Source organism: Microcoleus sp. Pol7_A1 (assembly GCF_036701085.1).
In the GTDB taxonomy this organism is placed as follows: domain Bacteria; phylum Cyanobacteriota; class Cyanobacteriia; order Cyanobacteriales; family Microcoleaceae; genus Microcoleus; species Microcoleus asticus.
The window spans coordinates 1-115011 of sequence record NZ_JAUBQD010000012.1; the positions used below are offsets into that span (position 1 = coordinate 1).

At 46.5% G+C, this 115011-nt stretch carries 109 protein-coding genes and 7 pseudogenes (1 of these 116 only partly in view); 67 read left to right on the forward strand and 49 right to left on the reverse strand.

Going from position 1 to position 115011, the window contains the following annotated elements:
* Positions 1–61 precede the first annotated feature (61 nt).
* Entirely contained in the window at positions 62–217 is a 156-nt protein-coding gene (locus tag QUA20_RS31965; protein ID WP_445304657.1) for an AraC family transcriptional regulator N-terminal domain-containing protein, read from the reverse strand.
* Positions 218–462: 245 nt separating this feature from the next.
* Between QUA20_RS31965 and QUA20_RS09485 the strand changes: the two genes are divergently transcribed.
* From QUA20_RS09485 to QUA20_RS09510, 6 genes are all read left to right on the forward strand, one after another.
* The gene (locus QUA20_RS09485; protein ID WP_333188077.1) at positions 463–588 is read left to right on the forward strand and encodes a hypothetical protein; all 126 of its coding nucleotides are present in this window, start codon (positions 463–465) and stop codon (positions 586–588) included.
* A gap of 92 nt (positions 589–680) precedes the next feature.
* On the forward strand, positions 681–1082 hold the full coding sequence (locus QUA20_RS09490) for a (R)-mandelonitrile lyase (RefSeq protein ID WP_333188080.1): 402 nt from the start codon (positions 681–683) through the stop codon (positions 1080–1082).
* Positions 1083–1255: 173 nt separating this feature from the next.
* A complete protein-coding gene (locus QUA20_RS09495) occupies positions 1256–1612 on the forward strand; it encodes a cyclophilin-like fold protein (RefSeq protein WP_333188082.1) in 357 nt (118 codons plus the stop codon).
* A 56-nt stretch (positions 1613–1668) separates the two neighbouring features.
* Entirely contained in the window at positions 1669–2445 is a 777-nt protein-coding gene (locus tag QUA20_RS09500; RefSeq protein ID WP_333188084.1) for an SDR family oxidoreductase, read from the forward strand.
* A 155-nt stretch (positions 2446–2600) separates the two neighbouring features.
* The gene (locus tag QUA20_RS09505) at positions 2601–3653 is read left to right on the forward strand and encodes an NAD(P)-dependent alcohol dehydrogenase (RefSeq protein ID WP_333188087.1); all 1053 of its coding nucleotides are present in this window, start codon (positions 2601–2603) and stop codon (positions 3651–3653) included.
* Positions 3654–3680: 27 nt separating this feature from the next.
* Positions 3681–4688: an aldo/keto reductase gene (locus QUA20_RS09510; RefSeq protein ID WP_333188089.1), complete on the forward strand. Its 1008-nt coding sequence runs from the start codon at positions 3681–3683 to the stop codon at positions 4686–4688.
* Positions 4689–4936: 248 nt separating this feature from the next.
* Here the strand turns inward: QUA20_RS09510 and QUA20_RS09515 are convergent, their stop codons facing one another.
* From QUA20_RS09515 to gyrA, 4 genes are all read right to left on the reverse strand, one after another.
* Positions 4937–6229: a ribonuclease D gene (locus tag QUA20_RS09515; protein WP_333188091.1), complete on the reverse strand. Its 1293-nt coding sequence runs from the start codon at positions 6227–6229 to the stop codon at positions 4937–4939.
* Positions 6230–6453: 224 nt separating this feature from the next.
* Positions 6454–6666 carry a hypothetical protein gene (locus tag QUA20_RS09520; protein ID WP_333188094.1) on the reverse strand — a complete coding sequence of 71 codons (213 nt, stop codon included), beginning with the start codon at positions 6664–6666 and terminating at the stop codon, positions 6454–6456.
* Entirely contained in the window at positions 6667–7110 is a 444-nt protein-coding gene (locus QUA20_RS09525) for a Uma2 family endonuclease (RefSeq protein ID WP_333188096.1), read from the reverse strand. It lies immediately after the preceding gene.
* A gap of 166 nt (positions 7111–7276) precedes the next feature.
* Entirely contained in the window at positions 7277–9988 is a 2712-nt protein-coding gene (gene gyrA / locus QUA20_RS09530; RefSeq protein ID WP_333188099.1) for a DNA gyrase subunit A, read from the reverse strand.
* A 396-nt stretch (positions 9989–10384) separates the two neighbouring features.
* On the opposite strand from gyrA, the gene QUA20_RS09535 reads away from it, so the two are divergent.
* The 3 genes from QUA20_RS09535 to QUA20_RS09545 all read left to right on the forward strand — a co-directional run bounded on the left by QUA20_RS09535 (position 10385) and on the right by QUA20_RS09545 (position 13354).
* A complete protein-coding gene (locus tag QUA20_RS09535) occupies positions 10385–11308 on the forward strand; it encodes a histone deacetylase family protein (protein WP_172186193.1) in 924 nt (307 codons plus the stop codon).
* A 340-nt stretch (positions 11309–11648) separates the two neighbouring features.
* Complete coding sequence (locus QUA20_RS09540) at positions 11649–11837, forward strand: hypothetical protein (protein WP_015175516.1); 189 nt, start codon at positions 11649–11651, stop codon at positions 11835–11837.
* A 494-nt stretch (positions 11838–12331) separates the two neighbouring features.
* Positions 12332–13354 (forward strand): ABC transporter ATP-binding protein, encoded by a 1023-nt coding sequence (locus QUA20_RS09545; protein WP_333188324.1) that lies wholly within the window; start codon positions 12332–12334, stop codon positions 13352–13354.
* Positions 13355–13928: 574 nt separating this feature from the next.
* Here QUA20_RS09545 and QUA20_RS09550 read toward each other — a convergent pair.
* Positions 13929–14057, reverse strand: a complete 129-nt coding sequence (locus tag QUA20_RS09550) for a hypothetical protein (RefSeq protein WP_333188103.1) — start codon at positions 14055–14057, stop codon at positions 13929–13931.
* A 193-nt stretch (positions 14058–14250) separates the two neighbouring features.
* Between QUA20_RS09550 and QUA20_RS09555 the strand changes: the two genes are divergently transcribed.
* Together QUA20_RS09555 and QUA20_RS09560 are read left to right on the forward strand one after the other, a co-directional pair.
* Positions 14251–15141: an ABC transporter permease gene (locus QUA20_RS09555; protein ID WP_333188106.1), complete on the forward strand. Its 891-nt coding sequence runs from the start codon at positions 14251–14253 to the stop codon at positions 15139–15141.
* Between the two features lie 167 nt (positions 15142–15308).
* Positions 15309–15692, forward strand: coding sequence for a hypothetical protein (locus QUA20_RS09560; RefSeq protein ID WP_333188109.1), 384 nt, complete (start codon positions 15309–15311; stop codon positions 15690–15692).
* A gap of 118 nt (positions 15693–15810) precedes the next feature.
* Here QUA20_RS09560 and QUA20_RS09565 read toward each other — a convergent pair whose 3' ends face one another.
* Together QUA20_RS09565 and QUA20_RS09570 are read right to left on the reverse strand one after the other, a co-directional pair.
* Entirely contained in the window at positions 15811–17169 is a 1359-nt protein-coding gene (locus QUA20_RS09565; protein WP_333188112.1) for an FAD-binding oxidoreductase, read from the reverse strand.
* A 130-nt stretch (positions 17170–17299) separates the two neighbouring features.
* The gene (locus tag QUA20_RS09570) at positions 17300–18049 is read right to left on the reverse strand and encodes a methyltransferase domain-containing protein (protein WP_333188115.1); all 750 of its coding nucleotides are present in this window, start codon (positions 18047–18049) and stop codon (positions 17300–17302) included.
* 357 nt (positions 18050–18406) lie between these two features.
* On the opposite strand from QUA20_RS09570, the pseudogene QUA20_RS09575 reads away from it, so the two are divergent.
* The 7 genes and pseudogenes from QUA20_RS09575 to QUA20_RS09605 form a co-directional block, all read left to right on the forward strand.
* Positions 18407–18907: pseudogene (locus QUA20_RS09575) on the forward strand (Tll0287-like domain-containing protein); the annotation flags it as partial.
* A gap of 135 nt (positions 18908–19042) precedes the next feature.
* A pseudogene (locus QUA20_RS09580) lies at positions 19043–19762 on the forward strand (adenylate/guanylate cyclase domain-containing protein); the annotation flags it as partial.
* A 391-nt stretch (positions 19763–20153) separates the two neighbouring features.
* A complete protein-coding gene (locus QUA20_RS09585) occupies positions 20154–21566 on the forward strand; it encodes an adenylate/guanylate cyclase domain-containing protein (protein WP_333188116.1) in 1413 nt (470 codons plus the stop codon).
* 238 nt (positions 21567–21804) lie between these two features.
* Entirely contained in the window at positions 21805–23109 is a 1305-nt protein-coding gene (gene bioA, locus QUA20_RS09590; RefSeq protein WP_333188120.1) for an adenosylmethionine--8-amino-7-oxononanoate transaminase, read from the forward strand.
* A 17-nt stretch (positions 23110–23126) separates the two neighbouring features.
* Positions 23127–24170: a biotin synthase BioB gene (gene bioB, locus QUA20_RS09595; RefSeq protein WP_333188123.1), complete on the forward strand. Its 1044-nt coding sequence runs from the start codon at positions 23127–23129 to the stop codon at positions 24168–24170.
* A gap of 219 nt (positions 24171–24389) precedes the next feature.
* Positions 24390–25001, forward strand: coding sequence for a methyltransferase domain-containing protein (locus tag QUA20_RS09600; protein WP_333188126.1), 612 nt, complete (start codon positions 24390–24392; stop codon positions 24999–25001).
* A 174-nt stretch (positions 25002–25175) separates the two neighbouring features.
* The gene (locus QUA20_RS09605; protein ID WP_333188129.1) at positions 25176–25850 is read left to right on the forward strand and encodes an SDR family oxidoreductase; all 675 of its coding nucleotides are present in this window, start codon (positions 25176–25178) and stop codon (positions 25848–25850) included.
* Between the two features lie 141 nt (positions 25851–25991).
* Here the strand turns inward: QUA20_RS09605 and QUA20_RS09610 are convergent, their stop codons facing one another.
* The gene (locus QUA20_RS09610; RefSeq protein WP_333188130.1) at positions 25992–26471 is read right to left on the reverse strand and encodes a hypothetical protein; all 480 of its coding nucleotides are present in this window, start codon (positions 26469–26471) and stop codon (positions 25992–25994) included.
* Between the two features lie 82 nt (positions 26472–26553).
* Here QUA20_RS09610 and petN point away from each other — a divergent pair, with 82 nt between their 5' ends.
* The 4 genes from petN to QUA20_RS09630 all read left to right on the forward strand — a co-directional run bounded on the left by petN (position 26554) and on the right by QUA20_RS09630 (position 27848).
* Positions 26554–26643, forward strand: coding sequence for a cytochrome b6-f complex subunit PetN (gene petN / locus QUA20_RS09615; RefSeq protein WP_071883976.1), 90 nt, complete (start codon positions 26554–26556; stop codon positions 26641–26643).
* 92 nt (positions 26644–26735) lie between these two features.
* Entirely contained in the window at positions 26736–27335 is a 600-nt protein-coding gene (locus QUA20_RS09620) for a DJ-1/PfpI family protein (protein WP_333188132.1), read from the forward strand.
* Positions 27332–27574 carry a DUF167 domain-containing protein gene (locus QUA20_RS09625; protein WP_333188134.1) on the forward strand — a complete coding sequence of 81 codons (243 nt, stop codon included), beginning with the start codon at positions 27332–27334 and terminating at the stop codon, positions 27572–27574. The genes QUA20_RS09620 and QUA20_RS09625 overlap by 4 nt, the downstream gene beginning before the upstream one ends.
* An 85-nt stretch (positions 27575–27659) precedes the next feature.
* Entirely contained in the window at positions 27660–27848 is a 189-nt protein-coding gene (locus QUA20_RS09630) for a CsbD family protein (protein WP_172186207.1), read from the forward strand.
* Between the two features lie 290 nt (positions 27849–28138).
* Here the strand turns inward: QUA20_RS09630 and QUA20_RS09635 are convergent, their stop codons facing one another.
* Positions 28139–30100, reverse strand: coding sequence for a calcium-binding protein (locus QUA20_RS09635; protein ID WP_333188137.1), 1962 nt, complete (start codon positions 30098–30100; stop codon positions 28139–28141).
* Between the two features lie 464 nt (positions 30101–30564).
* Positions 30565–31698, reverse strand: a complete 1134-nt coding sequence (locus QUA20_RS09640; RefSeq protein WP_172186209.1) for a cob(I)yrinic acid a,c-diamide adenosyltransferase — start codon at positions 31696–31698, stop codon at positions 30565–30567.
* A 227-nt stretch (positions 31699–31925) separates the two neighbouring features.
* Between QUA20_RS09640 and fraC the strand changes: the two genes are divergently transcribed.
* From fraC to larE, 5 genes are all read left to right on the forward strand, one after another.
* Positions 31926–32444 carry a filament integrity protein FraC gene (gene fraC / locus QUA20_RS09645; protein ID WP_172186210.1) on the forward strand — a complete coding sequence of 173 codons (519 nt, stop codon included), beginning with the start codon at positions 31926–31928 and terminating at the stop codon, positions 32442–32444.
* 5 nt (positions 32445–32449) lie between these two features.
* The gene (locus tag QUA20_RS09650) at positions 32450–33448 is read left to right on the forward strand and encodes a DUF5357 family protein (protein ID WP_333188142.1); all 999 of its coding nucleotides are present in this window, start codon (positions 32450–32452) and stop codon (positions 33446–33448) included.
* 189 nt (positions 33449–33637) lie between these two features.
* Positions 33638–34411, forward strand: coding sequence for an ABC transporter permease (locus tag QUA20_RS09655; protein ID WP_333188144.1), 774 nt, complete (start codon positions 33638–33640; stop codon positions 34409–34411).
* A 170-nt stretch (positions 34412–34581) separates the two neighbouring features.
* Complete coding sequence (locus QUA20_RS09660; RefSeq protein ID WP_333188147.1) at positions 34582–35361, forward strand: Uma2 family endonuclease; 780 nt, start codon at positions 34582–34584, stop codon at positions 35359–35361.
* Between the two features lie 136 nt (positions 35362–35497).
* The gene (larE, locus tag QUA20_RS09665) at positions 35498–36325 is read left to right on the forward strand and encodes an ATP-dependent sacrificial sulfur transferase LarE (RefSeq protein WP_333188150.1); all 828 of its coding nucleotides are present in this window, start codon (positions 35498–35500) and stop codon (positions 36323–36325) included.
* Here the strand turns inward: larE and QUA20_RS09670 are convergent, their stop codons facing one another.
* Both QUA20_RS09670 and QUA20_RS09675 read right to left on the reverse strand, forming a co-directional pair.
* Positions 36326–36784 (reverse strand): hypothetical protein, encoded by a 459-nt coding sequence (locus tag QUA20_RS09670; RefSeq protein WP_172186215.1) that lies wholly within the window; start codon positions 36782–36784, stop codon positions 36326–36328. It abuts the gene before it with no gap.
* Between the two features lie 5 nt (positions 36785–36789).
* Complete coding sequence (locus tag QUA20_RS09675; protein ID WP_172186216.1) at positions 36790–37113, reverse strand: polymorphic toxin type 24 domain-containing protein; 324 nt, start codon at positions 37111–37113, stop codon at positions 36790–36792.
* Between the two features lie 155 nt (positions 37114–37268).
* On the opposite strand from QUA20_RS09675, the gene QUA20_RS09680 reads away from it, so the two are divergent.
* Positions 37269–38003, forward strand: coding sequence for an SGNH/GDSL hydrolase family protein (locus tag QUA20_RS09680; RefSeq protein ID WP_333188153.1), 735 nt, complete (start codon positions 37269–37271; stop codon positions 38001–38003).
* 134 nt (positions 38004–38137) lie between these two features.
* Here QUA20_RS09680 and QUA20_RS09685 read toward each other — a convergent pair whose 3' ends face one another.
* Entirely contained in the window at positions 38138–40003 is a 1866-nt protein-coding gene (locus tag QUA20_RS09685) for a polysaccharide biosynthesis/export family protein (RefSeq protein WP_333188156.1), read from the reverse strand.
* Between the two features lie 333 nt (positions 40004–40336).
* On the opposite strand from QUA20_RS09685, the gene QUA20_RS09690 reads away from it, so the two are divergent.
* The gene (locus tag QUA20_RS09690; RefSeq protein ID WP_333188158.1) at positions 40337–41038 is read left to right on the forward strand and encodes a class I SAM-dependent methyltransferase; all 702 of its coding nucleotides are present in this window, start codon (positions 40337–40339) and stop codon (positions 41036–41038) included.
* An 11-nt stretch (positions 41039–41049) separates the two neighbouring features.
* Here QUA20_RS09690 and QUA20_RS09695 read toward each other — a convergent pair whose 3' ends face one another.
* Positions 41050–41403: a DUF4864 domain-containing protein gene (locus QUA20_RS09695; protein ID WP_333188161.1), complete on the reverse strand. Its 354-nt coding sequence runs from the start codon at positions 41401–41403 to the stop codon at positions 41050–41052.
* 182 nt (positions 41404–41585) lie between these two features.
* Here QUA20_RS09695 and QUA20_RS09700 point away from each other — a divergent pair, with 182 nt between their 5' ends.
* A complete protein-coding gene (locus QUA20_RS09700; protein WP_333188164.1) occupies positions 41586–42776 on the forward strand; it encodes an endonuclease NucS domain-containing protein in 1191 nt (396 codons plus the stop codon).
* 163 nt (positions 42777–42939) lie between these two features.
* On the opposite strand, the gene QUA20_RS09705 is transcribed toward QUA20_RS09700, so the two are convergent.
* Positions 42940–43161, reverse strand: coding sequence for a hypothetical protein (locus QUA20_RS09705; RefSeq protein WP_333054454.1), 222 nt, complete (start codon positions 43159–43161; stop codon positions 42940–42942).
* Positions 43148–43419, reverse strand: a pseudogene (locus QUA20_RS31970) (BrnT family toxin). The gene QUA20_RS09705 and the pseudogene QUA20_RS31970 overlap by 14 nt, the downstream one beginning before the upstream one ends.
* 63 nt (positions 43420–43482) lie before the next feature.
* On the opposite strand from QUA20_RS31970, the gene QUA20_RS09715 reads away from it, so the two are divergent.
* Together QUA20_RS09715 and QUA20_RS09720 are read left to right on the forward strand one after the other, a co-directional pair.
* Positions 43483–44121: a histidine phosphatase family protein gene (locus QUA20_RS09715; RefSeq protein WP_333188166.1), complete on the forward strand. Its 639-nt coding sequence runs from the start codon at positions 43483–43485 to the stop codon at positions 44119–44121.
* A gap of 145 nt (positions 44122–44266) precedes the next feature.
* Positions 44267–45034 carry a YebC/PmpR family DNA-binding transcriptional regulator gene (locus QUA20_RS09720; RefSeq protein WP_333188168.1) on the forward strand — a complete coding sequence of 256 codons (768 nt, stop codon included), beginning with the start codon at positions 44267–44269 and terminating at the stop codon, positions 45032–45034.
* Between the two features lie 9 nt (positions 45035–45043).
* Here QUA20_RS09720 and QUA20_RS09725 read toward each other — a convergent pair whose 3' ends face one another.
* From QUA20_RS09725 to QUA20_RS09760, 8 genes are all read right to left on the reverse strand, one after another.
* Positions 45044–45646, reverse strand: a complete 603-nt coding sequence (locus QUA20_RS09725; protein ID WP_333188170.1) for a Uma2 family endonuclease — start codon at positions 45644–45646, stop codon at positions 45044–45046.
* Positions 45647–45766: 120 nt separating this feature from the next.
* A complete protein-coding gene (locus QUA20_RS09730) occupies positions 45767–47641 on the reverse strand; it encodes an adenylate/guanylate cyclase domain-containing protein (protein WP_333188173.1) in 1875 nt (624 codons plus the stop codon).
* A gap of 159 nt (positions 47642–47800) precedes the next feature.
* A complete protein-coding gene (locus QUA20_RS09735; RefSeq protein WP_333188175.1) occupies positions 47801–51109 on the reverse strand; it encodes a PAS domain S-box protein in 3309 nt (1102 codons plus the stop codon).
* Between the two features lie 376 nt (positions 51110–51485).
* Entirely contained in the window at positions 51486–54605 is a 3120-nt protein-coding gene (locus QUA20_RS09740; RefSeq protein ID WP_333188178.1) for an AAA family ATPase, read from the reverse strand.
* A 64-nt stretch (positions 54606–54669) separates the two neighbouring features.
* A complete protein-coding gene (locus QUA20_RS09745) occupies positions 54670–55011 on the reverse strand; it encodes a type II toxin-antitoxin system PemK/MazF family toxin (protein WP_333188179.1) in 342 nt (113 codons plus the stop codon).
* Positions 55004–55279, reverse strand: coding sequence for a hypothetical protein (locus QUA20_RS09750; protein WP_333188181.1), 276 nt, complete (start codon positions 55277–55279; stop codon positions 55004–55006). The genes QUA20_RS09745 and QUA20_RS09750 overlap by 8 nt, the downstream gene beginning before the upstream one ends.
* A gap of 332 nt (positions 55280–55611) precedes the next feature.
* The gene (locus QUA20_RS09755) at positions 55612–56724 is read right to left on the reverse strand and encodes a hypothetical protein (protein WP_333188184.1); all 1113 of its coding nucleotides are present in this window, start codon (positions 56722–56724) and stop codon (positions 55612–55614) included.
* Between the two features lie 224 nt (positions 56725–56948).
* On the reverse strand, positions 56949–57230 hold the full coding sequence (locus QUA20_RS09760) for a hypothetical protein (RefSeq protein WP_333188186.1): 282 nt from the start codon (positions 57228–57230) through the stop codon (positions 56949–56951).
* Positions 57231–57378: 148 nt separating this feature from the next.
* On the opposite strand from QUA20_RS09760, the gene QUA20_RS09765 reads away from it, so the two are divergent.
* Complete coding sequence (locus QUA20_RS09765) at positions 57379–57921, forward strand: cyclic nucleotide-binding domain-containing protein (RefSeq protein WP_333188188.1); 543 nt, start codon at positions 57379–57381, stop codon at positions 57919–57921.
* 259 nt (positions 57922–58180) lie between these two features.
* Here the strand turns inward: QUA20_RS09765 and QUA20_RS09770 are convergent, their stop codons facing one another.
* The 3 genes from QUA20_RS09770 to QUA20_RS09780 all read right to left on the reverse strand — a co-directional run bounded on the left by QUA20_RS09770 (position 58181) and on the right by QUA20_RS09780 (position 59828).
* Positions 58181–58594: a hypothetical protein gene (locus tag QUA20_RS09770; RefSeq protein ID WP_333188190.1), complete on the reverse strand. Its 414-nt coding sequence runs from the start codon at positions 58592–58594 to the stop codon at positions 58181–58183.
* Between the two features lie 192 nt (positions 58595–58786).
* Positions 58787–59659 carry an FAD-binding domain-containing protein gene (locus tag QUA20_RS09775; protein WP_333188192.1) on the reverse strand — a complete coding sequence of 291 codons (873 nt, stop codon included), beginning with the start codon at positions 59657–59659 and terminating at the stop codon, positions 58787–58789.
* A gap of 40 nt (positions 59660–59699) precedes the next feature.
* On the reverse strand, positions 59700–59828 hold the full coding sequence (locus QUA20_RS09780) for a hypothetical protein (protein ID WP_333188194.1): 129 nt from the start codon (positions 59826–59828) through the stop codon (positions 59700–59702).
* A 122-nt stretch (positions 59829–59950) separates the two neighbouring features.
* Here QUA20_RS09780 and QUA20_RS09785 point away from each other — a divergent pair, with 122 nt between their 5' ends.
* From QUA20_RS09785 to QUA20_RS09815, 7 genes are all read left to right on the forward strand, one after another.
* Positions 59951–61324 carry a tyrosine-type recombinase/integrase gene (locus QUA20_RS09785; protein WP_333188196.1) on the forward strand — a complete coding sequence of 458 codons (1374 nt, stop codon included), beginning with the start codon at positions 59951–59953 and terminating at the stop codon, positions 61322–61324.
* A gap of 316 nt (positions 61325–61640) precedes the next feature.
* Positions 61641–62351 carry a hypothetical protein gene (locus QUA20_RS09790; protein ID WP_333188198.1) on the forward strand — a complete coding sequence of 237 codons (711 nt, stop codon included), beginning with the start codon at positions 61641–61643 and terminating at the stop codon, positions 62349–62351.
* Between the two features lie 204 nt (positions 62352–62555).
* Positions 62556–62942 carry a hypothetical protein gene (locus QUA20_RS09795; protein ID WP_333188201.1) on the forward strand — a complete coding sequence of 129 codons (387 nt, stop codon included), beginning with the start codon at positions 62556–62558 and terminating at the stop codon, positions 62940–62942.
* A 468-nt stretch (positions 62943–63410) separates the two neighbouring features.
* Positions 63411–66251: a phage/plasmid primase, P4 family gene (locus tag QUA20_RS09800; RefSeq protein WP_333188203.1), complete on the forward strand. Its 2841-nt coding sequence runs from the start codon at positions 63411–63413 to the stop codon at positions 66249–66251.
* 129 nt (positions 66252–66380) lie between these two features.
* Positions 66381–66656, forward strand: a complete 276-nt coding sequence (locus tag QUA20_RS09805; RefSeq protein WP_333188206.1) for a hypothetical protein — start codon at positions 66381–66383, stop codon at positions 66654–66656.
* Positions 66657–67201: 545 nt separating this feature from the next.
* Entirely contained in the window at positions 67202–68377 is a 1176-nt protein-coding gene (gene ribD / locus QUA20_RS09810; RefSeq protein ID WP_333188209.1) for a bifunctional diaminohydroxyphosphoribosylaminopyrimidine deaminase/5-amino-6-(5-phosphoribosylamino)uracil reductase RibD, read from the forward strand.
* 52 nt (positions 68378–68429) lie between these two features.
* Positions 68430–69041 (forward strand): hypothetical protein, encoded by a 612-nt coding sequence (locus QUA20_RS09815; RefSeq protein ID WP_333188212.1) that lies wholly within the window; start codon positions 68430–68432, stop codon positions 69039–69041.
* A 212-nt stretch (positions 69042–69253) separates the two neighbouring features.
* Here QUA20_RS09815 and QUA20_RS09820 read toward each other — a convergent pair whose 3' ends face one another.
* Positions 69254–70168 (reverse strand): PPC domain-containing protein, encoded by a 915-nt coding sequence (locus QUA20_RS09820; RefSeq protein WP_333188214.1) that lies wholly within the window; start codon positions 70166–70168, stop codon positions 69254–69256.
* 93 nt (positions 70169–70261) lie between these two features.
* Between QUA20_RS09820 and QUA20_RS09825 the strand changes: the two genes are divergently transcribed.
* From QUA20_RS09825 to QUA20_RS09845, 5 genes and pseudogenes are all read left to right on the forward strand, one after another.
* Positions 70262–71965, forward strand: a complete 1704-nt coding sequence (locus QUA20_RS09825; protein WP_333188217.1) for an NAD(P)/FAD-dependent oxidoreductase — start codon at positions 70262–70264, stop codon at positions 71963–71965.
* Positions 71966–72145: 180 nt separating this feature from the next.
* Positions 72146–72628, forward strand: a complete 483-nt coding sequence (locus QUA20_RS09830; protein ID WP_333188219.1) for an FxLYD domain-containing protein — start codon at positions 72146–72148, stop codon at positions 72626–72628.
* Between the two features lie 311 nt (positions 72629–72939).
* Positions 72940–74667, forward strand: coding sequence for an ABC transporter ATP-binding protein (locus QUA20_RS09835; protein WP_333188222.1), 1728 nt, complete (start codon positions 72940–72942; stop codon positions 74665–74667).
* Between the two features lie 168 nt (positions 74668–74835).
* A pseudogene (locus tag QUA20_RS09840) lies at positions 74836–75252 on the forward strand (XisH family protein).
* The gene (locus QUA20_RS09845) at positions 75240–75572 is read left to right on the forward strand and encodes a XisI protein (RefSeq protein ID WP_333188224.1); all 333 of its coding nucleotides are present in this window, start codon (positions 75240–75242) and stop codon (positions 75570–75572) included. Before QUA20_RS09840 ends, QUA20_RS09845 begins: the two are co-directional and overlap by 13 nt.
* 7 nt (positions 75573–75579) lie before the next feature.
* Here the strand turns inward: QUA20_RS09845 and QUA20_RS09850 are convergent, their stop codons facing one another.
* From QUA20_RS09850 to QUA20_RS09860, 3 genes are all read right to left on the reverse strand, one after another.
* Positions 75580–75819 (reverse strand): hypothetical protein, encoded by a 240-nt coding sequence (locus QUA20_RS09850; RefSeq protein ID WP_333188226.1) that lies wholly within the window; start codon positions 75817–75819, stop codon positions 75580–75582.
* Between the two features lie 19 nt (positions 75820–75838).
* A complete protein-coding gene (locus tag QUA20_RS09855) occupies positions 75839–80335 on the reverse strand; it encodes an eIF2A-related protein (protein WP_333188228.1) in 4497 nt (1498 codons plus the stop codon).
* A 102-nt stretch (positions 80336–80437) separates the two neighbouring features.
* Positions 80438–80617, reverse strand: a complete 180-nt coding sequence (locus QUA20_RS09860; protein ID WP_333188229.1) for a hypothetical protein — start codon at positions 80615–80617, stop codon at positions 80438–80440.
* Between the two features lie 393 nt (positions 80618–81010).
* Between QUA20_RS09860 and QUA20_RS09865 the strand changes: the two genes are divergently transcribed.
* Positions 81011–81367, forward strand: a complete 357-nt coding sequence (locus QUA20_RS09865) for a hypothetical protein (RefSeq protein WP_293123785.1) — start codon at positions 81011–81013, stop codon at positions 81365–81367.
* Between the two features lie 43 nt (positions 81368–81410).
* Here QUA20_RS09865 and QUA20_RS09870 read toward each other — a convergent pair whose 3' ends face one another.
* From QUA20_RS09870 to QUA20_RS09880, 3 genes are all read right to left on the reverse strand, one after another.
* A complete protein-coding gene (locus tag QUA20_RS09870; RefSeq protein WP_333188235.1) occupies positions 81411–82388 on the reverse strand; it encodes a YegS/Rv2252/BmrU family lipid kinase in 978 nt (325 codons plus the stop codon).
* Positions 82389–82567: 179 nt separating this feature from the next.
* A complete protein-coding gene (locus QUA20_RS09875) occupies positions 82568–83296 on the reverse strand; it encodes a DUF3891 family protein (protein ID WP_333188238.1) in 729 nt (242 codons plus the stop codon).
* A gap of 136 nt (positions 83297–83432) precedes the next feature.
* On the reverse strand, positions 83433–85025 hold the full coding sequence (locus tag QUA20_RS09880; protein WP_333188328.1) for a metallophosphoesterase: 1593 nt from the start codon (positions 85023–85025) through the stop codon (positions 83433–83435).
* 125 nt (positions 85026–85150) lie between these two features.
* Between QUA20_RS09880 and QUA20_RS09885 the strand changes: the two genes are divergently transcribed.
* From QUA20_RS09885 to QUA20_RS31975, 3 genes are all read left to right on the forward strand, one after another.
* Entirely contained in the window at positions 85151–85339 is a 189-nt protein-coding gene (locus QUA20_RS09885) for a hypothetical protein (protein ID WP_333188241.1), read from the forward strand.
* A 264-nt stretch (positions 85340–85603) separates the two neighbouring features.
* Positions 85604–85831 (forward strand): hypothetical protein, encoded by a 228-nt coding sequence (locus tag QUA20_RS09890; protein ID WP_333188244.1) that lies wholly within the window; start codon positions 85604–85606, stop codon positions 85829–85831.
* Complete coding sequence (locus QUA20_RS31975) at positions 85825–85986, forward strand: N-6 DNA methylase (protein WP_445304658.1); 162 nt, start codon at positions 85825–85827, stop codon at positions 85984–85986. Before QUA20_RS09890 ends, QUA20_RS31975 begins: the two co-directional genes overlap by 7 nt.
* 317 nt (positions 85987–86303) lie before the next feature.
* Here QUA20_RS31975 and QUA20_RS09895 read toward each other — a convergent pair whose 3' ends face one another.
* Positions 86304–87359, reverse strand: a complete 1056-nt coding sequence (locus tag QUA20_RS09895) for an alpha/beta fold hydrolase (RefSeq protein WP_333188246.1) — start codon at positions 87357–87359, stop codon at positions 86304–86306.
* Between the two features lie 576 nt (positions 87360–87935).
* On the opposite strand from QUA20_RS09895, the pseudogene QUA20_RS09900 reads away from it, so the two are divergent.
* The 3 genes and pseudogenes from QUA20_RS09900 to QUA20_RS09910 form a co-directional block, all read left to right on the forward strand.
* Positions 87936–88283: pseudogene (locus QUA20_RS09900) on the forward strand (type I restriction enzyme endonuclease domain-containing protein); the annotation flags it as partial.
* Positions 88284–88292: 9 nt separating this feature from the next.
* Positions 88293–88478, forward strand: a complete 186-nt coding sequence (locus QUA20_RS09905; protein WP_333188248.1) for a hypothetical protein — start codon at positions 88293–88295, stop codon at positions 88476–88478.
* Between the two features lie 348 nt (positions 88479–88826).
* Positions 88827–90212 (forward strand): hypothetical protein, encoded by a 1386-nt coding sequence (locus QUA20_RS09910; protein WP_333188251.1) that lies wholly within the window; start codon positions 88827–88829, stop codon positions 90210–90212.
* A 481-nt stretch (positions 90213–90693) separates the two neighbouring features.
* Here QUA20_RS09910 and QUA20_RS09915 read toward each other — a convergent pair whose 3' ends face one another.
* The gene (locus QUA20_RS09915; protein ID WP_333188254.1) at positions 90694–91530 is read right to left on the reverse strand and encodes a hypothetical protein; all 837 of its coding nucleotides are present in this window, start codon (positions 91528–91530) and stop codon (positions 90694–90696) included.
* Positions 91531–91906: 376 nt separating this feature from the next.
* Between QUA20_RS09915 and QUA20_RS09920 the strand changes: the two are divergent.
* A pseudogene (locus tag QUA20_RS09920) lies at positions 91907–92593 on the forward strand (transposase); the annotation flags it as partial.
* 500 nt (positions 92594–93093) lie between these two features.
* Here QUA20_RS09920 and QUA20_RS09925 read toward each other — a convergent pair.
* The gene (locus QUA20_RS09925) at positions 93094–93492 is read right to left on the reverse strand and encodes a DUF4342 domain-containing protein (RefSeq protein WP_172191511.1); all 399 of its coding nucleotides are present in this window, start codon (positions 93490–93492) and stop codon (positions 93094–93096) included.
* A 940-nt stretch (positions 93493–94432) separates the two neighbouring features.
* Here QUA20_RS09925 and QUA20_RS09930 point away from each other — a divergent pair.
* The 6 genes and pseudogenes from QUA20_RS09930 (at position 94433) to QUA20_RS09950 (ending at position 98015) form a co-directional block, all read left to right on the forward strand.
* On the forward strand, positions 94433–94966 hold the full coding sequence (locus QUA20_RS09930; RefSeq protein ID WP_333188257.1) for an AAA-like domain-containing protein: 534 nt from the start codon (positions 94433–94435) through the stop codon (positions 94964–94966).
* Between the two features lie 125 nt (positions 94967–95091).
* Positions 95092–95382, forward strand: coding sequence for a hypothetical protein (locus tag QUA20_RS09935; RefSeq protein ID WP_333188260.1), 291 nt, complete (start codon positions 95092–95094; stop codon positions 95380–95382).
* Entirely contained in the window at positions 95382–95564 is a 183-nt protein-coding gene (locus tag QUA20_RS31980; protein WP_445304659.1) for a WD40 repeat domain-containing protein, read from the forward strand. The genes QUA20_RS09935 and QUA20_RS31980 overlap by 1 nt, the downstream gene beginning before the upstream one ends.
* Positions 95565–95582: 18 nt before the next feature.
* Positions 95583–95669 (forward strand): annotated as a pseudogene (locus tag QUA20_RS31985) (hypothetical protein); the annotation flags it as partial.
* The gene (locus tag QUA20_RS31990; protein WP_445304660.1) at positions 95667–95948 is read left to right on the forward strand and encodes a WD40 repeat domain-containing protein; all 282 of its coding nucleotides are present in this window, start codon (positions 95667–95669) and stop codon (positions 95946–95948) included. The pseudogene QUA20_RS31985 and the gene QUA20_RS31990, both read left to right, overlap by 3 nt.
* A gap of 585 nt (positions 95949–96533) precedes the next feature.
* Positions 96534–98015, forward strand: coding sequence for an ATP-binding protein (locus tag QUA20_RS09950; protein WP_333188262.1), 1482 nt, complete (start codon positions 96534–96536; stop codon positions 98013–98015).
* A 195-nt stretch (positions 98016–98210) separates the two neighbouring features.
* Here the strand turns inward: QUA20_RS09950 and QUA20_RS09955 are convergent, their stop codons facing one another.
* Together QUA20_RS09955 and secF are read right to left on the reverse strand one after the other, a co-directional pair.
* Positions 98211–98591, reverse strand: coding sequence for a hypothetical protein (locus QUA20_RS09955; RefSeq protein ID WP_333188265.1), 381 nt, complete (start codon positions 98589–98591; stop codon positions 98211–98213).
* A 74-nt stretch (positions 98592–98665) separates the two neighbouring features.
* Positions 98666–99634, reverse strand: a complete 969-nt coding sequence (gene secF / locus QUA20_RS09960; protein WP_333188268.1) for a protein translocase subunit SecF — start codon at positions 99632–99634, stop codon at positions 98666–98668.
* 3 nt (positions 99635–99637) lie between these two features.
* Here secF and QUA20_RS09965 point away from each other — a divergent pair, with 3 nt between their 5' ends.
* Positions 99638–99784: a hypothetical protein gene (locus tag QUA20_RS09965; protein WP_333188270.1), complete on the forward strand. Its 147-nt coding sequence runs from the start codon at positions 99638–99640 to the stop codon at positions 99782–99784.
* A gap of 73 nt (positions 99785–99857) precedes the next feature.
* Here QUA20_RS09965 and secD read toward each other — a convergent pair whose 3' ends face one another.
* The 3 genes from secD to QUA20_RS09980 form a co-directional block, all read right to left on the reverse strand.
* A complete protein-coding gene (gene secD / locus QUA20_RS09970) occupies positions 99858–101255 on the reverse strand; it encodes a protein translocase subunit SecD (protein WP_333188272.1) in 1398 nt (465 codons plus the stop codon).
* A 151-nt stretch (positions 101256–101406) separates the two neighbouring features.
* Positions 101407–102390, reverse strand: coding sequence for an alpha-ketoacid dehydrogenase subunit beta (locus QUA20_RS09975; protein ID WP_172191527.1), 984 nt, complete (start codon positions 102388–102390; stop codon positions 101407–101409).
* A gap of 156 nt (positions 102391–102546) precedes the next feature.
* The gene (locus QUA20_RS09980) at positions 102547–103914 is read right to left on the reverse strand and encodes an NACHT domain-containing protein (protein WP_333188275.1); all 1368 of its coding nucleotides are present in this window, start codon (positions 103912–103914) and stop codon (positions 102547–102549) included.
* A 245-nt stretch (positions 103915–104159) separates the two neighbouring features.
* On the opposite strand from QUA20_RS09980, the gene QUA20_RS09985 reads away from it, so the two are divergent.
* Positions 104160–104999 (forward strand): SH3 domain-containing protein, encoded by an 840-nt coding sequence (locus tag QUA20_RS09985; protein WP_333188277.1) that lies wholly within the window; start codon positions 104160–104162, stop codon positions 104997–104999.
* A 73-nt stretch (positions 105000–105072) separates the two neighbouring features.
* Here the strand turns inward: QUA20_RS09985 and QUA20_RS09990 are convergent, their stop codons facing one another.
* The 3 genes from QUA20_RS09990 to purB all read right to left on the reverse strand — a co-directional run bounded on the left by QUA20_RS09990 (position 105073) and on the right by purB (position 108334).
* Positions 105073–105798 (reverse strand): M15 family metallopeptidase, encoded by a 726-nt coding sequence (locus QUA20_RS09990; RefSeq protein ID WP_333188279.1) that lies wholly within the window; start codon positions 105796–105798, stop codon positions 105073–105075.
* Between the two features lie 406 nt (positions 105799–106204).
* Positions 106205–106855, reverse strand: a complete 651-nt coding sequence (locus QUA20_RS09995; RefSeq protein ID WP_333188282.1) for a pyroglutamyl-peptidase I — start codon at positions 106853–106855, stop codon at positions 106205–106207.
* A gap of 183 nt (positions 106856–107038) precedes the next feature.
* A complete protein-coding gene (purB, locus tag QUA20_RS10000) occupies positions 107039–108334 on the reverse strand; it encodes an adenylosuccinate lyase (RefSeq protein WP_333188334.1) in 1296 nt (431 codons plus the stop codon).
* A gap of 228 nt (positions 108335–108562) precedes the next feature.
* Between purB and QUA20_RS10005 the strand changes: the two genes are divergently transcribed.
* The gene (locus QUA20_RS10005) at positions 108563–108997 is read left to right on the forward strand and encodes a hypothetical protein (protein ID WP_333188285.1); all 435 of its coding nucleotides are present in this window, start codon (positions 108563–108565) and stop codon (positions 108995–108997) included.
* Positions 108998–109076: 79 nt separating this feature from the next.
* Here the strand turns inward: QUA20_RS10005 and QUA20_RS10010 are convergent, their stop codons facing one another.
* Entirely contained in the window at positions 109077–110042 is a 966-nt protein-coding gene (locus tag QUA20_RS10010) for a hypothetical protein (RefSeq protein WP_333188288.1), read from the reverse strand.
* Between the two features lie 234 nt (positions 110043–110276).
* Here QUA20_RS10010 and QUA20_RS10015 point away from each other — a divergent pair, with 234 nt between their 5' ends.
* The 3 genes from QUA20_RS10015 to QUA20_RS10025 are packed head-to-tail and all read left to right on the forward strand — an operon-like array spanning position 110277 to position 111221.
* The gene (locus tag QUA20_RS10015) at positions 110277–110723 is read left to right on the forward strand and encodes a helix-turn-helix domain-containing protein (RefSeq protein WP_333188291.1); all 447 of its coding nucleotides are present in this window, start codon (positions 110277–110279) and stop codon (positions 110721–110723) included.
* Between the two features lie 22 nt (positions 110724–110745).
* Entirely contained in the window at positions 110746–111003 is a 258-nt protein-coding gene (locus QUA20_RS10020) for a type II toxin-antitoxin system HicA family toxin (protein WP_333188293.1), read from the forward strand.
* A complete protein-coding gene (locus QUA20_RS10025; protein WP_333188296.1) occupies positions 111000–111221 on the forward strand; it encodes a type II toxin-antitoxin system HicB family antitoxin in 222 nt (73 codons plus the stop codon). The genes QUA20_RS10020 and QUA20_RS10025 overlap by 4 nt, the downstream gene beginning before the upstream one ends.
* Before the next feature lie 19 nt (positions 111222–111240).
* On the opposite strand, the gene QUA20_RS10030 is transcribed toward QUA20_RS10025, so the two are convergent.
* The gene (locus QUA20_RS10030; protein ID WP_333188299.1) at positions 111241–112770 is read right to left on the reverse strand and encodes a YifB family Mg chelatase-like AAA ATPase; all 1530 of its coding nucleotides are present in this window, start codon (positions 112768–112770) and stop codon (positions 111241–111243) included.
* Between the two features lie 48 nt (positions 112771–112818).
* On the reverse strand, positions 112819–113055 hold the full coding sequence (locus tag QUA20_RS10035) for a hypothetical protein (RefSeq protein WP_333188302.1): 237 nt from the start codon (positions 113053–113055) through the stop codon (positions 112819–112821).
* On the opposite strand from QUA20_RS10035, the gene QUA20_RS10040 reads away from it, so the two are divergent.
* Together QUA20_RS10040 and psbA are read left to right on the forward strand one after the other, a co-directional pair.
* Positions 113054–113401: a histidine triad nucleotide-binding protein gene (locus QUA20_RS10040; protein ID WP_172188364.1), complete on the forward strand. Its 348-nt coding sequence runs from the start codon at positions 113054–113056 to the stop codon at positions 113399–113401. The two genes, QUA20_RS10035 and QUA20_RS10040, sit on opposite strands and share 2 nt — an antisense overlap.
* 547 nt (positions 113402–113948) lie before the next feature.
* Positions 113949–115011 carry the 5' portion of a photosystem II q(b) protein gene (psbA, locus tag QUA20_RS10045; protein ID WP_172188362.1) on the forward strand. 20 nt of this gene lie beyond the right edge of the window, so 1063 of the gene's 1083 nt are visible here — the first part of the coding sequence; the start codon lies at positions 113949–113951; the stop codon falls past the right edge of the window.

The window sequence follows — 115011 nt, forward strand, 5'->3', positions numbered from 1 at the left end:
GATTTTCAGATCTGAAGTCTGTTTATTTTCAACTCAGCTTTGCTGAGTCTTTTCTTGCTGCCTAGTCTAAACTCCAGAGATAATGCATCGGGTCGTACTGAAGCGCGATCGCGCTGCCCAGAAGCACTTCTTTGCTGCCCTGGGCGATCGCACAGAAGGCAAGGAAAGAGACACTATCAACGCATTCCGAAGGTGAGGAGGATCGGTTGAAGTGCAATCCTTTCAGCGGCTCAATTTTCCCATCCTGACGAATAGCCTGTGCAATCGGCTATTCGTCAGTTCGTTTCTGTGGGCTTGCACTCTATCTGCCTCGCGCTTTGCCTGCTGGTCGTTCATTAACGACCTAGCGGACTTTTCAGTCGTTTTGGCAGCGTTCATTTCTAAGTTTGCAGGATTGTACAACAATCTTAGACGATCGTTCTATTGCTTGCCCTAGAGGATTCTTAGAATGAGGCTAAAGCAATGAAAAACGATTCCGGCGAATTGCAAGCGTCTGGATTTTTATACAAGAGAAAACTCAGTTTTGATTGGGCAACAAACCTGCTGAGTGACAACCAAAATGTCCTCAAAGCTAACCTTGCTTCTTAAAAAATGCATCCCTATTGATAGAGAAGCGATTAGTGCTCAATTTCTACGATTGGGACAGCCACCGAAATGGCATCAAGTAAAGGAATTAAGAAATGGATATTAAACGAAGTGGCTCACAGCCTTCGGCCAAAGGACTGGCTGAGTATTTTACCGGCACTGTCCGCATTGACCCCCTGTTCGAGGCGCACGAACCAGCACGCACGTCTGGTGCCAGCGTCACGTTCGAGCCTGGTGCTCGGACAGCATGGCACACCCACCCGTTGGGACAGACCCTAATTGTCACGGCTGGCTGCGGTCTTGCACAGCGCTGGGGCGGCTCGATCGAGCAAATTCGTCCGGGGGATGCGATCTGGTTCGAGCCGGGTGAGAAACATTGGCATGGTGCCACGGCAACCACGGCAATGACGCACATCGCCATTCAGGAATGGCTCGACGGCAAACCCGTGGACTGGATGGAACAGGTCAGCGACGAGGAGTACGCAGGAAGATCTTAATCGTTTTGAAATGGTTTCCCCTCAAGGGGAGAAACTGCCAGAAGAGAATGCTGATTTTGGTTCTCGCCCTAACGATGTCCCTGAGTTACTCAGCCTGCCGTGCCGACAACAGGATGCCTAGCAGTGCCTCGTCGAAACTGCCGACTGACCTATCAACCAAGCAGGCAAGCAGTATGAAGATAATCATCAAGGTCGGAGACAAAGCCGTTACAGCCACGTTGATCGACAGTAAAACCACTCGGGATTTTGTTTCCCTGCTGCCATTAACGCTGACGATGAACGATTTGTTTGGAAGAGAAAAGTTTGCCCGCCTGCCGAGAGCAATTTCGGAGGAGGGTGAGCGAACCAAAACCTATGAAGTTGGAGACATCATTTACTGGTCTCCCGGTCCTGATGTGGCTATTTATTATCGCCACGACGAACAACCAATCCCTGACCCCGGCATCATCGCGATCGGCAAGATCGATGCTGGCGTAGAAGCATTCAATGTACCTGGCTCTGTAAAAGCAACAGTGGAGCCGATCGAGTAAGAAAAGGAAGTTCCAATAAAGACTTCCCTAATGGGCAACACGCAAAGGAGTAAAAAATGACAACGAACGAGAATGGCAGCTACACAGCAAAGGTTGCGTTTGTGACCGGAGGAGCGAGCGGCATCGGTCGAGCTACGGCGCTGGCGTTTGCCCGTGAAGGTGCCAGCGTGGTGGTCGCTGACATCTCAGAACAGGGCAATCAAGAAACAGCTCACACGATCGAAGAACTCGGCGGTCGGGCGATCGCCGTCAGGTGCGATGTGACGCGAACCGAGGACGTGAAGGCGGCTCTGGACAAGACCGTTGAGGCTTTCGGGCGGCTGGACTTCGCCTTCAACAACGCGGGCATCGAGCCGAGGAAGGCGGCTCCGACTGCGGAGTACGAGGAGGAGGAGTGGAACCGGATTATCGACATCAACCTCCGCGGCGTTTTCCTGTGCATGAAGCACGAGATCCCGCTGATCCTCAAGCAGGGAGGCGGCGCGATCGTCAATACCTCCTCGGGCGCAGGAATCATCGGCATCAAGGGCAGCCCCGCGTACACCGCTGCGAAACATGGCGTGATCGGACTGACCAAGGCAGCGGCCCTCGACTACGCCGCGCAGAACATCCGCGTCAACGCCGTCTGTCCCGGCTACATCGACACCCCGATGATCGCTCGTTCCATCGGCGCCACGGACGAAGGGCGCGCCAAGGTGATTGCCGAGGAGCCGATCGGACGGATGGGCAAGCCCGAGGAGATCGCGGAGGCTGTCCTATGGCTGTGCTCCGACGCGGCTGCCTTTATGATCGGCCACGCCATGGTCATCGATGGCGGCCAAACGGTGCAGTGATGTTCGACGCCAACCCGATCGAACCCTAAACGCACGACGACAACAAAGCATTGTCGCCATCGTCACCTTCACCGCCAACGGCGATGACTGATATGGAAAAGGCCAGCGACGAACAATACCAGGCACCAAAAGTAAACAAATAGGAGCATCGACCCATGTACAACACGAAAGCTTATTCCGCAGCCAGTGCAACATCACCGCTAGCCTCCGACACAATCGCACGGCGCGATCTAACCGAACACGACGTTCAAATCGAAATCCTCTTCTGCGGCATCTGCCATTCCGATCTTCACATGGTGCGAAACGAGTGGGGCGGCGGCACGGTCTACCCGATCGTTCCCGGTCATGAGATGGTGGGACGGGTCACTCAGGTTGGCTCGGCAGTGACGAAGTACAAGCCTGGTGATCTGGCAGGAGTCGGCTGCATGGTTGATTCGGATGGAACCTGTCCCAATTGCAAAACTGGACTTGAACAGTTCTGCCCGAACCTAACCCTCACCTACAACTCCCCGGACAAGCACCTTGGAGGTGTCACCTATGGTGGTTACTCCGATAGCATCGTCGTCGATGAACGCTTCGTTCTGCGCGTTCCCGCCAACCTCGATCTCGCCGGGACTGCTCCGCTGCTTTGTGCGGGAATCACTACCTACTCGCCCCTGCGTCACTGGGGCGTTACCGAGGGCAAGAAAGTTGGCGTGGTCGGTCTGGGAGGATTGGGACACATGGGCGTGAAGTTCGCTCGTGCCTTCGGCGCTCATGTCGTCGTCTTCACCACCTCGCCCGGTAAGACGGAAGATGCGCTCCGCCTCGGTGCCCACGAAGTCGTGGTCTCCCGCAATGCCGACGAAATGCAAAAGCACGCTGGCAGCTTCGATTTCATCCTCGACACCGTTTCAGCCAAGCACGACATCAACGCCTATCTCAACCTGCTCCGCCTCGACGGTAACATCACCCTGGTTGGCGCACCCGAAAAGCCCCTGGAGATCTCGGCATTCAGCCTGATTATGGGGCGGCGCAATCTCTCCGGTTCTAACATCGGCGGCATTGCCGAAACCCAGGAAATGCTCGATTTTTGCGGTGAACACAACATCACCGCCGATGTTGAAGTCATCCCCATCCAGAAGGTCAACGAAGCTTACGATCGACTCCTCAAATCAGATGTGAAGTACCGCTTCTCGATCGATATGGCATCGCTTAAATCTGAATAACCGAGGTGGAACCTCGAAGGAGTAACAATGCAAAAGCGCAAACTTGGAAATAGTAATCTGGAAGTCTCGGCGATCGGGCTGGGCTGCATGGGAATGAGCTTTTCCTATGGCCCACCCAAAGACAAACAGGAGATGACTGCTCTTCTGGGGGCTGCCGTCGATCGCGGAATAACATTCTTTGACACCGCCGAAGTCTACGGCCCGTACTTAAACGAAGAACTGGTGGGTGAAGCCCTCGCTCCCTTCCGCGACCAAGTGGTAATCGCCACCAAATTTGGGTTCGACATCAGTCCGAATTCCGATCCTCGCGGCATGAAGGGTTCACCCGGACTCAATAGCCGACCGGAGCATATCAAGGAAGCCGTGGAGGGGTCACTCAAGCGGCTCAAGGTGGAGGCGATCGACCTCCTCTATCAGCACCGGGTCGATCCGAACGTGCCGATCGAAGACGTAGCAGGAGCGGTGAAGGAACTGATTCAGTCAGGTAAGGTGAAGCATTTTGGACTCTCTGAAGCCGGAGTGCAAACGATCCGTCGCGCACACGCCGTTGTGCCAGTCACGGCTCTACAGAGCGAATACTCGCTGTGGTGGAGAAAGCCTGAAGCAGAAGTGATACCGACCCTTGAGGAACTTGGCATCGGACTTGTCCCGTACAGCCCCCTGGGCAAAGGCTTCCTCACGGGCAAGATCGACGAAAACGCGACCTTTGACAGCTCCGACTTCCGCAGCACTCTGCCTCGCTTCACACCGGAGGCTCTCAAGGCGAATCAAGCCCTCATCGATCTGCTTGGCAGTATTGCAGAACAAAAGCAGGCAACGCCCGCTCAGATCGCACTTGCCTGGCTGCTGGCTCAGAAGCCGTGGATCGTACCCATTCCAGGTACGACCAAGCTGCATCGCTTGGACGAAAACATCGGGGCAGTTTCAGTCGAACTCACGCCCGACGATCTGCGTGACATTGATGACACCGCCTCCAAGATCGCGGTGCAAGGGGCGAGATACCCCGAAAAGTTAGAGCTTTTGACGGGTCGCTGAGTCCAGTTTTAGTCTCTGGGTCTGGCTAACCGCCCCTTAAACCAGACCCAACTCATCACGACAGGTTGCGATCGGATGGCAGAGATCAACCCCGAACCATAACAGAGTTACTGACTGCTCATCGAAAATTGTGGGTGGAAACCCCGTGCTTCTAGCACGGCTTTACATTTTTGTTCCTAGACCTTTTTGTCACCCTCCCAGCCCCCAGAGAACACAAAAAAATGAGAGGAAACGTGATATTTTAATAGTTAAAACGGAATTTCTTCATCTTCATCTTCCACAGTTTTAGCCGTCATCCGCCAACTGGTAATATACTCAATTTGCACATCAATTTTGTTAATCGCTTCCCCTAACCGCTTTTGGATGTATTGAGTCAGCGTCACCATAAAATCTAACTCAACTCCTACCGATAGCGCAAGTTTTGCCAAGCTAGCAAAATCTACCTTCAAAATCGAGGAACTGGATAACTTAAAATCGGGAGTATTTTCCTTATTTTGCACCAACATTGCTTTTTTAATGCGCTCTTTCAGATGCTCAACTTCAGAATCCAGCAACTTCCATGCAGGCAAAATTTCTTTGTACCTTTCCCCCAATGCTGTTAAATCCTCGGTAGCCGGTTCCGGCGCAATTTTCTTAGTAGATTTTCGCCGTTGCTGTACATTAGAATTCAGCCGCCAACTAGCAATATCCTCAACTTCCAAAGATGGATCGGCGATGAGTTCCCCTAACTGTTTTTGAATTTCTTTCGTCAGCGTTACCGGAAAATTTAACTCAATTCCCTCAGTTTCCGTCAGTCTGGCCAGCGTCATAAAATCAACTTTCATCGTTATCGAACTGGAAAGCTCAAAATAAGAACTGTCTTTGAGATTTTGGGCTAGCATCCCTGCTTTAATGCGTTCTTTCACTTCAGCGATTTCTGAATCTAGCGGCTTCCACTGAGATTCTATTTCCTGATATTTTTCGCCCAATGCTGTCAAGTTTTCTGTTGCGGGTTCGGGGTAACATTGGGCAAGGATTTCTAGCAGGCGGCGATGCACTCCAGCTAAATAAACCGCGTCCATCTTGGCATATTCTAGCTGCTTCTGGGTCAGGGGACGCTTTGCCCAATCGCCGCTTTGTTCTGTTTTATCTACATAAGTAATGCCGCAAAGTGTTTCTATTAAAGTTTTGAGTTGTCGATTAGGTAAGGGCAGAATGTAAGCTGGAATCTTTCTCGCCATTTTTAATGTGCAAGTGACATTTTGAGCGTCGTCATTGCCTAGAAATCGGATGTCATAGCTGGCGTTGTGCAAGACTTTTTCAATATTTGGATTGACCATGATTTGGTTGATGAAATCTTTGGCCAATTCTGGTTTATCCAAGACATCTAGTAGAAAAGTGGCATCTCCCGTGGAATCTGTGGAGTCAGCTAACACCTGAATCAGAGATAATCTGGGGTTGGATTTATAGTCAGCGATTTCTGTATCCACCCACAGGATTTTAGCTTGGGCAAATTTAGCTATGAGTGCTTTGATGTCGTTTGCTGCTGTTAAATAAGGCATTTTTACAGACTTTTGCTATTAACTTTTTGATTCTATTATGCTATAGCAATTATCGGCTCGATTGTCAACGATTCAAGCGCAGGACATGGCATTGCCGTGTCCAGGACACACGCAGACCTCAGAAACCCGGTTTGTTTCTTCCTATATTTCTCGTGACTGTTCGCAAAACTCGTAGAAACCGGGTTTCTAGCCTCCAGTTAAACAAAAGAATGCAGTCGATCGCACTATTGAGGATTCCCGCGAACTTCCTCTAAAAACCAGTTCCCTACTTCTGTATTGTCTGTCTGGCGACTGCGGCGCAAACCTTCCTCTAATAAAGCAACTTTTAGCCCCGGCAAAACTTGAGATTCCGTGAGACGTTCGCTTCCCCGGTTAGCAATTATTTTGAAAGCAATAACTTGCGCTTTTTGTACGTCTACTACCCAATATTCAGACACTCATAATTCTTCATAAATCATTCTTTTGGTACCCAAATCGTCAACGAGAGAACTGTCGGCAATTTCAATCGCTAAATCTGGGTAAACTATGCTATCCAAATTCACGACAGAACTGCCGCGAGGTGCCGTTTGCACCCGGTCTCCGATGTAGTAAGAAGCATCAGGTTGAGCGCCTCTGACACCCGTTTTGGAGTAGCTACAGTTGACCAGCAGTCTCATTTTTATACCTTTAGCAATGCCAAATAAATTGATTAAGATGACGATAATTCCGTTGTCATCAGCACGATCTGGCCCGACTGCTGCCATTTCAATTTTCAACTGTCCCTTATAGTAGTAGCATTTTGCTCGATCGTACTCCGGCTGTTTAATAATTTCTATATATTCATCCCAAGTCGCTGTAACCCAGGTATCAGTTAGTAGTTTGGTTTGGAGTTGACTCATCATTACCTCACCGGAAAAAAGCTTTGACTTTTGAGGGAAAACTTCTGAGTAGGGGCGATCGCATTTTTACCATTCAGCAGTAAGGTACCCACGGATCACCCTACAAACGATCGCATTTTTACCATTCAGCAGTAAGGTGCGCGTTGCGCACCTTACAAACTATTAACGACTATTCTGCCACTTCCTCAGATTCCGATTCTTCGGCCGATTCTTCACCAGCAGGCGGCACTAAAGCCACAGCTACGATCGAATCATCCTCGTCCAACCGCTGCACCCGCACACCCGTTGCTGTGCGCGATTGAGTAGAAATTGCACTCACAGCCTGACGGATAATAATACCTCGGTTGGTAATGATCATCAACTCGTCATCTTCGTTGACAATTCGCAGCGCAGCTACCTGATCCTTACCCTTTTTCGACTTAAATTTAGTAGCCGTCAATCCCTTGCCCGCCCGTCTTTGTAGGCGGAATTGAGAAACTGGAACCCGCTTGCCGTAGCCGTTGGTGGTGATTACCAACACCGAAGGAACTTCGCTGCTAACTGTCGGAATGTCTTCGGCATCTTCGCCTTCAATTTCCTCGGCTTGCAGTTCTAATTCTTCGTCTTCAAATTCCGCATCTTCTGTTTCCAATTCAGCAATTTCTGCTCCTTCAAATTCCGAGTCTTCAGTTTCTAACAGAGCAATTTCGGCCCCTTCAAATTCTGAGTCTTCAGTTTCCAATGCAGCAATTTCGGCAACAATTGAGCTCGGCAATATGTCCATGCTGATCAACTCATCGCCCGATCGCAATTTCATTGATTTTACACCCCGCGTCGCGCGGCCGACTGGGCGCAACTGTTCGTGATTGGTGCGGAAATGAATTGCCATGCCTTGGCGCGTACCGATGATGATGCTGTCGCCAACTTTTGCTCTCCGCACCCAGCGCAGTTGGTCGCCTTCTTCTAGAGAAATGGCGATTAATCCATTAGTGCGGATGTTGCCAAAAGCTGAGAGCGCGGTTTTCTTGATGTAGCCGCCGCGAGTCAACATTACCAAGTATTCTTCGCTGGTAAATTCTGTGACTGACACCATAGAAGTGATTTTTTCTTCTATAGGAATCGGCAGCAGTTGCACCACGGGAGTGCCGCGGGCAGTGCGGGAACAGATGGGGATTTGATAAGCTTTGACAGAGTAAACTACGCCCCTGTCGCTGAAGAACAAAACGCTATCATGATCGCAGCAGGAAAGGAAATGTTCTACTCCATCGTCTTCTTTCATTTTCGCGCCTGCTTTGCCGCGAGTAGCGCGGCTTTGGGCCTCGAAAGTGCTGACAGGCATCCGCTTGATGTAGCCTTGCTCGGTGATCAGAATAATTGCTTGTTCGTTGGCAATTAAATCTCTTTCATCGATTTCTCCTTCGGCGTGTTCGATGACGCTGCGTCTAGGAGTGGCGATTTTGGTTTGGATTTCGACAGCTTCAAACTCGGCGATTTCTAAGATGCGTTCCCGGCGCGCTAAGATATCTTCCAAATCTGCGATTTTAGCTCGCAGTTCTTCGTGTTCTTGCTGAATTTTTTGCGCTTCTAATGCTGTCAAACGCCGGAGCTGCATTTGCAGAATTGCGTCAGATTGCTGTTCGGAAAGACCGTAATTATCCATTAATTCTTGTTTCGCTGCAGCGGAGTCGGCAGCGGCGCGAATTAGGTGAATAATTGCATCTAAGTTGTCTAGGGCAATTAATAAACCTTGCAGAAGGTGGTCGCGTTCTTCTGCTTTGCGGAGTTCGTATTGAGTCCGGCGAGTAATTGTCTCAATGCGGAAGTCTAGGAAGACATTGAGGAATTGGGAGAGCGTAAGTAGTTGGGGTTCCCCGTTTACTAGCGCTAACATATTGGCTCCAAAGTTGGCTTGGAGGGGTGTTTGTTTGTAGAGGTTGTTGAGGACGACGCGGGGATAGGCGTCGCGCTTGAGTTCGATCACGATGCGCATTCCGTCTCTATCGCTTTCGTCGCGAATGTCGGAAATTCCATCTAATCTTTTGTCGTTGACAAGTTCGGCAATTTTCTCAATTAGCGCTGCCTTGTTTGTTTGGTAAGGCAATTCGGTGATAATAATTGCTTCTTTGTCGGGGCGGCCGGGATGTTCGATGGTTTCAATGCCGGCGACTCCGCGCATTGTAATCGAACCGCGCCCGGTGGTGTAAGCATCGCGAATGCCGCCTCTACCCAGAATTTGCCCTCCGGTGGGAAAGTCAGGGCCGGGGATGTACTGCATCAATTCCAGGTCGGTAATTGCTGGATTGTGAATTAGTGCTACTAAACCGTCAATTATTTCGCCTAAATTGTGCGGCGGAATGTTGGTTGCCATCCCCACAGCAATCCCGGAGGAACCGTTGAGCAAAATTTGGGGAATGCGTGCCGGGAGTACGAGAGGTTCTTGCTGGGAACCGTCGAAGTTGTCGCCGAAATCAACTGTTTCCGAGTCGATGTCGCGCAGCATGGAGTCGCTAGTGAGAGCTGTCAGGCGGCACTCGGTGTAACGCATTGCAGCGGGCGGGTCGTTGTCAACGGAGCCGAAGTTGCCGTGGCCGTTGATCAGGCGTTCCCGCATGGAGAAATCCTGAGCCATCCGCACCAGGGCGTCGTAAACCGCTGTATCTCCGTGCGGGTGATACTTGCCCAGCACCTCCCCCACGACGCGGGCGCATTTGCGGAAAGGTCGATCGGGAGTCAAGCCCAATTCGTTCATGGCGTAGAGAATGCGTCGGTGAACGGGCTTGAGACCGTCCCTGGCATCTGGTAGCGCCCGACCGACTATTACGCTCATGGCGTATTCCAAGTACGATCGGGACATCTCATTACCCAGATCCGTCGGGATTATCCGCGACTCAGAGGTGCTCATAGGTTGAAAAACTCCGTTATAAATTTAAATTTGACCGCTATAAATCTCAAAAATGCGATAAAATCGGTTTGGATTCAGTAGAGCTGCCAAATATTGCAAATTACTCCTAAAATTATATCACAATTTGCCTTTGACTTTATGGGAAAATTGCCAGAAAAATTAAGGGACGAAACAAGGACAATTGATAATTTGTCAGTTGGTGATTTAGTCAGCGGTTGGCAAAAGCTAGAAAGGTTTTTTTAGGCTGAAGGCTTTCATGCTTTCGTTAGTTGTTTTGACGGTTCTATAAGAAATTAAAATGGTTGCTCGATCGAAATTTTAATTTCACAAAACCGAAGGCCTTCTTAAAGCCAACTAAAAATCTAAAATCTAAAATCTAAAATCTAAAATCAGCCGATGCTACCCGTTATCTACTCCGAAGATTTCTTGCTGCACAAGACTGGAATGCTTCACCCAGAGCGACCAGAACGTTTAACGGCGATCGCCAACGCTCTGAAAGCTGCTCCCTGGGCGGATCAAATTCAGTGGCAACTGCCCACCCCAGTGGCGCAGCGCGAACAAGCACTGTTCTGGGCTCTCAAAAAAGTTCACGCGCAAAGATACATCAAAGAAGTCGAACATTTGGCTCATCGGGGAGGCGGCTACCTCGACGGCGATACGCCGATTTCTGCTGAAAGTTACGACGTAGCGCTGCTAGCGGTGAGTGCTTGGCTCGATGGGGTCGATCGAGTGGTGGCTGCGGGGGAACCTGCTTTTGTGCTGGCCAGGCCGCCGGGACACCACGCCGAAAACGCCCGCGCGATGGGTTTTTGCTTGTTTTCCAATGCTGCGATCGCCGCTCACTACGCCCTGGAACAGCCGGGAATCAAGCGCGTCGCCGTCCTCGACTGGGACGTGCACCACGGCAACGGCACTCAATCCTTGGTGGAAAACTGCCGGCAAATTGCCTACTGTTCCCTGCACCAATCTCCGTGCTATCCGGGAACGGGAGATGCCGAGGAGCGCGGTGCCTACGACAACGTGCTGAACATTCCTCTGTATCCGGGCGGCGGCATAGCTGAATACCTGGGCGCCTTTGAATCTCTTGTCGTGCCTTTTTTGTCAAAATTTGAACCGGATTTGTTGATTGTCAGCGCCGGTTACGACGCTACTGCGTCCGATCCGCTGGCGAGCATGACTCTGGCTCCGTCAGATTACGGTACTTTCACCGGATACTGCCTGCAAATCACCCGCCGCATCGCCTTTGGTTTGGAGGGGGGTTACGCGCTCAAAGATTTGGCCGAGTCAGTTGTGGCGACTATTGACCGATGCCTAAATTAGTTGGAAAATTGGCATAGGGGAAAATGAGGTTGAGAAGCAATGAGGACGGGGGAGAGTTTTTGAGGGCGATAAGCGAAGCTTAGATTTGGCGATCGCGCTTGATGGCCTTTTTCCTTCTTCCTTCTGACTTCTTCCCTCTTCCTTCTGAGTTAAGTGACAAGATCACAAATTTAAGAGATCCAAGTCACTGGCTATCAAAGTCTCGGTCACAGATTTTTAGCCCAAAAATCACACCGTGTCAATGTTTTCGATCGCCTTTGGAATCGCTCGCAGAGAGCATAATAAGATTACAATCAGCCTGTAAAAATTTTATTTGTCTCAATCAACTAGGAGGTTTATCATGTCAGTCTCCCAAATGACACTCGAAGAGTTATTTGGTCAGGTCATGTTCTCCAGCGTCGTGACTCGCCACGACCGGAGACAGCTCAGATCTGCACTCTTAGAAAGAACGCTGAATGAAGATGAGTATGCCATCATCAACCGACTGCTGTACAACGTGCGCCGCGGTTGGGTAAAAATTGTCGATTAAAGACGCCTCCGCCAACTTTCTTTAGGGGTGTTAAAAGTAGAACTTGCCACGTCGGGAAGTTTTTGCTGTTTAATATTTGGCTCGAAAGTTGGATGTGTTGGATAACGGTGTTAATTTTCAAAATCGCGCTACACATCAGCCTAGAGGTAGAGATAATTATAAAAAAACAGGTTTCGGGTGCATCTCTACTTGTTGAAAAATTGTGAGTTTTGAGTTGTTAACCCAGAGGTTAAATTAACTCAAAACTCATAATTGTTTGGAGGTGAGATTTGAGATTTGAGATAGGGAAAAACTGATGGCGATAGGGGTTGGGAGCCGTTAGAAAGTTGATATTTTATAAATGGGTATTAAGAATCAAAACTATAAGCAGTTTCCGGTTGAGGAGGATTGTGCGATCGTTACAAGCACAGCCAGTCGCATTGGTCGATCGACCATTCCGGCAATTTGAGCCCGGAAGTGTCAAAATATTAACAACCAGTTCATCCCCAAAATATATGGCTCCCGCCGTTTTAATTGAAAATCTTCAGAAACGCTACGGCACTGTAGAAGCCGTTAAAGATGTTTCCTTCAAGGTAGAACCGGGGGAAATATTTGGTTTGCTAGGCCCCAACGGTGCAGGCAAAACCACAACCCTGCGGGTACTTTGTACTTTGAGTGCGCCCGATAGCGGACGCATTGAAGTGTCAGGCATTTCTGCTGTCAGTCAGCCGAGAATTGCCAGACAAAAACTCGGCTACGTCGCCCAAGAAGTGGCTCTCGATAAGGTGCTGACTGGGCGGGAACTCCTGCAACTGCAAGCAGCGCTTTACCATTTGCCGCGCCCTAGGATTAAAGGGCGGATTGACGAAATGGTGAAACTCCTCGGTTTGGAGGAGTGGGAAAATAAAAAGACGGGCACTTATTCCGGCGGTATCCGCAAACGCCTCGACTTAGCTGCAGGGTTGCTGCACCAGCCGGATGTTTTGGTGTTAGACGAACCGACTGTCGGGCTGGATATTGAAAGCCGGGTGGTAGTGTGGGATTTCCTGCGCCGCTTGCGGGAAGAAGGTACGACGGTTTTGATTACGAGTCACTATCTCGAAGAAGTTGACGCTTTGGCCGATCGCGTGGCGATTATTGACAAGGGTACGGTGATTGCACAGGGCACGCCGGAGGAGTTGAAAAATCGGGTTGGGGGCGATCGGGTGACTCTGCGGATTCGGGAGTTTTCGCCGATGGAAGAAGCCGAAAAAGCTAAAACTCTGATGCAATCTTTGCCTTTTGTGCAAGAAGTAATTGTCAACACGGCTCAAGGAAATTCTCTCAATTTAGTAGTAACACCGCAAACCGATGCGCTGGTGACTATTCAGCAAGCTTTGAAAAATGCGGGACTTCCTACTTTTGGGATTGCTCAATCTCGGCCGAGTTTGGATGATGTGTATTTGGCAGCGACTGGTAAGACGCTGTTGGATGCGGAGTTGGCTGCTGCTAGCAACCGCGATTTGAAGGCGGAGCAAAAACAGGCGATGCGGTCTTAAATTATACCAACTGGTGGAAAGAGGCATCTGTAGGGACACGGCACTGCCGTGTCCTTGTAATACGGTAAATTTTTATTATCAGAGCAGCCTTTCACGAAGATCGCAACTCTCTCATTCAGGATGACAATTATAGGACTTACGCAAAGCCTCTATATATACCGTTTTGTAGCGGCAATCCCTCGTGGTCGCCCCCGTCTGTGGTGATATTGCATCCAGGACTGTTTTATATAACATACTGCCCAAATGGCAGAAGAGTTTATTTTTCAATTATTATCGAGTTTCCTAGTTGTGACTCTCTTTCATGATTTTTTTCACAACGAACTTCCCGGACAAGTTCACAAATTTCATCGATTGTCATCGGATTGGGATCGGGTGCTTATGAGTCTCTACGTCGCCGCAACTCCTCCCAATCAAAACCTGATTTTAGCTTCTGAAAAACAGTGCTATGCTATCTGCTGTAACAGTAACTGTATATCTATCTCCTAGCTTCAGTTGACTTTCAATCTCAGCCGGAATTTATAACTTACTGTCTGGATTCAAATAAACAGTAAGTAATATTAAATTGGTAAATGAATTATTGCAGGTGTTTTAAAAATATATTTTTCACAGTTTCCGGCAAAGATTCCATGATTTTGACCAAAGTAGCGATCGCACTTGATGGCATCAATTTATACTCAAATATTGTTAAGAGTTCCGAAACCAAATTAATATGTAGCGTTGACCCATTTTACTACAATTTTCTCCTTTCATTCCAGCTACTCGATGAACAGCAATAGCAGCAGCTACCCCGCCCTCTCAACTCCAAATAGCCTATAATCAAAGCATCCTGGCAAAATCACTTTCAACATATTTCCTGTAAACATAATCACAACAGTCAAAATCAACAACAAGCAATTATGAGCGGTACTGTTACATCCCCCAACAACCTCAACCAGCAGCGGCCAATCTCCACGGCATCCGCTGACACTTCCAGTTCCCTGCTGGGCGACTTCATCCAAGAAACACTCGCCTTAACCAAGCGCCTGTTTATTCAATTGCAGCGCCGCCCCTCGACGCTAGTTGCAGGCATTATTCAGCCCCTGATGTGGTTGGTTTTGTTCGGAGCTCTGTTTGAAAATGCACCCGCAGGCTTGTTCGGCGAAAGCCAGAATTACGGACAATTTCTCGGCGCTGGTGTAATCGTTTTTACTGCATTTGCCGGGGCGCTGAATGCGGGTTTGCCGATTATGTTCGATCGCGAGTTCGGATTTCTCAACCGCTTGTTAGTCGCGCCGTTGGCTTCGAGATTTTCGATCGTCCTCGCTTCGGCTATTTTTATCGTCACCCTCAGCTTTATCCAAACCGGCACAATCGTTACAGCGGGAGCGTTTTTGGGCGCGGGATTCCCCGGAATTGCCGGACTAGGGGCGATCGCCCTAATTGTCCTACTGTTAGTTTTGGGCGTCACAGGCTTGAGTCTGGGTTTAGCCTTCGCTCTTCCCGGTCACGTAGAATTAATAGCGGTAATTTTTGTTACTAACTTGCCGCTGTTATTTGCCAGCACAGCCCTCGCGCCGCTGTCATTTATGCCAGAGTGGCTGCAAGTTGTGGTGACTCTCAATCCTCTGAGTTACGCGATCGAACCCATCCGCTATCTGTACCTGCACAGCGATTGGTCGCTAGCCAGTGTCGTGATGTACGCTCCTTGGGGTAATGTTACCTTTGGAGGAGCGCTGTTAGTATTGCTAGCCTTTGATTTGGTGGCGCTGCTGAGCATTCAACCGCTGCTGCGACGCCGGTTTGCTTAGTTAGGGCGATCGCAGCAAATCTGCGGGCGATCGTTTAACCTGCACCGTCAATTGTAGGGACACGGCAATGCCGTGTCCTTAGCCCCAGGCAAGTAATATAATATTTAGTCGCAAGTCAGAATATTGTTTAGATAGAATTGTTTTTTTGAAGGTTCAACTAATAAATTATGAACACCAAAACTTCCAAATCCGGCAAATTGATAATGGGGATTGCTGCAAGCGCGATCGCATCCTGTGCTCTGTTCTCACCTCAAGCAAGCTTCGCTCAAGCCAGCGGTTTAAATAATGCCCAACCGCTGCAAGACTTTCAAACTCAAGACAATACCGACCCCTTATCTGGCCGCAGCAGCGGAAGCGCAATATTTGATTTAATTCACAGATCCCAATTGGGAGGCGGCCGCAGCATGGAAGAATTTAATACCGAACAGCGCCAAAATTTGAACGATGCTGCCGCAGAATTTCGGAACAAACAGCGCCAACTACTGGAAAAGCAAGCTGTACCTTCTGAAGGAGCGATCGCACCAGCAGAAATTACCGCCCCTGTCCCTTAAATTTACAAATGCTGTTTGCTCATTTCTGAGTCCGCGTGGGCCAAGCCAGCGCTTAGGCGGACGAAAGTTTGTCTAGCAGCGATTTCAAGATCCGAATCTTATCTAAAAACCATCGCCCTTAATCCCGTTCCAACCACGCCCGCATTTTACCCGGATTCAGCAAACCGTAAGGATCGACCAACTCTTTAAACTGCAACTGTTCCACATTAATACTTTTCATCCCTCCATCTTCCAATATATAAGTGTGAGGATTAGCAATCAGTGCGCCTTGGTGTTCGTGATAGCGAATAATTTCATTGAGCCGTGATTCCGTACTGTAGCGAACTATTTGCAAAGCTGCGGCGATCGCCCTGCCGTTCATCCGCAAAAACTCCAAGTGCATCATCACCTCATCCCCATAATAATTGTACAGTTCCTCAATCAATTTCAAACCTTTATCTGGGGGAAAAATCGTCTGCAAATAAGTCAGAGACGGGTCAGCGCTGCGAGCGTGCAGAGTTGTATGATTCCAAGTAAATTCAGCAATTGCTGCACCTTTGCTCGCAGCTTGCGCGTTTTTTTGATAGCAAATTGTGCCGCCATATTCGCCCACCAAATCTTGCAGCGGTTCCAGACAAGATTCAGCTACCATTAACAAAGCGCAGTGCTTACCTTCAGGAATCTCCTCGCGGAAAGCAGCAAAATAAGCAGGAATCGGCCAAGCACAAACACAAATTAGTTTTTTGATAATTCCGTCCGCATCGCCCAAAGCTTTACCGAAGTTTGCCGCTGTCATAAAATCGTCAAAAGCGACGATGATTTCCGCCCAAGGATAAGCAGGGGCGAGGGGAATTTCTAACTCAGTAATAATCCCATTTGTGCCGTAAGCGTGATTGACTTTTTGCACTTCATCGCCCCGCAATTCGATGACGCGGGGCTCGTCTTCCATTGTAACGACTCGAACCGCATGAAGATTTCCCCGATCGCGCAATTGCCCGTAAGTTATCGAACCAATTCCCCCGCTACCGCCGCCGATAAATCCCCCAATCGTTGCGGTGCGATAGGTTGAGGGAACCATCCGCAATTCCCAACCGGTTTCTCGCGCTTGTTTGTCGAAAACCGACATTTTTACCCCCGGTTCTACGCAAGCTAAACCCGGTTTTATCCAGCGGATACTGTGCATTTTGGTGGTATCTAAAATGACGCCGCCGTTGAGGGGAATGCACTGCCCGTAATTGCCCGTTCCTGCGCCTCTAACAGTTAGCGGAATTTTGGATTTGACGCAGGCTGCAGCAATCCGCAAAACTTCGGCTTCGCTGGCGGGACGAACTACTAAATCTCCTGTTTTATCACTTAAGATAGGTTGCAAAACTGGACTGAAGTGATAATAGTCTTGAGATAGCTTGAAAACTTGCGCGCGATCGCTAATTATTTCGATTCCCGAGAGTTCCGACGAAAAAGCATCCCAGTCAATACTTTCGATCGCATTTGCAGTCATTTTGTTTCCTCAATCCTGACAGGATTATATATTTTTTCAAGCAGAACTTAGTAACCTAAAATAATAACTGCAATCTTTATTTAAGCAGTAAGGTGCTGAGGTTTCATCCTACATAGCAGGACTGCTTTTTTCAATTAACCAATCCCCCAAACACCGCCATACCGTAGTATTTCCAAGGAACTGCAACAGTATCAAATCCAGATGAGGCCAGCATTTCCAACTGTGCCGAAAGTGTAGCTAGGCGATCGGGATTAGAATACCCGTAAGAGACACTCTTCCCCACATTTGCGCGAATTTGTGCTAAGGTTTCCCCCTGATTTAGCGCCCAATCTTCTCGCGCCGCTTGATAAATATCTTTCATTGCTGCTGATTCTGCTAAAAGAGGATCGGCATTCCAAAAACAGCCACCAGCATTTAAACTTTCGCGAATGCGTTGAAACAATTTCAACTTCATCTCGTCCTCAAGATGGTGAATTGCCAGAGATGAAATGCAAGCATTGAATTTATCGCCCAAGCCGGAGAAATTGGGATTGTTCGCCCATTCTCCAAAGTCCATTTCTATGCCAGTCCACCGGGCTGCGTATCCTGCCGACTCTATTTTGGCGCGGGCAAAATCAAGCATTCGCGGCGAGTAATCGACAGCAACTATTTCCGCTGACGGGTAGCGTTGGAGAAGTTTTAAAGTGAGTTCCCCCGTACCGCAGCCGAGTTCTAAAATTCGGTGGTTTGCACTAGCAATGCAGGCTGTTAATACATCCAGCATTTCGTCATATTTAGGTAAAAGTCGCCGAATGCCGGTATCAAAATCGGCAGTATTGACGAAAACTTCTCCCGGAAAAATTTCGTTGTTTGTAGGTGAGACAGTAGAGTCAGAATTCACGATCGCCAACCATAGACTACAATTGCTATCCTAACCGAGATACAGCAATAAGTGCGATCGGTACTATAAAGTTATGCGTACTTTTACGGAGAACCCCAACACTTGCTGTAAATAACAATAAACAATCCCTTGCACTACGCCGTCTGGGTTTAGCCCGACGCCGACAAAGCGACCTGAAAAAGCAGTGTTATGTTAGTAGTGCGTAAAATCACTTAAAGATTCAACCTCACATTTGAGGATACCATGCGTCAGTTAATTTCTCGCAGTCGGGCTGCCATCAGCCAATTAATTTACAAGCGAATTCTGCTTGCGGTGACAATTTTATTTTGTGTAGGTGTAGGAGTAGCGATGGCACATATGTCTCGTCTTTCCTCCACCCTAATTGAATCGCAAGCCCTCCAAAATGCCACCCTCTATGCCCAAGCTATTAAAGAAGCCCGCACCCTTTACAGTTCGGATGTTGTCAATCCTCTTAACACCGCTAAAACAATTAACTTTACCCACGACTACAACCCGACAAAAGTAACAGTTCCCGTACCTGCCACCTTCTTAATAGAACTCGGCAACCATATCACCCAAAAAAATCCCGAAGTATCAGTTCGTCTCTACAGCGACTACCCGTTTCCCTGGCGGCGAAAAGAAGGCGGAGCTCGAGACGATTTTGAACGGCAAGCTATTACCTATTTGATGAAAAATCCGACAAAAAAATTTTTCCGACGTGAGGATTTTCACAGCAAGCCAGCATTTCGATATGCCGAGGCAGATATTCTAACTCCTAGCTGCGTTAACTGTCACAACACTAACTCCTTCAGTCCCAAAAAAGACTGGAAAGTGGGAGATGTACGGGGGATATTAGAAATTACTCAACCTCTCGATACCATCACGAAAAATACTCGCAGCGAACTGAAATACCTGTTTTTACTGTTAGCAGGACTTTCAGTTTTAGGGGTAACAGGATTAACTCTATCTATCAGCAGGTTGCGCCAAAATGCTAAACAATTAGAACAGCGCGTCAGGGAACGGACGGCACAATTGCAAGAAACTAATGTAGAATTGGTAAAAGAACAGGAAAAGTCCGATCGCCTGCTGCTCAATATTTTACCCGAATCCATTGCTGCCAAGCTAAAAGACGGTCAAAGCAGTATTGCTGACGGCTTCGCAGAAGTCACAATTTTGTTTGCGGATATCGTAGGCTTTACCGTGCTGTCAGCACAAATATCTCCCGAAGAATTGCTCGATTTTCTCAACGAAATTTTTTCAGCCTTCGATGGTTTGACGGAAAAGTACGGCTTGGAAAAAATCAAAACAATTGGAGATGCTTACATGGTAGTCGGAGGTTTGCCCAACCCCAGCACCAACCACGCCGAAAGCATTGCGGAAATGGCTTTAGATATGCAGGAGGAATTAGCAAAATTTAATGCCAAACATCATGCAGGAATTAACATTCGCATCGGCATCAATACCGGGCCTGCAATTGCGGGGGTTATTGGCACTAAAAAATTTATTTACGACCTCTGGGGCGATGCCGTTAATACAGCAGCCCGCATGGAATCCCACGGGATTGCCGGCGCGATTCAAGTCACACAATCAACTTACGATATCTTGCAAAATAAGTATCTGTTTGAAGACAGAGGAATTATCAAGATCAAAGGCAAGGGCGAGATGAATACTTATCTGCTTAAAGGCAGGTTAGTCAGCCCAGTTTCGGTTTAATTTGTTTATTATATTATTAAGGGGTCTGCTAGTTAGTCCGAAGTCAGTCAATTTTAGATTTTAGATTTTAGATTTTAGATTTTAGATTTACTGCACAGGTGAATCTGGGAGCTTGAACTTTGGTCTAAAATTTTTATATATCCACGAGTTAAGTCGGGGGCTGGTATCCGTTTTTGGGTGGGTCATCAGTCATTCGTTGTTAGTCGTCAGCCAAGAACTAACAGTTAATAGCTGCTGGCTGTTGACTGCTGACAATTACAGGAATTACACAGAGGATGTGAGGAACCCGGTTTCGGCGCAGTTGATTTATTGACAAACTCAAAATTTATTACGAGAAACCGGGTTTATTTTCCTATGTCCTAAATTAGGCCATTGCCAAAGAGTAAATTTTATGTTATTGCGGATTTTATCATTCTTGGGTTTTTTCCAATCTCGCTTGTCTAGGCAAATAGCTTTGTGGATATTTGCTAGCATTCTTGTCATAGAGGGAATTATTTTAGTTCCCTCTTATTTTCGGCGAGAAAATGAACTTTTAAGTCAACTCGAACAAGTATCTCGGGCGACTGTTGATTCCCTAGAGTTTTTGCTCCAACAAGATATTTCCGATCGCACTTTCTTGCAAGAAGAAGTAAAAAATATTATTAAGGATTCTCAAGTAGTGTTAGGACTGTCTATTTACCAAGCTAACGGTCAGCTAATATATACACTTGGCGAACGCCCAGAAATCAGTTTAAAGCAACTAAAAAATGCTCGTATAGTTCACCATCACAATTTCGATGGCAAGCGCTACGATATTGCTTGGACGGAGCGACATTTGGGAGGCGATTACATCTTAATTGTTCGCCACGATGCTTCCACCGTTCAACCGGAACTCTACGCATTTATCGGGCGAATTGCGGTTCTAGTCATCATTATATCAGCCTTTGTCACTTCGGTGACTATGTTCTTTTTAGGGGTGACAGTAATTGCACCTCTCTTGAGATTGCGCGATGACTTGATCGCTGCCGGAGACGCTTTGAGCAAAGATCGAGAAAAACCTGATTTCTACTCTCTCTCTGTCAAGCGCGATGACGAGTTGGGAGAACTCATGGTCGCATTCAATCAAATGTTTCACCGAGTATACAAGGAAATCGCACAGCGGAAACAAGCTGAGGAAATATTACGCGCCGAACAAGAAAAGTCGGAACGTTTATTATTAAATATCTTACCGGTAATGATTGCCGATCGCCTAAAACAAGGCCAGATAAATATTGCAGACGGATTTGCCGAGGTTACGGTTTTGTTTGCTGATATTGTGGGCTTTACCGAAATATCCTCCCGCACGTCTCCTGAAGAATTAGTCAAATTGCTTAACAAAATATTTTCAGCTTTCGATAGCTTGAGCGAAGAATACGGCTTAGAAAAAATTAAGACTATAGGCGACAATTATATGGTCGCAGGCGGTTTGCCGCTTCCCTGTACAAATCACGCCGAATCTATTGCCGAAATGGCCCTAGAAATGCAGCAAGAAATTATGAAATTCCGCGACGAATGCGGTGAACCTATAAATATCCGCATTGGCATTAATACTGGGCCTGTTGTAGCAGGTGTCATCGGCACTAAAAAGTTTATTTACGATTTGTGGGGAGATGCTGTGAATACAGCAAGCCGCATGGAATCTCAGGGACTTCCTGGTAAAATTCAAGTTAGCAGCTCAACTTATGAGTTGCTGTGCGATAAGTATTTGTTGGAAAAGCGGGGTAAAATTAATGTTAAAGGCAAAGGAGCAATGACGACTTATTTGCTGAAAGGCAGAAAAATTTAACTGATAATTTTAACCATCACCCGGGAATACCTGATATGGCGGCAGATGTTGCAGCGCAGCCAATCCTAACACCAAACTAGATTTTTTTGAAGGAACCGCGAAGACGCTAAGGACACGTTCGGCGAAGCCGTTCCCGAAGGGTAGGAAGAGAAGAAGAAACAAGAAAAAATAAAAAGTTCATAAGTGAGTTAAAATTGCTATATTAAAAGGCGGCTTAATATTAGTTTGATTGGTAAAAATGACTGCGAATCAGGAACATAATTCTTCAAATTCACCGATTTGGCAGCCTTTCACGCAAATGAAAACGGCTGCCCCGCCCCTGAAGGTAATTCGCGGCAAAGGATCGGTGCTGGAATTGGCAGACGGGCGGCAAATTCTCGACTGTATTTCTAGTTGGTGGGTGACTGTTCACGGGCACAGTCATCCAGTTCTCGCCGAGGCTCTTTACGAGCAAGCCCAAAAGTTAGAACACGTAATCTTTGCCGGATTTACTCACGAACCGGCCCAGAAACTTGCAAGTAAATTGCTAACTCATACGCCTACTTCTTTAACGCGGATTTTCTTTTCTGATAACGGATCGACTGCTGTTGAAGTTGCTCTGAAAATGGCATTTCAATATTGGCGCAATCTCGGAGAAACTAACCGCACTAGCTTTATTAGTTTTGAGGGAGGTTATCACGGCGATACTGTGGGCGCGATGTCTGCTGGCAGAAGTTCGCTGTGGTGGGAATCTTTTGCACCTTTAATGTTTGCTGGGGATGTTGTTCCTTTTCCGGCGACTTTTGACGGCGATGAGGAGGTGGAAAGCAAGGAGGCGGCGAGTTTGGAGAAATTGGAGTTTTTGTTAAAGCAGGGCGGCTATGCGGGTATTTTTATCGAACCTTTGGTGCAAGGTGCCGGGGGAATGCGAATGTGCCGCCCTGAGTTTTTGCAGGATCTCGCACAACTTGCCCGCCAGTTTAATGTATTGTTAATTTACGATGAAGTAATGACTGGTTTTGGTCGCACGGGCGAACTGTTTGCCTCTGTTAAATCTGCAACGAAGCCGGATATCCTGTGTTTGTCCAAAGGATTGTCTGGCGGCTGTTTGCCAATTGCTGTCACAATGGCATCGGAGGATATTTATCAAGCTTTCTGGCGAGATGAACCGGACAAAGCTTTTTTTCACAGTCATTCTTACACTGGAAATCCTTTAGCTTGTGCGGTGAGTGTAGCATCGATGGAGCTTTTGGAGCAAAACCCAAGTGTGTATCAAGGAATGGAAAAACTGCACCGCAAATATCTGAATCAATGGCTGAGAAATCATCCTAAACTCGAACGGATTCGGACTTGCGGCACCATCGCAGCAATGGATGTGAAAACCGAAAGCGTTTCGGGGTATTTTAATGACATTGCTCCTGTATTGAAAGCCAGATTTCTCGAAGCGGGGTTTTTGCTCCGCCCCTTGGGAAATACGCTTTACTTGATGCCTCCCTACTGCATTTCTCCTGATGAACTAGAATCGATTTATCGGGTGATTCGTCAGGTTTTGGATACTCTGTAAACCCTTTAATTTTAGTAATGAATTTACCCAATTGGAACGATTTGGCTGACGGCGCGCTGGCGGGCAAATGTCTCTCTCGCGAGCAATCTTTAGCCGTATTGCGCGCACCGGATGAGGTTTTGCTGGAACAACTAAACGCAGCTTATCGGGTGCGCCGCCACTACTGGGGAAACCGAGTCAGGCTGCACTATTTGTTAAATGCTCAAAGCGGCCTTTGTCCTGAAGATTGCCATTATTGTTCTCAGTCAAAAATTTCGACTGCGGAAATTGAGAAATATCCGCTTTTAGCTAAGGAGAAAATTCTGGATGCCGCCCAACGCGCAGCAGACTTAAAAGCTGGTACGTTTTGTTTGGTGATTTCGGGCCGTCAACCTAACGCATCTACTTTCGATCGCGTTTTGGATGCTGTCGAGACTGTGAAGGCAAATTATAACCTGAAAATTTGCGCTTGTTTGGGATTGTTGAGCGAGGAGCAAACTCATCGCTTGGCAAAAGCTGGAGTCGATCGCGTAAATCACAATCTCAATACTTCCGAATCATATCACTCGGACATTTGCACGACTCACACTTTTGGCGATCGGGTTGAAACCGTCGAACACGTAAAAGCAGCGGGAATCACAACTTGTTCCGGCGGAATTTTGGGGATGGGCGAATCGGATGATGATGCGATCGATTTAGCACTTTCGCTTCGCAAGTTGGGCGTTACTAGCGTGCCGGTCAACTTTTTCATTCCGATTCCCGGCACGCCATTTGCAGATGTGAACCGGTTAACTCCCCGCCAATGTTTGCGAATTCTCTGTTTGTTCCGATTTTTGCTTCCCAGCCAGGAAATTCGGATTGCTGGCGGACGGGAAGTGCATTTGCGATCGCTGCAACCTCTCGGACTCTACCCCGCTAATTCTATCTTTGTGGGCGATTATCTGACAACTCCCGGACAAGCTGCCCATCAAGATTGGGACATGATTCGAGATGCGGGATTTGCGATCGAATCCCCCGAAGGTTCTCTCTTAGAAGTTGATTCAGCAGTTACCAAATCGCATCAAAGAACCCTGGTTGTTTAACTCTTATACCAGAAATAGAGTAGGACACGGCTGTGCCGTGTCCCTACCCAATATCTATATTTCACGTTTACGCATGGGAAGAGAAACCGGATTTCTGAGGTAGCAAATGCGTCAGCCTTAAGTTCTTAGATTGTAGTCAAAAACCCTTATTATCCGGTTGACATTCTTCAATCTAAAATCTAAAATCTAAAATCTAAAATCATAAAAGGGGGGGAAATTGTGGACAAACGCGAAGAAATTACGATCGCAGAATACCAGCTAACTGCCGAATCTTTCCGAGAAGGAACTTGGCATCACGACGTATCCCAAAATCGCGACGCACTGACCGCTGCTATGCCCCGCAATCCCGGTAAAATTCTCGATATAGGATGCGGGCCGGGACGAGATTTAGTAGCGTTCAAAAGCCAAGGACACACAGTTGTAGGCTTAGATGCAACTCCAGCTTTTGTAGAAATAGCTAAGAAGTTATCGGGATGCGAAGTTTGGCAGCAATCTTTTCTGAGTCTCGACTTGCCAAATGCAGAATTTGACGGTATTTTTGCCAATGCTTCCCTGATTCACGTTCCCAGCAACGAGATGGTGAAAGTGCTGCAAGATTTGCACAAAGCCTTAGTTGTTAGCGGTGCAATTGTCATGTCAATGTGCCGGGGAAATTGGGAGGGATACGACGAGCGGCCGACGGGAAAACGCTATACTGCCGGATGGGAATATCATACTTTAGCGCCTTGTTTAGAACAAGCGGGATTTGCCATTGTCGATCGCTACTATCGCCCTCCCGGTTTGCCGCGCGAAGCTCAATCTTGGGTAGTAATGGTAGGCAGAAAAATCTAACGTAAATGGGAAATTGGGAATCGGTAATTGCGAATAATTCCCCTCTCTTCCTATGCGGACTCTGCGCCCTCTGCAATTCACAAAAAAAACTCATTCACCAATAGACAGAAGATTGTTGTATAATTATCCACAGTCAAATAAACCACTTTCTGCACCAATTAAATCCAAATTAATATGACAGAGAAATTCCACATTTTTTTAGCTGGTGCTAGTCGAGGCGTCGGCTTAGAAATCGCGAAATGTCTGATAGCACAAAAAATGCAAGTAACTGCACTTTTGCGATCGCCCGCAACCACCACCGAATTAGAAGCAATGGGCATCAAAGTCGTGACTGGCGATGCTTTGGATGCAGCAGCTATGGAAGCTGCTATGGCTGGCGGCGATCCAATTCATGCCGTAATCAGCACAATTGGCGGCTTGCCAAAAGATGGAGAAAGAGCCGATTATTTGGGCAACAAAAACTTGATTGATGCGGCTGTCAAAGCAGGCGTGCAAAAATTTATTTTAGTTTCATCCATAGGCAGCGGTAACAGTGCCGCTGCTTTGCAACCGCAAGTTTTGGAAACTTTGGGCCCGGTCTTAATTGAGAAAGAAAAAGCCGAAAATCATTTGATAGAAAGCGGGATGATTTATACAGTGATTCGTCCCGGCGGACTCAAATCGGAACCTGCAACAGGCAACGGTATTTTAACAGAAGATTGTCTAGTTGCTGGAACTATTCACCGGGCGGATGTAGCGCAGCTAGTTTGTCAGTGTTTAGTTTCTGATGCTGCTAACAATAAAGTTTTGTCGGCGGTAGACAGGCAAATGCTTTACGGCAATCCAGAATTTGAGGTATTAAATCTTTAGGGGCGGGTTTAGCGCAAAATAAGCTGTCTCGCATCTAAATTGTATTTTTTGGGCGGGCTAGGAGCAACGGCCCACAGGAAAATTGAACTTTTGTGGAACAGGCATCTTGCCTGTTCCTAAAAATGCTGCAAGATGTGGCACTCAAGAATCGAAAGGCTTAATCCACGATCGCCCGATCGCCCAATCCAAAACCAAACCCGCGATCGCAAACAATACTACACTCTCGGCACCGCGAACAGCAAACGGCAATAACTCCTGTAGGGCGGGCATCTTCCCGGATTCAAAAAACAATCCAGCATCCAATTGTCCAAAAGCCCGCACCAACCCAAAAGCCAACACCGCACCCGATTTAAGCTGCGGGTTAACATCTCGGCGAATCGCATAGCGGTAAGTCACGCCGAACAAAAAACCGCCCAAAAGTGCGATCGCCCCTCTGAAGGCAAAATTTAGGTCAATTTCCCTTACCTGCAAACTCGCCAGAGAATCCAACCTATCCGCTAAAATTAAGCTATTACCAAGGGCGATCGCCCCAAAACCAAGCAAACAAGACAAAGCAGCAACACTCCCTGCTTTCAAAGATTCTACCCGTTCAGCGGCACTAAAATTTGACGAGTCCTTCACAGCGCCCTCATTTCAAAAATGGCTCAAATTGACTTATCATAAGGTTTGGAGTCACTTTGTACAGTTTGTTCAATAAATAGCTATGGATATTTTGTCACTCGGTTGGGTTTCGGTGCTAGTTCTGTTCTCCTTCTCAATTTCAATGGTCATTTGGGGACGCAACGGTTTCTAGATTCCACAATAGCTTGCGGGGCAAGCTTTTTCACTGCCCCGCATTTTTTTTTAATCCTATTTAATCAAATCAAAATAACAGGAGTTGGAAACATGACAGCAAAAAAAATCTTAATGTTAGTCGGCGACTTTGTAGAAGACTACGAAGTAATGGTTCCCTTCCAAGCACTGCAAATGGTAGGTCACACCGTCCACGCCGTCTGCCCGGAAAAAGCAGCAGGCCAAAAAATTCGCACCGCAATTCACGACTTTGAAGGCGATCAAACCTACAGCGAAAAACCCGGTCACAACTTTACTTTAAACGCGACTTTTGACGAAATCAACCCGGCAGACTACGACGCTTTGGTTATCCCCGGAGGACGCGCCCCAGAATACATCCGCCTCAACGAACAAGTGCTGCAAATTACCCGCTACTTTGCCAACAGCAAAAAGCCGATCGCATCTATTTGTCACGGCTTGCAAGTCCTAACCGCCGCCGGCGTACTCGAAGGCAAACGGTGCACTGCATACCCCGCTTGCAGCCCCGACGTACTCCGGGCCGGCGGCAAATATACAGAAGTTCCCGTTACCGACGCCGTAGTCGATGGCAACTTAATTACTGCCCCCGCGTGGCCAGCACATCCTAACTGGCTAGCTGAATTCCTGAAAGTTTTGGGAACGAAGATCGAACATTCAGAGAAAGTCGAAGTGTGACTATTTTCACAATCAAAGTTAAACCGAATTCCAAACAGCAAAGTATCGCAGAACAACCCGACGGCAGCCTCACAATACATCTCAAGTCGCCGCCAGTTGATGGTAAAGCCAATCAAGAATTAATCATGCTGTTGGCGAAAAAGTTTAAAGTGCCGAAATCTGCGATCGGCATTAAATCCGGTTTTTTCTCCAGAAATAAACTTGTGGAAATTCCAATCGAACCTGTAACTGAGAAATAAAGGTAATAACAAATCTATCTAAAGAGGTATACAGACTCAACTTTAAAATCATATATTAGTAGTTGTAGAGTTACAATATAAAATTATGAGCATTGAAAATAGAGTCGAAGCAACAGCGAAGAATATTGAAGGCAAAATCCAAGAAGCTGTTAGCGAAGTTACAGGCAATCAGAAAGATAAATTAGAAGGTCAAGCCAAGCAAGACCAAGCATCAGCAATTCACCTGAAAGAAGACCTCAAAGATAAAGCAAAAGACATTGTAGACCGAGCTTAGTAACAGTATTTGCTACAAGTTTCCTGCCTACTCAATCCAGCAAACCTATCGTTTGCTGGCTTTTTTTGCGATCGCCCAAACTTGTAGGAGCCGTGAGGGGGGCTATTAGTGCCAGGCAAACACCTCGCGATGCAAAGAAACTCAGGCTCCCTGACGCACCCTGTTCCACTAACAATCGCTGCAATAAAAAAGCCAGGGATTTATATCCCCAGCTCTAAACATACCAGAATTAGTTTTGAGAGTTGGTAGGGCGATCGTTTCAGAATCGACCCCACCCACTTTTACCCCAATTAAATCAGGGTAATGTCAGAAGCCGTCACGCCCGGTCTGCCATTCAGAATTGCCAGCGTAACGCCTGGGTTAGCACCAGCAGTACCGTCAGGGTCAAATCCTAGTCGTCCGGTTCCATTTTCATAGAAGAGGAACGCATCTGACGCGGCAGCCCCGGCTGGACCAAAACTGCTAGTGTAAGCGCCGCTCTCAAGCACCAAGAACGACCTCGAAGAAACTCGATTCGTACCTTCGACTGCACTCAATCCGGGGAAGCTGTTGAATTGCAAGATAAACTTGTCTTGACCGGCCACAAAATCGCCGATTTGGTCTGGCCCACTACCCGAGTCGCCCTCGCCGAAGTTGTTGTAGTAGAAGCTGTCATTACCCGAGCCACCAAGCAGCGTGTCAGCACCAGGCCCCCCACCGAGAGAGTCGTTACCGTCACCGCCGATCAAATAGTCGTTACCAAAGCCGGCCAGGATCGTGTCGTTTCCAGCGCCGGAATTTAAGGTATCGTCCCCGGCTGCTCCGAGGGTAGCATTGAATGAGTCGCCGAACAGGATGTCATCCCCGTTACCAGTAGTGACCACATCAGTGCCGTTGCCGCCAGTAATGAAGTTGCTGCCTAAAGTATCGGTAATGAAGTTGGCGACTGTGCCGCTAAAGGTGACGCTGGTAGCATAGGAGATGATGTCGTTACCCGCAAAGTTGCCAATCACGCGATCGCGCTGGCTGCCAAAGATGAATGTGTCACTTCCCTCGCCACCGTTCATGAGGTTGGTGACGGTGAAGGTGCTGCCAGTAGGATTAGTGTAGCCAATTAGCAGATCGCCGCCCAGCCCGCCGTCGAGAGTAACCAAAGCAGTACCAGTACCAGCAAAAATAGCCTTGGTAGCATCGATAGTATCGTTGCCATCTCCACCGGAGGCTTGAGTAAAGCTACCGCTCAGGCTGTCGTTGCCATCACCGCCGACCATGGTATCCGTCGAATAAGCTGCAACGATGGTGTCGTTGCCCACTCCGCCGTCGAGCAAGCTCCGACCCGCGAAGCCTGGAAATGCACTGGAGGCGCCTACGCTCGAAGTTGCAACTACCGTTGACGACACGATGAAGTCGTCGCCTCCACCTCCGAGGGCAGTATCCTGGGCTGCAAAAACCGTGATCGTGTCGTTGCCGTCCCCGCCGTCAAAGAAGTTTCTGCCGCCGCCAAACTCGCCGATGGCGCCGTAGAGAGAATCGTTGCCGCCACCGCCGATCAAGGTGGTTCTTTCAATGCCGACCGTGATGACGGTCGTAGCAAACGGGCTGGCTTGGGTACTGTTGGTAATGACTAAGATGTCGTCGTCATTATCGCCGGACAGGTAGCTGCTGCTGGCCACACCTCGTAGGGTGTCGTTGCCTCTACCGCCAAAGAGACTGTCTCTTACATTGATACCTACAACCAAGTCGTCGCCCAAATCACCCCGCAAGTAGTTGCTGCCTTCATTGCCAGCGAAGCCAATAGCCACGCCACCAGGTAAAGAGAGGTTGTTGCCACCGCCTGCGATGAAGAAGCCGATCGCGTCATTGTCTTTGCCGCCGTAGAGGGAGTCTCTTCTCTGCGCCCCTCCCAGCAGCGTATCTGCGCCCTGATTACCAAATATCAGGTTAGCTTCGACAGTACCTTGGAGGAAGTCTTCTCCCAAACCGCCGCCCAGGGTAGCCTGGGATTCAGCGACTATGGTGTCCGAGCCTGCTTCGCCGAACAGCAAAGCCGGAGTGCGCTGGGATCTGATTGAGTCTTCATCCTCGCCGCCGTACAGGGTATCGTTCGGGCCAACTGAAACCAGAGTATCGTTATCGGCTTGGCCAAATATTAAGCTGCCGCCCAGGGTTGAAGTTCTCACGAAATCCGCCCCAGCTCCGGCGAATACTGTATCCGGGCCTAGTCCCGGAAGGTTTAAATCTAGTTGATTAGGATTGTCATCTAACGTTGTCATAAAGCTTCACTCCTCTACTTGTTGGTCATCGCTGGTGCGACTACAGACACTGCCTAGAACACCGAATGTTTGGATTCCGCTGTAGTTTAACCTGTTTGCCAGCCGCAAGTCTAGCCTACTGGCGTTAACCCTGTCTAGACTTTCTCCCTCGCGGATTTTTTGCTTGTAAGCTTTTATTTTCAAAGTCTTCACCCTTTAATAATCCTGGTGCACTGTCTCAGGTGCTCACGCTCAAGAAGACGCGGCTCATATTCTTAATGTTCCATTCTGGATTGGCGGTCGGGGATCGCGTCCGGGGCAGGAAATTAAAGATTAAAAAAGGCAGATCTGGGTGATCGAGAAGACAAGGGAAATTGGGAGATTTGTTACTTGGTAACAAGGCTTTGTGGCAATTTGCTGTTTTCCAGGCAGGGCCGTCATTTAATAATTCTGAGTCCGGATCGAACTCCGTACCGCTCCGGGCTTTAAAAGTCTACGCCCCGCTTTAGTTCTACGCCCCGATCGCCGTAGTGTTTGTGACAGTATACCTCGGAGTGTACGCTTGCCAAGTCAAAGTAAGCGTGGGGTTTGTGGCAGCGCCCGGTGATAATAATTTCTGTATCCCGCGGCTTGCGTAGCAGGGCTTCTACGATCGGCTCTACCGACAGCAGTTCTAAGTCTACTGTGGGATTGAGTTCGTCGAGAATAATCGTTTTGTACCAGCCGCTGGCGATCGCACATTTGGCGATTTCCCAGCCGCGTTCTGCTTCGATGCAGTCTAACTCTTGCTGTTGCCCCCGCCAAACTATAGCATCCCGGCCGCACCGCTGGTGGTCTACTAGCTGCGGGTAGCTTTGGCGCAAAGCTGCGATCGCCGCATCTTCTGTATAACCTGTGCCGCCTTTGAGCCACTGCACGATTAACACGCGGTGAGATTGGTCTTGACTGATACCCCTACCTATTGCCTGCAAAGCTTTGCCCAAAGCGCTCGTAGACTTGCCTTTGCCCGCTCCCGTGTATATTTCGATACCCGCAATCTGATGCTCTGCCGCTGCGGGGTGATAGTGGGGCTTCATTTCTGAGTGCAAGTCGGCAATATCCAGCAAAGCTTCGGGGGCCGCTCGACCTGTGGCGATTACTTCTAAATATTCGGGTTTGTTTTTGAGGGTTTGGACTACTTCGTCCACTGGCAGCAAACCCAAGTCCAATACAGGGTTTAGTTCGTCTAGTACCACCACGGAATAGAGCTCGCTGGCGATCGCTCCTTTGGCGATATCCCAGCCTCGCTGAGCTTCTGCGCGATCGAAGCGGGTGATTGCTTCGGCCCCAAAATATTCGGCTCTGCCGGTGCGCACTTGGTCGATCAAGTGCGGAAATGCCCGTTGCAAGGCTTCTATTGCCCCGTCTTCGTCGTAGGAGCGGCCGGGGCCTTTGAGAAAGCGCAGCAACAAAACTCGCGTGGGCGAGTCAGAATTGATACCCAGCCCGATCGAGCGCAACACTACTCCCAAAGCTGCCTGAGACTTGCCTTTACCAGCGCCGTCGTAGACGTGAATCTGACCCGCAACGCGTTCCGACCGGGATGAGGCTGTCCGAATACCAATGCCATTCCTTACCATAATCAGCAGTTATTTGAGTCTGTATCGGGGTGGGTATTCGATCGCGCGCCTTGAATGTTTAATTTTTCCATTCTGTTGGCGGATCTCAAAAGATTATACGATAAGTCCTAACCCCCAATCTTTTAAGCAGCGAGCAAACGCAATCAGGGGCTCAAATCTGCGGTTAAGATTATTCCGCTTGTGCTGTACAATTAAAACTTAACACGGGCTTATATACCTGAAAGCTTATGATTGCGAGTGTTTTCCCATTTCGGACTGTTTTGGTGCAAATTTTAATTATGTTTTTGGCGATCGCGATCGAATCGTGGTTTCTGCAAAAACTACTTAAACTCGGTCCCAAAACCAGCGTTGAATATACAGCCATCCTCAATCTATCTTGCACTTTCGTAGGCTGGTTAGTTTTCTTCGGCATTGAAAGCGTTCTTCCCAAAGATTTGCGGGAACAGCTTATCGGTTATATTTTATTAGGTCGAGGGCAGGATGTTTACGCTCGAATAACTATGATAGCAGTCTCAGTATTGGCAGTAACTTTTATAGCTAAATGGCAGGGATTAGGAATCATAGAAAACATAGTTTTAGGCAATAAAAAAGCTTCCAAAACTCAGTTTTTAGGACCGCCCACCCTCACCCGCCGTCCTCCCAAAAAAACTTTTCAAGTAACTACCCAGTTGGGGGGAATTTTAATCGCCCACACGGTTAGCAATTTCGTTATTTTAACCGTGTTGTTTTTGCAAAGTGTCAATTGAAATATATGATGAAGCAATTTTTGGATGCCACTCAGCAACTCACTAAGCTGACGAACAACCTTTGGGAAACCAATAAAAAAATCCAAAAGGCGATGATTCCGCCTAAAGTGGTCCACTGGAAGACGCCTTTACTGCTCAGCATCTTTTTAGCTTTGCTGACAGTGGCGGCAGTCACTGACTGGCGGACGAGAACTCTGCTTTTTGATATGAGCTGGTTATTTTTTACACTTTCAATGGGTTTGCTGACCAGCCAGCAACCTTTTGTGATTAAAGGAGTAAGTCTGAGTCCGTGGGTGACAAGCATTTTAATTGGCTTGTGGTTGCTTGTAAGATTGCCGGCGGATAGGAAGGAAATAGCATGGATATCCGGCCCACTTATAGCAGTAGTAATTCTTGCTACAATAGAGGTTTGGAATAGCGAGTCAAAACGGGAAAGTATCAAGTCGTTGGTGCGCCCTCAGTTTTTGATAATTACCCTAGTTCACCTGCTGTTTTCCTGTTGGTTTGCATTTCACTTTTTAATTCAAGGTTGGATAAAACAGTATCCAAGCGTTTTATCGCAGGATTTGAGGAAAAGCGATTATGTGGTGACATTTCAACAGCCAACTATTAATCGCTCCCGAGGTGTTGTCATCCTCAATGCAATGGAGCGATACCTGCAAAATGAAGCCCGCACAAAACCGTGGGCGCAGGTAGAGCAAATGTTAATAGATATTGACAACGAGCGATTTTTTCTGCGGAATCAAGCCTTAAAAACAACTGGGATAGTCCCAGAAGATGCGAGCTGGGATGTCAAAACTTCGATCGTCCAAGGAGACTCCCGCTATCAGTTAGAGATGCAGGCAACTTGGCTGGGGCTGGTTTTTAGACCTGAAATATATTCGTTTACCAAATCTTGCGAGGTGTTCGAGATAGGCAATAGGGCTACTGTAAGGTGCGATGGGATCAAACGCTCTCAACCCGGACAAAAAAAAGATGGAACGGCGGGGGACAGTCAAGTTTGATTCTGTCTCTGTTAACTAATTGCGATCGGTATAGCGGGAGAGTGGGAGAGTCTGAGAGTGGGAGCGTCTGAGAGTCTGAGATGGAAAAAATCCTCTTTCTTCCCTCTTCCTTCTTCCTTCTTCCTTCTTCCCTCTTCCCTCTTCCTTATATTAAAGTATGGCGAAAGTTTCCAGCGGGTTAATAACTAGATGAATTTCAGAAGAATCTTGACAGTCGCGACCAATGTATTTTGGGAAGTAATTCGCGATCGCATCCTTTACTTAATTATTATTTTTGCTCTGTTGATGGGAGCCTCAGTACGGTTGATACCGGAATTGGCGGCGACAACCGAGAAAAAAATTATCTTAGATGTCGGTTTGGCTGCTATGAGCATTCTCGGTATAATTGCCACAGTCTTTGTGGCTACCGGACTGGTCAACAAAGAAATTGAAAAGCGGACTGTTTACCTGTTAGTTGCTAAGCCGATAAGTAGGGCTGAGTTAATTGTGGGCAAGCACTTAGGGCTGTCGGCCGTGCTGGCGGTGCTTGTAGCAGCAATGACTGTTATCTATCTGGCTATTCTGAGTTTGAGCCGGATTCCTTACCCTTTGGAAAGCATTTTAATCGCCTCGTTGTTTGTCTGGTTTGAGCTGTGTCTCATGGCCGGTGTCGGGATTTTATTTGGGGTGTTCAGCAGTTCGCTGCTGGCAGCTTTACTGACATTTGGCGTTTATTTGATGGGACATTCGACGCGGGATTTAGTGGCTTTGGGCAAGTTAACTAACAATCCTGGCATTGAACAATTGATGATGGGACTTTATCTGGTTTTGCCGGATTTAGCCAGATTCAATTTGAGAAACGACGCTGTTTACGGACAAGTTCCTTACTTGGCAGGTTTGATTACAGATGCTGGCTACGGTTTGCTGTATGTGGTGCTGCTGCTGTCAATTGCGATCGCCATATTTTCCCGTAGGGAATTTTAAAACGCGCCTTCGGCAGCTTCAGGGGTAATTGGTAATTGTTTGTAGTGAGGACTAAAATTTTCACTACAAACAAATTTTATTATCGAATTAGCACGCTAAGATATAGAAAAGGTTGTCGATAAGCAATCTCGACTAAAACTTAAATTTTTATTGGTAAAATGAGGTGGCTTATGACTACTATAATACACAAACCACTCTCAAAGCTAACCATTACCTGGCCGCTGTTACCCGATGATTTCATCCTACCGGACGACCCTGTAGAGGATACAGACCCTCCGTTGCTAGCTAACGGTTTGCGCCAGTCTTTAGTTGGTTCGCCGGAAGTAATGCAAGACGCACTGATAGTTTCTAATTTTGCTTTGTGCGCTGCTGTGGACGATCGCACTATTTGCAAAGCCCCAGACTGGATGTACGTGCAGCCGGTTCAACCTTGGCCTCACAACTATCCCCGCCGCAGTTACACGCCTCATACCGAAGGAACTGTCCCTTTTGTAGTGATGGAATTTCTATCAGCTACTTACGGCGATGAATACTCTGTCGAACACACAGAAGAAATCGGCAAGTGTTTTTTTTACGAACAAGTAATCAAAGTTCCTAGCTATGTCATTTTTCGGCCGCATACAGGCAGAATAGAAGTTTATGCGCTAGAATCGCGGCGTTACGAGAATCAAAATCCTGATGAAAACGGGCGTTATTTAATACCTGGATTAAATCTATTTTTGGGAGTTTGGCAGGGAACTCGCGAAGGTAGAACGGGATATTGGCTGGGCTGGTGGAATGCAGCCGGTGAGTTGCTGTTGTGGCCGGAAGAACGGGCTGAAGATGAACGACAGCGCGCCGATCGCCAACAGCAAGATAAAGAGTTAGCCGAGAGGCTGCTGGAACAGGAAAGACAGCGAAATCAAGAACTTTTGGCTCGATTGGCAGCCCTCGGTATCGATCCAGAATAGAATTAGAAGTCCGATGGAAGTCGGAAGAAGGAAGAGGTTCGAGACAAGAAGGGCACCCGATCGAGATATGCTTTCTTCATCCTTCTTTCTTTAGTTTGCTTTCTTACTTCTCTGTTTGTAACAAAAAATTGAAATTATGTTAGTAGAAAAACTCGAACAATTAAAAGATATTTTCGCACAGATGGAACGGGCTTTGATTGCCTACTCCGGCGGAATTGACAGCACTTTGGTGGCTAAAATCGCTTTTGATGTGTTGGGCGATCGCGCTTTGGCAGTTACTGCTGTTTCCCCGTCTTTACTGCCAGAAGATTTAGAAGATGCGCGCATTCAAGCAGCAGAAATAGGGATTGCCCACCAGGAAGTACAAACTCAGGAAATGGCAAATCCAAATTACACTTCTAACCCGGTTAACCGCTGCTATTTCTGCAAAAGCGAACTGCACGATACTTTGAAACCGCTAGCACTAGCAAAGGGTTATCCTTATGTGGTGGATGGGGTGAATGCTGACGATTTAAAGGATTACCGTCCGGGGATTCAGGCGGCAAAGGAACGCGGCGCGCGATCGCCTTTAGCAGAAGTAGGAATTACTAAGTTTGAAGTGCGGCAATTGGCAAAAGAATTGGGTTTACCTTGGTGGGACAAACCAGCTCAACCTTGTCTGAGTTCGCGCTTTCCTTACGGCGAAGAAATCACCGTTGGAAAGTTGCAAAGAGTGGGGCGCGCCGAACGGTATTTGCGGCAGTTGGGACTGAAAAATTTGCGAGTGCGATCGGACGGAGATACGGCGCGCATCGAGTTACCCGCCGAGGAGATTAAGGAATTTGTGTTAAAGGCAGATTTGCCTGCATTGGTGGCGGTGTTTCAAGAGTTTGGTTTTGTTTACGCGACTTTGGATTTGGAGGGATTTCGCAGTGGCAAATTAAATCAGGTTTTGAAACCGGAATTGTTGGGGGTGAAAGCTTGATTAATTATCCTGAAAAAACGTCACTACAACAGTGTGTTCGTCCCGATCGCATTTAACTTGAAAACGTCGCTGAGGATATAGTAATTTTAGGCGACTTTCCCACATCTGAGCTAATGCTTGTCCCAAATACAATAAATTCTCAGTGCTAGCGTTTTCCGCACCGGGGAGAATATCATCAATGTGCTGGTGGTTCATCACCTGCTCAATTGCAGCGACATCATTCCCCAGTTCGATTTTCCACTGTTCGTATATTTGACTGTTAAAGGCTTCGGACAAAAAGATACCGCCTTCATGTTCGACAAAATCTGGCCAGAATAGTTTTGTGAAAGCTATAGCAATTTCAATGTTAGCAGCTCCAAAAAGATAATCCCAAAGTGAAAAATCATCGCCGTTGGCTTTTTTCCACTGCTGGAAATCGATTAGTTTATCTGCATTCAAAGATATTTGTTTGATGAACATAATTTCTAGGGTATTTCATCCAATCTAGCTGGCCTAACTGTTTTCTCAGCTTGCACGAAAATGTCTCCTGCTGAGTTTTGGTTGTATTTGTATTCAACGGCGTGAGGTGTCGGCACATTTGCATGAGCCTTTCCTGTCAAGTCTACTCGCTTAATTGCCCGTCCGCTGTCATCGTAGACGATATAGCTGGTAATGTTTTTGCCCTCCATGCGGTAGAGTAAGTTTCTGGCACTTGCTCCATCTAGAGGAAATCTCCCGCTGACCTGGGTTCCGACGGCTATCAGGGTGCTAGCGGGGATGCCAACTGTCCAGTCAACTGGTTTAGACATAATATTAGTCCTAAATTATTTTACCACCTCAGTTTGATATATGTAGCGGTATTTGGATATGTACAAATTACTAATTTATAGAAATTTGCATCAATCCTGACTGCTCGTTAAAGCAAGAGCATAAACTAAAGTAGCAGCCAACTCAAGCAAGTTTTATGAACGCTAAATTTAGGTTAATTTCCGTCGTGTTGGCTTTGTTATTATGCGCGTACATCCCGTTTCGGGTGTTAGCTAACCCGCAACCTTCGGCAGATACAGTTAGTTCTGCCCTGTGGTGGCAACTTATTGTGTACAATCAGGTACAACAAATTAAAGACAAGCAATATCAAGGGTGCGTTTGGGGCGATTCTATTTCTTCGGCTCTCGGCGATTCTTTAGGTGAAGAAAATTTTAATTTTGCGATCGGCGGAATGAGTTCAGTTTCGCTGCTAGAACAGCTTAAACAGTTAGTACCACAGCGGTTTACCTGCGAAAAAGCGATTTTGGCGATCGGCACAAATGATACTATGTATGGCATTAGCGACGAGGCGTTTGTCACCAATTTAAAACAGGCGATCGCCCTGATGCGATCGCTCGGAACAAAACAGATTATTCTGATTCCTGCTTTTTACTCCACTCTTGCCGCCAGCTACAATCCTAAATTAGCAGGAACAATTGCTAGAGTTGACGAAATCAATATTCTGATCGATCGAGTATCAGCCGCCGAAAATTTGGCCGTTGAATCTCGCGGCATACAAGCATTGTTTAATGAACAAGCTCTCAATGCAGATTTAACCATTGACGGTGTTCACCTCAATGCTAAAGGTTTAGACATATACAGAAAAGTTTTGTTAAATATTTTGAATTATCCTTTAACAACGCGCATTATTTGCGAAATAATCTTTGTTTAAGTTATTAGTTTAAATTCCGTAGACGGGGACTTGATGCGTGAAGTTTGAGCTTAACGAGCGCAATCAAATTGTTTTGTAGGGAGGACTGAAGTCCTCACTACAAAATTATAAAGGTTATTTTACATGACTAGATATCAAGGAGTAGTTGGCTGAATTTGCTGTGGCTGCATTTGCTGCTGCTGATTTTGGAGCAGAAGTTGCTGCTCCTGGATTTGGAGTTGCCGATTCTCAAGATCTATTTGCCGCTGTCTGTCTTCAAGTTGCAGCCTTCTGTCTTCAAGTTGCAGTCTTCTGTCTTCTGCTTGCTGCAATCTATCTTCACGTTGTATCTGTCTTTCTAGCTGTCTGTCTTCACGTTGCTCTTGTCTGTCTTGACGTTGTTCGCGAAGCTGTCTGATCTGAATTCGCCGATCGAAATCTCCTCCCAAAAATAAGTTTTGAAAAGTTCTGATCGTTGTATCAAACCCACTAAGAACGCCGCTAACAGCGCTGATCCCAGTTGCAACTCCTGCGATCGGCTGCAAGAAACTGTTGATATTGTCTGCTACCCTAGTGTAGCCCGATCGCGCTACCAGAATCACATCGTTGTTGCGAAGAGTTGGGTTATTATTAGGATTCAATCCTTGAGCAAAATCCACCTCGATCGTGCGGCGAGAAACAGTACCGTTGGGGTTCAAACGCAATAGTTCTACCTTGTCTTTTTTAGCCCGCAATTGATTGAAACTGCCTGCGGTCAGCAAAGCTTGGTGCAGGGATGTACTGGGCCGCACCTGCAAAGCCCCAGGCCTAATTACTTCTCCTACAATATTGATGCTAATCGCGTTCGGAGAAAAACTGCTATTTGCGACTTGAGAAACTTCAGCTAAGTCTACAGTCGCTGCTGTCGGGATAATTACGCTATCTCCTTCTTGCAGCAAAACATCTTGAGTTGCGTCGCCTTTTTGCAGCAAATCCCACAGATTTACCATGATAGTTTGTTCGTTGGCACCTCTGATTCGGCGGCGGATTTGCACGCGGCGAATGTCAGCTTCTGTAGTGATACCGCCAGCAATTTTGAGCGCTCTAGTTATCGTTGGTAAACCGACAACTGCTCCTTGCTGTTGCTCGATGCTGACAAAACTCAGTTCTGTTTGTTGGTTGGTCGATCGCAAATCAGCAGCAGATATAGTATAAGGCCCCGGCCTGTTTACCTCGCCGACAATTACCACGCCAATTGGTTTAGTAATATCAGCGGAAAAATTAGCACTGGCTCTTTGACGAACTTCTTGAGTATTCAGGGCACTGGCTGTCGGTACAAAAATTGTATCTCCATCTCGAATCGTGACATCTTGACGCAAATTTCCCGTCTCTAAAAAATTCTGCAAATCTACCGTAGTAACTTGCTCCGGCCCGCCTCTGCGGGGACGGCGAATTTGGACATTTCGCATATCTCCGGCTGATGTCACCCCTTGTGCAAGTTGCAGCATTTCCATCAAAGTCGGGAATTTTACTCCTCCTCCTTCTCTAGTGGGATTAATCTTGTAGGAACCCGGGCGAGTAACTTCACCCGCAAGACCTATATTTAGGGGGCGAGCGACGATCACAGTCACAGTAACAACGGGAACATTGATGAAGGGTTCGTATCGCTGGGTAATCACGTTAGCGGCTTGTTGCAGCGTCAACCCTTGAATTGAGACGCTGCGAATGATTGGCAAATTGAGCGTCCCGTCAACTAACACTTGATATTCTTTGCTGAATTCAGGGACGCCGAAGATATCTAAAGCAATGCGATCGCCCGGGCCTAAAGTATAAGCTGCTTCTTGTGTCAGCGGCGCAGAATTGCCGATCGGTGGCAAACTTACACCCCGAGGTGGCGGCGGCGGTACTATCGGTTGGTTTGAGTTAGGACTGGCGGCAGGATTTCTGATGGCAGGCAACTGAGCTATACTGGGCAGCGAACTCAATAGCACCAGGAGTGCTGACAAACTAAGACTTTTAGCGGTTTGAACGTTATGTTTCATCTTTCTTCCCTGGTTGCAGCCTGCCAATGAACGAGAGCAATTTAGCTAGTTGATTTTAGTTTATTTTCCCTGCTGTCCAGTGTAGCCTCGCTTCGCTGCAAAATCCACAGGTGGAATGATAAAAATAGTGCGATCGCACTTAACTATTTTGTACCTTGTTTGTAAAGAAACTGTAAAGCCCGCCAACTGTTCTCAGGATTAGGAGCTCGTTTGAGCAAAATTTTTCATACATAACTCGGGATACAAATCAACCTGCCACAGAAAGGAGATAGGAAAAAACCGCCCTGATTTGAGGTAAAATATTAGATAATTCTATCTGCGGGACAAAGACAAGTGTCACTAAAATTGGATAAAGTAATTCCCTGGGGACGCTGCTTGGATGAATACATAGGAATGTTTAGCTTGACATCAAGTGACCTCAAGCTAGCAATTCTTGATTGTGCCGGCGGCCCGGCGAGTTTCAATGCCGAAATGACTCGCCAAGGTAAAAAGGTAATTTCTTGCGATCCAGTTTATCAGTTTACTGCGTTGGAAATTGGCGATCGCATCCAAGAAACATATCAAACTGTGATTGACGGTGTTAAAGCCAATTTAGACGGCTATCTGTGGAATAATTTTGAATCGCCGTACCAGCTAGGCGAAGTGCGAATGAAGGCGATGCAGGAATTTTTAGAAGATTTTCCATCAGGCTTGCAGCAAGGCCGCTACCTGAATGCTGAGCTGCCAGTTTTGCCTTTCGAGAACAGTCAATTCGATTTAGCTTTGTGCAGCCATTTCTTGTTTGCTTATTCTCACCTGCTTTCCGAAGAATTTCATCTGGAAGCAATTACAGAAATGTGTCGGGTTGCGAAGGAAGTCCGGGTATTCCCTCTATTGCAGAGTTTTAGCGGGGAGGAATCCGATCACTTAAATCCGACGATCGCAGAATTGAAAAAGAGAAGTTTTAGTGTAGAAATTCAAGAGGCTCCCTACGAGTTTCAAAAAGGCGGGAATAAGATGCTGCGAGTTAGCAAAAAAAGCTCAGCCTCAAAGTAAGCATAACTTATTTATGCTGTTATGGAAACCAAATAACAGCCATTAATTCGCCAACTATTATCAAACTGTTTTTCCATGAGATAAATGGCTCTGATTGGGATGCCTTCCGAGTCCAGCAACAGCACCGGCTGAGCGGGAATTCCTTCTACAGTGGTGAGGTTTTCAAATAATACCGAGCGCGGACGGTAGACAGCTTCATAGGCAATTTTTACCATGTGCATAAAGTTTTCTGCTGTGCGAAACTGGTGCTGAATTCCGGGACTGGCGAAGGAAAAAGCCCCAGCAGCATCGTCTTTTTGAAATGCTTGTAGTTGCTGTTCTACGACTGAGCGAATGGTAGCGCGATCGCTTTCACTGATGAGCATATTTTTAATGATTTGTCAAGATATGGGAGTGTCGAATAGTTACTATTATAGCGCTCCCACTTAAAGGCGATTTTGTGGCGGGATGGCTGGGAAGCTCTCAGGGCGATCGAGCTTTATTTAAACCCCCGGCGCACTACAGACATTAGTGGTAAAATTGGTTAAAAACTTTAAGAATTGTCAAAATGCTCAGCAGCGCCGCATTGAGGAAAACAGGGTCGGGGTGGGAATTTGCAAATGAAGAAGCGTTAGAGGATTTTGTCGAAGTTCACTTGCAAAGTTTGCTCGGTTTGACAGTCATCAAGCGGCAATTCACTGTCAACGAGCAAAGATGCGATATTATAGCGGTGGACGAGAATAAACGGTTAGTTGTGCTGGAGTTGAAAAACGGCGAAGATAGATATGTCGTTCAGCAGTTAACCCGTTATTACGATGCTTTGTTAGAACACAAACCTTTTGCCGAGCGCGTGGATTACGATCGACCGGTTCGCTTAATAGCAATTACGCCGAAATTTCACAGGGATAATTTTACAGACAGGAAGTATCACGGGCTATTTTTTCAGTTTTTGCAATTTGCGATCGTTTTTTTTGAGGATAACTTAAATTTACAACTGAAAGATGTAGATACTGAACAGATGTCACAAGTAGAAATTGTTCACCAGCAAAAAGAAAGCACTGATAATATACCGATTCCACCTAAAGCATTTATAAAACTATTAAGCCAGTGTGAGCTTAGTCAACAGCAAAAAATATTGAAAATTAGGGATAAAATTCTCTGCTTTGATAAACGAATGCAAGAAATTACTGATAGTGGTAGTATTAAGTATGGAAATGGCAACACTAAGACCAGTAAATTTTGTGCAGAGTTATGTTCAGACAGTAAAGGAAATCTCATTTTATTTTTATGGCTACCTTTAAAAGGTCTGACAAGTAAAACTATTTCAAGAGCAAGAGTCTGGACAGATTGGAATGATAATGCTTTGATAGAGGGCTACGTATCGAGAGGAATTGGTGCTAAAGTTAGCTCTAATAAGAAGGTAATAGCTAATCAGACAGAAAAAATAAAGCAAAATATAAAAGATATCCAACAGTGTATGCCTAGGCATACTTATTTTATTGAAAGAGAATTATTAGAATACATTAATAGCGCCATTAAACTCGTTAACAAATCGGCAGCTTCTCAAATATTAACTTATGAAGAGATGAAGTATATAGATTTAAGCAAGGATGTCAAAGATGTTTTTATTAAAATGAAAATTATCGCTCGATATCCGGAAATTTTAGAAATTGCAGAATACTTAGAGAAACGTACCTGTAAATTTACTTCAGCTCAATTAATTGATTTATCCATGCAAAAATGGCTGGAAAGACTTTAAAGGTAAAAAACACTACCCCATCATCTCTTACCAAACCCACTATCATCTGCGTCTATCTGCGTGTATCTGCGGTTAAAAAAATTCAATCAATAGCTTGGTAACCCACCAAATTACCAAACTTCGATATAATATTAAATCAATACAGAGGACACCAGATTTGGTATTATTTCTCGGACACCACGTTTTCTTTAGTAATTCTAATCAAAAACCGCAGAGCTTCATTCACTGCTTCAGAATCGGGAAACATCTCTGCAACATCCGGTTCTAAACGAATATTTACACCACCAAAGGTCTTTCGTCCAGAGCCTACCCTTCTTACACGCAACTTCCTCAAATCATATTCCGACCGAAGCTCATCGTCCATCCCTGTTTCATCCTTCTTCATAAACTTCTCGCTCCACTCGTGTTACTTTTCTGGCGCTAATCAAACGAATAAAATCTGCTCTTTCTGTATACGACACTATCAATAAATTACCTTGCTGGGACTCTCCAACAATAATATAGCGCTCTTCTTCATCAGAGCGATCCGGATCGTATAAATCGACGTAGAGGGGATGTCAAAAACCGTTTTGGCTTCCTCAAATGAGATGCCATGCTTGGACAAATTTACCGCAGCCTTGTTTTCATCCCACTCGAATTTCATAAAGATCCTAAATCAGCATCTTTGATATAATATTACATCAAGAAGCCAAACTAAAACTAATTCATGCCGCAAACAGTCTGGATCGCACGACACGGAAACCGCATCGACTTCGTTAACCCCGACTGGTTTCTCACCGCAGAACACCGCTACGATCCCCACCTTTCCGAAGACGGTCACGTTCAAGCCAAACAACTCGCCAATCGCCTCAAAGGTGAAGGAATTTCTCATATTTTTGCTTCGCCTTTTCTGCGAACTGTCCAAACAGCAAATCACGCGGCCGAAGCTCTCGATTTGTCAATTAAACTAGAGTGGGGACTGTGCGAATGGCTGAATCCGGAATGGATGGCAGAAATGCCGGAAACTGAGTCCGTCGAAGCTTTGTGCAGGCGTTTTCCCAGGATTGATGCTTCCTACAAAGGCGGTATTGCTAATTATCCCGAAACTGGGGAAGCTTGTCTCAAAAGGGCGGGGGAAACTGCTAAACGCCTCGCGGCTGAGTTTCCCGAGGATATGTTATTAGTAGGTCACGGTGCGTCGGTTTTAGGAACTGCGATCGGGCTGGCGGGCTGTGCAGAAACAGAAATTAACGCTTCTCTGTGTTGTTTAGTGAAATTGGTGCGGGATGATGGAGAATGGTCGATCGCACTTAATGGCGATACTTCTCACCTGACTGACTCTGAAGCCGTTATCCGATTTAATTAAAGTTAAGATTCGTGCGAAAAATCCTATTCTATGCTATGTCTGTAAAGTGCGCCGAGGCGCACCCTATGTTAATCTGATTTGTCAGAATCTGGGTGTTATTGTTTAATCTCGATCGCACATTTTAAATGGAAAATCTTAAATCGGTATGGCAGGACACAGTAAGTGGGCGAATATTAAACGCCAAAAAGCTAGAGTTGATGCGGTTAAAGGCAAAGTTTTTGCGAGAATATCTCGCGAAATTATTGTCGCGGCCCGCAGCGGAGTTCCCGATCCCGCTGGCAATTTTCAACTGCGGACGGCTATAGAAAAAGCCAAGGCGGCGGATATTCCTAATGAAAACATAGAAAGGGCGATCGCCAAAGGTGCCGGCTTGGCGGGGGGGAATTCGGATTTAGAAGCTATTCGCTACGAAGGTTACGGCGTTGGCGGAGTTGCTATTCTGATTGAAGCGCTGACAGACAACCGCAACCGCACGGCGGCTGACTTGCGAGAAGCTTTTACTAAAAATGGCGGCAACCTGGGCGAAACTGGTTGTGTGGGCTGGATGTTTGACCACAAAGGAGTTTGTACGGTACGCGGCCCGATTGATGAGGAACAATTGTTTGAAGCGTCGCTAGAGGCGGCTGCGGAATCTTATGATTTGATATTAATTGATGAGGATACTGAAGGTGCAGAGGTATTTACAAGTGTGGCTAATTTGGAACAGTTGGCTGATGTTTTGAAACAAAAAAAGTTTGCTGTTTTGCAGTCGGAAACTCGCTGGATTCCCAGCAATACAGTGGAAATAGACACTCCGGAAAAAGCTCGATCGCTCCTTAAGTTAATGGATGCACTGGAAGATTTGGACGACGTGCAAAGTGTGACTGCTAATTTTGAAATGACAGATGAATTGATGTCTTTGAGTATGGTGTAACGAGCTAAATCACCAGATTTTTGCCATCCGCAAGACAAATCCCGGTAACTCTGGATCGCCGCTGACTGTTTCAGGATTATCTAAGATTTCAGGTTCGCCATCGGGACGGTAGATGTAGACTTTTCTGTTTTTGCGATCGAGCAACAAGCCGAGCGATACACCGTTCTCAATATATTCTTGCATCTTGTTTTGCAATCCCTTGAGAGTGTCACTAGCAGACCGCAATTCAATCACAAAGTCGGGACAAATCGGTGCGAATGAGGCTTTTTGTTCTTCAGTTAAGGCATTCCAGCGCTCTAGTTTAATCCATGAGGCATCGGGGGAGCGGGTTGCTCCATTCGGCAAGGTAAAGCCTGCACTGGAGTCAAACGTTTCACCTGTGCCATCTTGTTCAGCCCAGTTCCCCAATTGTAGGGCAATCTTACCGTTTCGATTCCCTGTATCTGAAAAAGCTGGTGACATAACGATCACTTCCCCACTGGCAGTACGCTCAATTCTCAAATCGCGATTAACTAGACAAAATTCATAGAACTGTTCAACAGTCATCGATTCGATCGCAGGGAAATAGACCGTCAGTGGGACGCTTTCGGTTTGAATTAGCAGCGTCGTCATGGTTTTTCCTCAGTTGGTACAGGGGTGATAAAATACCTTGAGCTTACACTATTTTAGCTTGGCGAGCGAAAGTCTTAGTCGATCGGGAAGTCGGAGGCTTGTATCCGTTTTTGCGCGGTGTTAATAATCTTTTTTCCCAGTCAGCAAATAAGTAACCATGTATCCCTTGCCCTTAACTTGAATGGCGCCGCGCTTCTGAAAAGTATATTTATCTTTTAATATCTCGTAGGTTTCGGCGGTGACTTGAATGCAGCCGGTAATCCCGTGGGATTCCATTCGCGAAGCAATATTTACTGTGTTGCCCCAGAGGTCGTAAATAAACTTTTTTAAGCCGATGACGCCGGCAACGACAGGGCCACTGCTAATCCCGATCCGAATGCTGAAAGGTTCCGAATGTTCTAAACTGAGGAGCCTAATTTCGTGCAGCATATCGATCGCCATGTTCGCAACCGCCTCGGCATGATCCTCTCTGGCAGTAGGCAAACCGCCGACAACCATGTAAGCGTCACCAATAGTCTTAATTTTCTCCAAACCGTGGCGATCGGCTAAGTGGTCAAAAGCCGAAAAAATATCGTTGAGCACTTCCACCACTGCAGTCGCGGAAATTCTCGACGAAAGCTCTGTAAACCCCACAATGTCGGCAAACATCACAGTTACTTCCGCAAAACTTTCGGCGATATTGTGTTCGTTGTCCTTCAAGCGCAGGGCGATCGCTGCCGGCAAAACGTTCAGCAGCAGTTGCTCGGATTTAGCTTGTTCGAGTTCCAACTGTAGGTAAGCAGCCTGCAACTGTTCGGCTTGGCGAATTCTTTCTTGAGCTAGCTTTTCGATTTGGGCGGTGCGGCTCAAAGCTGTCAGTATATATGTCACCGGAATCAGAGTCCACAGCATCCCCATCGTCAGAGTTCCCCAAGAGCGCCAGTGCTTGCGAATCCGGCGAATTTCCGGCGTTGCCGACACGTACATAGACCACTGGCGGCCGCTAATTTTCAGTCGCCTTCTGCAAGCTGTATAGTTCGGGCCTGGATTGTCAAGAATCGGGCAGTTTAGCCTGAGGGCTGGTTCCGCAGCGGCTGATGCTGGAAGCACTTGTTGGCTCGCGGATTGGAACTGCACCGCAAATTGCTGAATTCGCCTCTCAGCAGGGAGATTTTTGAGAATCGGGTTGGCCTTTTGCGGTAACAGTGACGCTGCTTCTTGCTTGTCTGGGGCATCGCTAACGAGATAAATATTGAGGTAGTCGGTATTGCGTCCTTTTAAAGAGGTTTGGAAAATATCTTTGCCTCGAAATACGCCCAGAACAAATCCTTGTAGCAGTTGGCGGCGGGATTCCAGCGCAGTCGGTTTACTGCTGTTTTCGTAAATCGGAACTATGGCCAAAAGACCTAGTTCCGGGGAATTGCTCTGAGTTAGGCCGACGTAGTTGGTGACAATCATTTCTCCAGTATCTCGCCCTCGATCGAGCGCGGTTCGGATTTCTGGGTGGGAGGCGAGGTCAAAGCCCAATGCAGTCTCGTTTCCGGCTGGTGGTTCGACGTAGAAAGCCGGGAAGTATTCGGAACGCTGGAGGGCCTTGCGCAGTTCTCCTCGGGGGCCGCGCTCTGTAATCTCGAAGCTGGGGTCAGTTTCGGTTTTGGCTTTGGCTTCGTAGTTGGCTCGCTGCGAATTGGGGACGCGGGGAGTCCAAGCCAGGAGTTGCAGGCTGGGGTGGACGGCTAGGGGACGGGCGACAAACCGGGCAAAAGAGGAACGCTCGACGGCGCTGAAGGCTTTCATGTAGTCGCTGAGGGCGAGAACACTATCTAAGTCGGAGTTGAGCTGGCGTTCTATGCCGATCGCAATATCGTCAATGCGGCGCTGCATTTCGTAGTCGCGGCGCTTGTCTTCCCAGTCCCAAACCAAGGCGAATGCTAGGATCGACAGTCCGACACCCAAAGCCAGCGTCAACCCGGCTGGCTTGTAGCGAGACCAGGATAAAGGTAGTTTTTTCAGCATAATTGCCTAGCGAATAAGGGCAGCAGATTAGCACACCGCTGAGTGCGATTTATTTCGGCCTCTGAGTGCGGTTAATTCAAAACGCTGATAACTCAAGCACCGACGGCAATTGGGAATTAAAAGTTAGATATTGAAACTTTTAGGTTAATGGACGATCGCTCAGCAGGGGATTTCAATCCAGAATTCCGCTCCCTGTCCGGGCGCACTGATGCACCGCAGGCTTCCCCTATGTTTTTCTACCACAATTTGATGGCTGATGGATAATCCCAAGCCGGTTCCAGACCCTACGGGTTTGGTGGTAAAAAAGGGGTCAAACAGCCGCTTGCGAACGTCTTCGGTCATTCCTGGGCCGCTGTCGGCGATGCAAATGACGATGCGATCGCAATGACTGAGCTGGCTTTTACTGTGGCTTTTCAACCCGGCTTTTTTCATTTCAGTGCGAATCACGATCGTCCGAGGTTGCGGTTGGTTTTCTACAGCGTCGATCGCATTGGTGATAATGTTGAAAAATACCTGGTTTAACTGCCCCGCACAACAGGAAATTTTAGATATCTTTCCGTATTCTTTAATAATTTCAATCCGGCTTTTTGTATTTTCCTGATGCAATCTGTGCTGCACAATTAATAGCGTACTGTCAATTCCTTCGTGAAGGTCTACCAACTTCATCTCTGATTCATCCAACCGCGAAAAATTTCGCAGCGACAACACAATTTTACCAATTCTTTCTATTCCTACTCTCATAGAATTTAGCATTCTGGGCAAGTCTTCCTTCAGAAAATCTAAGTCTAAGTCGTTAACTTTTTTCGCAATCTGAGGATCTGGGGACGGGTAGCATTGCTGGTAGAGATTCAATAGTTCTATTAAATCGTGAAAATAGTTGTATGTGTGAGAAATATTGCCGTTAATAAAAGTTGCGGGATTGTTGATTTCGTGGGCGATTCCAGCCACCATCTGACCGAGGCTCGACATTTTTTCTGATTGAACTAATTGGATTTGAGCGTGTTGAAGCTGTTCGTAGGCTTCTTGCAATTGGGCTGCTTGTTTTCTCAATTGAGATTGGGAAGCTTGGAGTGCTGCTGCGGAAATTTTGCGGTTGGTAATATTTTCAATCATCCCTAATTTGTAAATAGGTTTTCCTTCGCCGTCTCGAATCAAAGTAGCTGTCACGTTTACCCAAACAATCTTACCTGTCGCCGAAATCTGGCGAATTTCGATTTGATAGCTCGTAATTTCTCCCCGATAAAGAGCATCAGCAACTTCGAGATTTTTGGGATTATCTTCGGGATGCCCAATTTCTATAAATGTTTTGGCGAGCAATTCGGCTGCGGTATATCCCAGCATTTCGCAGTAAGTTTTATTGACTCGCACGAACTTGTTATCGTCTAAATTGGCTAAGTAGATAGCAATGGGTGCATCTTCAAAAATTGTACGAAATAGTTCCTCGCTGGCCCGGACTTTAGCTTCGAGGGAAAGCCGTTCGGTGATGTCTTCAAAAGTACACAAAATGCCGACTACATTGCCGTTATTGTCGTGTAAAGGTATTTTATTTGTATCCAGCCAGCGCTGGGTGCCGTCGGCTTGCAGTTGGGGTTCTATAATGTGATATTCTGGGGTGTTGGTTGCCATGATGCGGCGGTCGCAGGCTCGAAAAAATTCTGTTTCTTCTGGCTTCCAGGGCATATCGTAGTCCGTGAGACCGACAATTTCACTGGAGTGATTGAAACCTGCGACGTTGGCCAAGTTTTTGTTGCCTCCCAAGTAAACTGAATCTCGATCTTTCCAGACGATTAACTGAGGGATGTTGTTGATTACCAACCACAGCATTTTTTGGGACGTTTGCAAGGCTTCCGTGCGTTCTAGGACGCGCTTTTCAAGTTCTTGATTGGCTTGTTGCAGGGCGATTTTTGACTCGCTGAGGGCGATTTCTGCTAGCTTGCGATCGCTGATGTCGATTGTCACCCCCTCCCACAGTATATCGCCCCCCGCTTGCAGTTCGGGGCGGGCGATGCCGCGAATCCATTTCAGTTTTCCCGATCGCGTTACGATCCGCCCTTCATATATCCAAGGTTTTAAAGTTTTGCCAGAAACTGCGACTGATTCTAACAGGGGTTTTAGGTCTTCTGGATGCACCGTTGACCACATTAAATCGGAGTTGTTTTGAAGTTTTTCTGGCTCTAATTCGTAGAGTTCCCAACAGCCAGAACTGACATAAATGAATTCATCGGAACCGTCTGGATGCAGCAAGTATTGATAAATCATTCCCGGCAAGTTGGCAGCCATTTTTTGGAATCTGGCTTCGCTTTGCTGCAGTGCTGATTCTGCAAGTTTGCGATCGCTAATGTCAATCAACAAGCCGTCCCAAATAATGTCATCTTTTTCGCTCGGTTCGGGTCGGGAAGCCCCACTAATCCACTTAATCCGATCGCCCGGAAAAACTAATCTGCCTTCCCACCGCCAAGGTTCTAAAGTTTTAGCTGAGATAGCAACAGATTCATGGAAGCTTGGCGCATCGTCGGGATGAATCATTTCGATTGCGGGAATAGCTGAGTTTTGGAGTACCTCTGGTTCTAATTCCCAGAGTTCGCGGCAGCCGGAACTGAGGTAGGGGAATGACATAGTGCCGTCTGCTGCTAACTGAAATTGATAAATCATTCCGGGAACGTTGGCGGCTAGTTTTTGAAACCTCGCTTCGCTTTGGCGTAGTGCTGTTTCTGCTTCTACGCGATCGGTAATATCGTAAAATGCCGATAAAATTGCGGCTTCTCCATTAAAATTAATCGCTCGCATCGACATTTTTACCCAAAAAAAACTGCCGTTTGCTTTCTTGAGGCAAATTTGTTCGCTGTCGCTAAAGCCGTTTTGTTTTACTAATCCTATCAATTGACTGCGGTCATTGATATTGGCATAAAGTTCAAATTTTTTGCTTCCGATAAGTTGTTCGGAACTAAAACCTAAACTTTCTCCGAGGGCAGGATTTACATACAAAATTACGCTGTCTTCCAGGCGCGTAATTGACATGGGAACGGGTGTCACGGTGGTGATCGCCCGCAATCTTTCTTCACTTTCTTGCAGGGCTGTTTCGGCTGCTACTCTTTTGCTAATATCGTTCTGAACTCCGATAAAATGAGTTAATTTTCCCTCGTTGTCTAGGATGGGGGAAACGATTAATTCGTTCCAAAAAGGAGTTTTGTCTTTGCGATAATTTTTGAGAACTGCCTTAACTTCTGTTCCCGATCGTAAACTGCTGCGGAGTTTGTCTAATTCGGCGCTATCGGTATCGGGGCCCTGCAAAAACCGGCAGTTGCGTCCAATAACTTCTTCGGCACTGTAACCGGTTAGTTTCTCAAAAGCAGGATTGCAGTAGATAATAGGTATGTCAGGCTTGCTAGCATCCGCGATTATGATGCTGTTGCTCGACGCTGCGATCGCCCGATCTAGGAGAGACAGGTTGAAAGAGTCTGTTGTCATCGGTTGCAAGATCCAAACTCCCGAGGAGCGGACAGAAAAATACAAAATTATCAATAGCTTGAGCCATTCTTATTCTATGATCTTATTTTTAATTTCGCCTTGTTAACAATGTCAGCAGCGAAAAAAAGCCTGCGAGGAAGACGAGTAATACCATTTTAGATTTGAGATTTTAGATTGGCAATGACTGATTCCATCATGGTTTGGAGTACGGGCCTACAATTGCCTTCTTTTGGAAAATTAGTATAACCGAAGGCATTCGGCACTTATCCAGAAAACAGAAGGTGAAAATACCGAAGGCGGAAAGAAAACAGAAGGTGAAAATACTTATATTTTCTACTTGTTTTTTATCCTCCTTCCATCCGGCTCGCCAACCCTTTTAAATTGACAAGTTGATGCAAGAACCCTGAGCAGTTTTGCTTACTTCAATCCTGGCTTGAAAAGCTTCTTTCAGGTGGGGCATATGGGTAACGGTGAGAATGCAGGCGAAGTCCGATGCGATCGCATTAATTGCAGCAATCAGCCGATCGCACCCTTCAGCATCCTGAGTCCCAAATCCCTCATCAATAATCAACATTTGCAAAGCCGTACCCGCGCGCTGAGACAGCAGTCTCGCCAGCGCCAGCCGAATCGCAAAATTAATCCGAAAAGCTTCACCGCCCGAGTAAGTTTCGTAGGCGCGAGTACCGCGAGCATCAGCAATTAAAATGTCTAAAGTGTCAATTAATTTAGTTGCTTTTTTAGAAGCAGCCGCTCGCTGAGTAATAAATTGAACGTGCAATTGATTCGCGCTCAATCTCGACAATATCTGATTGGTTTCTGCTTCGAGTTGAGGCAAAACATTTTCAATCATTAAAGCTTGAATGCCGTTTTTACCAAATGCTTGACCCAACTCTTGATAAACTCGCTGCTGGCGTTTAGCAACTTGCATTTGCTCTTTTTGAGCTACTAGCTGAACTTGCATATTTTCCAGATTTTGCTGCTGCTGCTGGAGGCGTCCGAGACTTCCCAAATGTTGGTCTAGCTGCTGGCGGCGGCGGCCCATTTGCTGCTCGATCGCACTTATGCGGGCTGTGGGATCGGGATGTTCTTGCAATTGCTGGTTCATCGCGGAAGTTTGAGCGCTGACGGCTTGCAAATCTCGATCGCGCACAGCGATGGAATTTGCTATTTCATTAACGCGCTGCTGCACTTGCGGGTACTGCACAGTTGCCGATCGCAATTTTTCGGCGCGGGCGATCCAAAACTGCGATCGGCGCATTTCGCTCCGCACGTGTTCGTGCTGTTCCAAATTATAGCCAATTTCCGCAATGTATCTATCTAAAGACAGAATTTGCTGCTGTATTTCCGAGCTATTTTTTTGCTGTTCTAACTGTTGCTGTACGGTGGCTAATTGAGTTTGCAAATCCGGGCGGCGGGCATTAATTTTATTCAGTTTCTGCTGAGCGTCTTTGATTTGAGCTTGCTTAATTTCTGCCCACCGCAAGCGCTTTTCATCGCTGCGGGCGAGAGAGTGGCTGCTATCGCTGTAATTGAGCTGTTGCAGTTGCTGTTCGATTTGCTGTAGTTGGCCCAAATCATCGGCTGCATACTCGCCGGTGCGCAGCAACCGCTCGATTTCCGCAGCGTCTTGACGCATACTTTGCAGCCGGTTTTCGTCTTGGCCCAGGCCATCTAATTGTGCTTGCAAATGGCTGCGGCGTTCCCGCAATTCTTGGTAAGGCGCTAATTCCTCTTCTAGTTCGCGGTATTCATGTCTGAGAACTTGAATTTCGCGCTCGGAGACGGCCAACTGTTCGCGGACAACCCAAAGTTGGTTCCAGATTTCCTGCTGTTGGGAGTGGTGTTTTGTGACTACCAAATTCCAGTAGTGTTCGTCTAAAGGTCGATCGCACAAAGGACAATTGCCAAAATTTGTATCCCGCACCATTAAAGGCGAATTCGATGGCTCGTTTTCCGCAAAATTCGAGGCTTTACCTTCGCCTGCGCTGGTTTCTCCTTCATGTTTCCGCAGCAGTTGCAGTTTTTGGTCGATCTCGGCGAGTCTGGTTTGATAGTCCCGGCTTTTGGCTTGCAGGTTTCCTAGAAAGTCGTGCCTTTCTTGACCTTTTTCGCGGACTCGCTGCTGATAAACTCGCTTGTTTTCCAACTGCAAAATTTGATTGCCGATAGCCGAGATTTCCTGCTGTAATTGCGGCTGTCGCTGCTGCTGCTGAACTTGCACCTGTCGCTTGATTTCGTCTAAGCGGGCGGTTAAACCGGCGCGGGCGCGATCGAGCTTTTGTTGTTTTTGCTGCTGCTGTTGTAACAGCGGCGAAACTTGCAGTTGCAGTTGCTCTAGTTCGTTGAGGCGCGATCGAACTGCTTGCAACTGTGCGAGTCCTTTGTCAACCTCCGGCTGCTGTTTGAGAATCTCCAGAACATCTTTTTCATCTTGTTCTAAAACCTCTAATTGAGCTTGCAACTGCTGAATTTTGCTTTGCAAAAAGCTCAGTTCTTGCCGCTGTTGTTCTTGCAATTGCTGGCGCTGGTTTTGGGCTTGTTGGTTAGCTTTGAATTTGCCAGCCATAGTCTCTTCGGTGGCTTGCAAGCTGTGGAAATACGCGATGCCTTCTGTTATTTCCTTTTCTTGCCCTAGGAGGGCTTGCAGCTCATTTTGCTGCTGTTTGGCTGCGCTGAGTTCTTGCAGCAAGCGGCGGCATTCTTGAGAGATATTGTAGTGCTGTTGCTGGTGGCCGGCGAGGAGTTTTTGCCAGGTTTGGCGGTTGTGGTGCTGGAGTTGCAGTTGTTGTAACTCGGTTGTGTCGGCTTGCTGCTGTGAAGAGAGCAAATCGGTTGCTTGCTGCAATTGAGTTTGTTCCGAGGCGATCGCCTCTTTTTGTTGCAGTTGCTCTTGTACGGTTTGCAAACTCTGTTTGAGCACTTCGACTTGAGCTTTAAATTGTTTGGACGTATCCTTGGCTTGTTCCGATAAAGTATCGTAGGAGTCGAGTTTGAGCAGGTTGGCTAAAACTTGTTTGCGTTCGATCGGCTTTTTGAGCATAAATTCATCAGCTCGCCCCTGCCGCAAATACGCCGAGTTGATGAAAGTATCGTAATCTAGTTTGATGTGTTCGAGGATTTTTTGCTGAGTTGTTCTCAGCCCCTTGTCTGTGAGCGTGCGAAAATTAAGTTTTTCCTCACTCTCGGCAGAATTCAAGCTGACTTGAAATTCCAAACTTCCCGATTGTCCGCGCCGGCGGTTGCGAATCACCCGGTAGATTTGGCCGCCGGTGGAGAAAGTGAAATCAACGCGCACATCTGTTTCGCCGATATGGATGATATCGTCTTCCGTATCGCTGCGACAACAGCCCCAAAGTGCCCAGGATATGGCTTCTAAGAGGGAGGATTTGCCAGCACCGTTAGGCCCGCAAATGCAAGCGGTGTGCAGGCCGCGAAAGTCTAAACCGGCTTCGCGATAGCTGAGAAAATTTTTGAGTGTAAGTTGTATAGGAATCATTTAGGCCATCGCGCCATACAATCTATCTATAAATAACACTATTTGTGCGCTGTTGCCTAGTTATTCAATCCAGATCCAGAACAATTGTCAGTGCTTCTGCAATTTCTTCCATAATTGTCTCGGACAGGGTTCCAAGTTGTCGGACAAATCTTTGTTGGGAAACGGAACGGACTTGAAAAGCGTCGGCGGCGGAGACTTTAGTCAAGCCATTTTTTGAGGTCGGTTCGAGCTGCACCATCCAATCAAGTGGGGAAAAAAGATCGTTCCATGCTGTAATTGGAACAATTACTTTGAGCCGCAAAATTCCCACTTCATCATCGCTAACAACCACAACAGGTCGAGTTTTGCCGATTTCATCTCCCACCGTTGGATTTAGTCTGACAAGCCAAATTTCGCCCTTACGCATTACTTTCTACCCCTGCGCTGAGGTATTCTTCCTCTGAATCGAAATACGGTTCGCTGTCGGGCGACCACAAATCGTGAAGCGGCCCTCCTGGTTCATACAAGGGGACTGCTGCTTCTGCTGCGGCTCTGAGTTTCCGTTTTCTCTCAGCTTTGCGCTGGGCTTTTTCTTCTATTTCTTCGCGCATCATCCGCGAAGCTGTTTCGATGATTTCTAGGCGTTCTTCTGCTGTCAGATTTTTGAGTGCTGCTAAGATTTCTGCTTTGGTCACGGTTTTTTCGGGTGGTAGGTGAGAATGTACGATCGATCCCACCATGATTGTATCTTTGGCAAAAATCTATCTCGGCGATCGCAGTTAATATTTCACCTCATCCCCGGAGTCAGGACACGGCACTGCTGTGTCCCTACAATGATTAATCAGCTACCTCTAGGTAGGGAAACGGCATTGCCGTCTCCTCCGAATTGCCGTGTCCTCCGATGGTAGGGAAACGGCATTGCCGCTTCCTCGATTGCTTTTGTTTCCATCATCAAAAAGGGTTGACTGTATTCCTACAGCCAACCCCGCGCCTATTTATTTGTCCTGCGTTTGCTCAAACAGCAACACTACCTGGCAATATTCGGGAACGTATAGCCGACACCGACTAACAATCCCACTTCAGCTCCGTCGACAAAACCAATATTCAGTCCCGCTGTTGCTGTAAAATTTCTCGACAGCGGCACATCTACACCCCCCGAAATCAGGAAGCCCAAAGTACCGTCATCCCCGGTAGAAATTACCACGCCAGCACCTGCATAAGGAGCAGCAGTAATCACAAAATCGTCGCTGACTTCGACGGTCTCTTGAGATACAAAATCGAAGGTAACGGGAACTAGAAAAGCTAAGTCGTCCCGGAACAAAACAGTCGGTCTCACCGACAAATTGTTCGTCAAACCGATTTTGCTAATAATGGCAAAGGAACCGTCGCCTAAGGCTGAATCTCCGCCAAAACCTAGATTGCCACCAATCCCGATGTAGCTGGGCCCAGAACGGGTAGCTCGCCCTGGTCTGATTTGAGTTCCTTGAGCCACTTTTTTAGTTGGTTCCGAGACAGTTGCCGGTTTTTCAGCAACTTTCGGTTGGTTTGTCAAAGCTGAGGCGGAAGTGCTGACAGGATTGCTCAACAATTCTTGTGCTGTTTTGACTTCTTTTTCTTCCTTCGTTGCTGTTACTTCAAGATTATTGCTCTCGGCAACAATTGAGGTAGGTCGATCGTTCTTTTTGGCATTCTCGACCGTTGACTCCACTTTTTTGACGCTATTATCAGCAATTTTAGCGGTTTCTTCCGACTTTTGGGTCTCAGCAGCAATGGAGATACTTGGCGCAGTTTCTGTTCCAGCAATTTCAGATGTTGCTGCTTCCGATTTTTCTGGTGTTGCAATAGATACTTGCAAGTTGGCTGCAGGTTCAGAGGCTGCTGGCTCTGCCGCTTCTGTTAGTTCGCTCCAACTGATAGAATCAATTTTTTTATTACTAGCCGTTGTTTCTGCGTCGGGTTTAACTGCTGAAGTTGCCGCAGGCTCAGAAGTTTGGTCAATATTTTGAGCTGCGATTGTTGCAGTTGTACCGATATCGGGCAAGTTGCCAGTTTCAGCTTTCGCTGACAGGGTAGTGCAACAAACAGCTAAAGCAGCAAGATTTATTAACGCGAAAGTAGACTTGGAAAATAGACTATTCATAGAAACTCCTCAATGAACCGTGTGTTAAAAGTGTAAGTGTTTGAGGGCGACCGTCGAGAGCTTTGCTAAAAAAGACACAAATATGAGTTGTGTTGTTCCTAGATTGGCACTCAACCGTTGAATAGTCAACTCTCAAGCTGATTAGATTTAAGAACTGACGGCCGGTTTAGAGGCTAATTTAAATTTACCTATCGATCGGCTAAAAATCAATCCTAGGGATGATTTCACCCTCGATCCTGTTTAATAGAGGGGTCGATCGCGCGTCTGGCTTGCATTCTACAATTCTGTACTTGGGGGCGCTGCACTCGCAGCAGCGCCGGAAAAATCCGGTTTTTGAGGGCGCACCGCCTCGAAACCAAGAGAAACCGAGCTTTCAAAACAGTTTTGGCAGCCCCGCCGTCCAAAGCAAGCGCAGTTAAAACAACGCGATCGGCTGCTGCACAGTTCTTGACAAGTAATGTAGAATAGCACTGACCCGACAAACATTTGTAGCTCGATCGTGTCAAATTTACTAAATATTATTAGAATTGTGTAAAATTTAGTGTTTTATTTGTAAAGTTTAGCCTTCGCTTTCGCTCAAGGTCTGACCATCTCACAACAGCACGCAACTAAACAAGTAAAAAAATACAAATTATCTCATCTCAACCTGACTTTATGAGCAAAGTTCTAGTGATATTAGGCGAATTGAGCGATCGCGACATCGATTGGATGCTCGCCAACGGCACCCGCACCCAAGTCCTCCCCGGCACCACCCTGATCACCGAAGGTCAGCCCTTAGACGCCCTCTACATAGTTCTGGAGGGAACTTTGAGCGTTGCTGTATCATCTTTGGCCGACAAAGAAATTGGAAAAATTATTTCCGGGGAAGTGTTGGGCGAAATGTCTTTTGTAGACGGGAGGCTTCCTTCTGCTAGCGTCACGGCAATTGAAGAGTGCCTCATCCTGTCAATTCCGAGGCGGCTGCTAACTGAAAAACTCGAGCAAGATGTGCTTTTTTCCCTGCGGTTTTATCGGGCGATTACCAAATTTTTGTCGTCGAGACTGCGGGGTACAGTAAAACGCTTCGGCGAAGAGACTGATTATTTATCATATAAAGACCCCGACGACGAGGGCGCCATCCCGCAAAATGTTGAAAATCCAGAAGATTTGGCTGAATCTAGATTTCAATGGCTGTTGCAGCGTTTGAAGGGGAGTTAAAGTTCGGCAACGGATGAGTGTACGGGATTTAAGGGATGTTGAGGGGAGTTCGGCAACGGATGCGCTTTCTTCGCATTTAACGGATGGATGTTGAAGTTTGAAGGAAGAGGTTCGAGGGAAGAAGGAAAAAATAATGTTATCCGCTTTGCCTCTTTCTTGTTTTTCTACCAATGCCCCATTACCAATTGACAATTAGCAATTACCAATTTTAAGTTAGCAATACTTCGGCTACGCGAGCGTACAAGTTCCCAATTCCCAATTAGAAAACATATTTTTCAGCGACGCGCCAGTAGCGGGAAAAACGCTTCAAATCAATGTAACCATCGTAGCGGACAAAGGGTTCTGGCGGCAAAGCTTCTACAGGGATCGATCGCTTAATTTCCCGGCAAATATCCTGAAACCGAGGACTGGGACTTTCCGCAGTCACCACTTGATTAGCGCCGGATTCGATCGCAAAAGCGATAACTTCCGCAGCCACATCGCCCCGCCGAATAACTACCGGCAACTCCAGCAAACATTCGTAAATAAACACCATTCGTTTGAGACTCAACTGCCATTCATCAATGAGCGCATCATCCCAAACCCAGATTGCCGGTGCCTCTGGGTGCGCTTGAAAAGCGGGGCCTTCAGGACTCATACAGTCGCCGTGCAGCCAAATAATCGGATTGTTCATAAATTAGTAATTGTTGACGGTTGACTGTTGACTGTTAACTGTTAACTGTTGACTGTTGACGGTTGACTGTTAACTGTTGACTGTTGGCTGTTGGCTGTTGACGGTTGACTGTTGGCGGTTGGCTGTTGACTGTTAACTAATGACTAATGACAACTGCCTGCTGCCTACTGACTACTGACTACTGACTACTGACTACTGACTTTTATAATTTCTGGGACCTTTTTGATGGTCTTGCCAACTTTTAGAACCGCCGCTGCGATCGACCTTTTCTCCTAAAGGAAACAACTTCCCTTCCAAATATTCGTAAGTTCCCTCAAAATCGCATTGCCCGTACATAGGACAATCGCGACAATAAACCGCCTTAGTGTAACGCTCCAAATTTTCTCGATTAAAGAAATAAGGTTTGTGACTAAAAGTGCTGGTTACCCACTGCCAAGAAAGATTATTGCTCGCCGGATCTCCATCTAGCAAATGTTGCAAAAACCAGCGAGCTCCGGCTTGCCAGCGCACGCGGCGCCAGTGTACGAGATAAGCCGCAGTCCACATCCGCTGGTGGTTGTGCAAATAACCAGTTTCTCGCAACTGGCGGCTGAAACTGTCGATGCAAACCAAACCAGTCGTACCCTCGACGACATCCTGCGGCAGAGTTTCGCTGTAATCTTTAGCAGTGTAACCAGTTTTGTAGGGTTCCCGGTCTTCCCAAATCCCGTTGCCCAATTCGGCATAGAGTCGCTGCCAATAATCCCGCCAACCCAACTCGTTGACGAGTTTTACGGCATCTTCTCGATGCCGCACCTTCTCGAGCACGGCATCCCGGACTTCCGCAAGACTCAAAACGCCGTAGCGCAAATAGGGCGACAAGCGCGTTACCGCACCGTTGAGGAAATTGCGGGTTGAGGCGTACTTGCCGGGGTCAATTTGTTGCAGGGCTGTCTCGGCTGCTTTCCGCCCGCCTGGGGTTGGGGGTACGCTGCTGTCCCGGGCGGCGGCTGCGGGGAACTGTTCGCGCACGTAGGCTATTAATTCGTCGCGGCTGGCAAATTCCCGCTCCATGTCCTGACTCATTGTTTTCTCAAGCACCTGTTATTGTTTCTTAATGTTAAAGCTATTTGTTCGGGCCTGCGGGGTCGATCGCCCTAAATTGCCCGCTTGCTCCCGGTAACGTACAGTTTGCCCCAGCAGCAATCGATCGTCGGTTCGCAGCCAAAATTAGCATCAAAGTAAGTACACTCATACGCTAACCATGCTATACTCGTTACACAGCTTCATTCACACTATGCACACGACTCGGTTTACCGAAATTTGCTAGAAACTTGATAGAAGCTTTAAACCCTTGCAGAACCTCGAAAAACCAATATGTACGCTAAATCACAAGCCCTCCCCGAAACAATTAAAGTTCAGTCCGATAACGGTTCGCTCCGGTTACAGTTCAGCACCAAGTACAATCCCATTTTTGGGGGTAAGCGGAAGCATCAGGGTTTAGGGATGAAGGACACTCCCGAAAATCAGCAAAAGGCGATCGCTATTGCGTGGCGGATCGAAGGCGACTTACAGCACCCAGACTGGCAACAATTGTTTGACCCCACTTTTGCTAAGTACGGCTTAAAGAGCAAGTACGCTGCTGAACTAAAACTGGCAGCACCGATTCCAGAACCCGAACCTGAAATCACAGTAGGTCAGATGTGGGAAGACTACTTAGAGTGGAAACGTCCACAATTGCAACCTACAACGTTTGAAACTATCTTTTGCGGAACTTACACCAATATCATTAAGGGACTGCACTGGAATCATTCTAAGCATGAATTTATTGATAATGGAAGCGAAATATACAGCCTCTCGCTTTCGGATAACAATCTAGTACAACGGATCAGTCAACAGACGGCAAGTGTTAGAAATAAGGTTAGAGTTGAGGCTGAACTCTCTCAAGCCTTTTCACGCTTACAATCCCTAGGTAAAACCAAACTTACTGTCAATCCGTTCGCAACTATCAGCAGAAACGTAGAAGATAAAGCTGATAAGTATAAATCAACAATTACAGCTACAGGAGATGTTAAGGAATGGTGGGAAACTGACGATAATAATGATACATCAGAGGAAAATGACCGACGTGCTTTTACCAGGGAAGAACGTGACATCATTATCAAAGCTTTTTATGAGTCTTCAAGTCGGAGACATCGACAGGTAGCGCCTTTAGTTGAATTCTTGTTTTTAACCGGTTGTCGTAGTGGTGAGGGTTTTGCTTTAAGGTGGCAAGACATTTTTATTGGACGCGACAAAAACTATGTCAGGTTTAGTAAGTCTTACAATGGACGATTAAAAAACACACAGGTTACAAAAACAGGAGAAATTCGACTGTTTAAGATTTACCCTAAACTCGAAAATCTGCTGTTAAAAATCAAGCCTGTTGATGCTAAATCTACTGATTTAGTTTTTATTAATACACAGGGTAATTCTTACAATACAAACACTTTTGGCGACCTATGGCAAGAGGCTCGTTGTGGAACAAAGGGTAAAGTTTACCGCTATCCCGGTATAGTTCGGCAACTAGCCGATGAAGGTAAAATAAGTTGCTATCTCTCTCCTTACCATACCCGTCACACGTTCATTACTCTTATGGCACAAGCTGGTACAGACTTACTTTTGCTCGCTACCGCTTGTGGTAACAGTATAGAGGTAATTCAAAAACATTACCTAGGCGTTAACGTCGCAGCTAACTTCCCCGACATCTAACCCCTAACTTACTTCCCGACCGCCCCCTAATAAGGGCGGTTTTTTATTGCCGATCGCACGGCACGGAAGCAGGAAACTTTCAATCACATCGTGCGTGTGGCGTGAAACGAAACGTAATTCTCTATAAATGAGAGTATTCCTAAGCTTAGCCGCCTAACACGGGCGGCTATCTGTAAAAAAGGACTGAATATGACCGAATTTGCGGCTTGACTTGTAGTGACGCTTGCTGCGATCGTCAAAAACGAGAGACAGCCACCGGGGTGCAACCCGATGACCGCTGTTTTCTCAATTGGGCTTAGCAATTGAGAACTTTATTATGTCACAACAGTCCGCTTGCCATTCCCCTCGATCGCAATTGTTAACGTATTCGTGGGACGCCCCTCTGGCGCTCCGGTGGTATCGGGATGCCGTGTTTGATGGTATTTCTCACAACGTTGCAATTCAAACCCTCAACACCCTCAAATCGGCGCAGTGGCTTCACTACTACCGGGCCCCGGTAATGTTACCCGAACAGGTAGACGCCTTTTACGGCGTCGAGTCCAAAACTACCGATCGCCTAATCCGCAACTTTGAAGGGCAACTCACGGGGGATGGCTTATTTGCTTGCCCCGAAACTTTTATCGAGTATTCGGAACCCGTACTGGGAATTTGTTGGATAGGGAAGCCGCACCTTAATTACCTATTGCCCCCACGGGCGGTACTCAAGCTGGCTTGTTGGATGCCAGCCACCGATTACACTATTTGGACTTTGAGTGCAATTGGCATTGCAGCATCTAAAGCTTACGAGCCGTTAGCTGAACCCGTGAGGATGACCCAGCACTACCAGGCAGTAGAACGGCGAACCGCCCCCAAGGATAGGCTGGCAATGGTTGCGGAAGCGCAAAAAAAAGGGCTTTACGCCTACGCTAAGCACTTTGGGGATATCAAATCGGGCATAACTTACAAGCGGCTGCTAACTCACGCCGAACGGGGCGGACAGTTCCCACCAACACGGCAAGAGCTTAATGAGTTGTTGGTTGAGTTTTAATCGGGGCGATCACCCGGGCAAAAAATTGGGCTTACGTTCTACACAATTCTTAAACCAGATTTTTGAATCCCGCTCTATATTTTAGTTTAGCCGCCTAACACGGGCGGCTATTTCGTGGAATACACTTATTTGCCTAAGCGGTGAATAAACATTGAACCGCTTGTGTCACGTGATTAAATGTACTTAGCTGTCGAGAATAAACAAATGGAAGTTGAAACTACTCCCTGGTACGAGACGAGAAGCCTCATCTCACCTCAAATTGAGATGCTTCAGGAGGACGGGATGATTCAGTACAAAGGGTCATTTCTCAAAACTGAAAGTCCCAAATCGGCAACACTCAAGCCGAGGTTTATTCACTACAACGTGAATTACGTTAAGTATTGCCTTCTAAAGGAGTTCTACCAACTTCTTTTTGATGGCACTAGGCGAAACCTATGTGAGGGCGACGAAAACAAGTCAACTGTTCTGCTTGCTGAGCTTGTAACCGATTTTTCCCAATACTGCCGAGAGCAACCCTCGGAGGAAGACGCCCGCGAACTGTTTCGGGCATTTTGCAAAGCTCGCCTGTTCAAGTCGCAAGCTGGGTCATAAACGTATATTACGGCGTTAGAAACCTGTAGGGTATGGAAATATTTTGGCGTAAAAACGTGTGTTACTGTGGCGGAACCCCATAGGGCTTAGGAATATTTTGATGTAAAGTCATCGCAAAAATATTTGTAGAACCCCGTAGGGTTTGAACACAACTTTTCTCGCTGTTCGCTACCAAGTTTCGCTACCCTTGCCACCCGCCGATAGGCTACAATCACAACCAGGGTTGATTAATACATCAAGCAGAGATTGACCCGCCTGGTCGGCAGGCAAAAAAAAGCTCCCGCTATCCCAGTGAAGAGAGTAGAAAGGAACCTTGATAAATCGAACTACAACTTAGCATTATTTTCTAGACTTTTTCTAGGTTTTCCTAGAAAGTCCCCTCGCCGGAAGGGTATATCGCGGCAATTGTCTTTACTCTCTAAACACTAGGGATAGCGGTTTGTTAACCTCACCAAGGAATCAACCGCTATGGATAGTATATCAAGCTTCGTCGCATCCAGTGCCTCTGTTCTCAACGAATCTTTACAATTGAGCGGACTGCATCAAGTCTTGATCAGGTCGCGAGGCATTGACTTGGACTGGGCAGCCGCAAGCTGCATAGAGTGCGACATCCCGAAAGCTTCGTTAGTGTTGGATTGCGAGGCTAAATCAGCGGGCATTATGTTTGTATCGGACGAGTACGGTCAGTGGCAGTTCAAACCCGATACCCCGTGGAAAGCCAAGGACGGTAGTTGCCCCAGATATCGCAGCCCAAGACATGAATATGACGTATTTCTTGCCAAACACCCCACAATCAAGGGTTTTTGGGGCGACTTAGCGTATTTGAAGGCTCGCTGTTTCACGATCGGTGGCAAACCTTATTTGCTGATTACCGAGGGCGGTTTTAAAGCAATAATGGGCTGCCAGTACCACATTCCTACAGTTGCCTTAGTGGGAGTGACGATGGGGCTTAGCCCAAAGAAAAAAGGGGAACCCGACCTAGTACCTGGTTTGAAGCGATTAGCAGAGGCTGGTTTCGGGTTTATTTTTGCCTTCGATTCCGATGACTCAGTAAAAAAACCTGAAACTGTAAAGAACGTCAAACTTGCGGAAGCCAGACTGACTAAAGTCCTTAAGAATTATGGCTGCGACGTACTATCAGTGACAGGCAAGTGGAGCCACGAGGACGGCAAGGGACTGGATGACTTCATCAACAATCAAGGGATTGAGGCTTTCCGGGAAATTCTGATGAAAGCTGGGTCAGTAGACGCTGAATCGCGTGGCACAAGTGACTCGAAGAAAGCAAAGTACCCCAGTGCCGACGCGATGGCGCGGATAGTTGCCGAAGACTACCGAGATCGGCTGAAATTCAATAACACAAACCTTTGCTGGTATCGCTACGAAGCTGACTCACCGGGAATTTGGTCGCCCGAGACTGATGAATATATCGAATCGGTCGTGTACCAGATAGTGAAATCGAAAGGCTTAATTAACCTGCCGCCAGCCTACGTCGGGGCTGCCGTGCGCTTTTTGCGGCACGAATTAATCGAGCGGCAGTGGAAGTCGCGCACAGATTTAATCCCGTTTACGAATGGAGCTTTAGAAATAGCTACAGGCAAGCTACTACCTCACTCTCCGGGGTATCACTTCACTTGGACGTTGCCCCGCGCCCACTGCGCTGTAGCTTCAGATTGGCAAAAAATTGAAGGTTGGCTGGATTTTGCAACACAAGATAATCGGCACGTAAAAAACCTGTTGATAGCGTTCTGCAACGCCGTGTTGAAAGGGCGCGCCGACCTTCAGAAGGCATTACACCTGATCGGTATCGGCGGCAGTGGTAAAGGCAGTTTTTGCCGCCTGGTGATTGCACTAATTGGCATAGAAAACACGCACAGCAGCAGTTTGGATGATTGGAGCGGCAATCGGTTTGAGGTAGCTCAGGCTTACGAAAAACGCCTGCTACTGTTTCCCGATGAGGACAAGGGCGCGCGCCAGCTCAGCAAGTTCAAGCAAGTGACTGGGGGTGATTGGCTCAGGGCTGAAGAGAAAGGCAAGAAACCTTTTAAATTCAAGTTTGGGGGTATGGTGGCAGTTGCTTCAAACTTTCCCATTTTCGGCTCAGACAACTCTAGCGGCATGGCGCGCCGCATTATTCCCGTACCCTTCAATGCGGTAGTAGCAGCGGGCAATCGCCGAGACCTCGACAGTACCTTCGAGCCTGAATTGGCAGCTTTTACCAACCACTTACTATCACTGGATGATGGTTGGGTGGAACGTACCTTGCGGGGTGTAGTTGAGATTCCAGAAATCAACCTTCAGGGCTGGGAAAACAAAATTCGAGAGGACAGCGTTGCTGGCTTCCTCAACGACCGACTCATCTATGACCCGCTAAGTCAAACTTCAATTGGAGACTCTGCCTATGCCGAGGGTTCTCTTTACCAAGCTTACGACCTTTACTGTTCCGACCAGGGACACAAGGCACAGGCTGTTAAAAACTTCAGCCCAAACCTGATCGAACTAGCCAGCGCAATTCTCGGTTGGCAGGTAGAAAAATGCCACACAAGGGTAGGGAAAATCATTAAGGGACTTCGGCTCCGAACCAAAGCAGACGAACACATCCCTACCTATGACTGCGAGCTACATTCTCGCTGTGACGGATGCTGTGACGGGTCAGTGACGGATAGTGTGACGGGTCAGAACGTATACCCTGTAAAGGATGTGACGGATGTGACGGATAAAGCCTTATACCGGGTAGAGAAAATAATTCATAACATCCCGGTCGCCGATCGGACTGACGAAGAAGTGCAAAACGAAAATATCCCGAGCGGTATAGACCTCGATCCGTCACACCCGTCACCAGAGCCAGAATCCCCGCCACTAAAGGAGTCTGACCCGTCACCGAATCCGTCACCGAATCCGTCACCGAATCCGTCACACTATCAAACTGCTGCGAACAAAGCTCGCGCCGAGAGGATAGCTGATGAGTACCGCGAAGCGAAAGCGAGCGGCGATACCGAAAAGATGGAAGAGGTAAGGAAATTTATTGAGAGTACCGATGGACTCCACTTGAGGGGGTTTTTCAAACGAGTTCTTAATGGGATATCTCCCACACCCCAGTCCGAACCGAAACCCTCCCGCATTTTTGAAGTTGGCGATCGGGTAGTGGTTAATGATGTCGGGGGTTTATATCACGAAGTGAAAGGGGTCGTTGTAGATATTCGTCCGACTCCCTGTCGCACGGGGCTACTGGTGAAATTTGACAAAGAAGTTTCCTTCTGCCAACAGTTTGAGTTCATCGCCGGGGATTTGATGTATCTCCCCGAAAAGTAGTAGTCTCTGGTGTCGGCTCCCTACAGCCTAACTTTTACCATTTTTCACTTGTGTCACGTGATTAGATGCTTGACAAAACTAAAGCAGCCGTGTCAACCTGTTAATAGTAAATCACCTGACACAAGTGAAATGACGAGAAATATCAATGACGCTAGCTTAGCCAACCTCAAACACTATGAGGGTAAATGGAAACACGGGCAAACCCGCACCATCCGAGTTCCGATCGCCCTAGCAGATCGGGTACTGGCTTTAGCTCGACAGTTAGATAACGGTGGTTCGCTTGACACAAGTGATTCACCCGACGCTTACGACTTGCTCAATCAGTTGAAAGCCAAGCGCAAAAAGTCTAAGTGCGACCTAGCGGACGTAAAAGCAATTTTGGATATATTGGATGCTAGCTTCTAGTATGAAAGCTGCCTTAACTCACCGCTCGGTAGGCACGGGAGTGCGATCGCTTGATTCTCGCTATGTGCATCTTGTGACTCTAACTTTTCGGGTTCCGACCGGGGAGGGAGCGGACAGTATAAATGAGAAAAATAATTTGACCAAGGATTTCTTGATAGTACAAGCCCCCGGATTTACCCGTGGGGTCGCTTTCTTCAATTCTTTAATCCAAAATCTAAAATCTAAAATCAAATGACACAACAGAAAACGGGTTAGTGTTTTAAAGTTTAGCCGCCCGTGTTAGGCGGCTAAAGGTAAAGAAGCAAGGTAATGCAGATGCAACGTGGTGTCGCTAGAAAATTGATAGATGAGCTTGCTTGTAAGCGAGTATCAGGTAAGGGACACTGAGACAGGCGAACAGACAGTAACAAGGGTGAAAGACCCCCTAAAATGGCTGTCTTGCTAGAGTGCTGATAGAAATTAGTCAACCAGAACCTGAAAGTATTGATAAAAGGTTAGTTACTGTAAGTCAGTACACTCAGGGATAGATATCATACCAAAATCTCATGGAAACTTTTCCGGCGGACGCTCAAGCGATCGCCAGCTTAGCTAACCGACAGCAGCCAGGTACAAAACAACTGGAAAACAGCGAAATTCAAGAGTTCGATCGAGCCATGATGCGCCGCTGCATAGAATTGGCTCGCCGCGCTCTCGGCAAAACCGCACCCAACCCCCTTGTCGGTTCTGTAATTGTCCGAGACGGGAAGATTGTCGGCGAAGGGTTTCATCCCGGTGCCGGTCAACCTCACGCCGAAGTTTTTGCGCTCCGGGAAGCGGGGGAACTCGCCGAAGGAGCGACCGTCTACGTGAACCTGGAACCATGCAACCACTACGGGCGGACTCCTCCCTGTTCCGAAGCTTTAGTTAAGGCCAAGGTGGCAAAAGTAGTGGCTGGCATGGTCGATCCGAATCCTTTGGTCGCTGGAACTGGGCTGACCCGGTTGCGAGAGGCTGGGATTGAAGTGGTGGCGGGAGTAGAAGGCGAAGCTTGCCAAAAACTCAACGAGGCTTTCGTTCACCGAATTTTGTACCGCCGGCCTTTGGGAATTTTGAAATATGCAATGACTTTGGACGGTAAAATTGCTACCAGTAGCGGCCACAGCGCTTGGGTGACAGGCGAGGAGGCTCGGAGCGAGGTACACCGGGTGCGCGTCGGCTGCGATGCTGTGATTGTTGGGGGAAATACGGTGCGTCTGGACAATCCCCTACTGACGAGCCACCAGCCTGATAGGAATAATCCCCTGCGGGTGGTGATGAGCCGCACTCTCGATTTGCCGAAGTCGGCTTGGTTGTGGGAAACCTCTGTGGCGGCTACTTTGGTGCTGACTGAGCCTGGGGTTAACCCGGAATTTCAGGAATTTTTGATCGCCAAAGGGGTGGAAGTTGTGGAACTCTCGCCGCTGACACCGACTAATGTTATGGCTTATTTGTACGATCGATCTTTTCTTTCTGTACTCTGGGAGTGCGGCGGCACTTTGGCGGCCAAGGCAATTGCTGAGGGTGCAGTGCAAAAAATTATGGCTTTTATTGCTCCTAAAATTGTCGGCGGCCAAGCGGCTCCAACTCCTGTAGGAGATTTGGGGTTTTCCGCAATGACTGATGCTTTGACTTTAGAGCGGGTTTCTTGGCGCGCGGTGGGTGCAGATTGTCTGGTGGAAGGCTATTTGAAAATTAAAGATTGAAAGTTAAAAGCGAGTCTTTTTAGTTTTTAATTTTTAACTTTTAACTCCTTTTATGGTTGAAATTCTGATTTGGAGTTTGATGGTTGGCAGTCTCGGCTTGGAGGCTGCGCTCGCGGGTGTATTGGTGAGCCGCGAGCAATTGGCTGCGGGGCAAAAATACGACGAGGAGGAGGAAGTTTTGACTCGGTACGAATCTCAAGAGGATAATTTTAATGCGCCTGAAAATGCGCGCTCGAATGGCAATCCCAAATCCGCTCCTAATGCTGTTGATTTGACGGTTTGGGAGTACAAGATTGTGCGGGCTAGCAGCGATTTGTTTCGCAATCCTGCGATTTTTAACAAGCTGTGCCAGGAAGAGGAGGAAGTTGGCTGGATTTTGCTCGAAAAGCTTGACGACAGGCGGGTGCGGTTCAAACGTCCGATCGCGCTCCGGGACGCCCCGAGGTCTAATTTACCCTTGTTTGACCCTTACCGCACTCATTACGGCCCGCTCTCGAATGCGATGACTTGGGCGGCGGCGATCGTGTTTCTGAGTGCGATCGTGCTTCCTGCTGTTTTGGGCTATGCTTTGGTGTCTACTACTCTAACCAGAAGTCGCTCTAATTGGCCTCCGACACCTGTTCAATCTTTGCCCTCTCCCAGCGGGCAAAAAACTAATAAGTGAAACCAGGAAAATTGGGAATGGGTAATTCTAATTGGTAATTGGTAAATTGACGGCTGTCGAAGCCTGTTGTATAGCAAGTCTAAATCATTTCTCAACCCGATTTGTGTTACAAACCGCGAAGGCGCGTAAGCGATATTATCGCGAAGGAAGACAGGAGAAGTGTGTGTTTGTTGGACTGATTTAGGCTTGCTATATACGTTAATTATTCTATTTTAAGTTTGGGGGGGTATATCTGAGGGAGCGGATAGCAATCTCAAGTCATAATTTGTATCGCCTTGAAATTGAGAAACGCGGAGGAAATAAGTCCCCGCAGGCAAAGCCCCATTGCTGACAATTGTTTCTGAAGCCGTGCCTAAATTGTTAGACGAAGCAATAATATCGTCTAATCCAACTACGCCGTTGCCGTTCAGATCCTGAATTAATTCTACATCAACATCTGCACTCAAACCGTCAACAGTTACACTGAAAAGGCTGGGAGTATTGAGAATGAAACTGTAAATGTCGGCTGGTTCAGCAGCGCCCACAAAATCGCTCGCAGTTTGAATTTCTCCGAGAATGCCCAGGCTTTTTGCTGCGATCAAATTGTCGGCGGGATCGGGGAGAGTGCTCAACAGTCCTTCTTGTTGACCGAATTGAATGTAGTGCTCGATCGCGCTTTTAACTGCGCCGCTTTGGACTGCTGCTGCTACCAGCGGATATTTTTCTAGATAAAAGCTGGGATCGAAGAAAACGCTGGCTTTGCGGTTTTCTAATTGACCGGCTTTGAAGTAGTGTTCAAATGGGGTAAATTGATTGGTTTGGACTGCTGTCTGAACGTCTGGGTTGCTTGCTAGATAAAAATTAAAATCGAAGAATGGGTTTGGGCTGCGAACTTCAAATTGACCGAATCTAATAAAGTGATCGGCTGCTGAAACGCCATTGAGTTTGACTGATACCGCTACATCTGTATTGGTGTCTAAATAATAGCTGGCGTCGAACAGGGCATTCGGGTCGCGATTTTCAAATTTGCCAATTTTTCGGTAGTGATCGAAAGGACTCGATACCGTGCCTCTGGCAACTGCTACGGCGACATCTGGGTTGTTTTCGAGATAAAATTTGCTGTCGAACAGTGTTCTGAGGGTTAGCATTATTAAAAAAATCTCTCTGGACTTTAGTCTGGAAAGTGCACGATCGAGAATCCAGTTTACATCAAAGTTTTGTTTTGTGAGGATGTCTTAATTATGGCTAAATCTACACTGATGGCAATGCTGCGCCGCGCTGCGACTATTGCCCAGAAATCAAGGGAAACGGGCATTCCGGCTGATGAACTGCTGGGGATGCTGACCGATCGCATTCCCAATTCTCCCATATCTCGGCGCCGCTTGCTGCACGGGGGCTTAGCTGCTGCGGGGGCTGTCGCTGCTGTGACTTTTACCAGGGAGGGAGGGGGAGCTTTTGCTCAACAGGGCGGACGATCGCCGATTTTGGTTGTGGGTGCGGGGATTGCGGGTTTGACGGCGGCTTATCGCTTGCGCCAAGCGGGCGTGCGCGCCGATATAATCGAGGCAACTAACCGCGTGGGGGGGCGGATTCGCACTATTCCCAAGGTGGCTGGAACGCTAATTCCGGCGGATTTGGGGGGAGAATTTATTGACACCGGTCATACAAATTTAATCTCGCTGGCGACGGAGTTGGGTTTGCGGGCGATCGACTTAGCCCAAGTGCAGAGTGGATTGGTCAAGGATACTTTTTTCTTCCAAAGGCGCCGCTTTTCTCTTGAGCAATTAATCGCAGATTTTGCGCCCCTAGCAACTAAAATTAATGAAGATGTGGAGGCTATTGGAGATAACATTAGCTATCAAGATTTTACGGAAACAGCGGAAAGATTGGACAATCTTTCGATCGCTGAATATCTAGACCAAGCTGATACTAGCACAATTGTCCGGCAGTTACTCCGCATTGCTTACACGGGGGAATACGGTCGAGATCCCGAGGAACAGTCGGCGTTAAATCTGCTGTTTTTAATCGGTTCTGAAGCTGGCAGTTTTGAATTGTACGGCAACAGCGATGAGCGCTATCAAATTGACGGCGGCAACAGTCAAATTATCAACCGTTTGGCGGGTCAATTGTCTGGTTCGATCGAGGCGGGGACGGTTTTGGAAGCGATTACTCTTTTGCCGGATGGTCGCTATCGGGTAAATTTGCGATCGGGACTAAGCGCGTTCGAGCGCACTTACGAGCGAGTTTTGTTAACTTTGCCGTTCAGCACTCTGCGAGACGTTAAAATTAACGTACCTTTGCCCCAACCAAAGCGCAGGGCGATCGAGCAATTAGGTTACGGTACTAATTCTAAGCTGATTACTGGCTACCGCAGCCGCATTTGGCGAGAAACGTATCGATCGACTGCTTCTGTTTATAGCGATTTAGGATTCCAGAGTACCTGGGAAGCTACACCTTTTGCCCCTACTCCTAACGGTTTAGTTACTAATTTTACAGGAGGAAAGCAGGGTTTGTCGATCGGTGCCGGAACTCCAGAAGACCAAGCACAAAGATTTTTGAACCAATTTGAAATAGTTTTTCCCGGAGTGAGAAATTTGCGATCGGGCAAAGCTGTGCGAGCTTATTGGCCGGGAGAACGCTTTTTCAAAGGTTCTTATGCCTGCTATTTAGTCGGACAGTGGACGCAAATGTACGGCGTTGAAGGCGAACGAGTTGGCAATTTATATTTTGCCGGGGAACACACTTCGCTGGAAAATCAAGGTTACATGGAAGGCGGTTGCGAAACTGGACAAAGGGCGGCTTTTGAAATTTTGCAAGATTTGGGTTTGATAGCTTCTGCTGATGCTTTGAATGCTCGAACTGCGAGCAGTTTGAACAATCGCCGTCCCAGCCGGAAAATTCCCGGAGCGCGGAATCTTAGGAATAGAAAGCCGAGTATTAGATAATCTCGTAAGGTGCGCATCTAATTCTTGTGGGCCGTTGCTTCTAGCCCGCACATCTAATTCTTGTGGGGTGGGCTTATAGCCCGCCCGAAAATTTAAATTACTCGTAATGTGCACCATACATAGAGATATGCAAACGAAAAAATTATGTGAATTATCATGTACAACTTCTTGCCAAAAAATATGAATATTTTACCTTTAACAGTAGCTTTATCAAGTTTGCTAATCTCGCCGATATCAGCTCGCCCTTTGCTTGCATACTCTACAAATACAATTGCTCAAAACTCACCAATTGACGAGCCGTTTTGCTACATAAAAACCCCCGACGGCAAAACAGTAGACTTGGGCAAGTTGTGCGCCAAACAGCCAGCTTCTGGAACTTCCCAAACTTGCATTCCCGGTTCCAACATTTCTGCAAAAGTGTCAATTGCGGCGGCAACTTATGACGGCAACTTTTTTAGCGGTCAAGTTATTAATCGAGGCTGCAAAATAATCAAGAATGTCAAAGTCAATTATGAAGTGTTGGACGAGTCAGGCAATTTAATTGACAACGGATTTATCGACGCTGAACCAGTTACTCTTGCACCCGGGCAGTCAGCCGTCTTTCGGGGTGCAGTTGTCGCCGGGGCTAAGGTGCAGGCTACTCATGCAGACGGTCAGGAATGATTTTAGATTTTAGATTGTAGATTTTAGATTGAAGAATTGGACAATTAACCCCACGGATGAATCCGGGGGCTTTGTATCCCGGATGCTTTCGGTGAAGAATGATTGTTGAGATTTGTCCGATCGCTGATATCATATTCAGGCTCAGATATCTCTATGACTTACGCAGAGATCCCCCTCGCATCCCCCTTAAAAAGAGGGACTTTGAATAATAATAATCTTGTGCCACCCTTACTAAGGGGGGTTAGGGGGGATCGAAGTTTGAATATTCTTGCAGAGATCCCCAAAAACAGAATTTGCGAGGGCAAAATATCTTGAAAACTCGATCGACATACTGGCAAATCTTACCCTACCTCCGTCCCCAAAAACAAACCATCGGTAAAGCATTAGCTTGTACCGTAGTATTTACCGTATTTTGGCCGATTATAGCGTGGCTAGTTGGCGAAACAGCCAAATTTATAGGCCAAGGAGATTTAAAAGGGTTTGCTGAAATTGCTGCACTCAGCGCCATTATATTTCTACTTCGCGGTACAGCCCAGTACGGTCAAGATACGCTGATGGCAAAAGCAGCTTTGACTATTGCTTTAGAAATCCGCAAAAAAGTCTACTCCCACCTGCAAAAACTCAATCTCGGCTACTTTGAAACTGCCAAAACTGGAGATTTATCCTACCGCCTCACAGAAGATATTGACCGCATTGGCGAAGTCGTAAATAAATTTTTTCATCAGTTTATCCCTTGTGTTTTGCAGCTAATTGCGGTTCTGGGATATATGATTTATCTCAACTGGCAATTAACCTTGGGGGCATTAATTATTGCACCGCTGATGGCTATCTTAATTGGCTGGTTTGGCGAGAGAATGCTGAGTTACTCGCGGCAAAGTCAAAATCGCATCTCTGATTTATCCGCTTTGCTGACAGAAGTATTCAGCGGCATTCGTTTAATCAAAGCATTTGTGGCTGAAGACTACGAAATTGCCCGCTTTGCAGAAGAAGCAGAACAAAACCGCCGCGCTAAGTATTTGTCAGAACGAATAAAAGCACTTCAATTCGTTGTAGTTGGCTTTCTGGAAGCGATGAGCGTGATTTTGCTCTTTTTCCTGGGAGGTTGGCAAATTGCTCAAGGAAATCTCACAGGTACTCAATTTATCAGTTATATCGCAGGGGTGGCACTTTTAATTGACCCCATCGCTATCACAACTGCTAATTACGGAGATTTTAAGCAGGGAGAAGCTTCTAGCGATCGCATTTTTGAATTATTAGCAATTGAACCAACAGTAGTTGAAAAACCGGGTGCAATTGAACTTCCCCACGTTACCGGAAAAGTCGAATACCGCAATATTAATTTTGCCTATAACTCAGAGACACCCATTCTGCAAAACATGAGTTTGTTGGTGCTTCCCGGAGAAATGATTGCTCTCGTTGGTGCATCCGGTGCGGGTAAAACTACTTTAGTAAACTTGTTACCGAGATTTTACGATCCGCAAGCGGGACAGATTTTAATTGACGGTATTGATATTCAAGATGTCACCTTAAATACTCTGCGGCGGCAAATCGGAATTGTACCGCAAGAAACGATTTTATTTTCGGGTACAATTGCTCAAAATATCGCTTTTGGGCGATCTTATTATGAACTGCAAGATGTCCAAAAAGCTGCGGAGATTGCTAACGCTCATCAATTCATTAGTGAGTTTCCCGACGGCTATCAAACTTGGGTGGGAGAAAGGGGTGTAAACTTATCTGGGGGACAGAAACAAAGAATTGCGATCGCCCGTGCAGTTCTGCTCGCTCCCAGAATATTGATTTTGGATGAAGCTACATCGGCGCTGGATTCAGAATCCGAAGGTTTAGTGCAAGAAGCGCTGGAAAGATTGATGCGCGATCGCACTGTGTTTATTATCGCTCACCGCTTGGCGACTGTGCGGAGAGCCGATCGCATTTTAGTTTTGGAAAAAGGCAGAATTGTGGAATCAGGGACGCACGAGGAGTTGCTGGAAAAGGGCGATCGATATGCTGGCTACTACGCTCAACAGTTTAGTCAGTAGGTACGTTAGAAACCGGGTTTTTAGCCGTTTCTGCTGGTCTCAACGAAGTATTCTCGAAAAGACCCGGTTTCTGATCGCCCGTGGGTCAGTGATGTTCTAGATGAATAGCGCATATACTTAAAATACAACAACTACCCAAGATATTAAACACCACGAGTCAGTACAACCATGCCTGCTAAAGATGCCTTTCACGAAGTCGTTAAAATCGCTCTCCAGAAAGATGGATGGCAGATTACTCACGATCCATACACTTTACAGGCAGGAACTCTCGAACTTTACATCGACTTGGGTACCGAAAAGGTGGTTGCCGCAGAAAAAGACGGACTGAAAATCGCCGTTGAAATCAAAAGCTTTATTGGCCCATCCAAAATATCCCAATTTTACACAGCTTTAGGACAATTCATTAGTTATCGAGCAGCTTTACAACAACAAGAAACAGACCGCATTTTATACTTGGCAGTACCCAGTAATGTCTAGGATAGTTTTTTCACAATGGAGTTTATTCAGTCTTTAGTTCAAGAAAATCAAATTCATTTGATGATTTACGATATAGAGCAAGAGGCGATCGCACAATGGCAAATGTAGACCTTTATAGGCAGCACATCCAAAATCTGCTCTCCCAACACGCTAGTCTTGTTTGGGATGAGCGCATTCAGGCTCAAACTATCTTTGATGTCGAGCGCGATCATTATCAATTAGTCTATGTCGGCTGGCGCAATCAGCGGCGAATTTATGGCCCGGTTTTGCACCTGGATATTATGGAAAATAAAATCTGGATTCAGCAAGATGGAACCGAGGTGGGTATTGCTAACGAACTCGTAGAATTGGGAGTTCCTAAACAAGATATTATACTTGGTTTTGATCCTCCTAATCTGCGAAAATTAAGTGAATTTGCCATAGAATAAATTAGTTTTAACTGCTCCAGTAGTTTCTTTTTTTTTGAAGTTCCCGAGCGATTTGTTCAACAGTTCTGGAGAGATGACTGCTGCGGATTTCTGTAAGCAATTCCAACACTTTACGCCGCCCGCTTTGAGGCTTTTCTGGTATAATCGCAAAAACTTCAACCTCTTCGCCCACAGATCCAGGCGGCACTTTAATTTCAAGTTTATTTCCCGCAATAACTTTGGTTGTAATCCGTATTGCTGACTGCATAGTTTCTCCTTTGCGATGATTAATTTTCAACAGCCCCTAAAGCTTTGAGCGTAGCTTTTTCAACTTCCGTTAAACCCGTAACTCCAGCAATATTCATGTTTTCATAAGGTCGATCGCTTTTCAGTATTTTGAGGCACTCACCAGTCTCAATCTCCCAAATCATAATTGTGCCATCCCGACTGCAAGCAGCAATATTTTGATCCTCTGAATTGATGGCAACAGAGTTAATTCTACTGGTATGACCTTGCAAAATTTTGAGACATTCACCTGTACTGATATCCCATAATCTTACCGTTCCATCGATACTTCCACTAACAACTATTCCACTAGAAGAACTAAAGGCAACTGAACGTATCCAATCAGTATGCCCCTGTAAGATTTGAAGGCATTCACCGCTGCGGACATCCCATAGTCTTATTGTTCGATCGACACTGCCACTGGCAACTATTTCACCGTTATAGCTAAAGGCGATCGCGCGCGCCCCACCCGTATGCGCCTGCAAAATTTGTAGACATTCACCAGTATGGATATCCCACAGCCTCACCGTTCCGTCAAAACCTGCACTGGCAAATATTTCGCCCAAAGGACTGAAAGCAGCCGAGTGTACAGAATTGTTATGCCCCTGCAACGTTTTGAGGCATTCGCCAGTATGGATATCCCACAACCTCACCGTTTGTGTATAACCTGCACTCGCAAGTATTTCACCATTTGGACTGAAGGCGATCGATCGTGTTTCATTGCCAAATTCTGGCAAAGTATGAAGGCATTCACCACTGCGAATATCCCATACCCTCAATGTTTCGTCATAACTGCTGCTAGCAAGTAGCTTACCATTTGGACTGAAAGCAACCAAGTCTACCCGATCGAGATGTCCGTGCAAGATTTGGAGGCATTCACCACTGCTGACATCCCACAGCTTGACTGTTTGCGCGTCATCGCCGCTGGCTAGCATTTCACCGTTGGGACTGAAGGCGATCGACCTTACTTGATTGCTATGCCCTTGCAGCGTATTCAAGCATTCACCGCTGTTAATAGCCCACAGCCTCAGCGTTTTCTCGTAACTACCACTAACAAGTATTTCACCGTTTGGACTGAAGGCGACTGACCCTACTCGATCGTTATGCCCTTGCAAAGTATTCAAGCATTCACCGCTGTTGATATCCCAGAGTTTTGCTGTGCGATCGAAACTTCCACTTGCGAGTATTTCCCCCGAAGGACTAAAGGCGATCGACCGTACTTGATCGAAATGTCCCTCCAAAGTTTTGAGACATTCACCGCTACCGATATTCCACAGCCTCACTGTTTTGTCGGCGCTTCCACTGGCAAGTATTTCACCAGCAGAATGGAAAGCAACTGAAAACACGTTTTTAGTATGTCCCTGCAATATTTTAAGACATTCACCACTGTTGATATTCCATAGCCTTACTGTTGTCTCACCGCTTCCAGTGGCAAGTATTTCACCAGCAGGATGGAAAGCCACTGAAAATACAACTTTAGTATGGTCTTGCAAAATTTTGCAGCATTCGCCAGTGCGAATATCCCATAACCTTACCGTGCCATCAAAACTCCCGCTAGCGAGTATATTTCCATCAGGATTGAAGGTGACTGACATTACTGATTCGGTATGTCCGTGCAAAACTTTTAAACATTCACCAGTCTTGACATCCCATAACTTGATTGTATTTTCATAACTCCCGCTAGCAAGTATCTCACCGTCTGGACTGAAGGCGACAGACTCCACCACGTTGGTATGTCCTTTACAGGTCAATATTTCTCTGCCACTGCTAGCTTCCCACAAGCGAACTATGCCATCAGTATCACCTGTAGCTAACAGTTTGCCATCAGGACTAAATATTACTGAGCGAACACTTCCGAAGATTTTAGTAAAAGCAGAATTAGCCAAATTTGCTTCAGCAAAATTGACGTGGCGCAGCGTCGCATTTGTAAAATCTGCACCTAAAATAACTGCACGAGAAAGGTCTTTTGCTTCTAACGCAGTTCGATCGATTTTCACCAACAGCGTCGCCGCATTCCCTCCCACATAACCTACCTCACTTTCAGTTTTTCCCCGCGTTGCTTCCAGAATTTCCAATAATTCCTCCGTAGCTGCCCCTACATCGAGGCAGGGCCGGCACGAGGACACCGCCCCTACCATTGGTAACAATAAATCCATCACTGCTTTTGTCACCGGTGCGTGTCCGAAACTCTGACGGAGTTGCCCTAAATCTTCAGCAACAAATCCCTTCAAAGCTGCGATAAGTTCACCCTTATTTCTCTTCTCGGCCTGAAGCCGACAATAATTTGACCAAGTGTACGATTGAGGGGCTGCATCAGGATTTAGACAAGACTGTTCAGGCGCAACTAATTCGGTAAAATCTGCCGCCAAAACTCCCAATTCTGCAGCAAATTTATAAGCGACAAAAAACTCTAATAACGAACGATGCGCCGGAGTATAATCCCCATCTGCATTGCGGATTAGCATCGTTTGACCCATCATGTCGTAGTGCCAGTGGTCTAAGTCTTTTTCCTCTTGCACGACGGAACCAAACAGGCCTCGAATGCGATCGGGAAAACCGCGATAATTCAGGCTCATTTGGTCGGTAGACAGCATTTCCCAAGACAGTTCGCACAAAAAGTAAAGCTTATCTGCTACAGAAGTAAAAGTACGTTCTGCTTTGATATCTCTCTCTATCTTCCGTCGCACCGCATACAGATAAATCCGCGACATATCTACTGGTTTTCCAGCTTCAATATCGGGCAATGCTTCCAAAATTAACTCGGTCATCACCGGGCGACGCGCTAAATCCAATAGTTGCGGGTTTCCCATCACTTTTTCAACTGTCGCCGCTTCTGTTTGAAATGACAGCGCTTGCCGAATTTGCTCGTCGTTAAATTTCTCTAATTCTAAGACTTCAAATTGGGGAGTTTCGCCTGTTAAAATGGTTGTTGATGCTTGCAGTTCTGCATTGAACAATGCCCGTCCTTCCTTGCCTTCAGGAAAGTGTTCGGTACGGCAAGTGAGGATGACTTTTGCGCCGGGAACGACGGCTTTTGCTAGTTCCCAGAAGTTGTTGATGGTTTCTTGCCGATCGCACTTAGCGGCCATTTCATCAAAACCATCGAAAATCAACAGAAATTTCCCCATGCGATTGAGTTGTTCAAAGGCCGAATAACCCGCCAAAGGTATCTCGTGTTTGCGAAAGAAAAACTCGGAAAATAGCGACTCGACACTAACTGCTTTGGCGTAATCTCGCAAAGGAATTACTAACGGCAAACGCGGACGTTCTAATCCCCGCTTTTGAGCATCTCGGTAGCCTTGCAGCGCCATCCAAGCATAGTGCATCGCAAACCAACTTTTTCCAGTTCCAAATTCTCCTAAAACTGAAATATGTTCTTTTACTGGGTCATTCAACCACAGGTCAAGATAACCTTCGATCCAGCCATCTCGATCGCCATAATGACTCACACCTATCTTGCGGTGAGTATCGGGGTCGATTTCTTCTTTCGTACAAGCTAGCGGCACATACTTGGTATCAATTCCTCGGCTGGTAATTTCTGTTTCTAGCCAATCCAGATAAGCGGTAAAATCGGCATCTTGGTCGAGCAATTCATCGAAGGTATAACAAGCTAAATCGCGATTTTCTGGTTTATCTACTTCATCCCGCGCTGCGCGACTGATGCGGCGGGCGGTGACTAACCAGCCTTCATCGGTGCGCTGTTTTGCTACAGATTCGCGCAAGGCTGAGATGTCTCTGAGTCCCGCTTCTCCGGCAATTCCACGCACTAAAATGCGATCGTAGCGATTGCGTCTGACAGGAACATTGATAATCCATTCAAAATAGTTATCTTCCGAGATTTGATAGGTTTCAAACTTATAACTTAACGTCTCAAACCAGCCGCGAACTTGTTGTGATAAAATAAAAGCTTGAGACTTTTGAATATTAGTTGATGCTGCGGCGGGAAGTGCGGGATAATCTTCAGCTTCCAGTCGTGCAAATTCGGTGCGGATTCCTTCGATAGTGGGGAGGCGATCGATGCGATCCATTACCATAGATAGGCGTTTTTGCAAAGAGGCGATCGCATTTCCCACCATCACATCTCCCAGCGTCCGCGTCCGCTTTGCTACTTCCATAAACACGGCTGCAAATGCCATGAATTCCCGTCTGGGGTCAATGGCTAAATCTCGAATTTCTTGGCCTAAAGCAGACTGGCTGAGATATTCTTCGCCTGCTTTCACCAGCATAGCTGGGCTGTCGGACTCGAAGGCTTTGCGAAATGCTTCTTTAATCTCTGGTTGCCGAAATAGTTCTAAAATCTGCTTGGGTTTCCCAGCGCCATACTCTACTAAAGTATAAATATAGACTCCCGCGAAATCGGCTGGCGGCGCGTCGGGTTCGATGTTGAATTTTTTTAATAATTTGATGACAGCTTCGTTGCGCTGAAGCTTGTCTTTGATGGAAGCGATGGGAATTGCAGTCAGGAGACTGATAACTAAGTCGATACTAATTGGGATCATGGAGGTCTTCCTGTTTATCCGCGGTTGTAATGCTCAAATCTCAAATCGGTAGGCTGTTTCCCTGAAATGTGTTGCGGGCGATCATCGCAAACTGCTTGAATTTTATGTTAACCCATCAGCCAACTGTCGCGCACTGAAAGTCCGAGATTCGCACAATCCGAGACTTGCCCTATTCCGACAGTAATCTAACAGTCCGAGATTTGCCATATTCCGACAGGAATCTAACAATCCGAGATTTGCCATATTCCGATAGTCCGCCAGGGGTTGAAACCCCTGTCTCATAGCAAAAGTCCTCTAAAGAGGACTATGGAATCATATTTTATTTAGTAATTTGATTCGACCCAGGTATTATCTTGATATGCACTAACATTATTTGCGAATTTTTTACCCACAAATAGGATAATTTTCAATAAATTATTCAGTCCTCTTAAGAGGACTTTCGCTATGAGGCGGGGGTTTCAACCCCTGCCGGACTGTCTGATTAGGCGAATATTTTAACCACTGCGGCAGCGTGGGAATATCCTAAAATATATTACCATTTTTTACTAAATATGACCACTATAATAGCGAGAAAAAACCGACATATATTGTAGTAATAATAGCTCTCAGATTAGTGGTCACATCATAGTTCTCAAAGTTAAAATATAGATAACTAACAAATAAATCTTGCTATCTATGAAAATACAATCTTCTGTCTTAGTCCACCTGGGATTTGGCAAATATGTACGCTCCGATCGAGTAACAGCAGTAATACCAATTGAAGAAGAACGGGGGCCCGGTCGCCGCACTTTCGTGCACGTAGATGGCGAAGTAGACCCGATCGTTGCTTCGCGCGCCGAAGACACCATCATCCGCGACCTCGTGCAGGAACCGCGCGAAATAACTCAAGCTAGGCAGCAACAAGAAATCCTCCAAGATTTGCTGGCAGATTTGAGCAATGTTAACGTCACCGTGCGCCGCATCAGCCGCGATGAAGGTGGACTCGATCTCGAACGTTTGGAGCGCCGTATTCGCCAAATTTTAGACGCCTAAAAATGAAAGACCGCCCGGGCGGTCTTTCTTATTGTTTGTGTCGCTAAAAATTTTCATCTAAGGGTTTCAATGTAATTTCGATGTCCGCTAAACCGGTGAGTTTTTCCACCACGCGCTCTTCTTCAACTCGCGGTACAAAAATAGTTAAACCTCCCGGAACGCACTCAATAGAAACCGGAGTCAGACCGATGATTTCGCCGTCTACAACCACTTTTTGAGGCGGATCGGCACTAATTGTTACTTTTTTTGCCCGCAAATAACCGATGTCGTCGCGATCCGTAGCATTGCCGCTCAAAGCTGTTTGCAATAGATGATAAGAAGCTGCGATCGCCCCAGCTTTATTCTGAGGCGCCACGAGCGTCACGTCCAGCAAGCCGTCATCAACAATAATCCCGGCAGGCCCTTGAGCTAAAATGGAAGTAGGCGGCGCTGCATTCGCCACTGTCACGGCGACAGCAGTAAGGCTGATAATTTTATCTTCGGTTTCGATTTCCGCTTCAAATCTTTCTAAATTGTTTAACTGTTTAATTCCTGACAGAATGTAAGCCAGCATTCCCCAGCGATTCTTCATGTCGCGATCGGCTAGTTCGACAGTTTCTGCCTCAAAACCCACTCCAGCTAACAAAACCATCGGCATTTCACCGTTGCAAATCGCCGCATCCACCACCCGCGTCAACCCTCCAAAAATAGTTGCGCAGGCGGTTTCAATTGTATTCGGAATGTCTAAAGCATTAGCAAAAGCATTCGCAGTTCCCCGCGAAATAATTCCTAAAGGAATATTTGTGCCCACAATCGCCCCAGCCACTGCGGATAATGTGCCGTCGCCCCCGGAAGCAATAATAGCCTCAACTCCCCTAGCAACTGCTTCGCGGGCGATTTGATCTGCGTCTAATTCTCGGGTTGTCAGCCGAATGTCTAAGTCAATAAAAGGCTCTAAAAGTTCCTGAATTCTAGCTAAGTCTTGGTCGGGGTCGCTGTTACCGGCAACGGGATTGAAAATTAGACAGGCTGAACGTTTCATATTTGGTAATTGGTAATGGGTAATCGGTAATTGGTGATGGCTCATTGATAATATTATGTCCGTTCAATCGGCAACAATCAAATTGGTTTGTAGTGAGAACTTCAGTCCTCATAAAACTCGAACGACTGAAGTTCTCCCTACAAACCTAGAACGGTGCAGTATTTTTGCTAGAGGTTCAATTAAGACTTGACAAAAGTCCACTCTAAGACTTCGCGGGGAGCTTTGTGCAGCGCTTCCTTAATTTCCTGGTTGCTGTCGAACTTGACTTGATCCAAGTGGCACGCTTCGACGTTAACAGTAAACTTATCTTCTTCAAAAGGCCAAGGAGTTACAGTCACGAGTTCGTTGCTGTTCTGTACAATATCGTAGCGCTTACCGTCCGGGCCGACACTAATTTCTAAAGCTCGTTCTCCGGCGGGTAATTCGCGGCTGCAAAGAATTAATGATAGCCGATCGCACCACTGGAAAAAAGCATAAGCTGCCTTAGCATCTTTCTCGGAAACTTGCAACTCTTTGCGCCATTTTTTTTGATTTTCCAGTTGTTCGTCCAAAAACTCGTCGAGTTCCTTCGACTCTCCCCGCTTTCCTTCATTGAGAAAGCTCATGTGCATAGAAATCAGCATTGCTACCCAGCGACCGCGATATAGGGCATTCTGCGCCATGGCTTTAATTTTCGGCAGAGAGGTTTCCGTCTGCAACGTAAAATCAAAGGGCGCGCCCGCTTCAGTCAAAATATTCTCTTCCCACTCTTTCTCCAAATCATCGTGATGCGAAATAGCCGCTATGGTTTCGTAGAGGCGAACCGGAGATTTCGAGCGCTTCCACTGTCCGCCAAGTTGCGCCGCGAGCAAAGCGTGGGCGCGGTGGTAAATAATTTCCCAGCCGGTGGCGGTTAAATTAGCAATCATTGAATTTTTGTCCTGAATTAAGTTGATAGAGCATTCGGCTCTCGATCCCCCCTAACCCCTCTTAAAAAAGGAGGGAACCGGAATCGGTCAAAGTCCACCTTTTTCAGGGGGATCGAGACTTACAGAAAAACGAAAGTTAAATCACAAAAGGTTCGATCGAGATCTCGTGCCATTTTCCCTCAAATCGTTCGACAACCAAAGGTCGGATGCGGAACTTGGGAGGACACCCGTCCAAAACATCAATCCGCAAACACGAATAAGGACGGCGTTTGTGGGAACCTTGACCGCTGCGGCCGACAAATAGCAAAGATTCCGCTATCCGCCGAGAGTCTTTTTGCGATCGCCCGCCCTCGCGCGCCAACCGATAAGCTTCTGGACTGGATACTTCATGCAACACCGGCCCTTCCGGGCGCTGGCGGCGGAGACTGTGGCCGCTTCCCCCGCAGACAATCCAATTAATCCCAGAGTCGCCGTGTCCGGTATCCCCAGTCCGCAGGTATTCCAAACAGTGAGCGTGGCCGGTCAGCACCAAATCTACTAGCGGACGCCCCCGCGCCGCCTCCCCAACTGCATCGGCTACCCCGTCGAGTACCTCGCGCAATCGCAACCGAACCGCCAAAGTTTGAGCTTGATTCCACTTTGTCGCCTCGGTCACGTAGGGGGGATGGTGTAGGTAAATTACCCGCCCCCGCACCTCGGAATCAGCCCAAGACGCAATCAGTCTTTTTCTCAGCCATTCGAGCTGTTCAACGTCTGTAGCTGTTTTGTCGGGGGACAGTTGTTTGTCAATATCCATCAGGATTTCGTCAACTTGCTCTAATTTGGCTGCCAAGTCGTCTAGCTGTTCGGCTTCCTCGGGAATTTGGGGGTTCAGCCGAGCGCAGATTTCGAGCATTGCCAATTTTTCTTGTTCCAACTTCTGCCGATCGAGTTCCAAATTCTGGCGGCGAATGTCGCCCTGTTTGGTTTTCGGGATCGGCAAGGGCTCGTTGAAGGTGTTGGAGTCGAGGGCGAAGAAGTCGATGCCGCCGCTGCGGAACGTGTAATAGCGGTTGGGTAAGCGGGTAAAGCGTCCGGGTTGGTAACGGAGGCAGCGGCCTGTGCTGGTGCTGGCGGTGTAGTGGGCGTCTAGGTGGCGATCGAGATCTCCCGGCATTTTGTGAGCTTTGAGGTAGTCGAGAAAGGCTTTAGCGTAGGTATTTCCGCGATCGGAACCGTGCCAGCCGACATCGAGATCCAACTTGGAACCCAACAGCCGACGCAGCGGCAAAGCTGTCGCCGACAGAAGGCCGTAGACTATGGGCAAGTCGTAATAGTCGTGGTTTCCCGGTACGGGTAAAAACGGAAAGTTAAACACCATGCGATCGTGGGCAATCCGAGAGGGTTGCTCGCCGCCGACTATAAATTCTCGGTAGGGGCGAATAAAGTTTTGCAAGTAATATTCGCTGGAACCGACGAGATAAACGACATCGCCCGTGTGGAGGAGGAAACGGCAATTTTCGCGCTCCGAGAGCATCAGTTCGGCCACTTGCCGCTGGGGATTGTGGCCGCGGTGGTTGCCCGTGCCGCTGTCGCCTGCGACTAAAAACGAAAACTCTGGAGAGTCGGTGGTTGGAGATTCCAAAACCATCCGAGTTTGGTCGATTCCCCGATCGACGATCGACTGTTCTTGCCACCGCACCCGCTCTTTCATTTTGCGGATTTTGACTGTTATTCGCGGGTCGGACACGAATTTCAATTCACCTCTTCTCCCAAATTGCTGAGTTCCTAGTTAATCATAGTGTAGCGATCGGGCGAGTTTTTACCTCTCTCTAAAAGCTGAAAATCGACGCGCGGGTACTCAGAAACCGGGTTTTGGACGAGAATACTTCGTTAAAACCGACAGCAACGGCCAAAAACCCGGTTTCTTTGTTTCTTTGGTTTGACGCGCAGGCAGTCAGAAACCGGGTGTTTTACGAAAATACTTCGTCAAAACCGACAGCAACGGCCAAAAACCGGGTTTCTTTGGTTTTGATGCGAGCGATCGTATCTAAACTCAAATAAGGGTTTGTACGAGGCGGTGCTGTTTGTTGTTGCCGAGGACGAGGGAATCTATCAAGGACGTGGAAGATAACACTAACAATGCAAGCCTTCTACACCGAACTCGAAAAACGCCTTTGGGAAGCAGCCGACGAACGAGCGGGCCAACTCTAAACTCAAGCCTTCGCAATATTCCGTCCCCGTTTTGGGGTTGTTTTTTCTCCTCTATGTTGACTATAAGTTTGCCCTGCGGAAGCGGAGAATATTGGCGGCGCGATTAATGCGGCGATGAAGGCGATCGCAGATGAAAATGAGCAACTGGGCGGCGGTTTGCCTAGAAATTATTACAGCTTGGAAAAACCGATTTTGCGGGAGTTGTTGAAAATCTTAAATCGAATTCCCAGAGCAAATATTAATGAGGATGCGTTTAGGAAATTTTATCAGTATTTCCGGGGAATTTTGCTCAAAAAGAAGGGCCCAAAGGCGGAGAGTTTTTTACTCCAATTTCACTGGTAAAGCTGATTGTCGATGTAATAGAGCCGAATTGCGAGGAAATTTTATACCCGGCTTGTGGTGCTGGGGGAATGCTGATTTCCAGTGGCTCAATAAAAAATTGGGTTAAGAAAAAGGCATTACGAGAGAGTAATCCTCGCAATTTGCGGTTTGATTAGATTGAGAGTAGGAGCTTTAGTTTTACCTAGTTAATAGCTGACACAATTGTCAAAAAAACGAGTAAATTAATCGATATTTATTCACCAGTTTTTAACTATAATTGCTTCTAATCCTGATGCTGTCGTCACATCTCGCTGAAGTCAAGCGGCTGTGCAAATTATGCACAATTCATTCCCAGTCAGCCATTTAGCTTTTGCCCAGATGTCTGGTGTTTTTGCAAAATAGTTTTAAGGTTCTGGACTGGAGGGATTAAACCCCCTAATCCTTTCCTCCCCGCAGCTATTGCCGAGGAGTTTTCAGGTTTTATTTGATAATCTCAATCAACACTCAAGGCATCGAACCACTGTAAAATCCGATTCCATGCCCACCACCGATCGCTATCAGCAAATTGATGCTGACAACGTTTACTACTGATATGCCCAACATGACCGCCGTAGGCTGTCACCACTAATTCTAAGGCAGGATTGTTCGCGCTAATGGCTTGCAACTCAGAGACAAGCACCGGGTCAAACATCGGATCGTCCGCTGCATAGAGGATGAAAGTGGGTTTTTTGAGGTGAGGCAAAATGTGTAGAGCGCTGCTAGCGTCATAGTATTCTTCCACAGAGGAGAAACCTAACGGGCCAATTACCAGTTCATGGTCAAAGCCCCAAATGCTGTTTGCGCGTTCAATAGCGGCAGGATCGATCGCCCCTGGATGCGATGCGGCGATCTTTTTTGCTAGTTTTTTTAACTGTCGCGCGATCGCTTTTTCTAAAAATTTCCCCCACTCATCTTTAACTAGATAAGATAAAGAACGGTTCGAGTCCAAGCTGGGGCAAATCACCGCCGCGCCTGCTAGTTCTGACTCTTCGAGCCCTAAGTCAGGCCCCCAATCTGCGATCGTCTGAGCTGATTTTACGGCCCACAAGGCTAATTGTCCGCCCAGGGAATAACCCGTGAACCAAAAAGGCGCGGGACATCCCATTTCTTTAGCAGCGGCAGCAATCCGAACGAAATCTTCGCCTTCGTATAGGCCATCAGAAGTCAGGGTGGGAGAGAGTTTGGCTGTTTTGCCGTGAGCTCGCCAGTCAAATAATACCACTGCACAGCCTTGGGCATAGGCTTTACGGCCTAGTAGCCTCAGAAACCATTGATTATCCAGATCGCCAGTAATGCCGTAAGTGCCGACAATGGTATATCGGGGATTTTCGGGGATGGCAACCCAGCCGAAAATCGGGACTCCACAGGCACCAGTAAAGATGTGTTCTCGGTAAGGGGGCTCTGGGTAAGGGATCGTCTTTTCCCAACCGCGACTAGCCCTTAATGCGGTGTACAACGTCATTAATATGCCGTTGTTCAGCAGCCAAGGTGGAGTATAGGCAATGGTCATAAGCGGATATCGGAAATGTCTGTCTCGTTGTTGGGATGATTTTACTTGACAGTTTGGCTATTCTAGCGACTAACCATGAAAACTGCAATATTTTTTGAGTAAATGCACTCAAGGGCGAAGTCAAGCCTAAATAATAAATAAATTCTATCTAAGCGAGAAAAGACCTATCTACGGCAACCTTATAGGTTTAAAGAAAAACCAGCTCAAGCAACTGGAAAAGCTTTACCCCCAGAGACTTCCAGGCGATAGCAAGTCCGCACTCACAGCAAGGGCTATTCAGCTAAAACAGAAACCGGTTGGGGCTGGACTTGGCGAGGGCGATCGCTAACCCTCCCGACATAAAAAAATTCAAAACTCTTGTGGTATCGCTCTTGTGTCACAAAGCGTCCGAGTATAATAGACTAAAATCTCTCAAAGCAGAGCTGGGTCTATGGTTTAGCCTCGCCAAGCTAATTCGACTTTGAAATTGATTGATGAGTATTGTAGCTATTACAGAAATTTGTTTCCCGAATTCAGAAGCTGTGAAGCTTTTACCGACCTTCATGCTGATATAATTTCTGGCTCAAAGCCCTATTTGCATCGGGTTACAAACACACCGAAACAGAGAAACTCAAAGGCATAATTAGCAGCCAACTAACCCAGATGCTACGCCTCAACAAAAGCCGGATGAATTACTTAGACAAGTTCCCGCAACTGATTGATGAATACAACAGCAGTTATCGCAATGTCGAGACATTATTTGCCGATTTGGTGGAGTTTGCCCAAGAACTCTATTTTGAGGATAAACGTGCAATATCCGAGAACTCGGCAGAGGAAGAATTAGCGATTTTTGACTTATTGACCAAACCAGATATTACTTTAACCGAGAAAGAAAAGCAAAAATTTAAACAAGTAGCCAAGGAACTTTTGTCAACCCTCAAATAAGAAAAATTAGTGTTAGATTGGCGCAGGCGACAGCAAACCAAAGCAGCAGTTAAAGTGGCGATCGAGGAAATTTTAGATCGACTGCCCGAAAGCTACTCAACCGAAGCGTATCAGCGCAAATGTCAAGAGATTTACCAGCACGTCTACGAATGTTATTCTGAGGCTGGACGCAGCATTTACACCGCAGCAGCTTAAAGCTGAATTGCCAGCCGCCCACCCACAGCTTTTGTCAAAAATTCATCAAAAATTCATCAAAAATTCATCAAGGCTTTACCAACTTTTTCTCAGGTTGACTGTAATTTATGATACCGATCGCCCAAGTTGCCCGAATCTCCACAAATGCAGAATTTTTAATATTTAATTTCCCTATCTCCCTCTCTCTCCCTCTCCCCATCCCCCCCTCTCCCTCTTTCCCTCCCCCCTCTCCCTCTTTTTCCCTAAAATTTGCAATTTTTGAGTGACGAATCATGGCAGGATGGCAGCGTGTTTTGATACCATGCAATCAAACGCAAGACAATCAGGGAATGCACTGGAGGTGCGTAAATGGAGCTTTTGGGAGAACAAAAACGGTGCTTGGATTGCTTGGTAAGCTCGATCGAGCAATTGGGAGGTCGAGTAGAGATTCCGATGCTGGAGGAGATAGCTGAGCTCATCATTCAAACGATGAGAGGGCCTTGGCGCTACTTTCACACGTCGGAACACATTTTTGAGGTCGGGGGGTCAGTCGATCCGATCGAGGTGCTGGCTGCGCTGTTTCACGACCTCGTGTACGTGCAAGTCGATCAGGGTGTCAGTTTCAATATTAGTAGCGCCCTTTGTCCTTTTGTCAAAGAGGTGCGATCGCAGTTAGTTATTAGAGATGAAACCGAACTGCCCAACGATGCCATGTATCACCTAGTGGCCTCAGTATTTGGGTTTATTCCCGGCAAGGCTCTCTCTCCGTTTGGCGGCCAAAACGAATTTTTGAGTGCCGTTATTGCTGCCAAATGTTTAGAGCCTTTTTTGCCAGCTAGTACGATCGCCGAAATCGCCTCTTGCATCGAAGCTACTATTCCTTTTCGTCCGCTTTCGCCCAGTGGTTTGAGTGCGATCGAACTTTTGTACCAGCGTTTGGTAAGTGCGAACCGCGATTTTAAATTGGGATGGAGCGATGCCCAAACCGTAGAAATTGTCAAGCGAGCGGTCAGGTTAGCAAATCGTGATGTAGAGAATTTTGCCTCTCCCAAGTCCTCTAATTTCTTAGACAATACCTGGAACTTGATGCCAGAAACCAACCACGAATTGAGCCAGACCAATACCTATACTGTTGTCGAATATCGCAGGTCTCTGCAAAAAATGGAAGGATTTTTGAAGTTCCTCAAACCCGAACTGGTTTTCCAGCAGTTTAGGCAAGAGCCGGATGATGCAACCTACGCTAACCTGATTGCCAGAACTCGAAAAAATATCGAAGTTGCTAAACTTTATCTGGCTATCAAGCTAATTACAATCGCCATTTTAGAAGCTCTTTCCTACCGCTTGGGGCGGGATATTCCGCTTTCAACTATGATGGGAGAATTGCGCGCACCCGGATCTAAAACAGCGGTTTTGGAGGATTACTTGCCCAAACAACAGAGCGCCTACCCATTAGAAAGTCAATTAGAAAGAGAGGTTTTAAATTTGTTAGCAATAGGACGAAATCAAGAATCTCGCTATGATATTAAAAACTCTCCCGTAGCTACGTTTATTATCAAATCTATCGGCTTTGCTGAAACTGAAAATTTTTTGAAGAAAGCTCAAGATTTTTTTGCCGACCCTAATTCGTCGGAAGAGTTTCTGTCTTACTGTTCTCCCGATGTAATCGACACGATCTCCTCTGGGGTGATGAAACTCTTTGACAGCAGGAAGATGGCTTTAGGGAAAGTTAAATTAGCTCACCAAACTCTTTCTTAGGAGAGGTTGGCACAATCTTAAAAAGTTCGCGATCGCCGAAACCTGGTTTATGGAGTTCAGCCACGATCTCCGATTAGTGGGACTTAGACATTTTAAGGCCCCTTTAGGGGCCGAAGACCTCTCGATCGCGGGAAAGAGGTCGATGAGCTAAAAATGCTTGAAACCCTTGTAAATACTAGATTTATGCCCTGTAGAGATAAAAATCTCTCTTTATCGAGGTTTGAAGCCATTTTCGCCTCAGTTTTTGTCTGAGTTCCGCTAATCTTGGTAAGCCCAGGCGCATCTAAATTTTACAGTCAAGTTTGATGAAATTCTTGTGGGGTGGGTTCTCGTAGCCCACCCGAAAAATACAACGCAAGATGCCCGATCGCCTATGATTGAAGAAATATTCATTTAAACCATAAAAAAAAGCCCTCTTTAAAGGACTTTAGCTATGAGTCTGGGGTTTTAACCCCAGGCGGACTAATTAGACATCCAACTTCTATGGCTGTGAACCAGGTGCACCCTGTGCGCCGGGGTTGCTATCAGGTACAGCCGTACCCGTAGGATTAGAATCAGTCTGGCTTTGCGTATTAGTTTCGCCGCTGGTACCTGCTCCAGAAGCGCCATCATCTGGAGTTGGAGATGGAGTAGCTGAACTCTCAGGTGCTGGAGTTGGCGGAGTGGTAGCTGGCTCGTTCTCCGAATTCGGAACCGTAGTATTGGTATTATTTGACGGCGAAGATGGAGACGGCGCTGCTTGCTGAGCGGGTGCATCTTGCTGCTGTGAATTTGGAATTGTAATATTGATATTGGGAGCCGGACTTTGTTCAGGAGCCGGAGTAGCCTTTTGAGCTGCACTTGGTTGAGGAGCAGGCGTAGCCTTTTGAACTGGAGATGGTTGCACCGGAACAATCTTTTCAATGATCGTTTTTTCTCTCTCTATAGTCCGAGTCGGAGCAGGTGTTGCTGAAGGCTGATTCGATTTCGGTACAACAATCACAGGAGCAGCAGTAGGAGTAGGAGCCTCCTCACCCCGATTAAAGTAATATATACTGCCCAGAACTAAGCCGGTCAAAGAAGCAAGAAGAATCCCTAACAGTAACCCGCGACCAGCATTCTGATTATCGCGGACTTCTTGGACTCCAACTTGGCGGTGGTTTTCCGCCATTTCACCCTGTACGTAACCTTGGTGATGAGCTGCTTCTTTAGAAGCCTTCGCCGCTGTACTCGGAACACTTGTAGTAGTTCGCGTTGTACTGACGTGACCGTTACTTGCATCTGTGTGAACTTCTTGATGAATTTCACGGCTAGAGCTATTTTCTTCGTTAGGTTTCATAATTATCTTCGTCACAACTATTCAAAAAATATTAGTCTGTAGGAGATGCTTCAGTTTGAAAACTTGAGCTAAGCGGTTCTGCATTGAAATCAGTTCTTTCGATTCACTCACTGTGAAGATTCAGGTGTAAGCATTTGGCATTTTGGTCATACCGAGTTTAAATGCTTAACAGCTTTCTGCTTAGGAGTTTAGAGAACTTTTGGTTTTTCCTTCATTTGTATCCAATTTAACTCCCCAACGCATTAACCAGGCTCTACCCTTAGAGTGATTGTCCAAGTTCCCCAAAGGAATAGGATTCGCGGGACTTAAACAAAAAATACGGGCTAAATGAGTTATAATGCCTGCTCTGCAAGCGTATAAATCTAAAAAATGAGCAATGAAAGACACAAGCCCCGCCGCAATGCCCCCCTGCTTTGATAAATGGTGTCAAAGATTTGACGATATCTTTGGTCATCAAGCCCAAAAACGAGAGTTGAAAAACTATTTAGGCGGATTATTGGGAGAAAGTGAGCGAAAAAACCTCGATAGTGCTAATTGATGCTGGGTATGGCAATAATACAAATTTTTTACAAAAATTAGAGAAAAGGAAATTAAAATACATAGGACGAATCGCCAAAAATCGAAAAGTAATAATTCAAAAAGGAGCAGATGATAAATAGGATATTCCAGGAGACGAGTTAGCTAAAGCCTTGCCCCAAAAGGCTTTAGCTAATTTTCGGTACAAGTAAAAAAAACGATTACGGTGTGGTTAGCCAGAATATAAATCGAGTTATCAAACTACACAAACAAGAAAGTAATAGCGAGCGTCATGAATGCAGCTACTTTCGATGAAGCCAGTGAAATTGATTATTTGATGACTAATGTTGACTTTTCAACGGTAACAGGGGAGTGGATAGCATAGACCTATTTACAAAGAAATTGGGTCGAAGTTTTCTCTCGTGAAGCTCTGATGATGATGAGGACTGAAAGAATATCAAGTCAGAGATAAACGCAGTTTAATGAGGCATTTAATTTTGTTTTTTTTGCCTACACTTTCATTATCTGGTATACCTTAAGCGGAGGATGAAGACTTAGGTGGGCAAATAAACCTTTAATGGGACTTAGACATTTTAAGGCTCCTAAAGGGGCTGAAAACCTCTCGATCGCAAGGGAAAGATGTCCATGACCTAAAAATGCCTCAAACCCTTGTAAATACTAGATTTATGCCCTGTCGAGCTAAAAGTCTCTATCTAGGTTTGAAGCCATTTTTGCCTCATTTTTGGTCTAAGTCCCGTTAAAAACCTTTACAGAGGCGCTCGAAGTGTTGAGAACAGCGATATCTTTTACGTTTGTGAAGTGAGTAAACGAAAATTGGGAGGTATTCTCTGCTTCTAAAGCCAGTTCGATGCTGTGTTTGGGCTTGAAATTTGTTTAAGTCCGGTTAGATAACCACAATTAGGTTAATCGTAGTAATAAAGGCAAGTTTTTTCTCATCCATAAAGAGAGAACAATCGTACTCACTACAAACAAGCCTTATTACCGGAAATTAACCGGACATCAGCATTACTAACAACCGAGTTTTTTTTACTCTGTTCTTTCAATGATGATAGTCATGTGAGCTACTAATGCACCTATGGCTCCTATTGCTGCAATGACTGGAAACAAAGCCGCACCGATGACTCCGCCGACTACTCCCACCGTCAGTGGAACTTCTACCAATATCCGTCCTTCTTCATTTTTGATAATGATGCGGCGGATATTGCCTTCGTGAATCAGTTCTTTAACTTTAGCAACCAACTCGTTGCCGTTAATCTTCAACTCCTCGACGCTAACTTTTTCCTGAGTATAAGCAGGGGTTTCTAAAGGAGTCGTTTCAAAATTAACCTGAGTAACTTTGTCGGCAGAAACTTTTTCAGATACAGGTATTGATTCGAGTTCTCTTGTCCCGACCGGTTCTTGTAGGCGATCTGTAGGTGTCTCCATTTTTTGTTCTCCTTTTAGGTAAAAGTATTTTTGTATAGAATTATTGAGAATTATAACACGCAACTTTTTGTCGATCAATCATTCTTTTGGGTGATATTGCTGCTGGTGCTGTCGTGCTTTTCTCTCTTGCTCTTTGATGGCGAGAGCCTAAAATCCTTCCTGCGCGGGCGTTAGCTGCCGACTTTCCTTGTGCCGCTTGGTTAACTGTCTGCCTCTGGGCCTGGCACCGCCTCACCCTTCAAAAACCTCCAATCCATACAGCCAAAGGATAAGAGCGACATTCACACTCTCACAGAGTCAGACTCAACAAGTGTGCAGGTTGAAATACTGACATTGTACTGAAAGTACGATCGTCGGGCCGTTTATATGGTTAGCACATCTAGCTGGGCAACTCGCACATGGAAACCGTCGCTTACTTTCCTCAAATATCAGTTCAATTTAGCTCAGTGCGATCGCCCAAAAAAATCATACCCCCCAAGGTTCCTCAAATCAACATCTTAGAGTTTCTAATGAGAATTGCCTAAAATCAAGGAGAAGGAGAAGTAATAACGATCGAAATATTATCGCAACCAAAGCAACTTTCTCAAATTGAAATGGAGGTTGGGGAAAAGTTGGCTAAAACTCATAGATTGCACTATTCTCGCTGAACGGGCTCTTTGGCCAGTTCCACAAAGAGTAAATTTTCTTGTGGGCCCTTGCTCTTCTAGCCCGCCCGTAAAAGGCTTATTGAAAATGGTGCAATATCTCAGGTAAAATAGAATTATTTCCTTCAGCTTCTCCTTGATGCTCCGTGTGCGATTTGCCAACAACAGAATTTGAATATCAAGTTGGCGGCAGTTTACCGACGAATGCTCCTAACTACGTCACCAGATCAGCCGATCGCGAACTTTACGACTCGTTAAAAGCAGGCTAATTGTGCTACGTGCTCACCGGGCAGAAAATGGGAAAATCGAGCCTGCGGGTGCAAATAGCGCGCCGCTTGCAAACAGAAAACACCGCCTGCGCGATTGTTGACATCACAGGAATTGGCACTGCCCAAATAACTCCCGTGCATTGGTATGCCAACTTTACAGCCACTCTCCCCAACAGCTTTAAAATTAAAATGAATCTCAGGACTTGGTGGCGCGATCGAGAACACTTGTCGCCAGTCGTCAGATTAAATGAATTTATCGAACAGGTATTGCTTCCTTCGAGCGATCGCGATATCGTTATTTTTATCGATGAAATTGACAGCATTCTCTCCCTCAACTTCTCCAGCGACGACTTTTTTGCAATGTTGCGCCGCTGCTACAACAAACGCGCCGAAAATCCCGAATATAATCGCCTGAGTTTTGCCTTATTTGGAGTCGCTACTCCTCAAAACTTCATCTCTGACAAAACCCAAACTCCGTTTTATATAGGGCGCGCCATTGAACTCAAAGGATTTGATTTTGCAGAAGCCATACTTTTAGCTCAAGGATGGGCTAAAAAATAAAAAATTCCCTAGAAATTATCAAACACATATTAGCTTGGACGGGAGGACAGCCATTCCTAACTCACAAAATTTGTCAATATTGCTACAATTTCCGCACGGTAAATCTAGTCCGAGAGCGCAATCGTTTGGCTAACGGACACACGGCTAATTTCAGCCCCGATGGCAAGTTAATTGTGAGTGCGGCTGACAACTTTACTGTTAAAGTTTTTCAGCCAAACGGCAAGCTGATTTTGAGTTTGCCAGGACACAAAAATTCAATTACTGAGGTTGTTTTCAGTCTAGACAGTCAGTTAATTGCTTCTACAAGTTTTGACAATACTGCGAGAATTTTGCGCCGCGACGAAACTTTGCTGCAAATTTTGAAAGGACACCTAGATTTAGTTTTGAGCGCGAGTTTGATCCCAACTTCCAACTAATTGCTACTGCCAGTTATGATAAAACTATTAAGATTTGGAATGCAGGCGGCGTTTTGCTGCAAACTTTAAAAGCACATACTAGACCAGTTACATCAGTCAGGTTCAGTCTCGACGGCAATATGTTGGCTTCCAGCAGTCAGGATCGAACTGTCAAACTAGGGAAAGGCAGCGGAGAAAAATAGTTTCGACTTGAGAAAACTCTTTTAGGACACGGAGATGAAGTGTGGGGCTGCAATTTCTCGCCATCTGGCGAGATGATTGCCTCTGCGAGTCACGATTGGAAGGTGAAACTTTGGAACACCCGCGGCAAGTTGCTCAAAATTCTAGACGATTCTACAGCAGGTTTGAGTAGTGTCAGTTGGAGCGCCGATAGCAAGATGCTCGCAGGGGACTGTATGGACGGTAAGGTGAGACTTTGGCGGCCTGATGGCACTTTGCTGCCAACTTTTAGGACACATCAAGCCGATGTGTGGAGTATGAGTTTTACTCCCGATCGCACAACGTTAGCATCTGCCGGGAAAGATTCGTCGGTGAAGCTTTGGACTCTCGATGCTGCTAAAGTATAAGCTGCCGAACTTGACAAATTGCTCGGAATCGGGTGTCCCTGGCTGGAAGACTACCTACAATACAATCTTCGGGCTCAGAGCGATCGGCATTTGTGCGAAAAAACTGACAATTGAGATTTATTGGCCGTTGCCCGAAACCGGTTTTGGCTGAATTATAAAAGTGGGCGATCGGCTGCCAATTTGTCGCTAGTCTTGTTTTATTGTAATATAATTTTACGCAAGGGGTGATACCAAATGTACTGCCACAGGCCGCAGATGTCTCTCAATCTGAAGCAAATTAATGTCATCAAACATTAAAAATAGTTATGACTGCTATATTCGGATTAGTAGAATCTTGGAGAGATAAAATTTACTACACAGTCAGGTTTCAAAGGGGTGTCTGCTGTTAAATTAATCTAACCTGCAAGCTCATTTCGGGTGACACCAGCACTATTTAAGGAAAAAAAAATCCTGCTGAATTAACTCAATTCGAGCGAGCAGAGTAGAGTTGATTTTTTAGCTATAAAAAGAGTCGAAAATGCAGTCCAAATAGTACGCAATACTCCAGCATCCAACCGCTACTGCCAATTACCAAAGGAGGGAGCAGTGTATGAAAATGACGGGTTGAGTCCCCTGAAATCGCCGCTTGGTTTGCGATCGACTCTACAGGAATTAACCCTCTACGACTTTCTCCTAGAGTCTGAGTGTCCGGGGAACGAAGTTGCTAAAATTTTTCAAGCAAACCCTTTAGTTCCCGGCATCATCATCACTAAGCAAGGAAAGTTTACAGGGATGATTTCGCGGCGGCGTTTTTTTGAACACATGAGCCGCCCCTACAGCTTGGAGTTATTTTCTCAACAGCCTTTGTTCATACTCTACCGCTTTACTAAAACTGATATGTTGGTTCTCGATCGCGAAACCTCAATTATGACGGCAGTGCGGCAGTCTTTGGAGCGATCGCCCGAACTAATCCACGAACCAATTGTAGTACAGGTAGAACCCGAAACTTACAAACTTTTAGACGTACACCAACTGCTGCTGTCTCAGTTGCAAATTCACGAGTTGTCAACAGTGGCGATGCGCGAGTCGCAAGCGCAATTGAGACATCAAGCCCAACAGCTCGAACTTGCCCTGCTGGAACTTCAGCGCACTCAAACTCAACTAATTCAAACAGAGAAAATGTCTTCTTTGGGGCAGTTAGTAGCAGGAGTAGCTCACGAAATCAACAACCCGATCGGCTTTATCTACAGCAATTTGCACCACGCTAAAGAGTATACGGAAGGTTTAATGCGGATGCTCGACATCTATCGGCAGCACTGTCCCGAATTGATACCGGAAATTGCAGCGGAAGCAGAAAAAATAGAACTCGATTATTTAGTTGAAGACTTGCCGAAAGTCTTAAATTCTATGCAGCAAGGTGCAGAAAGAGTGCGCGACATCGTTTTGTCGCTTCGGAATTTTTGCAGGTTAGACGAAGCTGAAATGAAGCAGGTCAACATTCACGACGGTATCAACAACACGATTATGCTGTTGCAAAGTCAGCTTAAAGGGAAACCTGGGCTGGAAGCGATCGCAATTCACAAAGAATACAGCGACTTGCCGCTGGTGCATTGCTATCCCGGACAGCTCAATCAGGTATTTATGAATATTTTAGTTAATGCAATTTACGCTCTTGTTGAGTCGAACAAACACGAAAATGTCGATAAAAACAGCCAGAACAAGTCCCTAGGCGAGCAAGAGCAGTCTTGTACAAATAGTCAATCATCACTTTCTAACTCTACCCGCCCGATTCCTGCGATTCGGGTTCGCACGGAGTTAATTGAGAAAAAAAAGGTAATAATTAAAATTTCTGACAACGGCCCGGGGATGACAGAAAATGTTCGGAAGCGGTTGTTTGACCCTTTCTTTACTACTAAGCCAGTCGGCCAAGGAACCGGTTTGGGACTCTCGATTAGCTATGAAATTGTTGTCAACCAACACGGCGGCGAATTGAAGTGCTTTTCGGAACCGGGAAAAGGAGCAGAATTTGCGATCGAGATTCCACTTCAACAGTCTCCCTCAGCACAGATTTTGCCTCGCTTTGCGTGATACAGCAGAAGGAAGTTCGGCAACGAGCAATGTACGGAATTTAACGGATTTAAAAGAATTACGAGCTACGCAGCGGTGGCCAGAAACCGGGTTTTTCACCCTCATATTTGCTTGCATCCCGTAGATTAGATAAAAAACCCGGTTTCTTAGGTTGGAGTGCGTCCACGACTGGAGAATAAAGCCTGTCGGCTACTGCTAACCTTTGCAAACCCACTTCCACAAAGGATGACTCGGCCCCCGCTGGCGAATGCGGCGCACTTGTTGTTCCAAACCCTGTTTTTCCCGCAGGGGCAATCCTCGCACCATATTGCGACTTTGCCAAGTTAGCACAGCTAAAGTCATTCCCAAGCACAAACCCAAACCCAGAGTCGGCCAGCGGTGAAAAGATAAACCGTAGCGCACCGCTGCCCAAGTGAAGTGTTCTAACCACAAAGCGATTTCGCGGCGCAAACCCCAAATGCTCAAAGAACCGACGCTAATCCAGAGCAATATCACAGTTAACCAGCGGCCATAAACTGTTAGTTTGTGAAGCCTTTGGACTTCAAGTTTAAAATTTGCGTCGCTTTCATTAGTCATTAGTTATGAGTCATTAATCATTAGTCATTAGTTATGAGTCAGTCAACAGTCAACAGTTAACAGTTAACAGTCACCTAAACTTCCTCTGACTGGCTGATTCCTTCTGCGGGGACGGGGATAGAGTTGCCAGTGCGACTGCGCCACCAAGCTAGCAGCGTGCTGGCAATGAAAATACTCGAATACGCACCAGCAATAAAACCGACAATCAAAGCTAAAGCAAAGTATTTCAGGGTTTCGCCGCCAAACAAAAAGATTGAAAATAATGTCAGCAGCGTTGTCATCGTCGTGTTAATTGACCTTCCCAGCGTCTGCATGACAGCATCATCGACAATTTGATCGATCGACTGTCCCGGATTTAGCTTAATTACTTCTCGCACGCGATCGTAAATTACCACTGTATCGTTAACAGAAAAACCGATAATTGTCAAGAGAGCGACCACAAATAAACTGTCAACTTCCACTCCTTGAACTAAACCCAAAAACGAGAAAACACCAAGAGTAACCAACACGTCGTGGAATAGAGCAACGAAAGCAAAAAAGGCATAATCCAACTGAAACCGGAATGTCAGATAAATAGTAATGCCAGCAAAGGAAAGAAATAAAGCCAACAATCCCGAAGTAAATAATTGTTTACCGAGGGTAGGCCCAACCGTATCAATTTGAGTAGATTGAGGAGCAAAAGCCCCTATCTTTTCGCTCAAAGCTGTTTGTAAATTAGTCCGCTGTTCGACATCCAAAGTTTTCGTTCGTAACGATAAACCTCGCTGTTCTTGGCCGATAACTTGAATGCTGCTGCCACCTAAACCTTGGGCGTCCAGGACTTCGCGGACAGCAGCAATATCGATGGGTTTACAATTTTCTGGTTTCGTGCAGTCGAGTTCAAATTGCAGCCGAGTGCCGCCGATAAAGTCCAAACTAGGGCGCAGCGGTGCGCGAATGTCGGGACGAGTCCAAGAAATCGCCATCGACACTATACCTGCGAGGATTATAGCGGCGGAAATACTCCACCAGAGCGATCGCTGTTTGATAACACTGAATTTCATAATTTGAAGGAAGAGGGAAGAAGGAAGAGGGAAGAAGGAAGAAGGAAGAGGGAAGAAGGAAGAGGGAAGAAGGAAGAAGGAAGAGGGAAGAAGGAAGAAGGAAGAAGGAAGAAGGAAGAGGGAAGAAGGAAGAAAAATTTCTCAATTTAGGGTGCGCATTGCGAACCTTACCTACGGCGCACCTTACCTAGTCTGTCAACACTTAACAGTTAACTGTCAACAGTTAACTATTAGCAGTTTTCGACAAATCGGGACAGAACCACTGAGGTTTCCGCAGGGCCGGAAAGCCCAACACTACCAAAAGTAGAGTGCGGCTGCAAGTAATAGCAGTAAACATACTCACTACTACGCCCAATGCCAGAGTTACAGCAAACCCTTTAACTAAACCAGCGCCCAACCAGAACAAAGCAGCACAAGCAATAACTGTTGTGACGTTGCCGTCTAAAATGCTGGAAAAAGCCCGGTAAAAACCCGATTCGACCGATCGGTAAAGCGATTTCCCCGCCCGCAACTCTTCCCGCGTGCGCTCAAAAATCAGCACGTTAGCATCCACGGCCATCCCGATGCTGAGCACGAAACCAGCAATACCCGGCAGCGTTAATGTCACTCCCAAAAGCACGAAAGCTGCCCAAGTTAACAGAGCATAAATTAACAGCGCAATATTGGCAATTACGCCGGGGAGTCGATAGTAGGCAACCATGAAAATCAAGACTAAAACTAAGCCGCCGATACCTGCGTTAATACTGCTTTGAATGCTGTCTTTACCCAAGCTAGCGCCGATCGTGCGGTTTTCTACAATTTCGACCGGCACAGGCAAAGCGCCACCCCGCAATTGCACTGCTAAATCGTTGGCTTCTTGCGTGGTAAAGTTGCCTTGAATTACGGCACTCCCACCAGTAATTCCTGCCTGGGCAAATTCAACGCCGACGACTGGAGAACTGATCATTCTTTCGTCTAGGAAAATACCGATACTGCGTCCGGTGCCTGCTAAATTTTTAGTAAGTTGGGCAAAGAGTTCGCCTCCTGGGGTATCGAAAACAAGAGCAACGTTCCAGTTGTTCCCAGCCGACAAGGGTTGAGGTTGAGCGTCTTTGAGGTTTTCGCCACCGAGTCCGCTGCTTTTGAATAGTTTGGCGATCGCCTCATTGCTTCTTTTCAAAGCAGCCTGATTTTCTTGAATGGCTGACTCATTTTTGCTAGTTTTTAATTCTGTTTGTTTGAGCAGCAATTCCTGCTGCAACTGTCTCTCAATGGCTAATTGTGTTTCTGTCCCGGGCAGTTGTTCCTTAAATTCTAGCTTGGCCGTGCCGCCCAAAACTCGTTCTGCTTGCTGCGGGTCATTTACTCCGGGCAACTGCACGAGAATTTGGTCTTCTCCTACTGTTTGGACTAATGCTTCGGAAACGCCCAAACCGTTGACGCGGTTTTCGACAATCCGACGCACTGCTTCTAACATTCCCTGGTCAATTTTGGGAATTGTGGGGGTAGTTTTTACTTGAATTGTGAGTTGCGACCCTCCTTGCAAGTCTAATCCCAGCCGCGTCGGAATTGTTACTATTACAGTAATGGCGGCGATGATTAAAACAAAAATTAGGGCTAATATGGAACGTTGTTTTTGCATATTTAATTATTAGTCATTGGTCAGTTGGCAGTTGTCATTTGGCAGTTGGCGGTTGGCAGATTTTAGTCAACAGTCATCGGTCATCAGTCATCCGTCAACAGTCATCAGTCAACAGTCAACAGTCAACCAATGACTACTGACTAATCACTATTTATACTCGCAAAGCTACCATTTTTTGGACTGCTTCGACAATTTGAGTGGGCTGGACAATTGTCAGTCTTTCCAAATTGCCGTTGTAAGGTGTGGGAATATCTTGTGAAGACAGCCGCAAAACCGGTGCGTCGAGTTCGTCAAAAAATCGATCGCTAATCGAAGCAATTAGTTCGGCACCGATGCCTCCTGTTTTCATGCACTCCTCTACAATAATTACTTTGTGAGTTTTGCGAATGGATTCGCCGATCGTCTCCATGTCCAGGGGTTTGAGAGAAATTAGGTCAATTACTTCTGGATCGTAACCTTCTTTTAGCAGTGCGGGCACCGCTTGCAAGACGTGGTGCCGCATCCTGGAATATGTCAGGATGGTGACATCTTTGCCCGATCGCACGATTTCTGCTTTGTCCAGCGGCACTAAATATTCTGTTTCTGGCAAATTTTCTTTGAGGTTGTAAAGAAGGACGTGCTCGAAAAACAGAACGGGGTTGTCGTCGCGGATGGCTGATTTTAAAAGTCCTTTGGCGTTGTAGGGAGTCGAACAGGCAACTATTTTCAAACCCGGTACAGCTTGGAAATATGCTTCTAGGCGCTGGGAGTGTTCCGCGCCGAGTTGCCGGCCCACGCCGCCTGGCCCGCGAATTACCATTGGCATTTTGAAGTTGCCGCCGGATGTGTAGCGCAGCATTCCGGCGTTGTTGGAAATTTGGTTGAAGGCCAGCAGCAAAAAGCCCATGTTCATGCCTTCGATAATCGGTCGCAGTCCCGTCATTGCTGCGCCTACTGCCATGCCTGTAAAGCTATTTTCGGCGATCGGGGTGTCGAGCACTCTAAGTTCGCCGTATTTGTTGTAGAGGTCTTTGGTGACTTTATAGGAACCGCCGTATTGACCTACGTCTTCGCCGAGTACGAATACGGCGGAGTCGCGGGCCATTTCTTCGTCTAACGCCTCGCGGAGGGCGTTGAACAATAAGGTTTCTGCCATAGGAGGTGAAGCAATGATTGCAGGAGGGTCAGATTAGAATCTTAACCTTTTGGGGGTGTCGATCTAGGAGTCGATCGCAAATTCGGCAATGGAACCGTGCATAATTGGCAAGATAACTATCATAATTATTTAATTTTGTCAAGCTCCGGCATTTATTTATATCTCTGAAAAATGTTTTTGCAGTAAATCGTGAATAAATCGATAGCGCCGATCGCCCGTTTTTTGCAGCAACAGGCGATCCGTCGCAGCATCGAGAAAACGCCTGTAATCCCAAGGAATGTAGCCGTTAGACCACAGCACGAGGCGCAATATAAAACTTTCTATCCCCGGAATTCCCGGCAACAAAGCACTAATTACCGCAGCAACAGCACCCGCAATCAACCCCCAAATCGACCCGGAGACTAGGCTGACAATTAATCCCAAAATCACCCAAATCAGCCCGCCAACCAGCTTAACTCCAAACTGATACTTGCGCCGCTCCTCGCCTGTTTGCAGCCAGCTAGACGGTATGCGATCGAGGTAAAATTCTTGAATTCCTTGCTGTTCCATCCTTCTCGCCAACCACCCCAGCCAGTGCCGAATTTGTTCGGGCCGCAGTTCTTTACCTCTGGGATACTGCTTGACTTGCCCGGTCATTTGGTGGCGAATATAGGCAGTTAACAGATATTTGCGCTGTTCTTCTGCGGAAGTTATGCGCTTCCAAGCTTCAATTAAAATATCGTCGTAAGCCAGAGCCATCATGCTCAAAAGCAAGGGAACTTTTGCCAATTTCAACAACTCCGGCTCCCGCTCAATGCTGTACCAAAGTTCGCGGCTTCTGGCTTCTAGTAAATAATTGTGAATTTGAGTTTCTGTTAAAGGTTTCAATAAAACCGCTGCTTGCAGGCGAAATCTAGTATCGCAGTTTTTGTAAGCTTCAAAACTGCTGCAAGCTACTAAATGTTTGGGTTTAAATTCGCTTTCAACAAATTGATTGATTGCTTGAATGCAGATATTTTGGCGGTGGGTTTCTACTTCGTCCAAGCCGTCGAGGAGAGGCAGCAATTTTTGTTCGGCAAGCCATTTTTTGCCGACAGCAGGAGAGATGCCGTATTTAAACTGAAGTTGAGCGATTAACCAATCTGCGATCGCCCCGGATTCTGCTTTCCACGATCCGAGTTCAAACAGCACTGGTACTGGCAAACTAGCATCTTTTTGGGCGCGGGAAACTAACACCCGAGCTAATTCTAGCAGCGTCGTAGTTTTGCCTGCACCCGTCGCTCCCAAAATTACCAATTTGCCGCCGGTGCGATCGAAAACTTTAGCAACGCTTGCTTTGGGAGAAAGCCGAAAACTCGGACGGTTGCCCGCTTTCACTTCCACATCCCAACAGCGGTTAACACCAAGAGGCTGCGAGTTTTGGCTGAGGTTAGCCAGCACAGCAGCGTGCAAAGACTGCGATCGTCCTGCTTGGACTTCCTGCTTCACCTCCTCCAACAATCGATCGCGGGGCGGTTGTAATCTCAGAGGAATCAATTTTGACATTTTATGTACCTCGCGCTGAACGCTTACTTTCGTAAATTGGCGCGCAAATAACCCAGAGCAAGATTACCATCAGTATAGGTGTCCAGTATATATTGACTCAAATTATTGCGACAATTATGGCTCTGAAATTTTATCTAAAAATCCTTACCCTGTGGCCCGCACTAGGTATTTCCACTATAAATTAACTGGCGATCGCCCCAACTCCCAAATAAAAATTATCAATATAGATACAGAGAGGGTTTTTTATGTCATTTACGAAAGCTCAAATCATCACGGTAAGCTTAGCAGGACTGGCAACAGCAGTGGGAGTGGCTGCTGCCACTATACAGTCGGGTGCGATGAAACAATCCAATCCTCCCCTTGCAGAATCCCCGGCATCCACCAGAAACCAGATTGCAGGGGAGACGAACAACCCTGAATCTCGGCAACCAGAACCTCTGCAAGCACAAACCCAAGCCGCAGAATCTCCCCCATCTCAACCTCAACCAGCCAAAACTCCAGCACTTCAATCCTCGCGAGTTGCAGGAGTCTCTCCGCGAAAAGTTGACCCAGTAGTTGTCACACCGCCAAATTCGGGTTGCAAAATCACTATGGCTGTAGTCAGCGATCCGAATCCACCGCTAAATGTGCGATCGAACCCGCAAGTAAGGGGCAGCAACATAGTAGGAAAACTTAAAAATAATACCTTTGTTTCAGTTGCCGAAGAACAAAACGGTTGGCTGCGAATTACCGATCCGCCCGGTTGGATTGCCAAAAACCGCACCGAAAGCAGTTGTTCTAAAGTCAACCAGCAGATTAATTTTCTGCCGGGAGGAGATGAGGCGATCGTCAAAGGTCGAATTATCGGCGGCGGCAGCCACTCTTACCGGATTCGCGCCACTAAGAATCAAACAATGACTGTTAGGAATCGGAAAGATGTTTTCCCGCAAATTATAACTCCCGGTGGCAAACTTTTAGCCGGAGATCCTTATCAAGGCAATGAAACAGAGTGGACTGGAAAAATCCCTGTTACTGGCAATTACACATTACAATTAGACTCTAACTTCCGGGGATACGAATACGAGTTTTCGGTTAAATTGCGATAAATTTCCTGATACTTGTAGGGACACGGCAATGCCATGTCCTACCAGAAGCTGCCATTTTTAATAAATAGTATAATTAAGGAATCTCGGCAAGTGATATATCAAGAATCGCAAATTTCTGCCAATCTTCCGAATCAAAGTGCCACCATTCTGTTGTGATACCGATAAATCCGTGTTTTTTCATCGCATTCTTAAGCACTTGACGATTTTTCCGAGATTCCGCGCTGCCGCCTTGATAATCTCCGTGAGCTTTTTCGGTAAAATCATCGTAAGGTGTAGGCATTTCTAATTCTTTGCCTGTGCGATCGACTAAAGTCAAATCAATAGCAGCACCGCGATTGTGCCGCGAACCCCTAGCAGGATTAGCAACATAGCGCGGATCTGGCCAAGCTTGCCACATTTGCTTAGTCACAGAGAAAGGCCTGTAGCAATCGTAAACTTTCAAACCCAATCCGATTTTTTCCAAATCTGTTTGAACTAGCCCTAACTTTTGAGCAACAGAACTTCTCAACGCGCATTTCGATATAGGGTAAAGTTTTCGTTTCAAGAAATTGTTAGTAGTGGCGTATCGGATATCCAGGCGAATGTTGGGATTTACGGTGCGGATGTCAACCAGTCGCGCCGAACGGGGAAGTTGACTCATGAAAATACTTTCAGGTACTACTGGGTTTGATTCTGGTTGGGTAATTTGCACTTGTGGCGGCTCCTGGGCGCGGACAAATGTTATATGGTGCAGACCGATCGCACATAGCAACACTAGCATAAATGCGATCGGGTATTTTCCAAAACGATTAAATTTCATAGCTGTTGTGATTGTGAGTGTTAAAAAGTAGATTGAGGTCGTTGTTCTATGCTATAACCAATATTATGATGTCGCCGTGACAGCAAGGGGAGCTATGAAAACTGCAATTTCACTTCCAGATTGAGTTTTTGAAGAAGCCGAGGCTTTGGCTAGTCAGTTAGGGCGATCGCGCAGTGAGCTTTATACAAAAGCATTGCAGGCGTATCTGCGGCGACACAACCGATCTAGAATTTTGAGCAAACTGAATCAAGTCTATTCTGAAGAGTCTTCTAAACTATGTCCTCTCTTGGCAAAGATGCAATTTATGTCCTTACCGCATGAGGATTGGTAATACCAAGTCCGGGTTCTGCTATTGAAATTGCTACTAGACAAAAAAACTTTCGGCGGTCGGCGTGCATGGGCTTTATTAACCCACGTATAGACTTGGATCGACAGACTGAATTTGCCTACTAATAATTAGGGACAGAGCTTTACGGGTCATTTCTATTGGCATAAATGGTGACTCTGACCAGTATTTAATGACTTGCTCCGGCAATGCTGGAATGTGAATAAAACCAACCTTCATATCAGAATTATGAATCTCCTTCCAATGAAGAAAGTGATAAAAAACTTGATTGCATAGATGAGTTCCACAATCATTTGAAATCCTAGTTGGAATGTTGTGGCTTTCTAACAGGGAAACCACATCTTCGGGATCTGCTAGACAATCCCAATAGGCAATAGGAGCATTGGGGACAATCGGCTTTCCCTTGGGTGCGTTTCCTGCTGCATCCAAAGTCACAAAATATCTTAAATTCTTTGCCATTCGCTCAATAGCTATTTTGTTGTAACCCCGCGCCTGACCGATCCCAATACAAATATCCGGTGAAAATGCTTTGAGAGTTTCATCAACTACGTGTCCGAGGGTGTTGGTATTACCAGGCAGAATCTTGAAGTCAATGCAATCAACGTACTGACGGATCTCCTGAGTAGGATTGTCGCGTAACGACACCACAACCAACTCTGAGGCATTCAAACCATCATCATTTGGCTCAAAGCCAGTTATTAAAACTCTCATCCCAAAGCACCATATCACCGATCGTTTTATTTTAGTCTTATTGAGTTGGGTAGGTTGGGTTGAGTGTAAGCGAACCCTACGCAACGCTAGAGCCCAACACCTTATTTTAGTTAGAAGAGTTGGGTTTCGCTCCTCAACCCAACCTACACTATCCAGATCCAAAGTCGGAAATTCAAAATATTTTTAAATTCCCAACCGCTGATACACTAAATCTAAGTGCCTCAATTGATACTGCGGATCGAAACAATCATCAATTTCTTTGGTCGTCATCTTAGCTGTTACCCGATCGTCCTTAGCAATTAAATTGTAGAAATTGCCGCCGGGTTTGTTCCAAGCTTCGTGAGCACAAGATTGCACAATTTTGTAGGCGTCTTCGCGACTCGTGCCTTTTTCTACTAAGGCTAGCATCACGCGCTGGCTGAAGATGACTCCGCCGTAAAGATTCATGTTTTGCTTCATGTTTTCGGGATAGACTAGCAGGTGTTTTACTAAGTCTGTGGTTTCTACTAACATGAAGTGAGTTACTGTAGAACTGTCGGGCAAAATCATCCGTTCTACGGAACTGTGAGAGATGTCTCGTTCGTGCCAAAGTGCAACGTTTTCTAAGGCTGCGACGGCGTTGGCGCGCACGATTCTCGCCATCCCTGTGAGTCTTTCCGATCGAATCGGGTTGCGTTTGTGGGGCATGGCCGATGAGCCTTTTTGCCCTTTGGCAAAGAATTCTTCGACTTCGAGAACGTCGGTGCGTTGCAGGTTGCGGATTTCTACTGCGAAACGCTCGATCGATGCTGCTAAGAGTGCTAAGGTTTGGACGTATTCGGCGTGTCGATCGCGCGAAATGACTTGAGTCGATGCACAATCGGGTTCGAGTCCGAGGTTTTGACAGGCGATCGCTTCAATTCGCGGGTCAATATTAGCATAGGTTCCGACTGCGCCGGAGATTTTGCCGACTGCAATGGACGATCGCAAATTCACTAATCGGGCGCGGTTGCGAAAAACTTCGGCCAGCCATCCTGCTAGTTTAAAGCCAAAGGTGATCGGTTCGGCGTGAATTCCGTGCGATCGGCCAACCATGACGGTATTGCGATGCTGTTGAGCCTGATAGCGAATAGCTTGACTCAATTCTTCGACACGTTCTAACAAGATATTGACGCTGGCGACTAATTGCAGCGCCAAAGCGGTATCGAGCACATCGGAACTGGTTAAGCCGAGATGAATGTAGCGGCCGGCATCGCCTACATATTCGTTGACATTTGTCAAGAAGGCGATCATGTCGTGGCGGACTTCCGCTTCAATTTCGAGGACTCGTTTGGGGTCAAAATTAGCCTTAGCTTTGATTTCTTCGACTGCGGCGGCGGGGATGTAGCCGAGTTCGGCTTGAGCTTCGCAGACAGCGATTTCTACTTGCAGCCAGCTTTTCAGTTTGGCGGTTTCAGTCCAGATGTTGCCCATTTCGGGCAAAGTGTAGCGCTCTATCACGGTGGGAGTTGGGGAATGCGATCTCACCATTGTACCTCTGCGAGGCCTCCGTCTTCAGTCGGGATGGGGAATTTGGGGCGATCGGGCGTCAAATTTCCGACTCCCCAACCACCGGACAAGACTGACTTGACTCCTTACTCTAAATTTGAATATTTGTCAAGCTCGACCTTGTATAAAATTTGCTATAATAAAAGGGTAAACGTGAAAAATCTATTAAGGTAATTCGTTATGAGTAATTATGGCAATCGATACTATCGAAACACTAAGCTTGTCATTGAAAAAATTAGGTCAGAGGTATACTGCGTAAGGGTTTCCTATACACCCCGAATAATAGCAGGTTTCATAAACTCTGATGGAAATCTTCCTACAGTTGTAACTAAGGAATACAACACTCCACACTACTCAACAGCAGATGAAGCTATTGCTCATGCAAAGGGATGGGTGAATTGTATGGAGCATTATTACTCTTGTAACCAGACTGATCCAGACGAAAATGAAGATTCCTACAAAAATGCTTATGAAAAGGATTCATTAACGCATAAATCTTCTCCTGACTACAAAGATGCTTTATCAAGTAATTCTGCTGAGGCATTGGATCTAGCCTATCAAACAGGCTGGGAAAATAAGTTATCCGAATTAAAAAATATTGATGTAAGGAATTAAGCCGGAAGGGAAGGTATAGACCCCAAATCCGATCTATACCTTCCCAACCTTTTAAGTATTAGTGGTCATAGCAGAATCCTCAAGATTTGTATCTTTGTCCACTTAGAACACAGTATTTACTATCACTAAACTCGGGGTTCGCTGTATCTCTAGTCCTGAAAGGAATATAAAACCTTTCGGGGCAAGGTTTCACATAGATAGAAAATGTAGAGGTAGCGATATCAAACAGGGTTTTTTGTTCTTGAGGTATTCCAAATTGAGCGCAGAACATCACAACTACAGCACCAACAGAGTGAATCGCATTAAGTAATGTTGCTTCATGTAAAGATGCTTCTCGGTCATGTTTGGTGTTGTTGTAGGCATTATACCAATAAAGTGATTTGGTAGGTCGATTTTGACGCCAGCAACTAAAAGGTTGAAAACGAGGAAAATTTGGATACGATCTAAGAGCTAAGGTATAATTAGCTAAGCACATAGGTTCCAAGAGTTTTACATAATCCTTGGTATTCCAGGATTGTTTACTGTTTTTAATGTATTCGTGCTCTTTTAATACTCCTTTCCAAGAGGCTTCGACTTCCATACAAGCAAGTAGTAATAATTCGCGTATTTTAAGTCCAAACACATGAACATTTTTCTGTGTGGGTTCTATGGTCAAAAATAATTCATTCATTTTTTTTATCAATAGTTCAATTACCACAAGAGATTGGGTATAGCTTTCTGGATTAGATATAAGTGATTCTGGCGGTAGATAATTTGGTGGATGCCACATACGTTTATAAAATTTCCCAGCTTGATTCAATGAAGGGCGAATATCAGTTGCTTTAAACTTGTTTTTAATCCAGTCTTCTAGGGTTGTATCTTTTGATTTTTGTTCTTCTATAGCTAGATGGTTAAAGGGATAGTTTTCAGATAAAGCATAATAAAAACAGCTATCTTCATATGCAAAAGCATAGCGAGCATTAAAAAACGTAGCGAAATCGGGATAGAAGTGGGGGTGCATATCCCCAGGGGTAATATTAGGTTTGAAAACCAACAACTGACTCATTATTGCCTCCAAGGTTTTTCACCATTATATAATAAATAATTGGTAAATTCAAGATTGGAGAGTGCGATCGTCCTATTGTACATCTGTGAGGCATCCGTCTTGAGTCGGGAGGGGGAATTTCGGGCGATCGAACTTTCCGATTTGTGGATTTGAATATTTTGTTTGTTTCGGATATTGCGTTTGTGCGACTACAAGTGTTATCCTCAAGAAAACAATCAAAAAATATATCTTATTATGTCGAGGCAAAAAGCATCGCCAGAGTCAGTTCTGCTTCCAGAAAAAGAACAAGAATCAATAGCACAATTAGCACAAATACTCAGCCGAGAATCTGCACAACCAAAATTAGTCACAAGTAATGGAGAAGAGATTATAATTCCAGAATCAGTCTGCAATATCCTGCGTCAAGCTGTACAAGCAATGGCATCAGATCAGGCTGTTTCGATAGTTCGTTACAATCGCGAACTGACGACACAGCAAGCTGCTAATATCCTGAATGTATCGCGACCATTTCTTGTCAAGTTGCTAGATGAAGGAGCAATTCCTTATATCAAAGTAGGTTCCCATCGGCGGATTCGATTTAAAGATTTAATCATTTATAAAGAACATCGCGACAGAAAGCGCCGTAAACTATTAGACCAGCTAATCGAAATGACTGAGGAAGCTGGTTTATACAAAGAATAAGATTAATTCACTTTTTAAAGCGATGAAAAAGCTTAAAATTTTAGAAAAGGTGCTATCTGGGTCAAAAAACATCAAATTTAATGAAATGGTGACACTGATTGAAGCCTTTGGCTTTAGTCTGGCGAGAGTCAGCGGCAGTCATCACATATTCAATCATCCTGAAGTGCCAGAAATCGTTAACATTCAAAATAAGAAAGGTGAGGTGACACCCTATCAAGTCCGTCAATTCTTAGCGATAATCGAGGAATACGCTCTTACAATAGAGGATGATGAACCATGAAAGACTATCACATCAATATTTTTTACAGCAACCAAGATGAAGGCTACATTGCCGATATCCCTGATTTAAAATACTGTTCCGCTTTTGGCGAAACCCCAGAATCAGCTTTGCAGGAAGTACAGATTGCTAAAACAGCATGGCTGGAAGCTGCAAAAGCTGCGGGAAAACCCATTCCCGAACCAAAATATCGGCCTGCAATATATCAAGTTACGACTTGAAAAACATCGCACATCCGCCTTACTGCATCCGATCGATCGTCCGATACTGAACCGCCTCCCCCACATGATTCGTTTTCAAGCTTTCATCCCCCGACAAATCAGCAATAGTTCTAGCAACCTTCAAAATTCGATCGCTAGCCCTCGCCGACAGCCCCAACTTCCGAATCGCCATCTCCAATAAATTCCGAGAAGCCTCATCCAACTGACACCATTTGTTAATGTGACTGCTTTGCATCTCCGCATTACAGCGCAAACTAGATTCCGACTGAAAACGGCGAGTAGCGAGCTCTCGCGCCCGCTGCACCCTCACCCGCACCGGTTCCGACTCCTCCCCAGTCGGCTGTCGCGTAATTTCCTCCGGTTTCAAGCGATTAACCGCCACTTGCAAATCAATCCGATCCATCAAAGGCCCCGAAAGTTTAGCCCAATATTGCTCCCTCTTTTGCGGCGAACAAGTACACTGTTGGATCGAATCGCCGTAATAACCGCAAGCGCAAGGATTGGTACTTGCAACTAAAGTGAATTGCGCCGGAAACATCACCGATTGTCTAGTTCGAGAAATCGTCACATAACCGTCTTCCAGCGGTTGTCGCAAAAACTCCAAAACATCTCTTTTAAACTCAGTTAATTCATCCAAAAAAAGAATGCCGCGATGTGCTAAAGAAATTTCACCCGGACGCGGAAAACTGCCGCCACCTACCAAAGAAGGCCCCGACGCCGAATGGTGAGGACTGCGAAAAGGCCGATCGCTCACCAAACTTCCCTTATCCTTCAACAACCCCGCCACCGAATGAATTTGAGTCACATCCAAAGCTTCCTCAAAAGTCAGCGGCGGCAAAATACCCGGCAAACGCCTCGCCAACATAGTCTTACCGCTCCCTGGCGGCCCCACAAAAATTAAATTGTGTCCCCCCGCCGCCGCAATTTCCAAAGCCCGCCGCGCGTGAATTTGCCCCTTTACATCCTTTAAATCTAAACCCGAAAACCGCGTTTTAGCTAACTCTTTTCGACCGTTTACTTCTACAGGCGAATAAACTTCCGGATTGTTCAAAAAATCAGTAACTGCAAAAATATTCTCAAAACCATAAACAGATATTCCGTGCACCAAAGCCGCTTCTTGCGCGTTACCAGCGGGTACAACCAACCCCGAAATACCCATTTTTTGAGCAGCAGCGGCGATCGGCAAAACCCCAGCCACAGCCCGCAAACTTCCATCTAAAGAAAGTTCCCCTAAAAACAAATAATCTCCCAAAAGTTCAGCGCTGACTTGTTCTGATGCTGCCAAAATCCCAATCGCGATCGGCAAATCAAAACTCGGCCCCTCCTTCCGCAAATCCGCCGGAGTCAAATTAATCACAATACTCCGCATCGGAAAAGCATATCCCGAATTTTTCAGCGTAGCCCTAACCCTTTCCTTAGCTTCTTGCACCGCAGAATCTGGCAATCCCACAACCACAATTTTCGGTAGCCCCCCCGACACATCAGCCTCAACACCAACCTTTACCGCGTCAATTCCTACGATCGATGCACTCCAAACCCTAGCAAGCATTTTTCTTTATCCTTAATTTGCCTGTCCTTGATTCATCATCTATTATGATTAACAATGACTAATGAATATCGGGAGAGGCAAGAAAAACTTTTCTTGCCTCTTCCTTTTCTCTTCTTCCTTCTCTCCTGCTGCGTCTTCCCTCTTCCCTCTTCCCCTTCTCCCTTGAGTCTTCCGCCTTCCCTCTTCCCTCTTCCCTCTTGGGCCTTCTTCCCTCTTGGGCCTTCTTCCTTCTTCCTTCTTCCTTCTTCCTTCTTCCTTCTTCCTTCTTCCTTCGTTAACACCCATGACAACTCAAGAAACGCTTTTCAGCAAAATCATCCGCAAAGAGATTCCAGCAGACATCGTTTATGAGGACGACTTGGCCCTCGCGTTCAGAGATATCCATCCGCAAGCACCCGTCCACATCCTCGTCATTCCCAAACAGCCTATTGCCAAATTAGCCGATGCCGAGTCGGAAGATCATGCTCTCATGGGACACCTGCTGCTGACTGTCAAACGGGTAGCAGAACAACTCGGACTTAGCAACGGCTATCGCGTCGTCATTAATAGCGGCAGTGACGGCGGCCAAACTGTAGACCACCTGCACCTTCACATTCTCGGCGGGCGGCAGATGAAGTGGCCCCCAGGCTAAAGGCTAAGTTTTACGCATAACTTACGGACTCATCCTCAGAAACCCGGTTGATTTCTATTGCCCAGCGCTTCAGAAACCGGGTTTCTTTTTCGTCAATAAACCCGGTTGATTGGAAATTATTGAGAATGCAGCCCGATCGCACTAGAAACCCGGTTTTCAGTATTCTCCCGATAAAAATTTACGCTCACCGCATCCACCAGCGATCTGTGAATAAATATTAAAAATAATCTCTTCAATACCTAATTAAGATATCTTTAAATAGAAAGAGGATTGCTCTGAACAAAAATAAATTTTTACACTCCTGAATCCACCTAAATATAATACATTCAGTTCTTCAGACCGCTATATTTAACCCGTTCGGCGTGTAATATTACTTTGTAAAAAACCACACAAATTTACTCAAAATTAAGCTTTTGTAAATGTTTGTAAAATATTTAAATAGTAACCACTAATCCCTTGGCAAACTTTAGTGAATGATGTTACTAATATAAGCGTGGGGCATCCCCACAACGAACCTTGAAAATTCAATTAAGCAATCATAAACCAAATGACAACAACCTTACAGCGTCGTGAAAACGCCAACGTTTGGGAACGTTACTGCGAGTGGGTAACTAGCACGGATAACCGCATTTATGTGGGTTGGTTCGGGACTCTGATGATTCCTACTCTGCTGACAGCCACCATTTGCTACATCATCGCCTTCATCGCTGCTCCTCCAGTGGACATCGACGGCATCCGCGAACCAGTTTCAGGTTCATTGATGTACGGCAACAACATCATTACTGGTGCTGTTGTTCCTTCCTCGAATGCGATCGGGCTTCACTTCTACCCCATCTGGGAAGCAGCTTCCCTCGATGAGTGGTTGTACAACGGTGGCCCTTACCAGCTCGTAGTTTTCCACTTCCTCATCGGCATTTTTTGCTACATGGGCCGTCAGTGGGAACTGAGCTACCGCTTAGGAATGCGTCCTTGGATCTGCGTCGCTTACTCCGCACCTGTGGCATCTGCTACCGCAGTATTCTTGATTTACCCGATCGGACAAGGCAGCTTTTCTGACGGTATGCCCTTGGGTATCTCCGGCACCTTCAACTTCATGATCGTGTTCCAAGCCGAGCACAACATCCTGATGCACCCCTTCCATATGTTGGGAGTTGCTGGTGTCTTCGGCGGTGCTCTGTTCTCTGCAATGCACGGTTCTTTAGTTACCTCTTCTTTGGTTCGCGAGACAACCGAAACCGAATCGCAAAACAACGGTTACAAATTCGGTCAAGAAGAAGAAACCTACAACATCGTTGCAGCCCACGGCTACTTCGGTCGGTTAATCTTCCAATACGCGAGCTTTAACAACAGTCGTTCTTTGCACTTCTTGTTAGGTGCATGGCCAGTTGTCGGTATCTGGTTGACCGCTTTGGGTATTTCCACGATGGCCTTCAACCTCAACGGTTTCAACTTCAACCAATCGGTTATCGACTCGCAAGGTCGCGTCATCAACACTTGGGCTGATGTGATCAACCGCGCTAACTTGGGTATGGAAGTAATGCACGAGCGCAACGCTCACAACTTCCCCCTCGACTTGGCCGCCGGTGAAGTCACCCCAGTAGCAATGGTTG

What these genes read in the sequence shown, in the direction of transcription:
- QUA20_RS09485 (WP_333188077.1), top strand. Translation starts at nt 463, where the DNA reads ATGAAAAACGATTCCGGCGAATTGCAAGCGTCTGGATTTTTATACAAG.
- QUA20_RS09490 (WP_333188080.1), top strand. Translation starts at nt 681, where the DNA reads ATGGATATTAAACGAAGTGGCTCACAGCCTTCGGCCAAAGGACTGGCT.
- QUA20_RS09495 (WP_333188082.1), top strand. Translation starts at nt 1,256, where the DNA reads ATGAAGATAATCATCAAGGTCGGAGACAAAGCCGTTACAGCCACGTTG.
- QUA20_RS09500 (WP_333188084.1), top strand. Translation starts at nt 1,669, where the DNA reads ATGACAACGAACGAGAATGGCAGCTACACAGCAAAGGTTGCGTTTGTG.
- QUA20_RS09505 (WP_333188087.1), top strand. Translation starts at nt 2,601, where the DNA reads ATGTACAACACGAAAGCTTATTCCGCAGCCAGTGCAACATCACCGCTA.
- QUA20_RS09510 (WP_333188089.1), top strand. Translation starts at nt 3,681, where the DNA reads ATGCAAAAGCGCAAACTTGGAAATAGTAATCTGGAAGTCTCGGCGATC.
- QUA20_RS09515 (WP_333188091.1), bottom strand. Translation starts at nt 6,229, where the DNA reads ATGCCTTATTTAACAGCAGCAAACGACATCAAAGCACTCATAGCTAAA.
- QUA20_RS09525 (WP_333188096.1), bottom strand. Translation starts at nt 7,110, where the DNA reads ATGATGAGTCAACTCCAAACCAAACTACTAACTGATACCTGGGTTACA.
- gyrA (WP_333188099.1), bottom strand. Translation starts at nt 9,988, where the DNA reads ATGAGCACCTCTGAGTCGCGGATAATCCCGACGGATCTGGGTAATGAG.
- QUA20_RS09535 (WP_172186193.1), top strand. Translation starts at nt 10,385, where the DNA reads ATGCTACCCGTTATCTACTCCGAAGATTTCTTGCTGCACAAGACTGGA.
- QUA20_RS09540 (WP_015175516.1), top strand. Translation starts at nt 11,649, where the DNA reads ATGTCAGTCTCCCAAATGACACTCGAAGAGTTATTTGGTCAGGTCATG.
- QUA20_RS09545 (WP_333188324.1), top strand. Translation starts at nt 12,332, where the DNA reads ATGGCTCCCGCCGTTTTAATTGAAAATCTTCAGAAACGCTACGGCACT.
- QUA20_RS09555 (WP_333188106.1), top strand. Translation starts at nt 14,251, where the DNA reads ATGAGCGGTACTGTTACATCCCCCAACAACCTCAACCAGCAGCGGCCA.
- QUA20_RS09560 (WP_333188109.1), top strand. Translation starts at nt 15,309, where the DNA reads ATGAACACCAAAACTTCCAAATCCGGCAAATTGATAATGGGGATTGCT.
- QUA20_RS09565 (WP_333188112.1), bottom strand. Translation starts at nt 17,169, where the DNA reads ATGACTGCAAATGCGATCGAAAGTATTGACTGGGATGCTTTTTCGTCG.
- QUA20_RS09585 (WP_333188116.1), top strand. Translation starts at nt 20,154, where the DNA reads ATGTTATTGCGGATTTTATCATTCTTGGGTTTTTTCCAATCTCGCTTG.
- bioA (WP_333188120.1), top strand. Translation starts at nt 21,805, where the DNA reads ATGACTGCGAATCAGGAACATAATTCTTCAAATTCACCGATTTGGCAG.
- bioB (WP_333188123.1), top strand. Translation starts at nt 23,127, where the DNA reads ATGAATTTACCCAATTGGAACGATTTGGCTGACGGCGCGCTGGCGGGC.
- QUA20_RS09605 (WP_333188129.1), top strand. Translation starts at nt 25,176, where the DNA reads ATGACAGAGAAATTCCACATTTTTTTAGCTGGTGCTAGTCGAGGCGTC.
- petN (WP_071883976.1), top strand. Translation starts at nt 26,554, where the DNA reads ATGGATATTTTGTCACTCGGTTGGGTTTCGGTGCTAGTTCTGTTCTCC.
- QUA20_RS09620 (WP_333188132.1), top strand. Translation starts at nt 26,736, where the DNA reads ATGACAGCAAAAAAAATCTTAATGTTAGTCGGCGACTTTGTAGAAGAC.
- QUA20_RS09630 (WP_172186207.1), top strand. Translation starts at nt 27,660, where the DNA reads ATGAGCATTGAAAATAGAGTCGAAGCAACAGCGAAGAATATTGAAGGC.
- QUA20_RS09635 (WP_333188137.1), bottom strand. Translation starts at nt 30,100, where the DNA reads ATGACAACGTTAGATGACAATCCTAATCAACTAGATTTAAACCTTCCG.
- QUA20_RS09640 (WP_172186209.1), bottom strand. Translation starts at nt 31,698, where the DNA reads ATGGTAAGGAATGGCATTGGTATTCGGACAGCCTCATCCCGGTCGGAA.
- fraC (WP_172186210.1), top strand. Translation starts at nt 31,926, where the DNA reads ATGATTGCGAGTGTTTTCCCATTTCGGACTGTTTTGGTGCAAATTTTA.
- QUA20_RS09650 (WP_333188142.1), top strand. Translation starts at nt 32,450, where the DNA reads ATGATGAAGCAATTTTTGGATGCCACTCAGCAACTCACTAAGCTGACG.
- QUA20_RS09655 (WP_333188144.1), top strand. Translation starts at nt 33,638, where the DNA reads ATGAATTTCAGAAGAATCTTGACAGTCGCGACCAATGTATTTTGGGAA.
- QUA20_RS09660 (WP_333188147.1), top strand. Translation starts at nt 34,582, where the DNA reads ATGACTACTATAATACACAAACCACTCTCAAAGCTAACCATTACCTGG.
- larE (WP_333188150.1), top strand. Translation starts at nt 35,498, where the DNA reads ATGTTAGTAGAAAAACTCGAACAATTAAAAGATATTTTCGCACAGATG.
- QUA20_RS09670 (WP_172186215.1), bottom strand. Translation starts at nt 36,784, where the DNA reads ATGTTCATCAAACAAATATCTTTGAATGCAGATAAACTAATCGATTTC.
- QUA20_RS09675 (WP_172186216.1), bottom strand. Translation starts at nt 37,113, where the DNA reads ATGTCTAAACCAGTTGACTGGACAGTTGGCATCCCCGCTAGCACCCTG.
- QUA20_RS09680 (WP_333188153.1), top strand. Translation starts at nt 37,269, where the DNA reads ATGAACGCTAAATTTAGGTTAATTTCCGTCGTGTTGGCTTTGTTATTA.
- QUA20_RS09685 (WP_333188156.1), bottom strand. Translation starts at nt 40,003, where the DNA reads ATGAAACATAACGTTCAAACCGCTAAAAGTCTTAGTTTGTCAGCACTC.
- QUA20_RS09695 (WP_333188161.1), bottom strand. Translation starts at nt 41,403, where the DNA reads ATGCTCATCAGTGAAAGCGATCGCGCTACCATTCGCTCAGTCGTAGAA.
- QUA20_RS09700 (WP_333188164.1), top strand. Translation starts at nt 41,586, where the DNA reads ATGCTCAGCAGCGCCGCATTGAGGAAAACAGGGTCGGGGTGGGAATTT.
- QUA20_RS09705 (WP_333054454.1), bottom strand. Translation starts at nt 43,161, where the DNA reads ATGAAGAAGGATGAAACAGGGATGGACGATGAGCTTCGGTCGGAATAT.
- QUA20_RS09715 (WP_333188166.1), top strand. Translation starts at nt 43,483, where the DNA reads ATGCCGCAAACAGTCTGGATCGCACGACACGGAAACCGCATCGACTTC.
- QUA20_RS09720 (WP_333188168.1), top strand. Translation starts at nt 44,267, where the DNA reads ATGGCAGGACACAGTAAGTGGGCGAATATTAAACGCCAAAAAGCTAGA.
- QUA20_RS09725 (WP_333188170.1), bottom strand. Translation starts at nt 45,646, where the DNA reads ATGACGACGCTGCTAATTCAAACCGAAAGCGTCCCACTGACGGTCTAT.
- QUA20_RS09730 (WP_333188173.1), bottom strand. Translation starts at nt 47,641, where the DNA reads ATGCTGAAAAAACTACCTTTATCCTGGTCTCGCTACAAGCCAGCCGGG.
- QUA20_RS09735 (WP_333188175.1), bottom strand. Translation starts at nt 51,109, where the DNA reads ATGACAACAGACTCTTTCAACCTGTCTCTCCTAGATCGGGCGATCGCA.
- QUA20_RS09740 (WP_333188178.1), bottom strand. Translation starts at nt 54,605, where the DNA reads ATGATTCCTATACAACTTACACTCAAAAATTTTCTCAGCTATCGCGAA.
- QUA20_RS09745 (WP_333188179.1), bottom strand. Translation starts at nt 55,011, where the DNA reads ATGCGTAAGGGCGAAATTTGGCTTGTCAGACTAAATCCAACGGTGGGA.
- QUA20_RS09755 (WP_333188184.1), bottom strand. Translation starts at nt 56,724, where the DNA reads ATGAATAGTCTATTTTCCAAGTCTACTTTCGCGTTAATAAATCTTGCT.
- QUA20_RS09765 (WP_333188188.1), top strand. Translation starts at nt 57,379, where the DNA reads ATGAGCAAAGTTCTAGTGATATTAGGCGAATTGAGCGATCGCGACATC.
- QUA20_RS09770 (WP_333188190.1), bottom strand. Translation starts at nt 58,594, where the DNA reads ATGAACAATCCGATTATTTGGCTGCACGGCGACTGTATGAGTCCTGAA.
- QUA20_RS09775 (WP_333188192.1), bottom strand. Translation starts at nt 59,659, where the DNA reads ATGAGTCAGGACATGGAGCGGGAATTTGCCAGCCGCGACGAATTAATA.
- QUA20_RS09780 (WP_333188194.1), bottom strand. Translation starts at nt 59,828, where the DNA reads ATGAGTGTACTTACTTTGATGCTAATTTTGGCTGCGAACCGACGATCG.
- QUA20_RS09785 (WP_333188196.1), top strand. Translation starts at nt 59,951, where the DNA reads ATGTACGCTAAATCACAAGCCCTCCCCGAAACAATTAAAGTTCAGTCC.
- QUA20_RS09790 (WP_333188198.1), top strand. Translation starts at nt 61,641, where the DNA reads ATGTCACAACAGTCCGCTTGCCATTCCCCTCGATCGCAATTGTTAACG.
- QUA20_RS09795 (WP_333188201.1), top strand. Translation starts at nt 62,556, where the DNA reads ATGGAAGTTGAAACTACTCCCTGGTACGAGACGAGAAGCCTCATCTCA.
- QUA20_RS09800 (WP_333188203.1), top strand. Translation starts at nt 63,411, where the DNA reads ATGGATAGTATATCAAGCTTCGTCGCATCCAGTGCCTCTGTTCTCAAC.
- QUA20_RS09805 (WP_333188206.1), top strand. Translation starts at nt 66,381, where the DNA reads ATGACGAGAAATATCAATGACGCTAGCTTAGCCAACCTCAAACACTAT.
- ribD (WP_333188209.1), top strand. Translation starts at nt 67,202, where the DNA reads ATGGAAACTTTTCCGGCGGACGCTCAAGCGATCGCCAGCTTAGCTAAC.
- QUA20_RS09815 (WP_333188212.1), top strand. Translation starts at nt 68,430, where the DNA reads ATGGTTGAAATTCTGATTTGGAGTTTGATGGTTGGCAGTCTCGGCTTG.
- QUA20_RS09820 (WP_333188214.1), bottom strand. Translation starts at nt 70,168, where the DNA reads ATGCTAACCCTCAGAACACTGTTCGACAGCAAATTTTATCTCGAAAAC.
- QUA20_RS09825 (WP_333188217.1), top strand. Translation starts at nt 70,262, where the DNA reads ATGGCTAAATCTACACTGATGGCAATGCTGCGCCGCGCTGCGACTATT.
- QUA20_RS09830 (WP_333188219.1), top strand. Translation starts at nt 72,146, where the DNA reads ATGAATATTTTACCTTTAACAGTAGCTTTATCAAGTTTGCTAATCTCG.
- QUA20_RS09845 (WP_333188224.1), top strand. Translation starts at nt 75,240, where the DNA reads ATGGCAAATGTAGACCTTTATAGGCAGCACATCCAAAATCTGCTCTCC.
- QUA20_RS09850 (WP_333188226.1), bottom strand. Translation starts at nt 75,819, where the DNA reads ATGCAGTCAGCAATACGGATTACAACCAAAGTTATTGCGGGAAATAAA.
- QUA20_RS09855 (WP_333188228.1), bottom strand. Translation starts at nt 80,335, where the DNA reads ATGATCCCAATTAGTATCGACTTAGTTATCAGTCTCCTGACTGCAATT.
- QUA20_RS09860 (WP_333188229.1), bottom strand. Translation starts at nt 80,617, where the DNA reads ATGAGACAGGGGTTTCAACCCCTGGCGGACTATCGGAATATGGCAAAT.
- QUA20_RS09865 (WP_293123785.1), top strand. Translation starts at nt 81,011, where the DNA reads ATGAAAATACAATCTTCTGTCTTAGTCCACCTGGGATTTGGCAAATAT.
- QUA20_RS09870 (WP_333188235.1), bottom strand. Translation starts at nt 82,388, where the DNA reads ATGAAACGTTCAGCCTGTCTAATTTTCAATCCCGTTGCCGGTAACAGC.
- QUA20_RS09875 (WP_333188238.1), bottom strand. Translation starts at nt 83,296, where the DNA reads ATGATTGCTAATTTAACCGCCACCGGCTGGGAAATTATTTACCACCGC.
- QUA20_RS09890 (WP_333188244.1), top strand. Translation starts at nt 85,604, where the DNA reads ATGAAGGCGATCGCAGATGAAAATGAGCAACTGGGCGGCGGTTTGCCT.
- QUA20_RS09895 (WP_333188246.1), bottom strand. Translation starts at nt 87,359, where the DNA reads ATGACCATTGCCTATACTCCACCTTGGCTGCTGAACAACGGCATATTA.
- QUA20_RS09910 (WP_333188251.1), top strand. Translation starts at nt 88,827, where the DNA reads ATGGAGCTTTTGGGAGAACAAAAACGGTGCTTGGATTGCTTGGTAAGC.
- QUA20_RS09915 (WP_333188254.1), bottom strand. Translation starts at nt 91,530, where the DNA reads ATGAAACCTAACGAAGAAAATAGCTCTAGCCGTGAAATTCATCAAGAA.
- QUA20_RS09925 (WP_172191511.1), bottom strand. Translation starts at nt 93,492, where the DNA reads ATGGAGACACCTACAGATCGCCTACAAGAACCGGTCGGGACAAGAGAA.
- QUA20_RS09930 (WP_333188257.1), top strand. Translation starts at nt 94,433, where the DNA reads ATGGGAAAATCGAGCCTGCGGGTGCAAATAGCGCGCCGCTTGCAAACA.
- QUA20_RS09955 (WP_333188265.1), bottom strand. Translation starts at nt 98,591, where the DNA reads ATGACTAATGAAAGCGACGCAAATTTTAAACTTGAAGTCCAAAGGCTT.
- secF (WP_333188268.1), bottom strand. Translation starts at nt 99,634, where the DNA reads ATGAAATTCAGTGTTATCAAACAGCGATCGCTCTGGTGGAGTATTTCC.
- secD (WP_333188272.1), bottom strand. Translation starts at nt 101,255, where the DNA reads ATGCAAAAACAACGTTCCATATTAGCCCTAATTTTTGTTTTAATCATC.
- QUA20_RS09975 (WP_172191527.1), bottom strand. Translation starts at nt 102,390, where the DNA reads ATGGCAGAAACCTTATTGTTCAACGCCCTCCGCGAGGCGTTAGACGAA.
- QUA20_RS09980 (WP_333188275.1), bottom strand. Translation starts at nt 103,914, where the DNA reads ATGTCAAAATTGATTCCTCTGAGATTACAACCGCCCCGCGATCGATTG.
- QUA20_RS09985 (WP_333188277.1), top strand. Translation starts at nt 104,160, where the DNA reads ATGTCATTTACGAAAGCTCAAATCATCACGGTAAGCTTAGCAGGACTG.
- QUA20_RS09990 (WP_333188279.1), bottom strand. Translation starts at nt 105,798, where the DNA reads ATGAAATTTAATCGTTTTGGAAAATACCCGATCGCATTTATGCTAGTG.
- QUA20_RS09995 (WP_333188282.1), bottom strand. Translation starts at nt 106,855, where the DNA reads ATGAGAGTTTTAATAACTGGCTTTGAGCCAAATGATGATGGTTTGAAT.
- QUA20_RS10005 (WP_333188285.1), top strand. Translation starts at nt 108,563, where the DNA reads ATGAGTAATTATGGCAATCGATACTATCGAAACACTAAGCTTGTCATT.
- QUA20_RS10010 (WP_333188288.1), bottom strand. Translation starts at nt 110,042, where the DNA reads ATGAGTCAGTTGTTGGTTTTCAAACCTAATATTACCCCTGGGGATATG.
- QUA20_RS10015 (WP_333188291.1), top strand. Translation starts at nt 110,277, where the DNA reads ATGTCGAGGCAAAAAGCATCGCCAGAGTCAGTTCTGCTTCCAGAAAAA.
- QUA20_RS10020 (WP_333188293.1), top strand. Translation starts at nt 110,746, where the DNA reads ATGAAAAAGCTTAAAATTTTAGAAAAGGTGCTATCTGGGTCAAAAAAC.
- QUA20_RS10025 (WP_333188296.1), top strand. Translation starts at nt 111,000, where the DNA reads ATGAAAGACTATCACATCAATATTTTTTACAGCAACCAAGATGAAGGC.
- QUA20_RS10030 (WP_333188299.1), bottom strand. Translation starts at nt 112,770, where the DNA reads ATGCTTGCTAGGGTTTGGAGTGCATCGATCGTAGGAATTGACGCGGTA.
- QUA20_RS10040 (WP_172188364.1), top strand. Translation starts at nt 113,054, where the DNA reads ATGACAACTCAAGAAACGCTTTTCAGCAAAATCATCCGCAAAGAGATT.
- QUA20_RS10035 (WP_333188302.1), bottom strand. Translation starts at nt 113,055, where the DNA reads ATGGGTGTTAACGAAGGAAGAAGGAAGAAGGAAGAAGGAAGAAGGAAG.